114 protein-coding genes, 1 tRNA gene, 1 rRNA gene, 1 other RNA gene and 1 riboswitch (1 of these 118 running past the window's edge) are annotated in these 115,343 nt (G+C 52.2%); of the genes, 34 read left to right on the top strand and 83 right to left on the bottom strand.

The features are described 5' to 3' along the window. The 5 genes from L6J37_RS07010 to yacG form a co-directional block, all read left to right on the top strand. Positions 1-886: the 3' portion of a type II secretion system F family protein gene (locus L6J37_RS07010; protein ID WP_237794640.1), read on the top strand. 350 nt of this gene lie to the left of the window's left edge; the window shows 886 of its 1,236 coding nt (coding positions 351-1,236); its start codon lies off the left edge, out of view; the stop codon is at positions 884-886. 86 nt (positions 887-972) lie between these two features. Continuing rightward, complete coding sequence (locus L6J37_RS07005) at positions 973-1,860, top strand: prepilin peptidase (RefSeq protein ID WP_218384324.1); 888 nt, start codon at positions 973-975, stop codon at positions 1,858-1,860. Further along, positions 1,857-2,468 (top strand): dephospho-CoA kinase, encoded by a 612-nt coding sequence (gene coaE / locus L6J37_RS07000; RefSeq protein WP_237794639.1) that lies wholly within the window; start codon positions 1,857-1,859, stop codon positions 2,466-2,468. The genes L6J37_RS07005 and coaE overlap by 4 nt, the downstream gene beginning before the upstream one ends. Before the next feature lie 38 nt (positions 2,469-2,506). Further along, positions 2,507-3,271 carry a cell division protein ZapD gene (zapD, locus tag L6J37_RS06995; protein WP_218384326.1) on the top strand — a complete coding sequence of 255 codons (765 nt, stop codon included), beginning with the start codon at positions 2,507-2,509 and terminating at the stop codon, positions 3,269-3,271. Positions 3,272-3,278: 7 nt separating this feature from the next. Beyond that, positions 3,279-3,482 (top strand): DNA gyrase inhibitor YacG, encoded by a 204-nt coding sequence (gene yacG, locus L6J37_RS06990; RefSeq protein WP_192015812.1) that lies wholly within the window; start codon positions 3,279-3,281, stop codon positions 3,480-3,482. Positions 3,483-3,520: 38 nt separating this feature from the next. On the opposite strand, the gene mutT is transcribed toward yacG, so the two are convergent. Both mutT and secA read right to left on the bottom strand, forming a co-directional pair. Beyond that, positions 3,521-3,919 (bottom strand): 8-oxo-dGTP diphosphatase MutT, encoded by a 399-nt coding sequence (mutT, locus tag L6J37_RS06985; RefSeq protein ID WP_192015813.1) that lies wholly within the window; start codon positions 3,917-3,919, stop codon positions 3,521-3,523. A 118-nt stretch (positions 3,920-4,037) separates the two neighbouring features. After that, on the bottom strand, positions 4,038-6,755 hold the full coding sequence (gene secA / locus L6J37_RS06980; protein ID WP_192015814.1) for a preprotein translocase subunit SecA: 2,718 nt from the start codon (positions 6,753-6,755) through the stop codon (positions 4,038-4,040). 402 nt (positions 6,756-7,157) lie between these two features. Between secA and L6J37_RS06975 the strand changes: the two genes are divergently transcribed. Continuing rightward, positions 7,158-7,616 (top strand): DUF721 domain-containing protein, encoded by a 459-nt coding sequence (locus L6J37_RS06975; RefSeq protein WP_237794638.1) that lies wholly within the window; start codon positions 7,158-7,160, stop codon positions 7,614-7,616. 64 nt (positions 7,617-7,680) lie between these two features. Here L6J37_RS06975 and lpxC read toward each other — a convergent pair whose 3' ends face one another. From lpxC to rsmI, 16 genes are all read right to left on the bottom strand, one after another. After that, positions 7,681-8,598 carry a UDP-3-O-acyl-N-acetylglucosamine deacetylase gene (gene lpxC, locus L6J37_RS06970; protein ID WP_192015816.1) on the bottom strand — a complete coding sequence of 306 codons (918 nt, stop codon included), beginning with the start codon at positions 8,596-8,598 and terminating at the stop codon, positions 7,681-7,683. Positions 8,599-8,713: 115 nt separating this feature from the next. After that, entirely contained in the window at positions 8,714-9,898 is a 1,185-nt protein-coding gene (ftsZ, locus tag L6J37_RS06965) for a cell division protein FtsZ (RefSeq protein ID WP_027253672.1), read from the bottom strand. Between the two features lie 33 nt (positions 9,899-9,931). After that, on the bottom strand, positions 9,932-11,188 hold the full coding sequence (gene ftsA, locus L6J37_RS06960) for a cell division protein FtsA (RefSeq protein WP_027253673.1): 1,257 nt from the start codon (positions 11,186-11,188) through the stop codon (positions 9,932-9,934). A gap of 26 nt (positions 11,189-11,214) precedes the next feature. Further along, positions 11,215-11,967, bottom strand: coding sequence for a cell division protein FtsQ/DivIB (locus L6J37_RS06955; RefSeq protein WP_218384327.1), 753 nt, complete (start codon positions 11,965-11,967; stop codon positions 11,215-11,217). Between the two features lie 299 nt (positions 11,968-12,266). Continuing rightward, the gene (murC, locus tag L6J37_RS06950; protein WP_237794637.1) at positions 12,267-13,724 is read right to left on the bottom strand and encodes a UDP-N-acetylmuramate--L-alanine ligase; all 1,458 of its coding nucleotides are present in this window, start codon (positions 13,722-13,724) and stop codon (positions 12,267-12,269) included. 16 nt (positions 13,725-13,740) lie between these two features. After that, positions 13,741-14,802 carry an undecaprenyldiphospho-muramoylpentapeptide beta-N-acetylglucosaminyltransferase gene (murG, locus tag L6J37_RS06945; protein WP_237794636.1) on the bottom strand — a complete coding sequence of 354 codons (1,062 nt, stop codon included), beginning with the start codon at positions 14,800-14,802 and terminating at the stop codon, positions 13,741-13,743. Next, the gene (gene ftsW / locus L6J37_RS06940; protein ID WP_192015820.1) at positions 14,789-15,997 is read right to left on the bottom strand and encodes a cell division protein FtsW; all 1,209 of its coding nucleotides are present in this window, start codon (positions 15,995-15,997) and stop codon (positions 14,789-14,791) included. The genes murG and ftsW overlap by 14 nt, the downstream gene beginning before the upstream one ends. After that, positions 15,991-17,337, bottom strand: coding sequence for a UDP-N-acetylmuramoyl-L-alanine--D-glutamate ligase (gene murD, locus L6J37_RS06935; protein ID WP_237794634.1), 1,347 nt, complete (start codon positions 17,335-17,337; stop codon positions 15,991-15,993). Before murD ends, ftsW begins: the two co-directional genes overlap by 7 nt. Beyond that, positions 17,338-18,420, bottom strand: a complete 1,083-nt coding sequence (gene mraY / locus L6J37_RS06930; protein WP_027253679.1) for a phospho-N-acetylmuramoyl-pentapeptide-transferase — start codon at positions 18,418-18,420, stop codon at positions 17,338-17,340. It abuts the gene before it with no gap. A gap of 2 nt (positions 18,421-18,422) precedes the next feature. Further along, the gene (gene murF, locus L6J37_RS06925) at positions 18,423-19,853 is read right to left on the bottom strand and encodes a UDP-N-acetylmuramoyl-tripeptide--D-alanyl-D-alanine ligase (RefSeq protein ID WP_218384331.1); all 1,431 of its coding nucleotides are present in this window, start codon (positions 19,851-19,853) and stop codon (positions 18,423-18,425) included. Beyond that, complete coding sequence (gene murE, locus L6J37_RS06920) at positions 19,854-21,368, bottom strand: UDP-N-acetylmuramoyl-L-alanyl-D-glutamate--2,6-diaminopimelate ligase (protein ID WP_237794632.1); 1,515 nt, start codon at positions 21,366-21,368, stop codon at positions 19,854-19,856. Further along, a complete protein-coding gene (locus L6J37_RS06915) occupies positions 21,355-23,127 on the bottom strand; it encodes a penicillin-binding transpeptidase domain-containing protein (RefSeq protein ID WP_237794630.1) in 1,773 nt (590 codons plus the stop codon). Before L6J37_RS06915 ends, murE begins: the two co-directional genes overlap by 14 nt. Further along, the gene (gene ftsL, locus L6J37_RS06910) at positions 23,127-23,447 is read right to left on the bottom strand and encodes a cell division protein FtsL (protein WP_192015825.1); all 321 of its coding nucleotides are present in this window, start codon (positions 23,445-23,447) and stop codon (positions 23,127-23,129) included. The genes L6J37_RS06915 and ftsL overlap by 1 nt, the downstream gene beginning before the upstream one ends. Beyond that, entirely contained in the window at positions 23,444-24,391 is a 948-nt protein-coding gene (rsmH, locus tag L6J37_RS06905; RefSeq protein WP_237794628.1) for a 16S rRNA (cytosine(1402)-N(4))-methyltransferase RsmH, read from the bottom strand. Before rsmH ends, ftsL begins: the two co-directional genes overlap by 4 nt. Positions 24,392-24,786: 395 nt before the next feature. After that, positions 24,787-25,168: RNase P RNA component class A (gene rnpB / locus L6J37_RS06900), an RNA gene on the bottom strand. A 99-nt stretch (positions 25,169-25,267) separates the two neighbouring features. Further along, the gene (gene rsmI, locus L6J37_RS06895) at positions 25,268-26,128 is read right to left on the bottom strand and encodes a 16S rRNA (cytidine(1402)-2'-O)-methyltransferase (protein WP_192015827.1); all 861 of its coding nucleotides are present in this window, start codon (positions 26,126-26,128) and stop codon (positions 25,268-25,270) included. A gap of 61 nt (positions 26,129-26,189) precedes the next feature. Between rsmI and L6J37_RS06890 the strand changes: the two genes are divergently transcribed. The 4 genes from L6J37_RS06890 to L6J37_RS06875 are packed head-to-tail and all read left to right on the top strand — an operon-like array spanning position 26,190 to position 29,504. Next, positions 26,190-28,022, top strand: a complete 1,833-nt coding sequence (locus tag L6J37_RS06890) for a penicillin-binding protein activator (protein ID WP_237794626.1) — start codon at positions 26,190-26,192, stop codon at positions 28,020-28,022. Further along, positions 28,000-28,374: a YraN family protein gene (locus tag L6J37_RS06885; protein ID WP_192015829.1), complete on the top strand. Its 375-nt coding sequence runs from the start codon at positions 28,000-28,002 to the stop codon at positions 28,372-28,374. The genes L6J37_RS06890 and L6J37_RS06885 overlap by 23 nt, the downstream gene beginning before the upstream one ends. 3 nt (positions 28,375-28,377) lie before the next feature. Beyond that, on the top strand, positions 28,378-28,968 hold the full coding sequence (locus L6J37_RS06880) for a phosphoheptose isomerase (protein WP_027253687.1): 591 nt from the start codon (positions 28,378-28,380) through the stop codon (positions 28,966-28,968). A 2-nt stretch (positions 28,969-28,970) separates the two neighbouring features. Beyond that, positions 28,971-29,504 carry a BON domain-containing protein gene (locus L6J37_RS06875; protein WP_237794624.1) on the top strand — a complete coding sequence of 178 codons (534 nt, stop codon included), beginning with the start codon at positions 28,971-28,973 and terminating at the stop codon, positions 29,502-29,504. A 91-nt stretch (positions 29,505-29,595) separates the two neighbouring features. Here the strand turns inward: L6J37_RS06875 and sspB are convergent, their stop codons facing one another. From sspB to zapE, 8 genes are all read right to left on the bottom strand, one after another. Continuing rightward, positions 29,596-30,090, bottom strand: coding sequence for a ClpXP protease specificity-enhancing factor (gene sspB, locus L6J37_RS06870; RefSeq protein WP_192015907.1), 495 nt, complete (start codon positions 30,088-30,090; stop codon positions 29,596-29,598). Next, the gene (gene sspA, locus L6J37_RS06865; RefSeq protein ID WP_192015831.1) at positions 30,090-30,728 is read right to left on the bottom strand and encodes a stringent starvation protein SspA; all 639 of its coding nucleotides are present in this window, start codon (positions 30,726-30,728) and stop codon (positions 30,090-30,092) included. The genes sspB and sspA overlap by 1 nt, the downstream gene beginning before the upstream one ends. An 86-nt stretch (positions 30,729-30,814) precedes the next feature. Beyond that, positions 30,815-31,552, bottom strand: coding sequence for a cytochrome c1 (locus L6J37_RS06860; RefSeq protein ID WP_192015832.1), 738 nt, complete (start codon positions 31,550-31,552; stop codon positions 30,815-30,817). Next, positions 31,549-32,814, bottom strand: coding sequence for a cytochrome b (locus tag L6J37_RS06855; protein WP_192015833.1), 1,266 nt, complete (start codon positions 32,812-32,814; stop codon positions 31,549-31,551). The genes L6J37_RS06860 and L6J37_RS06855 overlap by 4 nt, the downstream gene beginning before the upstream one ends. Continuing rightward, complete coding sequence (gene petA, locus L6J37_RS06850) at positions 32,814-33,404, bottom strand: ubiquinol-cytochrome c reductase iron-sulfur subunit (RefSeq protein WP_120513397.1); 591 nt, start codon at positions 33,402-33,404, stop codon at positions 32,814-32,816. Before petA ends, L6J37_RS06855 begins: the two co-directional genes overlap by 1 nt. Before the next feature lie 484 nt (positions 33,405-33,888). Then, positions 33,889-34,281, bottom strand: a complete 393-nt coding sequence (rpsI, locus tag L6J37_RS06845; protein ID WP_027253694.1) for a 30S ribosomal protein S9 — start codon at positions 34,279-34,281, stop codon at positions 33,889-33,891. 15 nt (positions 34,282-34,296) lie between these two features. Further along, positions 34,297-34,725, bottom strand: a complete 429-nt coding sequence (rplM, locus tag L6J37_RS06840) for a 50S ribosomal protein L13 (protein ID WP_027253695.1) — start codon at positions 34,723-34,725, stop codon at positions 34,297-34,299. A gap of 219 nt (positions 34,726-34,944) precedes the next feature. Continuing rightward, complete coding sequence (gene zapE / locus L6J37_RS06835; protein ID WP_237794622.1) at positions 34,945-36,048, bottom strand: cell division protein ZapE; 1,104 nt, start codon at positions 36,046-36,048, stop codon at positions 34,945-34,947. Positions 36,049-36,257: 209 nt separating this feature from the next. Here zapE and zapG point away from each other — a divergent pair, with 209 nt between their 5' ends. The 3 genes from zapG to degS all read left to right on the top strand — a co-directional run bounded on the left by zapG (position 36,258) and on the right by degS (position 39,375). After that, positions 36,258-36,695, top strand: coding sequence for a Z-ring associated protein ZapG (gene zapG / locus L6J37_RS06830; RefSeq protein WP_192015835.1), 438 nt, complete (start codon positions 36,258-36,260; stop codon positions 36,693-36,695). A gap of 83 nt (positions 36,696-36,778) precedes the next feature. After that, positions 36,779-38,149, top strand: coding sequence for a Do family serine endopeptidase (locus L6J37_RS06825; RefSeq protein ID WP_303457607.1), 1,371 nt, complete (start codon positions 36,779-36,781; stop codon positions 38,147-38,149). Positions 38,150-38,310: 161 nt separating this feature from the next. Further along, positions 38,311-39,375: an outer membrane-stress sensor serine endopeptidase DegS gene (degS, locus tag L6J37_RS06820; RefSeq protein WP_192015837.1), complete on the top strand. Its 1,065-nt coding sequence runs from the start codon at positions 38,311-38,313 to the stop codon at positions 39,373-39,375. Positions 39,376-39,523: 148 nt separating this feature from the next. Here degS and murA read toward each other — a convergent pair whose 3' ends face one another. The 7 genes from murA to mlaF are packed head-to-tail and all read right to left on the bottom strand — an operon-like array spanning position 39,524 to position 44,168. Then, positions 39,524-40,780, bottom strand: a complete 1,257-nt coding sequence (gene murA, locus L6J37_RS06815; protein WP_192015838.1) for a UDP-N-acetylglucosamine 1-carboxyvinyltransferase — start codon at positions 40,778-40,780, stop codon at positions 39,524-39,526. Positions 40,781-40,790: 10 nt separating this feature from the next. After that, positions 40,791-41,045 (bottom strand): BolA family iron metabolism protein IbaG, encoded by a 255-nt coding sequence (ibaG, locus tag L6J37_RS06810; RefSeq protein WP_027253701.1) that lies wholly within the window; start codon positions 41,043-41,045, stop codon positions 40,791-40,793. Positions 41,046-41,071: 26 nt separating this feature from the next. After that, positions 41,072-41,383 (bottom strand): STAS domain-containing protein, encoded by a 312-nt coding sequence (locus L6J37_RS06805; protein ID WP_237794620.1) that lies wholly within the window; start codon positions 41,381-41,383, stop codon positions 41,072-41,074. 2 nt (positions 41,384-41,385) lie between these two features. Continuing rightward, positions 41,386-42,021 (bottom strand): phospholipid-binding protein MlaC, encoded by a 636-nt coding sequence (mlaC, locus tag L6J37_RS06800; protein ID WP_237794618.1) that lies wholly within the window; start codon positions 42,019-42,021, stop codon positions 41,386-41,388. A gap of 11 nt (positions 42,022-42,032) precedes the next feature. Further along, positions 42,033-42,512 carry an outer membrane lipid asymmetry maintenance protein MlaD gene (gene mlaD / locus L6J37_RS06795; RefSeq protein ID WP_218384347.1) on the bottom strand — a complete coding sequence of 160 codons (480 nt, stop codon included), beginning with the start codon at positions 42,510-42,512 and terminating at the stop codon, positions 42,033-42,035. 2 nt (positions 42,513-42,514) lie between these two features. After that, positions 42,515-43,297 (bottom strand): lipid asymmetry maintenance ABC transporter permease subunit MlaE, encoded by a 783-nt coding sequence (mlaE, locus tag L6J37_RS06790; RefSeq protein ID WP_046220587.1) that lies wholly within the window; start codon positions 43,295-43,297, stop codon positions 42,515-42,517. A 58-nt stretch (positions 43,298-43,355) separates the two neighbouring features. Beyond that, a complete protein-coding gene (gene mlaF / locus L6J37_RS06785; protein WP_218384349.1) occupies positions 43,356-44,168 on the bottom strand; it encodes a phospholipid ABC transporter ATP-binding protein MlaF in 813 nt (270 codons plus the stop codon). Between the two features lie 419 nt (positions 44,169-44,587). On the opposite strand from mlaF, the gene L6J37_RS06780 reads away from it, so the two are divergent. From L6J37_RS06780 to mgtE, 12 genes are all read left to right on the top strand, one after another. Beyond that, a complete protein-coding gene (locus L6J37_RS06780; protein WP_237794617.1) occupies positions 44,588-45,556 on the top strand; it encodes a calcium/sodium antiporter in 969 nt (322 codons plus the stop codon). A 14-nt stretch (positions 45,557-45,570) separates the two neighbouring features. Then, positions 45,571-46,542 carry an arabinose-5-phosphate isomerase KdsD gene (gene kdsD / locus L6J37_RS06775; RefSeq protein ID WP_192015844.1) on the top strand — a complete coding sequence of 324 codons (972 nt, stop codon included), beginning with the start codon at positions 45,571-45,573 and terminating at the stop codon, positions 46,540-46,542. Beyond that, positions 46,542-47,102, top strand: coding sequence for a 3-deoxy-manno-octulosonate-8-phosphatase KdsC (kdsC, locus tag L6J37_RS06770; protein WP_192015845.1), 561 nt, complete (start codon positions 46,542-46,544; stop codon positions 47,100-47,102). The genes kdsD and kdsC overlap by 1 nt, the downstream gene beginning before the upstream one ends. Next, positions 47,099-47,662: an LPS export ABC transporter periplasmic protein LptC gene (lptC, locus tag L6J37_RS06765; RefSeq protein WP_192015846.1), complete on the top strand. Its 564-nt coding sequence runs from the start codon at positions 47,099-47,101 to the stop codon at positions 47,660-47,662. The genes kdsC and lptC overlap by 4 nt, the downstream gene beginning before the upstream one ends. Next, positions 47,643-48,143 (top strand): lipopolysaccharide transport periplasmic protein LptA, encoded by a 501-nt coding sequence (gene lptA / locus L6J37_RS06760; RefSeq protein ID WP_192015847.1) that lies wholly within the window; start codon positions 47,643-47,645, stop codon positions 48,141-48,143. Before lptC ends, lptA begins: the two co-directional genes overlap by 20 nt. 12 nt (positions 48,144-48,155) lie before the next feature. Continuing rightward, positions 48,156-48,881: an LPS export ABC transporter ATP-binding protein gene (gene lptB, locus L6J37_RS06755; protein ID WP_027253712.1), complete on the top strand. Its 726-nt coding sequence runs from the start codon at positions 48,156-48,158 to the stop codon at positions 48,879-48,881. Positions 48,882-49,002: 121 nt separating this feature from the next. Then, the gene (gene rpoN / locus L6J37_RS06750) at positions 49,003-50,487 is read left to right on the top strand and encodes an RNA polymerase factor sigma-54 (RefSeq protein ID WP_192015848.1); all 1,485 of its coding nucleotides are present in this window, start codon (positions 49,003-49,005) and stop codon (positions 50,485-50,487) included. Between the two features lie 28 nt (positions 50,488-50,515). Next, complete coding sequence (gene hpf, locus L6J37_RS06745) at positions 50,516-50,803, top strand: ribosome hibernation promoting factor (RefSeq protein WP_027253714.1); 288 nt, start codon at positions 50,516-50,518, stop codon at positions 50,801-50,803. Position 50,804: 1 nt separating this feature from the next. Then, complete coding sequence (gene ptsN, locus L6J37_RS06740; protein ID WP_192015849.1) at positions 50,805-51,257, top strand: PTS IIA-like nitrogen regulatory protein PtsN; 453 nt, start codon at positions 50,805-50,807, stop codon at positions 51,255-51,257. Between the two features lie 22 nt (positions 51,258-51,279). Next, the gene (gene rapZ / locus L6J37_RS06735; protein ID WP_192015850.1) at positions 51,280-52,143 is read left to right on the top strand and encodes an RNase adapter RapZ; all 864 of its coding nucleotides are present in this window, start codon (positions 51,280-51,282) and stop codon (positions 52,141-52,143) included. A gap of 2 nt (positions 52,144-52,145) precedes the next feature. Beyond that, positions 52,146-52,421, top strand: coding sequence for an HPr family phosphocarrier protein (locus L6J37_RS06730; protein ID WP_192015851.1), 276 nt, complete (start codon positions 52,146-52,148; stop codon positions 52,419-52,421). A 281-nt stretch (positions 52,422-52,702) separates the two neighbouring features. Next, positions 52,703-54,061: a magnesium transporter gene (gene mgtE, locus L6J37_RS06725; RefSeq protein ID WP_192015852.1), complete on the top strand. Its 1,359-nt coding sequence runs from the start codon at positions 52,703-52,705 to the stop codon at positions 54,059-54,061. Between the two features lie 63 nt (positions 54,062-54,124). Here the strand turns inward: mgtE and pmbA are convergent, their stop codons facing one another. Continuing rightward, positions 54,125-55,468, bottom strand: a complete 1,344-nt coding sequence (pmbA, locus tag L6J37_RS06720; RefSeq protein WP_192015853.1) for a metalloprotease PmbA — start codon at positions 55,466-55,468, stop codon at positions 54,125-54,127. A 117-nt stretch (positions 55,469-55,585) separates the two neighbouring features. Here pmbA and yjgA point away from each other — a divergent pair, with 117 nt between their 5' ends. After that, positions 55,586-56,110, top strand: coding sequence for a ribosome biogenesis factor YjgA (gene yjgA, locus L6J37_RS06715; protein WP_192015854.1), 525 nt, complete (start codon positions 55,586-55,588; stop codon positions 56,108-56,110). Between the two features lie 70 nt (positions 56,111-56,180). Here yjgA and tldD read toward each other — a convergent pair whose 3' ends face one another. The 24 genes from tldD to csrD form a co-directional block, all read right to left on the bottom strand. Beyond that, positions 56,181-57,626 (bottom strand): metalloprotease TldD, encoded by a 1,446-nt coding sequence (gene tldD / locus L6J37_RS06710; RefSeq protein ID WP_192015855.1) that lies wholly within the window; start codon positions 57,624-57,626, stop codon positions 56,181-56,183. Between the two features lie 4 nt (positions 57,627-57,630). Beyond that, positions 57,631-58,461, bottom strand: coding sequence for a carbon-nitrogen hydrolase family protein (locus tag L6J37_RS06705; protein WP_192015856.1), 831 nt, complete (start codon positions 58,459-58,461; stop codon positions 57,631-57,633). Between the two features lie 82 nt (positions 58,462-58,543). Further along, a complete protein-coding gene (locus L6J37_RS06700) occupies positions 58,544-62,452 on the bottom strand; it encodes a YhdP family protein (protein WP_237794616.1) in 3,909 nt (1,302 codons plus the stop codon). Positions 62,453-62,477: 25 nt separating this feature from the next. After that, positions 62,478-63,947, bottom strand: coding sequence for a ribonuclease G (rng, locus tag L6J37_RS06695; protein WP_192015858.1), 1,470 nt, complete (start codon positions 63,945-63,947; stop codon positions 62,478-62,480). Between the two features lie 16 nt (positions 63,948-63,963). Next, entirely contained in the window at positions 63,964-64,530 is a 567-nt protein-coding gene (locus tag L6J37_RS06690) for a Maf family protein (protein WP_237794615.1), read from the bottom strand. 86 nt (positions 64,531-64,616) lie between these two features. Next, entirely contained in the window at positions 64,617-65,105 is a 489-nt protein-coding gene (mreD, locus tag L6J37_RS06685) for a rod shape-determining protein MreD (RefSeq protein ID WP_027253726.1), read from the bottom strand. Beyond that, positions 65,098-65,961 (bottom strand): rod shape-determining protein MreC, encoded by an 864-nt coding sequence (mreC, locus tag L6J37_RS06680; RefSeq protein ID WP_027253727.1) that lies wholly within the window; start codon positions 65,959-65,961, stop codon positions 65,098-65,100. The genes mreD and mreC overlap by 8 nt, the downstream gene beginning before the upstream one ends. Before the next feature lie 40 nt (positions 65,962-66,001). Continuing rightward, positions 66,002-67,045 carry a rod shape-determining protein MreB gene (gene mreB, locus L6J37_RS06675; RefSeq protein WP_027253728.1) on the bottom strand — a complete coding sequence of 348 codons (1,044 nt, stop codon included), beginning with the start codon at positions 67,043-67,045 and terminating at the stop codon, positions 66,002-66,004. Positions 67,046-67,367: 322 nt separating this feature from the next. Then, entirely contained in the window at positions 67,368-70,898 is a 3,531-nt protein-coding gene (locus L6J37_RS06670; RefSeq protein WP_237794614.1) for a DUF6701 domain-containing protein, read from the bottom strand. Further along, positions 70,891-71,346 carry an MSHA biogenesis protein MshP gene (locus tag L6J37_RS06665; protein WP_192015862.1) on the bottom strand — a complete coding sequence of 152 codons (456 nt, stop codon included), beginning with the start codon at positions 71,344-71,346 and terminating at the stop codon, positions 70,891-70,893. The genes L6J37_RS06670 and L6J37_RS06665 overlap by 8 nt, the downstream gene beginning before the upstream one ends. Then, positions 71,336-72,100, bottom strand: a complete 765-nt coding sequence (locus L6J37_RS06660) for a PilW family protein (protein ID WP_237794613.1) — start codon at positions 72,098-72,100, stop codon at positions 71,336-71,338. The genes L6J37_RS06665 and L6J37_RS06660 overlap by 11 nt, the downstream gene beginning before the upstream one ends. Continuing rightward, positions 72,100-72,741 carry a prepilin-type N-terminal cleavage/methylation domain-containing protein gene (locus L6J37_RS06655; RefSeq protein WP_237794611.1) on the bottom strand — a complete coding sequence of 214 codons (642 nt, stop codon included), beginning with the start codon at positions 72,739-72,741 and terminating at the stop codon, positions 72,100-72,102. The genes L6J37_RS06660 and L6J37_RS06655 overlap by 1 nt, the downstream gene beginning before the upstream one ends. Continuing rightward, positions 72,728-73,234, bottom strand: coding sequence for a prepilin-type N-terminal cleavage/methylation domain-containing protein (locus L6J37_RS06650; protein ID WP_237794609.1), 507 nt, complete (start codon positions 73,232-73,234; stop codon positions 72,728-72,730). Before L6J37_RS06650 ends, L6J37_RS06655 begins: the two co-directional genes overlap by 14 nt. 103 nt (positions 73,235-73,337) lie before the next feature. Continuing rightward, positions 73,338-73,817 (bottom strand): type II secretion system protein, encoded by a 480-nt coding sequence (locus L6J37_RS06645; RefSeq protein ID WP_218384363.1) that lies wholly within the window; start codon positions 73,815-73,817, stop codon positions 73,338-73,340. 9 nt (positions 73,818-73,826) lie between these two features. After that, positions 73,827-74,429 (bottom strand): prepilin-type N-terminal cleavage/methylation domain-containing protein, encoded by a 603-nt coding sequence (locus L6J37_RS06640; RefSeq protein ID WP_237794607.1) that lies wholly within the window; start codon positions 74,427-74,429, stop codon positions 73,827-73,829. A 212-nt stretch (positions 74,430-74,641) separates the two neighbouring features. Further along, positions 74,642-75,859: a type II secretion system F family protein gene (locus tag L6J37_RS06635; RefSeq protein ID WP_237794605.1), complete on the bottom strand. Its 1,218-nt coding sequence runs from the start codon at positions 75,857-75,859 to the stop codon at positions 74,642-74,644. Then, positions 75,859-77,601 carry a GspE/PulE family protein gene (locus L6J37_RS06630; RefSeq protein WP_218384369.1) on the bottom strand — a complete coding sequence of 581 codons (1,743 nt, stop codon included), beginning with the start codon at positions 77,599-77,601 and terminating at the stop codon, positions 75,859-75,861. Before L6J37_RS06630 ends, L6J37_RS06635 begins: the two co-directional genes overlap by 1 nt. 4 nt (positions 77,602-77,605) lie before the next feature. Next, positions 77,606-78,811, bottom strand: coding sequence for a tetratricopeptide repeat protein (locus L6J37_RS06625; protein WP_218384372.1), 1,206 nt, complete (start codon positions 78,809-78,811; stop codon positions 77,606-77,608). Between the two features lie 2 nt (positions 78,812-78,813). Continuing rightward, a complete protein-coding gene (locus tag L6J37_RS06620) occupies positions 78,814-79,656 on the bottom strand; it encodes an ExeA family protein (protein ID WP_237794603.1) in 843 nt (280 codons plus the stop codon). A gap of 3 nt (positions 79,657-79,659) precedes the next feature. Continuing rightward, a complete protein-coding gene (mshL, locus tag L6J37_RS06615) occupies positions 79,660-81,330 on the bottom strand; it encodes a pilus (MSHA type) biogenesis protein MshL (RefSeq protein WP_192015872.1) in 1,671 nt (556 codons plus the stop codon). A 17-nt stretch (positions 81,331-81,347) separates the two neighbouring features. Next, complete coding sequence (locus L6J37_RS06610) at positions 81,348-81,671, bottom strand: MSHA biogenesis protein MshK (RefSeq protein ID WP_218384375.1); 324 nt, start codon at positions 81,669-81,671, stop codon at positions 81,348-81,350. Next, positions 81,664-82,299 (bottom strand): type II secretion system protein GspM, encoded by a 636-nt coding sequence (gene gspM / locus L6J37_RS06605; RefSeq protein WP_237794601.1) that lies wholly within the window; start codon positions 82,297-82,299, stop codon positions 81,664-81,666. The genes L6J37_RS06610 and gspM overlap by 8 nt, the downstream gene beginning before the upstream one ends. Next, on the bottom strand, positions 82,296-83,744 hold the full coding sequence (locus L6J37_RS06600; RefSeq protein ID WP_237794599.1) for a PilN domain-containing protein: 1,449 nt from the start codon (positions 83,742-83,744) through the stop codon (positions 82,296-82,298). The genes gspM and L6J37_RS06600 overlap by 4 nt, the downstream gene beginning before the upstream one ends. A gap of 171 nt (positions 83,745-83,915) precedes the next feature. Next, entirely contained in the window at positions 83,916-85,859 is a 1,944-nt protein-coding gene (gene csrD / locus L6J37_RS06595) for an RNase E specificity factor CsrD (protein ID WP_237794597.1), read from the bottom strand. Between the two features lie 199 nt (positions 85,860-86,058). Here csrD and L6J37_RS06590 point away from each other — a divergent pair, with 199 nt between their 5' ends. Then, the gene (locus tag L6J37_RS06590) at positions 86,059-86,973 is read left to right on the top strand and encodes a LysR family transcriptional regulator (RefSeq protein ID WP_192015877.1); all 915 of its coding nucleotides are present in this window, start codon (positions 86,059-86,061) and stop codon (positions 86,971-86,973) included. Positions 86,974-87,054: 81 nt separating this feature from the next. Here L6J37_RS06590 and L6J37_RS06585 read toward each other — a convergent pair whose 3' ends face one another. Continuing rightward, complete coding sequence (locus L6J37_RS06585; RefSeq protein WP_218384381.1) at positions 87,055-87,594, bottom strand: single-stranded DNA-binding protein; 540 nt, start codon at positions 87,592-87,594, stop codon at positions 87,055-87,057. 252 nt (positions 87,595-87,846) lie between these two features. Between L6J37_RS06585 and uvrA the strand changes: the two genes are divergently transcribed. Both uvrA and L6J37_RS06575 read left to right on the top strand, forming a co-directional pair. After that, positions 87,847-90,696 (top strand): excinuclease ABC subunit UvrA, encoded by a 2,850-nt coding sequence (uvrA, locus tag L6J37_RS06580; protein WP_218384382.1) that lies wholly within the window; start codon positions 87,847-87,849, stop codon positions 90,694-90,696. 70 nt (positions 90,697-90,766) lie between these two features. Beyond that, on the top strand, positions 90,767-92,554 hold the full coding sequence (locus L6J37_RS06575; RefSeq protein ID WP_237794596.1) for a PglL family O-oligosaccharyltransferase: 1,788 nt from the start codon (positions 90,767-90,769) through the stop codon (positions 92,552-92,554). Between the two features lie 71 nt (positions 92,555-92,625). On the opposite strand, the gene L6J37_RS06570 is transcribed toward L6J37_RS06575, so the two are convergent. Beyond that, positions 92,626-93,744, bottom strand: coding sequence for a pyridoxal-phosphate-dependent aminotransferase family protein (locus L6J37_RS06570; RefSeq protein WP_192015881.1), 1,119 nt, complete (start codon positions 93,742-93,744; stop codon positions 92,626-92,628). A 256-nt stretch (positions 93,745-94,000) separates the two neighbouring features. Next, positions 94,001-94,182, top strand: a riboswitch (Lysine riboswitch). A 103-nt stretch (positions 94,183-94,285) separates the two neighbouring features. Here L6J37_RS06570 and lysC point away from each other — a divergent pair. Beyond that, complete coding sequence (gene lysC / locus L6J37_RS06565) at positions 94,286-95,665, top strand: lysine-sensitive aspartokinase 3 (RefSeq protein ID WP_225445171.1); 1,380 nt, start codon at positions 94,286-94,288, stop codon at positions 95,663-95,665. 298 nt (positions 95,666-95,963) lie between these two features. Beyond that, positions 95,964-97,217 (top strand): hypothetical protein, encoded by a 1,254-nt coding sequence (locus L6J37_RS06560; protein WP_237794595.1) that lies wholly within the window; start codon positions 95,964-95,966, stop codon positions 97,215-97,217. A gap of 157 nt (positions 97,218-97,374) precedes the next feature. On the opposite strand, the gene L6J37_RS06555 is transcribed toward L6J37_RS06560, so the two are convergent. The 19 genes from L6J37_RS06555 to L6J37_RS06470 all read right to left on the bottom strand — a co-directional run bounded on the left by L6J37_RS06555 (position 97,375) and on the right by L6J37_RS06470 (position 106,563). After that, a complete protein-coding gene (locus L6J37_RS06555; protein WP_155804952.1) occupies positions 97,375-97,512 on the bottom strand; it encodes a hypothetical protein in 138 nt (45 codons plus the stop codon). Then, the gene (locus L6J37_RS06550; protein ID WP_237794594.1) at positions 97,509-97,925 is read right to left on the bottom strand and encodes a hypothetical protein; all 417 of its coding nucleotides are present in this window, start codon (positions 97,923-97,925) and stop codon (positions 97,509-97,511) included. The genes L6J37_RS06555 and L6J37_RS06550 overlap by 4 nt, the downstream gene beginning before the upstream one ends. A gap of 9 nt (positions 97,926-97,934) precedes the next feature. After that, positions 97,935-98,366 carry a structural protein gene (locus tag L6J37_RS06545; protein WP_237794593.1) on the bottom strand — a complete coding sequence of 144 codons (432 nt, stop codon included), beginning with the start codon at positions 98,364-98,366 and terminating at the stop codon, positions 97,935-97,937. After that, positions 98,317-98,664 carry a hypothetical protein gene (locus tag L6J37_RS06540; RefSeq protein WP_237794592.1) on the bottom strand — a complete coding sequence of 116 codons (348 nt, stop codon included), beginning with the start codon at positions 98,662-98,664 and terminating at the stop codon, positions 98,317-98,319. Before L6J37_RS06540 ends, L6J37_RS06545 begins: the two co-directional genes overlap by 50 nt. Next, positions 98,661-99,158: a hypothetical protein gene (locus tag L6J37_RS06535; RefSeq protein WP_237794591.1), complete on the bottom strand. Its 498-nt coding sequence runs from the start codon at positions 99,156-99,158 to the stop codon at positions 98,661-98,663. Before L6J37_RS06535 ends, L6J37_RS06540 begins: the two co-directional genes overlap by 4 nt. After that, positions 99,151-99,972, bottom strand: a complete 822-nt coding sequence (locus tag L6J37_RS06530; protein ID WP_237794589.1) for a hypothetical protein — start codon at positions 99,970-99,972, stop codon at positions 99,151-99,153. Before L6J37_RS06530 ends, L6J37_RS06535 begins: the two co-directional genes overlap by 8 nt. 4 nt (positions 99,973-99,976) lie before the next feature. Beyond that, positions 99,977-100,435: a hypothetical protein gene (locus L6J37_RS06525; RefSeq protein WP_161442356.1), complete on the bottom strand. Its 459-nt coding sequence runs from the start codon at positions 100,433-100,435 to the stop codon at positions 99,977-99,979. A 1-nt stretch (position 100,436) separates the two neighbouring features. Further along, positions 100,437-100,706, bottom strand: coding sequence for a hypothetical protein (locus L6J37_RS06520; protein WP_120513245.1), 270 nt, complete (start codon positions 100,704-100,706; stop codon positions 100,437-100,439). Further along, positions 100,703-100,885: a hypothetical protein gene (locus L6J37_RS06515; protein ID WP_027253759.1), complete on the bottom strand. Its 183-nt coding sequence runs from the start codon at positions 100,883-100,885 to the stop codon at positions 100,703-100,705. The genes L6J37_RS06520 and L6J37_RS06515 overlap by 4 nt, the downstream gene beginning before the upstream one ends. A 3-nt stretch (positions 100,886-100,888) precedes the next feature. Continuing rightward, positions 100,889-101,155, bottom strand: coding sequence for a hypothetical protein (locus L6J37_RS06510; RefSeq protein ID WP_218386900.1), 267 nt, complete (start codon positions 101,153-101,155; stop codon positions 100,889-100,891). A gap of 9 nt (positions 101,156-101,164) precedes the next feature. After that, positions 101,165-102,064, bottom strand: coding sequence for a major capsid protein P2 (locus L6J37_RS06505; protein ID WP_237794587.1), 900 nt, complete (start codon positions 102,062-102,064; stop codon positions 101,165-101,167). Between the two features lie 2 nt (positions 102,065-102,066). After that, complete coding sequence (locus tag L6J37_RS21310) at positions 102,067-102,192, bottom strand: hypothetical protein (protein ID WP_255558100.1); 126 nt, start codon at positions 102,190-102,192, stop codon at positions 102,067-102,069. Between the two features lie 126 nt (positions 102,193-102,318). Further along, positions 102,319-103,101, bottom strand: a complete 783-nt coding sequence (locus tag L6J37_RS06500; protein WP_237794585.1) for a hypothetical protein — start codon at positions 103,099-103,101, stop codon at positions 102,319-102,321. Then, on the bottom strand, positions 103,064-103,576 hold the full coding sequence (locus L6J37_RS06495; RefSeq protein WP_237794583.1) for a hypothetical protein: 513 nt from the start codon (positions 103,574-103,576) through the stop codon (positions 103,064-103,066). The genes L6J37_RS06500 and L6J37_RS06495 overlap by 38 nt, the downstream gene beginning before the upstream one ends. Further along, positions 103,542-104,048: a hypothetical protein gene (locus L6J37_RS06490; RefSeq protein ID WP_237794582.1), complete on the bottom strand. Its 507-nt coding sequence runs from the start codon at positions 104,046-104,048 to the stop codon at positions 103,542-103,544. Before L6J37_RS06490 ends, L6J37_RS06495 begins: the two co-directional genes overlap by 35 nt. Then, entirely contained in the window at positions 104,041-104,349 is a 309-nt protein-coding gene (locus L6J37_RS06485; protein WP_237794581.1) for a hypothetical protein, read from the bottom strand. Before L6J37_RS06485 ends, L6J37_RS06490 begins: the two co-directional genes overlap by 8 nt. Positions 104,350-104,353: 4 nt before the next feature. Then, entirely contained in the window at positions 104,354-106,129 is a 1,776-nt protein-coding gene (locus L6J37_RS06480; RefSeq protein ID WP_237794580.1) for a replication endonuclease, read from the bottom strand. After that, positions 106,129-106,317, bottom strand: a complete 189-nt coding sequence (locus L6J37_RS06475; protein ID WP_192015895.1) for a hypothetical protein — start codon at positions 106,315-106,317, stop codon at positions 106,129-106,131. The genes L6J37_RS06480 and L6J37_RS06475 overlap by 1 nt, the downstream gene beginning before the upstream one ends. A 9-nt stretch (positions 106,318-106,326) precedes the next feature. Beyond that, positions 106,327-106,563 (bottom strand): regulatory phage cox family protein, encoded by a 237-nt coding sequence (locus tag L6J37_RS06470; RefSeq protein ID WP_237794579.1) that lies wholly within the window; start codon positions 106,561-106,563, stop codon positions 106,327-106,329. Between the two features lie 112 nt (positions 106,564-106,675). On the opposite strand from L6J37_RS06470, the gene L6J37_RS06465 reads away from it, so the two are divergent. Both L6J37_RS06465 and L6J37_RS06460 read left to right on the top strand, forming a co-directional pair. Next, positions 106,676-107,443 (top strand): helix-turn-helix domain-containing protein, encoded by a 768-nt coding sequence (locus L6J37_RS06465; protein WP_237794578.1) that lies wholly within the window; start codon positions 106,676-106,678, stop codon positions 107,441-107,443. Continuing rightward, a complete protein-coding gene (locus tag L6J37_RS06460) occupies positions 107,440-108,447 on the top strand; it encodes a phage integrase (RefSeq protein ID WP_237794576.1) in 1,008 nt (335 codons plus the stop codon). The genes L6J37_RS06465 and L6J37_RS06460 overlap by 4 nt, the downstream gene beginning before the upstream one ends. Positions 108,448-108,583: 136 nt before the next feature. Here the strand turns inward: L6J37_RS06460 and metH are convergent, their stop codons facing one another. Beyond that, the gene (metH, locus tag L6J37_RS06455; RefSeq protein ID WP_237794574.1) at positions 108,584-112,252 is read right to left on the bottom strand and encodes a methionine synthase; all 3,669 of its coding nucleotides are present in this window, start codon (positions 112,250-112,252) and stop codon (positions 108,584-108,586) included. Positions 112,253-112,451: 199 nt separating this feature from the next. Between metH and L6J37_RS06450 the strand changes: the two genes are divergently transcribed. Continuing rightward, positions 112,452-113,789: a cation:proton antiporter gene (locus L6J37_RS06450; protein ID WP_192015897.1), complete on the top strand. Its 1,338-nt coding sequence runs from the start codon at positions 112,452-112,454 to the stop codon at positions 113,787-113,789. A gap of 60 nt (positions 113,790-113,849) precedes the next feature. Here the strand turns inward: L6J37_RS06450 and metA are convergent, their stop codons facing one another. The 3 genes from metA to L6J37_RS06435 all read right to left on the bottom strand — a co-directional run bounded on the left by metA (position 113,850) and on the right by L6J37_RS06435 (position 115,204). Continuing rightward, positions 113,850-114,791 carry a homoserine O-acetyltransferase MetA gene (gene metA, locus L6J37_RS06445; protein ID WP_237794572.1) on the bottom strand — a complete coding sequence of 314 codons (942 nt, stop codon included), beginning with the start codon at positions 114,789-114,791 and terminating at the stop codon, positions 113,850-113,852. 214 nt (positions 114,792-115,005) lie between these two features. After that, positions 115,006-115,121 (bottom strand): 5S ribosomal RNA (gene rrf / locus L6J37_RS06440). Positions 115,122-115,128: 7 nt separating this feature from the next. Further along, a tRNA-Thr gene (locus L6J37_RS06435) sits at positions 115,129-115,204 on the bottom strand. Positions 115,205-115,343 lie beyond the last annotated feature (139 nt).

The raw sequence follows: 115,343 nt of genomic DNA, 5'->3' as shown, positions 1-115,343 counted from the left end.
GCTCTCTGAAGCCGTTGCCCGCCACACACCCTGTTGCGATGCCATAGTCACCAGCCTGCTCAAAGCCGGTGAGTTCGCAGGGCAACTGCCGCAAATTCTCGAACAGATTGCCTCGTACCGCGAACAGTATCATCAGCTGCAGCGTACCCTGTTCCATACCCTGCTCTACCCTGCTGCGGTTTGTGTGGTGGCCATGGCAGTAACTGCCCTGATGCTGGTGTGGATCATTCCGCAATTTGCCGGATTGTTTGCCACCATGGGCCACCAGCTCCCCTGGCTGACCCGTGCAGTGCTGACGCTGTCGGACTACGCCGGCCGGTACAGCCTGCAACTTATGGCCAGCGTGGCCCTGATAACCGGACTCTGCCGCTGGCAGTATCGCCGCAGCCTGCGCTGGCAATACCGTTTTCACCACGTAGCACTGCTGTTGCCGCTCGCAGGCACCTGCCTGCATCTGGCAGCGCAAGCGCGATTCACCCGCACATTGGGCACCACTTTTCAGGCCGGCGTCCCTTTGCTGGACGGGCTGAATCTTGCCGCGAGCACCTGCGGTAACAGAGTGCTGGAACACACCTACCGTCAGGCTGCCCGGCTGGTCGCCGGCGGGCAACCGCTCCACTCCGCAATCCGGCAAGGGATGGGCAAACAGCGCGCCCTTGTTCCTGAACGTCTGATACAGCTCATCATGGTCGGTGAAGAAACCGGGAAAATAGATACTCTGCTGTTCGAGCTGGCGGCTTACTATGACAACGCACTGTCACAGCAGTTGAAAACGCTGACAACCCTGCTCGAGCCTGTGCTGATACTTGTCATAGGGATAATTATCGGTACCTTGCTGCTGGCCATGTACTTGCCCGTGTTTGATCTGATGAAAGCCGTTGGTTGAGTTATTTGTCTGCGGCTCGCTACTGACGGCAAAATCAGGCTAAAATAACGGTTCTTCGGATATCTTGATGGAAAATGAGTAATCTCATGGCGTTACTGACCTACTATCCCTGGCTTTACCCTCTGGCGGCCGCTATTTTCGGCCTGATCGCCGGCAGCTTTCTGAATGTGGTCATCCTGCGCCTGCCTGTCATGATGGAAAGACAATGGCGCGCAGATTGCGCCGAGTGCTTTTCAGAACATGCGGAAATTGGCCCCCAGCCCGTTTTTAATCTCAGTGTGCCGGCTTCCAGTTGCCCGCACTGCCAGCATAAGATCCGCGCCTGGGAAAACATTCCAGTCGTTAGCTGGCTCTTGCTCCGTGGCCGGTGCAGTAACTGCAAAACAAAAATCAGTGCCCGGTATCCGGCCATCGAGCTTCTGACGGCACTCACAGCGCTGGCCGCCGCACTGGTGCTGCCATTCTCGGCCTGGAGCCTGGCAGTGATTGGCGCCGGTTGTGCCCTGATCGCCCTGACTTTCATTGATATCGATAAAATGCTGCTGCCGGATCAGCTCACTCTGCCCCTGATGTGGGCAGGTTTGCTACTGGCCCTGCTGGATGTCAGCCCGGTCAGTCTGGAATCTGCCGTGATTGGAGCCATGGTCGGTTACCTGTCGCTCTGGAGCCTGTACTGGGTATTCAAGCTGCTCACCGGCAAGGAAGGCATGGGTTACGGCGATTTCAAACTCCTGGCCGCACTGGGAGCCTGGGCCGGATGGCAGTTGCTGCCTTTTATTGTCCTGCTCTCTTCCTTGCTCGGCGCTATCTGTGGCATCATTTTGCTGCGTATGCAACACAGTGACAGCCAAGCGGGTATGCAGACGCCGTTTTCATTCGGTCCTTATCTTGCTCTGGCCGGGTGGATAGCCCTGCTTTGGGGTGCCCCCGTTCTTAGCTGGTATGTAGGGACATATTTAGGATATCCATTATGACTTTGGTAGTCGGCCTGACTGGCGGCATTGGCAGCGGTAAGACCACAGTAGCTAACCTGTTTGCCAACTATGGCATTGATATTATTGATGCCGATCTGATTGCAAGAGACGTCGTGGCACCTGGCTCAGCAGGCCTGAAAGCCATTACTGAACGCCTCGGGAATGACATCCTGCTGACAGATGGCCAGCTCAATCGCAGTAAACTCAGAGAGGCTATCTTTAATGAGCCAGCGTTAAAAGCCTGGCTGGATAGCCTGCTGCATCCCATGATTCGCCAGCAAATGAAACAGGATATCAATAAAGCCACCTCGCCTTATTGTCTGTTAGTTGTACCCTTAATGGTGGAGAATCAGCTGCAAGCCATGACCGACAGACTGCTGGTGATTGATGTTCGGGAAGACATACAGATAGCCCGTACCACGGTTCGAGATAAGGTCAACGACGATCAGGTCCGTAAAATTCTGGCGGCCCAGGCCACCCGGGAACAACGGCTTACGGCGGCTGACGATGTGATTGATAACAATGGTGACAGCCACCAGTTACGCGGTGAAGTTGCCCGGCTGCATCAGCAATATCTGCTCCTGAGTGAGCAGGCTGATCGCAATTGATACAGCGCTGATCAAGAGATGAATAACAGGCCCGCACTATGCAGACTAACCGGCAGACAACCCGTTTTGAACACCCGTTAAACGAAAAAGTCCGTATTTACCTGCGACTGGAGTATTTATTGCTCCAAATGAATCACACCAGTGAATCGGAAGATCCCTGGCAATATCAGCTTTTTTTCCGTGCTTTGTTTGATGTGCTGGATATTCTTGATCAGATCCAGGTGAAAAGTGAGCTGGCCAAAGATCTGGATAAGCAGCAGTCTCAGCTCAAGCTCTGGCTGGATGTCGACGGTGTAGATCAAAGCGCCGTGCTGTCGCTGCTGGATCAAATGGCTTCCATCCATCACAACCTGATCACAGCTCCGCGTTTGGGCCAGATCTTACGTGAAGATCGCTTTCTGGCCGGGATCAAACAGCGCTTCTCGCTGCCCGGCGGCAGCTGCTGTTTCGATTTGCCCAGCCTGCATCACTGGTTACATCTGTCGCAGGACGGCAAACAGGCAGATATGGCGTACTGGTTAGATCAACTCAAGCCAATGGCTCAGGCGATTCAGCTATGGCTGAGAGTCACCAGGGAATCCGGCCACTTTAAACCTCAGATAGCCCGCAACGGTTTTTTCCAGCATGAGGCGGAAAATGCCAGCCTGTTACGATTGCAAATTTGCCCCAGCTATGGGGTTTACCCTATGATATCCGGTCACCGCAGCCGGTTTGCCATCCGATTCATGCCCTTTGATGAAGGGCAGAGCACGACGAGTAATCCGGTTAGCGAAAGAATTGAATTCACACTAGCGATTTGCTGAGGTTCCCGTGTCGCAACAAAGAACACCCACGATAGTCCAATGCCCTACCTGCCAGGCCGACGTTGTATGGGGAGAAGTCAGTCCGTACCGACCTTTTTGCTCCAAACGTTGCCAGCTTATCGATTTAGGGGAATGGGCGGCAGAAGAAAAAGCCATACCCGGCGCCCCTGACATGTCAGACTCAGACGGCTGGTCAGAAGATAACGCGTAACATAGCGGGTCAACAGCCCGCTACCAAATCTGCTGGTTTTATCGGGCCAGCAGCTTATCAATAACCGGATAGTTGGCTTCGGGGAAAGTGAATTCCCGCAGCGCATCCAATGTCACCCATTGGCCTGGTTGTCCCTCACGGCCGTACGCTTCGCCATCAAAGGCCTTGATCAGGAAAAAATCGAACTTTAAGGCTTTTTCCGGATAGTCATGCTCTAACTCAATAAAGTGCTCCAGCTCGGTGGCTGTAATCCCCACTTCTTCGTTCAGTTCACGAATAACCGCTTGCTCTGCCGTTTCTCCCAGCTCTACCTTACCGCCGGCAAATTCCCAGAAGCCGCCTTTATGGGCCGTTTCGGCACGACGGGTGATGAATACTTTATCCTGCTGGCGGTTCAGGATAATGCCCGCCGATATCCAGACTCGTTTTTTATTCACGCTGCTTACCTGTTCAAATACTATTTCGCTCTGTCAGCAGAGCACTTGACTGATTTTAACCTTTGACAGAAAAAAACAAAGGCCGCATTCGCGGCCTTTGAATAATTACCTTCCCAAATCAGCTAATTCGGCCATGGCATTGTTTGTATTTCTTGCCAGAACCGCAAGGACACGGCTCGTTGCGGCCAACCTTACGCTCACCGGCCGGGGAATCTTCCCCGCCCTGACTGGTTTCGGCCACGGCACTGGCTGCTTCCTGATGGTTGAATTGCTGGCGACGGGCCATTTCTTCGGCCATGCGCTGGCGTTCCGCTTCGACACGTTCCACTTCATCCTGCTGCTGCACCCGTACCTTGCTCAGGATAGCCACGACGTCGGTTTTCAGGTTTTCAAGCATGCCCTGGAACAGTTCGAAAGACTCACGCTTATATTCCTGTTTCGGGTTCTTCTGAGCGTAACCGCGCAGATGAATCCCCTGACGCAGATGATCCATAGCCGCCAGATGCTCTTTCCAGAGTGTATCCAGATTCTGCAGCATCACGGTTTTCTCAAAGTTACGCAGCACTGGGGCGCCAACAGCTTCTTCTTTGCTGCTGTACACACTGACAGCTTCAGCAACAATGCGCTCGCGTAATGCTTCCTCATACAACTTATCATCGCTGTCCAGCCACTGCTGAACCGGTAAATCCAGGTCAAAGTCTGCTTTCAGGCGCTCTTGCAGGCCAGGGATATCCCACATTTCATCCAGTGACTGCGGTGGAATATAGGTATCTATCACGCTGTTCAGCACATCTTCGCGATTATGCGAAATCATTTCACTGATATCATCGGCGTGCATCAGTTCATCACGCAGTTCGTACACCACTTTACGCTGGTCGTTCGCCACATCATCAAATTCCAGCAACTGTTTGCGGATATCGAAGTTACGGCCTTCAACTTTGCGCTGCGCATTCTCGATGGCTTTCGTCACCCATGGGTGTTCGATAGCTTCACCTTCTTCCATGCCCAGCTTTTTCATCATCGCGGACACCCGGTCTGAGGCGAAAATACGCATCAGGCCATCTTCCATCGACAGGTAGAAACGTGAAGAACCGGCATCCCCCTGACGACCGGCACGGCCACGCAGCTGGTTGTCGATCCGGCGCGATTCATGGCGTTCAGTGCCTATGATATGCAGGCCACCCGAGTTAAGCACCGCAGCATGACGCTCTTTCCATGCCGTCTTAACAGCAGCAATTTGCTCCTCAGTCGGCTCTTTCAGGGCTTCGACTTCACTCTGCCAACTGCCACCCAATACGATATCGGTACCTCGACCAGCCATATTGGTCGCGATAGTCACCGAGCCAGGTTTACCTGCCTGAGCAACGATATCCGCTTCTTTTTCGTGGAATTTGGCATTCAGAACCTGATGCGCTATACCGGCTTTTTTCAGCTGGCTGGAAAGCAGCTCAGACTTTTCAATCGAGACCGTACCCACCAGCACTGGCTGACCATTGGCAACACGGGCATGAATATCTTCGGTGATAGCGACGAATTTTTCTCTTTCGGTCATGTAAACCAAATCACCCATATCATCACGGATCATAGGCTTATTAGTTGGCACAACCACAGTTTCCAGGCCATAAATGCTTTGGAATTCGAAGGCTTCGGTATCCGCTGTCCCCGTCATACCAGACAGTTTTTCATACAGGCGGAAATAGTTCTGGAAAGTGATAGAGGCCAGCGTCTGGTTTTCATTCTGGATTTTAACGCCTTCTTTGGCTTCAACCGCCTGATGCAGACCTTCAGACCAGCGACGGCCCGGCATGGTACGACCCGTGTGTTCGTCAACAATGATGACTTCGTTATCTTTGACGATATAGTCAACATCACGCTCAAACAACACATGCGCACGCAGTGCAGCATTCACATGGTGCAGCAGAGAAATATTGGCAGGTGAGTATAAGGTGTCGTCTTCTTGCATCAACTCGCGTTGCTTCAGCAATTCTTCGACAAACTCCTGACCATTTTCTGTCAGGTGAACCTGCTTTGATTTCTCATCAACCGTGTAGTGGCCTTCACCACGATATTCTTCGCTGTCTTCCTTGTCCTCTTTGACAAGCTCAGGGATCAGTGTGTTGATCTGGGTATAGAGCTCAGAGCTGTCTTCAGCAGGGCCGGAAATAATCAGAGGGGTACGGGCTTCATCGATGAGGATGGAGTCCACTTCATCCACAACCGCAAAAAAACGTTCACGCTGCACTCGGTCTTCCGGTCGGAAAGCCATGTTGTCACGCAAGTAATCGAAGCCAAACTCGTTGTTGGTGCCGTACAATATATCGCACGCATAGGCTTCTTTTTTCACCGGTGGCGGCATCTGAGACAGGTTCACGCCCACTGTCATTCCCAGGAATTCAAACAGTGCCCGATTGGTTTCTGCGTCACGGCTGGCCAGGTAATCATTCACTGTCACAATGTGAACGCCTTTGCCCGTCAGTGCGTTGAGATAAGCCGGCAGGGTGGCTGTCAGTGTTTTACCTTCACCAGTGCGCATTTCTGCAATTTGGCAGTCATTGAGCACCATGCCGCCGATAAGCTGCACATCAAAATGACGCATACCGAACACACGCTTAGAGGCTTCGCGTACGGTTGCGAAGGCTTCAGGCAGCAGCTGATCCAGCGATTCTCCCTGTTCCAGACGCTGACGGAACTCTGCCGTCTTAGCCTTCAGCTCTTCATCCTGCAGGCTTTCAAATTGTGGTTCTAGCTTGTTGATCTCATCAACAATTTTACGCAAACGTCGAATGGTACGGTCGTTGCGGCTGCCGATAACTTTAGTCAGTAGTTTTGATAACATGGCTATGCCGTTTTACTCTTTGTGATGTCAGATCCCAGCACAAGCGCAGGCTGAGTACTCAATAAATTGCAATCAAAACGAAGCCCTTCCATGCTCCGCCCTTCCCAATACTATTCGTTAACTTCAAGCTGGGTTGAAAACAAATGTCTGTGATGGAGATATTGTGTTTCCCTTGCTAAATTTCAAGGGCAATCAAGGCACAATATCATGCTTTACGAATTGGAACCATGCACCTCAACGCCAGAAAAAGCGCAGGCCGCTCCCTTAATTTGTTATGATAAAAAATATTCTCTGGTCCGCCTATCATTAAGGCGATAACTTAGTGATCAGATAGTAAAATTTAGATCTCACTCCGTTCGGTGCGTTCTTTACATTCATTAAATTCATTTTTACGGCGTCAAAATGAGAGATCACCGCCCACAAACAACAGCCAGCCTGCTGGATGATGAAACGGCATTGGGCAATATCCAGCAAAGAGCCATGGCATTGCATAAGCTCAATGTGCAGGTACAGCAGCATCTCAATTGCGCGCAACTCTGCCGTGTCAGCAACTACCGGCAAGGAATATTAGTGATTGAAGTCGCATCGGCGGCCTGGTCAATGCGGCTGAATTATGAACGGAACCAGTTGATACAACGGCTCCGTGAGCATATGCTGCCTCAGCTTCAGGATATCAGGGTCAGTGTCAATCCGGCTCTGGCGGCAACGACAGTGAAAACCAACAGCACCTCTGTGCTGAAACGTAAGCCCATTTCACAAAAAGCTGCGCAGTCTCTGATGGAAACCGCTCAGGATGCCCCAGCCAAAGTCAAAGCCCGTCTGGAGCGACTGGCTGCTCTCGCCAAACAAAACAACCAGTAACCGACACTACAGGTGAAAAAAAACGCCAGACAGAGTCTGACGTTTTTCCTTTAATTGCTTAGCTTTACGCCAGTACCATGCCAGGCTGGGCAAAGGTTACCGGTACTTCGGCTTCGTCCTGGAATGTCGACCATTCAAAGGCTTCCTGATCAGCAAGTACAGCGCGCAGTAGCATGTTGTTCAGGGCATGACCGGATTTATAAGCCACCATTTCACCAATAATGTTGTGACCACACATATACAGGTCGCCGATAGCGTCGAGTACTTTGTGCGTCACCAACTCATTGTCGAAACGCAGACCTTCATCGTTCAAAATGCGATAATCATCAAGCACGATAGCATTATCGAAGCTGCCACCCAAACACAGGTTCTGAGACTGCAGATACTCAATATCACGCATAAAACCGAAAGTACGGGCACGGCTGATATCTTTCACAAACGACTGGCTGGAAAAATCCAGTACCAGACGCTGCTGCTCGGAATCAATCGCCGGATGATTAAATTCAATCGCGAAATCCAGACGGAAACCGTTATACGGTCGCAGCTCCGCCCATTTATCGCCATCTTCAACGCGAACAGTTTTTTTCAAACGCAGAAAACGCTTAGGCGCATTCAGCGTTTCAATGCCGGCAGATTGCAACAGATAAATAAAGGGGCTGGCGCTACCGTCCATAATAGGAATTTCCGGTGCGTCCACTTCCACAATAACGTTATCAATACCCATACCAGCAAGGGCAGCATTCAGGTGCTCGACAGTTGAGATGCGTACGCCCTGATCATTCACCAGCGCGGTGCACAACATAGTATCTCGCACAGAATCTGCATTAGCCGGGAAATCCACCGGCGGATTTAGATCCGTACGACGATAGATTACACCAGTATTTGCGGCAGCAGGCCGCAGAATAAGCGTCACTTTACGTCCGGAATGCAAACCCACTCCAATCGTTTTAACGATGCTTTTTAGTGTACGTTGTCTGATCATCTGCTTACTCGTCTCAACTGACTGATGACTATTTATCGGCCACCAATCTGCAAACTTGAGGGCGGCCAGGCGCTCATATTACCACCAAACGTGACCTAACCCAAATTTTTTAAACTTAGTCTGCCTGCTTGCGCAAAAATGCTGGGATATCCAGATAGTCATGATCGGCTTGCTGTTTAGGCTTAGCGGCCGTAGCGGCTGACCCTGACTGAACACTTTTCTCAGCAACAGCGGGTTGTGCCGGCGTTTTAGCTGCGATCGGTTCTTCCTTCTCCTGGATCACAGGCTTTTCCTGTGCTGCAGGCTTGGCTGAGCTGGTGACCAGAGTAATATCCGGACGAGACTCTTTACCAATACCGGTTGCCACAACTGTCACACGCAGCTCATCGGTCATATCCGGATCCAGAGACGTACCGATCACCACAGTTGCGTTATCAGAAGCAAAAGCTTTCACTGTATTGCCGACAGTTTCAAACTCGTCCAGACGCATATCCAGACCGGCAGTAATGTTCACCAGAACACCACGGGCACCAGCCAGATCGATGTCTTCCAGCAGCGGGCTGGAAATCGCCATTTCTGCTGCTTCTTCCGCTCGGTCTTCACCTGTCGCAACACCGCTACCCATCATGGCATGACCCATTTCGGACATCACAGTACGTACGTCTGCAAAGTCGACATTGATCATACCCGGGCGGGTAATCAGCTCAGCAATACCCTGAACGGCGTTTTTCAGTACGTCGTTTGCTTTTGCAAAAGCGTCTAACAGCGTGATACCACGCCCCAGCACTTTCAGCAGCTTCTCGTTTGGAATCGTAATCAACGAATCAACGTGTTTGGACAGCTCTTCAATGCCCTGTTCCGCAAACGCCAAACGTTTTTTGCCCTCAAAGCTGAATGGCTTAGTGACAACAGCAACCGTTAGAATTCCCAGCTCTTTCGCTACTTCAGCAATGATAGGCGCCGCACCTGTACCTGTGCCGCCCCCCATGCCTGCAGCGATGAAGACCATATCAGAACCTTCTAATGCTTCCCTGATCGCTTCACGATCTTCCAGGGCTGAATCACGACCAACCTGAGGGTTAGCGCCTGCGCCCAAACCTTTGGTGATATCACCACCAATCTGGATCACTGTGCCGACGTTACTCTTACGCAAAGCCTGCGCATCAGTGTTAACACTGATAAAGTGTACGCCTTCGATCGATTCACGAACCATGTGATCGACAGCGTTACCACCACCACCGCCAACGCCAATGACCTTAATTACCGCTTCATCAGACAATTCCATCATCGGTTCAAACATGTGTTCTCTCCGTTCTTCCTGTTCGCATCAGGTTTAAAATTCTTTTCTTAGCCAACCACTAATTTTAGTGAACAGACCTGCAACTGACCGTTTTGGTTCAAGTTCACCATCTTCAAATGTCTGACTGTCCTTTCCGTAATGCAGTAAGCCTACTGCTGTCGCGTAATGCGGGGCCTGGACATAGTCCGTTAAACCACTCAATGCCAGCGGTCGGCCTAAACGTACCTGATTACGGAATACCCGCTCAGCACATTCGACCAGCCCTTCCATCTGTGAGGCTCCACCGGTTAACACTATCCCAGCGGCCAGCTGGTGTTTAACACCCGTATTACGCAATTGTTCTTGTATTTCCACCAACTTTTGATTAACCAGACCCAGCAACTCGCTGTATCTCGGTTCAATGACTTCGGCCAATGTCTGGCTTTGCAGGCTGCGCGATGGCCGACCTCCCACACTCGGTACGTCGACTTTGGCATCTTTACTGACCAGCTCGCTCAGTGCACAACCGTACTTCACTTTGATTTCCTCAGCATCACCTGGCGGTGTGCCAAAGGCATAAGCGATATCGCTGGTGACCACATTGCCTGCGTAAGGAATCACTTCCGCATGCCGCAATGCACCACCTGTCCAGACAGCCATGTCCATGGTGCCACCACCAATATCTATCACGCACACACCCAGTTCACGCTCATCTGCCGTCAGTACAGCATAACTGGCAGCCAGCCCGGAGAAGATCAGTTGATCCACTTTCAGGCCGCAACGCTCTACGGCTTTCACTATGTTACGTGCCATATCATTATGGCAAGTGATCATATGAACGCTGGCCTCCATCCGGACGCCGGACAAACCCACAGGGTTCTTGATACCTTCCTGGTAGTCAATGGCGAACTCTTGCGGAATCACATGCAGAGTGCGATGCTCATCGCTGATTTTCACCGATTTGGCAGTATGAATGACGTTATCCACGTCATCCTGAGTCACTTCTTTATCAGAAATCGGCACCATGCCTTTTTCGGTCTGGCAACGAATATGTTTACCAGACAGCGACAAATAAACAGAGGCAATTTGGCAGTCGGCCATTAATTCTGCCTGGTCAACCGCCCTTTGCACAGATTTGACGACAGATTCCAGATCATTGACGCCGCCTTTGTCCATGCCTTTAGACGGACTGCTGCCCACACCAATGACATTCACCTGGCCGTCAGGTAATGCTTCGCCGACCAAAGCGCATACTTTGGAAGTACCGATATCAAGGCCAACAATGAGTTTTTTATCTGTAGCCTTCGTCATTAGCGCACGCTCTTTTCCTGAACCACTTATTCATTATTCTGTTGCCATCCAACAGCAACACCTGTGTCGTAGCGGAGGTCAACATAATCAACGGCTTTACCCTGCTGTTCCAGATCCGGGTATAACCATAAAAACCGTTTGATACGCTCAATTCTGGCTTCCCGACCCAACTCCAGCCGGATTCCATTGCTTAGCCAGATTCGCCATGACCGCCGCTCATTTAACGACAGCCTGACAATTTCTAAACCGCCGCGCTGCAACTCGGGTTGCATTTCACGCCAGGTTTTGAGCATTTCCTCACTGCTGCCATCCGGTCCTTCCAGCGTTACCATAGGCTCGCCCGACACATCGGAAGACGGGGCATGAAACACCTGCCCTTGCAGGTTAACCAGATACTTGTCATTCCAGACAGCAGCTGGTTGATGCTCAACCAGATACACTTTTACGGTATCCGGCCATTGCTTTCGTACCGATGCCTGAGCAACCCAGGGTAAAGACTCCAGAGCATGCTGAAGCTCGTCCACATCCTGAAGCATAAAACTGCCCAGTGAGCCCATTTCAAGAATGCCCTGTCTGACCTGATCTGTGGTCAGATGATGCAGCTCACCCTGAATAATCAATTGGGATAACGGCAATCGGTTGGCATCTGTCATCCAGTGCACTACCGCGACAAACAACCAAGCCATAGCGGTTATGACCAGCACCAGAAAGCTTAAACCCCGCCACTGGGACAAAGTACTGCCAATCAAGTTACTCTGTTTCAAGGCTGTTTCTGTCATGGTTTAACACTTTATTTCCTGAATCATGTCAGTCTGCCGTTATTTTATGGACCAGACAAGACAAGTGATGACTTATCAGCCACAAAATTTCACCAGAATCAGGATATAACAACAAAGCTGGCCGATTATACCGACCAACTCGATGCTCTCCAACCATTGTTCGCAATTTCCTGTGCTTAGACATCAAAGTGCATGCAAAAGCAGGATTATTCTGGCTTTCTCTTCAAGCTTAGCGAAGAAGTGCAAGAAAGTGACACAAAATAATCCAGATTTTAGCGTTTAAATGCCACACCGGCATATTATTTCTTCATTTCATGCACGCTGAGCGCCATCGCGGCCAGCTGTCGGGCAATTTTACCAACGTCACCAGCACCTTGCGTCAGAACAAGGTCATTCTCTTGAATAACATTGGCCAAAGCTCCCGGTAATGCCGCTGTGCTGGGCACAAAAATCGGATCGAGCTTACCCCGTCCGCGAATGGTACGGCACAGTGAACGTCCGTCAGCACCGGGGATCGCGACTTCACCTGCGCTGTACACATCCAGCATCAGCAGTACATCCACTTGCTCCAGCACATTGGCAAAATCATCATACAGGTCGCGGGTGCGGGTATAACGGTGAGGCTGGAATACCATCACCAGACGTTTACCCGGCCAGCCAGCACGAGCGGCTTTAATGGTGACATCCACTTCACTCGGGTGATGACCATAGTCATCCACCAGCATCACGTTGCCGTTGCCGCTGTCAAATTCACCCAGGTGATCAAAACGGCGGCCGGTTCCTTCAAATTCAACCAGCGCGCGCAGGATAGCGTCATCCTCTACGCCTTCTTCCGTCGCCACAGCAACGGCCGCGGCGGCATTGAGGGCATTGTGCTGTCCCGGAATATTGAGTGTGACTGACAGCTCCGGTTTCCCTTTTCGCAGAATCGAGAAATGTCCTTGCTGGCCCTGCTGACGATAATTCACCAACCGGACATCGGCATCCTCGGCAAAACCGTAGGTAATGACCTGACGCCCCACACGTGGCAGCAATTCCCGTACCACAGGATCATCAATACACATCACGGCCAGCCCGTAAAACGGCAGGTTATGAAGGAAATCAATAAAGGTTTGCTTCAGGTTTTCAAAGTTACCGCCATAAGTTTCCATATGGTCAGCTTCAATGTTAGTAACCACACACACCATGGGCTGCAGGTGGATAAAAGAGGCATCACTCTCATCGGCTTCAGCGATCAGATAGCGGCTGCAACCCAGGCGTGCATTGGTACCGGCACTCTTCACCAGGCCGCCATTAACAAAGGTCGGATCCAGTCCGGCTTCGGAATAAATCTGTGTAGTTAGTGCTGTTGTGGTTGTCTTACCGTGCGTACCGGCAATCGCAATGCCATGGCGATAGCGCATCAGCTCGGCCAGCATTTCCGCACGGCGGACCACGGGAATACGTAACTCACGAGCCGCTTTCAGCTCGGGGTTTTCCGCCGATATTGCGGTCGAGGCCACCACCACGCTGGCCCCTTCAACATTCGTACTCGCGTGACCAAAAAACAGCTCTGCACCACGCTCGCCAAGACGCTCAGTGACTGAGTTTGGGGTAATGTCCGAACCACTGATACGGTAGCCTTCATTCAATAATACTTCGGCGATGCCACTCATTCCGGCCCCGCCGATACCAACAAAGTGAATACGCTCAACGCGGCGCATCTCTGGCACCATGGTTCTGATTTTGGCTATTTGCTGGTTATCCAGTTTACTCATCACTCTGTTCTCTTCTTTACTTAGCCTGCGCCTTAATCACATCAGCCACTCGGACATCCGCATCAAGGATCGCAGCCTGTCTCGCCGCCTCGGCCATGCTCAGCAAAGCCGGGCGATCTAAGGTTGTAATTAGCTGTGCCAGACGATCGGCTGTCAGATCCGGCTGCTCTATCATGTGTGCGGCGCCGCACTCCACCAGATGATCCGCATTCAGGGCCTGCTGGCGGTCTTTATGCATGAAAGGCACGAATATCGCTCCGACGCCAGCCGCCGACAACTCAGAGACGGTCAGCGCCCCAGATCGGCAAACCACCAGGTCGGCCCAGTCATAAGCCGCCGCAACATCATCAATAAATTCAGTGACGTTATATCCCTGCACACCACACTTGTTGTATAGCTGCTCAGTGCTGGCCTGATTTCCTTTACCTGCCTGATGCCAGATGTCGACATCTCCGCCCAGCTGCGCAGCGGCGGCCGGTACAGTCTGGTTCAGTATTCGTGCGCCCTGGCTGCCACCCATTACCAGGATCCGTACCGGACCCTCTCGCTCAGCCAGTCGCTGCGCTGGCGCTGCCAGCTCAGTCACATCGCGGCGAACCGGATTGCCAACCACAGGTTTGCCTGGAAACGCGCCGGGGAAAGCCTGTAACACGCTGGCCGCAATGCGCGATAACCAGCGGTTTGTCAGGCCCGCAACCGCGTTTTGCTCGTGAAGAATTACCGGAATACAGCTGATCCAGGCTGCTACGCCACCCGGACCGCTGACATAACCGCCCATGCCAAGCACCGCATCCGGTTGCCAGGCTTGGATATAGCGGCGGGCCTGCAATATCGCGCCCACAATCTGAAAAGGCGCCGCCAGCAGTTTTTTGATCCCCTGGCCGCGTAATCCTTTCACTTTAATAAAGTCTATTTCAATCCCGTGTTTAGGCACCAGGTCGGCTTCCATGCGATCTGCCGTACCCAGCCAGCGAATTTCCCAGCCTTGCTGCTGCAGCTTACGGGCCACGGCTAACGCAGGAAATACATGGCCGCCCGTGCCGCCAGCCATCACCAGCAAACGCTTATTTTTCTTCATTGTCATTTTCATCACTTGATTGCGCTGATCCGAAACGAGCCTGATGCCGTTGTTCATGATCAATGCGCAGCAAAATGGCCACGGCCGTCGACATAATGAACAAGCTCGATCCGCCGTAACTGATCAAAGGCAGAGTTAACCCTTTGGTCGGTACTATACCGGCCGCCGCCCCGACATTGACCAAGGTCTGGAAAGCAAACCAGAACCCGATGCCGAATGCCAGAAAACCGCCGAACAACTGGCCAGACTCCAGACTTTTCTTTCCGATGAACAATGCTTTGAACACCAAGGTAAAGATAAGCAAAAGCACCAGAGTTACCCCCAGCAGCCCCAGCTCTTCGGCCAGTACAGCGAACACGAAATCAGTATGAGCTTCGGGTAAATATTCCAGTTTCTGAATGGAATTGCCCAGGCCTTGTCCCATCCAGTCACCCCGACCGAATGCCATCAAAGATTGTGTCAGCTGGTAACCACTGCCAAAGGGATCTTCCCAGGGATCCAAAAAAGCGGTGATCCGGCGCATGCGGTAAGGCTCGAACACAATCAGCATTACTATGCCCAGTAACGCCATCGAGAGCATGGCCAGGAACTGCCACAACTTAGCCCCGGCAATAAACAGCATGCCGACTGTAGTGACAAACATCACGACAAAGGAACCCAGATCCGGCTGTTGCAGCAGTAAAATAGCCATGAGCGCCAGCACGGCCAGCGGTTTGATAAAGCCGTAAAAACTTTGTCTGACCTGATGATACTGGCGCACCAGATACCCGGACAGAAACACAAAGAGCGAGAGTTTAGCCACTTCCGCTGGCTGCAGGTTAAAGATCCCCAGCGGAATCCAACGAACCGCACCGTTAACCGAACGGCCAACAACCAGCACGATCACCAGCAAGGCCAGCGATACCAGCAACATAGGCACACTCAGCTGACGCCAGCGCTCCAGCGGCACCTGGACCATGAAAGCGGCAATAATCAGGGCACAGAACAGAAAAAAGGCATGGCGCAGCGCAAAATAAAACGGCATGTCTGTCAGGCGTGTGGCCACAGGCACAGAGGCGGAGCTGACCACAACCAGACCGGTCACCATCAGGGACAGACTGATCCACACCAGTTGCCTGTCATACTGACAAGGCGGGGCTGGCCGGCTAAACCACTGGCTGATTTCAAACAGGGTATCTTTTACCCCTTTCAGCATGCCTGCACTCCCTGCACCTGATCTTTCAGGCTGTGAGCCAGCTCAGCAAAAGCGTCGCCACGTGCCATAAAATTAGAATACTGGTCCAGGCTGGCACAGGCCGGAGACAGTAATATCATGTCTCCGGATCTCGCTTCCGACGCTGCCAGTGCCATCGCCTGATCTAAGGTTTCCACCACGACCGGGGCATGTGACAAGGTCAGGAACCGGTGACCGTCACGGCCAAAACAGTACAGCTGAACGTTGAGGGTCTCCAGCACAGGTTTGAGCGGCGTAAAGTCCGCCCCCTTGCTGTCACCGCCCACCAGTAAATGCAATTTGCCCGGAATGGACAGACCATTCAGCGCAGCCAGCGTACTGGCGAGATTGGTGGCTTTCGAGTCATTGACCCAGTCAACACCGTGCGCCTGTACCACACGCTGACAACGGTGCGGCAAACCAGTATAACGGCGCAGTGTCCGGCAGGCAGCGTCACGGTCAATACCCGCCGCGTCTGCCAGCGCCAGCGCTGCCAGGCTGTTAGCCACATTATGGCGGCCGACCAGGGCAATGTCCCGGCTTGGCATCACAGGCATGCCATGCACCGCCAGGTACTCTTCACCCTGGTGCTGAATCAGTCCGTAGTCTTGCCCATCAAAGCCAAAACTGGTTCGCATACCTTGCCATGAGCCATCCGGCAATGTCGCCGCATCGTCACGATTGCTAATGGCCAGCCGGGCATGACGGTAAATACGTTGCTTGGCCTGACCATAGTCGGCAAGGCTGTCGTACCTGTCCATATGATCTTCAGACAGGTTCAGGTAGGCCGCTGCAGCCAGTTCGAGCGAAGCTGTGGTTTCGAGCTGAAAACTCGACAGCTCCAGCACATACAGTTCATTACCTTGTTCTAACATATCCAGGGCAGCCAGGCCGATGTTGCCGCCTACTCCCGCTTTGATACCCGCTTCAGCGGCCATGGCACCGACCAGGCTGGTGACTGTGCTTTTACCGTTTGAACCGGTAATCGCCAGCACCGGCTTATCGGCTGCCAGGGCAAACAATTCAATATCACCAATCACAGGAATGCCGGCCGCGATGGCGGTTTGCAACTCAGGCGTACTCAGGGCGACCCCCGGATTAGCGACGATCAGATCCGCCGCCAGCAGCCAGTCCATCTGCCACTGACCGGCACTCAGGCTGACACCGTCTGGCAATTGATCCTCTCCCGGGGGATGGGCCCGGGTATCAATCACCTGAATTGCCGGCGGTGACGGCTGCCTTGTCAGGTAGTTCACCACCGACAGTCCGGTTACACCCAGACCCACGACCACAACGTTACCTGCCTGTGCCAAGTGATTCATTTAGCGCACCTTCAGTGTTGCCAGCGCAAACAGCACCAGCATCAGGGTGATGATCCAAAAGCGCACTATCACACGTGGCTCGGGCCAACCTTTCAGCTCATAGTGATGATGAATCGGCGCCATACGGAAGATTCGCTGGCCTCGCAGCTTGTAAGAGCCCACCTGCAGGATCACAGACACAGTTTCCATGACAAAAACACCGCCCATGATCACCAGCAACAGCTCCTGACGAACCAGTACCGCAATCGTCCCCAGAGCGCCACCCAGCGCCAGCGAGCCGACATCGCCCATGAAGACCTGTGCCGGATAGGTGTTAAACCACAAAAAGCCCAGACCGGCACCAACTATGGCCGCACACACCACCACCAGTTCACTGGCGTTACTGATATACGGAATATTGAGGTAGCTGGCAAAGTTCACATTACCGGTCGCCCAGGCAATAAAGGCCATACCGGCCGCCACCATCACAGTTGGCATAATGGCCAGACCGTCAAGGCCGTCAGTCAGGTTCACCGCGTTACTGGTGCCGACAATGACAAAATAAGTGAGCACTATGTACAGCGCGCCAAGCTGGGGCATGACATCTTTAAAGAAAGGCACCACCAGCTGGGTCGCTGCCGTGTCTTTCCCGTAGGCATACAGGGCAAAGGCAACAACCAAGGCAATCACCGACTGCCAGAAATATTTCCAGCGGGCGATCAAACCATCGGTATTCTTACGAACCACTTTGCGGTAATCATCAATAAAGCCGACGATACCGTAGCCGAGCATAACGGTCAGCACAGCCCAGACATAAGGGTTGCTGATATCAGACCACAGCAGTACTGTGATGGTGATCGCCGCCAGAATCATGACACCGCCCATGGTCGGCGTGCCACGCTTACTGAAATGAGACTCGGGTCCGTCATGGCGCACCACTTGGCCAATCTGCATCATCTGCAAACGGGCAATCAGGCGAGGCCCCATCCATAATGAAATAAACAAAGCTGTCAACACGCTGATAATGGCGCGAAACGTCAAGTATTCAAACAGACGGAAAAAAGGAAAAGTCGACTCTAATAAGTCTGCTAACCAAAAAATCATTGTTATAAGTCCTGCAGTGCGGCAATAATTTCTTCCATACGGGCGCTGCGTGCCCCTTTTGCCAACACTGTTATTTCTTGTTGTTGTTGAGAATCCTGTGCGGATTCATGATGAAATTGCTGTACCTGAGCGATCAACGCGGCCTTCAATGCCAAATTATCACTGAAGTGTTGTCCCAGGTTCACTTCACTCACGATAGCACTGGCTTTACCTACTGTCAGGACGCGATCCAGCTGTTTTTGCTGAGCGTAATCGGCTATCTCGCGATGCATCCGCTCACTTTCTTGCCCCATTTCGGCCATATCGCCAAATACCAGCCAGCGCTGCCCATTGAAATCCGCCAGCAAGTCGATAGCGGCTTTCACTGAGGCCACACTGGCGTTGTAGGTATCGTCAATCAGACGCAATCCCTGCCTGGGTTCCAGTACCAAAGCACGTCCTTTAACGGCTTCCATCTGCGCTAATCCCGACGCCACTTGCGCCAACGTGGCTCCCATCGCCATAGTCAACGCCGCCGCAGCCAGCGCATTGGCTACATTATGACGGCCAGCCAGAGGCAAAGTGAGTGAAATATCACCAGCAGGTGTGTGCATTGTAAAACAAGGGCAGCCGTGGCCGTTAACGCTAATCTCGCTGGCTGAGAACCCTGCGACAGAATTGCTGTCAGAATCATCAGCAGCTAAAGGTACCTTGTCCGCCGCAATAAAACCTACCAGCTGCTTGTCGGTCAGCAATGGTTGCCAACGCTCCAGGGCATGTGAGTCCAGATTGATCACAGCCGTGCCACCGGGAATCAGCCCTTCGAAAATTTCGCCTTTGGCTCTTGCAACTCCCTCCAGCGAACCGAAACCTTCTAAATGCGCCGCCGCCAGATTATTGACCAGTGCCGCATCGGGTTTCACCAGTGCAGAGGTGTAAGCGATTTCTTTTTCATGATTGGCCCCCAGCTCAATCACCGCAAACTCATGTGCCGGAGTCAGTCGCAGCAGCGTCAGGGGAACACCGATATCATTGTTAAAGTTACCGGCAGTGGCCAGCACACGGCCACATTGTGAAAGAATTGCTGCCACCATCTCCTTGACCGTGGTTTTACCACAGCTTCCGGTCAGTGCCACTGTTTTGAGACCATGTTCGCGCGTCATTTTTGCTTTCAGCCAGCAGCCCAGCTGGCCCAGAGCCTGGCGGGTATCGTTAACCAGCAGTTGTGGTAAAGCCACATCCAGCTCACGGCTCACCAACAAGGCGGATGCTCCCTTGGCCTTTGCATCCGCAGCAAAGTCATGGGCATCAAAGCGCTCACCTTTCAGCGCAAGAAATAAGGTACCCGGCACTATTGTCCGGGTATCCGTTGAAACTGCATCGATACTGACATCCTGGCCAATCAAGCGGGCGTTAAGCGCCGCTGCCAGTTCGCTCAGTGTCACCTGAATCATTTAGTGTGTCTCCAACAAGGCCTGTACGGTTTCACGATCTGAATAGTGAATGGTTTTCCCCGCCAGTACCTGATAATCCTCATGGCCTTTACCGGCCACCAGTACAATATCTTGCGCCTTCGCCTGACTGAATGCCCGCTGGCAGGCTTCGGCCCGGTCATGAATAACCTGAACGCGTTCCGGCTGCGCCAGTCCGGCCAGCATATCATTCACTATCTCCCGGGGTGATTCACTGCGCGGATTATCGTCCGTCAGGATCACATAATCGGCTAACTGCTCAGCCACGGCAGCCATCATAGGCCGCTTACCGCGATCACGCTCACCACCACAGCCGACCAGACACCAGAGCTTGCCTTCACAGTGCAGGCGTAACGCTGCCAGTGCTTTCTCCAGCGCATCCGGGGTGTGAGCATAATCAACCACCATCATAGGTTTGTCAGCGGCCTGAAAAACTTCCATCCGACCTATCACCGCCTGCAGGCAGGGAGCCGTGGCCAGCAAGACACTCAGGGAGTAACCCAGCGCCAGTAACGTCGCCAGCGACAACAGCAGATTAGAGACATTGAAAGCACCAACCAGCGGAGCGGTAAAATCGCCTTGCCCCCAGCTGGAATCAAAAGACACAGTCACCCCCTGAGTGGAATAGCTGACAGCCGTCAGCCACAACGCCTTACCGCTGTGCCCGGACAGATGCGATGACTCTGTCGCGACGGCAACCGCGTCATGCAACTCGTTCAGCCAGCGTCTGCCAACATCATCATCAGCATTAATGACAGCAATACCTGCGCTATGTTCCGTGAACAAACTTTGCTTAGCTGCCGCATAACTTGCCATATCACCATGGTAATCAAGATGATCCCGGCTAAGATTGGTGAAAATACTGGCCGCAAAATGCAGGGCTTTCACCCGCCCCTGCACCAGACCGTGCGAGGAAACTTCCATCGCCGCAAAATCTGCGCCCTGGTTGACCAGCTCAGCCAGGGTTTTCTGAATATCAATGGCGCTGCCAGTGGTGTTCATGGCCGGTGTCAGCCTGGACAGCAGGCCATTGCCCGTAGTACCCATCACCCCGGCGGTACGGCCGAGCAACCCAGCCCATTGTGCCAGCAGCTGGCTGACTGTTGTTTTGCCGTTGGTGCCTGTGACCGACACCAGCTGCAGCTGTTGATCGGGCTGGCCGTAAGCTGCACCGGCCAGAGCGGACAGCCTTGCCGGCAAATCGAACACCGCAATCACAGGAATACCACTGTGATAATGTATCTCGCCATCTGGCTGGTTATCTTCAGCCTGAGCCAGCACAGCCGACGCACCGGCCTGGATCGCGGCATCAATATACTGGCGACCATCGACCGCATGGCCCTTAATGGCAATAAAGATACTGCCCGGCACCACAACGCGGCTGTCGAGGGTCAGATCTTTGACCTGCACTGCAGAGACTGAAGCGGCTAAGACCTCAGGCGCAAACCAGGAAGCTAACAGCTCCCCCAAAGAAATTGAAACATCAGGTTCCGGCATCAGACTTGCCTCTGTTATGGACGATATTCAACTGATCGCCTTTTCCGGCATCAGGTTTGACATTGAGAATTTGCAGGGCACTGCCCATCACTTCTGCAAAAATAGGGGCGGCGACCTGACCACCATAATAAGCATCACCCTGAGGTTCATTGATCACCACCACCATAGCCAGACGAGGATCACTGATAGGTGCCAGCCCTGCGGTCATGGCGATATATTCATCACTATAGCCACCGGCCGCCGCTTTCTTAGCAGTACCGGTTTTAGCGCCCACCCGGTAACCAGATACAGCCGCGTGCTTGGCGCTGCCATCAGGTTGCGTAACACCTTCAAGCATGTTCAGCACTTTACGGGTGTTTTCTGCCGACACCACCTGCCGCCCCGGCACCACAGCTTCGGTTTTCAAAATCGACAGCGGCCGGTTGATACCTAAGCCCCCCAAGGTGGCGTAAGCACGTACTAACTGAATGGGGGTGACTGAAATACCGTAACCGAAGGCCAGGGTAGCCCGCTCAAAATCAGACCAGCGGCGGCGATCCGGGAACAATCCCAGCGCTTCGCCAATCAGGTTAATGCCCGATGCTTCACCCAAACCCACACCGCTGTACATACCCAGCACCGCATCAACAGGCATAGACAAAGATAATTTACTGACACCAATATTACTGGACTTTTTCAGGACTCTCGCCAAATCGGCCTTGCCGACCTGTGACACATCCCGCACCCGGCTGCCACCTACCTGCATAATCCCGTTGCCGGTATCGATGACTGTGTTCTCATCGGCAACGCCATTCTCCAGCGCAGCCAATACGATAAAAGGTTTGATGGTGGAGCCTGGCTCCATCGCATCTGTGATAGCACGGTTACGCATGCGGAAACTTTGCAGCTGATCGCGGTTATTGGGGTTATACGAGGGCGCATTGACCATGGCCAGTATCTCGCCGGTCCGCACATCGACCATGACAATGGTTGCTGAGGTGGCGTTGTAATCTACCACCGCTTGCTTCACGGCCCGGTAAGCCACCGCCTGCAATCGCTGGTCAATACTCAGTGCCAGCGGTTTGCCCGGCTCGCGCTGCTTGAGCGAAATATTTTCAACCACACGGCCGTACCTGTCTTTACGTACTGTGCGTCTGCCCGGCTCACCGGTCAGCCAGCCATCATAGGTCCGCTCGACACCTTCCAGTCCGCGACCATCAATGCCCGTGACCCCAATCAGGTGAGCACTCACTTCACCCGCCGGGTAAAAGCGGCGGGATTCATCTTTCAGGCCAATGCCGGGTAATTTCAGCTTACCGACATAGGCCGCCATCGCCGGGCTGACCTGACGCTGCAGATAAATGAATCGACGGGATTTATTCTCTTCCAGCCGGGCAAGCATGTCCTGACGATCCAACCCCAAGACATCTGCCAACGCATGCCAGCGAGCCGGCTCCGAGAGACCACCATGCTTATAAATATCCACCGGATCAGCCCAAACGGCCTGAACAGGCACACTGACGGCCAGCTGTTCATCATTGCGATCGGAAATAATGCCCCGTGCCGAAGGCATGGCTTTCACACGCAACGAGCGCAGATCCCCTTCCTGGATCAACTTGCCGGGTTCCAGTACCTGAATATAAGCGGCTCTGGCTATCAGACCCACCAGTGCCAAACCAACCAAGCTACAGATCAGGGCGAAACGCCAGGGAATAAACGCAGGTGTGGATGCCGAAGGGCGCGGCGTCTGCGGTTCAGGTGAAGAGGCGGCTTTTTTCATTACGGGACAACAATTTCATTCGCTGCATTAGGACGCTTCATATCAAGCTCCTTCTCAGCCTGGGTTTCAATTCGACTATGCTCAGCCAGCGAGTTTTCTTCCAGCAGCTGATTACGCCATTCGATATCCAGATCGTCCCGCTCAATGAGCAGTTGCTCCTGTTGCGCGACCAGTTGGCGGGATTGGTGGGTGATATATACCACCCCCAAGGCAGAAATGAGAACCAGCACCAGCAACACCAAAGGCACACGGCCGACGGATAACAGATCATGGCCGATCTGACGAATCAGGCTGTCTGCAGCTGCTGGCTGGGTACTCATAGGCGTTCAGCCAGACGCAACACAGAACTGCGCGCTCTCGGGTTATGCCGAGTCTCCGTGGCCGTCGGCTTAATGGCTTTACCTACGGCTTTCAGATCGGCACTGCCCAGCGCTTTGATCTGATCTTCGGTCAGGGGCAAGCCGGCAGGTACGTCAGGCCCTTTACTCTGCTTACGAATAAAACGCTTCACCATGCGATCTTCAAGTGAGTGAAAACTGATCACTGACAGACGGCCACCAGGAGCCAGCACTTCCAGCGCGCCGTGTAAGGCGGTATCTATCTCTTCAAGCTCACTGTTGATATAAATGCGTATCGCCTGAAAGCTGCGGGTGGCCGGATGTTTATGCTTGTCTCTGAATGGTGAAACGTCAGCGATCAGTTTAGCCAACTGGGTGGTTCGCTCCAGCGGCACATTGTCCGGATTGCTGCGGTATTCCACTATACCGCGGGCGATACGCTTGGCAAAACGCTCTTCGCCAAACTCTTTCAGGACCCAGGCAATATCGTCCGCCTCGGCGCTGGCCAGCCACTCAGAAGCAGAAATACCGGATGTCGGATCCATACGCATATCCAGCGGGCCGTCGCGCATAAAGCTGAAGCCACGCTCGGCATCATCCAGCTGAGGAGAAGAGACCCCCAGATCCAGCAGCACACCGTCGATCTTGCCGGTCAGGCCCAGCTCTTCCATGTACCCGGCCATACCGGAAAACGGGCCATGGATAATAGAGAAACGCGGGTCGTTGATCTTGGCGGCTTCTGCAATCGCCTGGGGATCGCGGTCAATACCGTACAAACGGCCATGTTCGCCAAGGTGGGAAAGGATCAGACGGCTGTGGCCTCCACGGCCAAAGGTACCGTCGATGTAAATACCGTCTGGTTTGATGGCTAGACCATCGACAGACTCATGGAGCAGCACGGAAACGTGAGCAAATTGTTCGGACATAATAATTGATTCAGCTGAATAATAAGCGAACTGAAGACACCGGCCGGATGCCTCCACCAGAGATTACTGGGTCGTTGGTTTTCCGCTGCTCTGCCTGTTGCGCTACAGGCAGCAGTGGCAACACACCGAAATCGTCGGATTTCGATGCATGTGCACCTCTTTCATTTATACCTGCCCTTGTCGGGCAAGCAACAGGGAAATTGCAATTTTTGCCACAAAATCGTCATTTTTTCCCACAAAAAACCAACACGAAGTGTACGAAGGCAGCAAAAAAGTTGTCAAGACAGATACTGCGATTCTGACAAACAATTGATGCAGCCGTACTTTCTGGTTCCCAGGCCCTGAAACGATAAAAGGTGATGCCCGCATATGTTGCGAACACCACCTTTCCGAAATAAGTGAGTTAACCGATAAGCCGGGTTCTGTACCGCTTGCGCGGTGGTAACCATTCCTCTAGGCCTGAAATCGCTCGCAGGCTCAAGCAACCTACCCGTCCCCAGCGCGGACCACGCCATTAGGGACCTATTTGGTCTTGCTCCGGGTGGAGTTTACCGTGCCACGAACTGTTGCCAGTCGCGCGGTGCGCTCTTACCGCACCCTTTCACCCTTACCTGTTCTCGCAAGCGAGTCATCGGCGGTTTGCTCTCTGCTGCACTGGTCGTAGGCTCACGCCCCCCAGACGTTATCTGGCACCCTGTCCTGTGGAGCCCGGACTTTCCTCCCCCTCGTCAGTCTCCCAAAGGACATCAACGAAGCAGCGGTTACCTGGTCAACTCAGGCGGCGGATTGTATAAAACTCCCGGCCGAGTTACCAGAGAAAGTTAGACTTCTTACTTTCTCTGGCGAGAAAACGGCCAGCGCTGAACGGCTCTGTGATTATTCCAGATTGTCCAGGCCCCATTTATAGAGCGCATTTTTCTTCACACCGTGAATCTCTGCTGCCATGGCCGCGGCCTTTTTCAACGGCAACTCAGCAACCAGAATCTTTACCGTTCGCAGCGCTTCAGCAGGCAAGGCATCTTTATCGGCCCTGTGCCCTGCTACCAAGAGCACCATTTCCCCCCGGATACGATTGCTGTCCTCACCCAGCCAGGGGATCAGCTCACCTAACGGTGCGCCATGAATGGTTTCAAAGGTTTTGGTCAGCTCGCGAGCCAGCACCACGTGGCGATCAGGGCCCAGTACGGCCTGCATGTCCGCCAGCGAGTCGAGAATACGATGCGGTGACTCATAAAATATCAGGGTACGCGGATCTTCAATCAGCAGACGGAAGGTATCCTGCCGCCCTTTGCTTTTGGCAGGCAGAAAACCTTCAAAACTGAAGCGGTCCGACGGCAGGCCCGAGGCACTCAGCGCGGTGATCACAGCACACGCCCCCGGCAGTGGCACAACTTTAACACCCGCCTGACGACAGCGAGTCACCAGGTGGTATCCTGGATCGCTGATGAGAGGTGTACCGGCATCAGAGACCAGTGCGATACTGCTGCCCTGACGCAATTTTTCAATCAGCACATCCGCTTTCTGCTGTTCATTATGATCATGCAGGGCAAAGGTGCGGGTAGAGATGGCAAAGTGGGACAGCAGGCGTGAGGTATGGCGTGTGTCCTCAGCAGCAATTAAATCCACATTGGCCAGAACATCCAGCGCGCGGTGGGTAATGTCTGCTAAATTGCCGATCGGGGTCGGAACGATGTACAAAGTTGCGACATCCACCGAGCACGAATTGGTCTCACTCATTTGTCTATGGTCTCATCTGCAATTAATATAGAGAGTAATTTGTCACAGTTGAATGAATTCAATGCTTAATTTTACCCATAAGCGCAAAAGTGTAACACGTATTCTGGCCCCTGTAGCCCTTGCCGTGATTCTGGCCGGCTGTTCAGCGCCAGGCACTCAGACAACGTCTTACTCTGCGGATATCACGGCGCCTGCTTCTGACTCCGCTGCCAGCTACCTGCTCAAAGCAGAGTCGTCTGAAGGTGCAGCTAGCATTGACTGGCATATACTGGCTCTTAAAGCACTGATCAAAGAGGGCCGCTGGCCGCAGGCGGATCAGCAAGCCAATAAACTGGCAGGCATGAACCTGTCTACGGTGCAAATGGCTGAATGGCAGCTAGCGCGTGCAACCCTGCGCTACCAGCAAGGTCAGCCCAAAACCGCGCTGGAAACGCTTAACTTCCTGCCCTGGTGGACCCTGGCCGACAGTCAGTACCGACGCTATCACCTGCTGCGTGCCGAGATGTTAACGCAGACGGAACAACACTTTGCCGCCGCCAGAGAGCGCACCTCACTGTCACAGTATCTCAACAGCAGTGAGAGAGAGGTCAACTGGCAGAATCTGTGGCAAGACTTGTCTCAGTATAATAACCACCAGCTTAAAGCCGCCAGCATCAGTGCCGATGAAACCGTACTGCAAGGCTGGGTGGAACTCAGCATGATTAAAAACACCTCAGCTCAGCGCCCTGTCAGGCTGAAATCCGAGGTCGAGCAATGGCTGCAAAACCATCCGGAGCACCCGGCCAACAGCTACCTGCCGAAAGAACTGCAGGCTATCATGAATCTGGAAATGATAGAGCTGGAAAAAGTCGCACTCCTGCTGCCTTTGTCAGGCAAGTTTGAAAGTCAGGGCAAAGCCGTTCGCGATGGCTTCCTCAATGCCATGCTGGAAGATACCGAGCGTAACCCGAATACCGAACTGTCGATTTACGATACTGAATCCGAACCTATGTTCAGTATTGTCAACAAACTTCAGCAAGACGGCATTCAGCTGGTGATTGGCCCGCTTCAGAAAGAAAAAATCACCGAATTCCAGTCCACCGAAGGCGGTAATATCACAGAGCTGGCGCTTAATGAGCCGCAAAACCTGGATTTAAGCCAGCCCAATACTTGCTATTTCTCCTTATCTCCCGAGCAGGAAGCCGAGCAAGCCGCGCAGCATTTATATGCCAAAGGTCACCGTAGCCCCATGGTCATGGCACCGGCCAATGACTTTGGCCGACGGGTCAGCCAGGCGTTCATGACGAAATGGGAAACGCTGACCGGTACTAAAGCAGAACGTCAGACCTTTGGTTCCAGTCGTGAAATTCAGAACCAGATGGCGGCAGTGTTTGGCTTAACCGACAGCCGGACCCGCAGCCAGCAAATGGAGCAGGTACTGGGTATGTCACTGGAAACCCAGGCCCGCAGCCGTCGCGATACCGATGCGGTGTACCTGATTGCCAACCGGAATGAAGTGACCCTGCTCAAGCCATTTATCGAAGTGGCGATCAATCCAGATGTCACTCCGCCAAAACTGTATGCCAGTTCACGGACTAACCCGGACAACAACGCCAACGTCAGTGAACTGTCCGGGATTGAATTTAGTGATATCCCTCTGCTCGCAGCGCCGGATCAGTCCTTCACAGAGCAATTTGAACAGCTGTGGCCGGGGCAAAAGAACAGTGCCATCCGGCTTCATGCTTTTGGGATGGATGCGTACCGGATGATCACTGAGCTGCCTCAGATGAAAGTGGTTGAGCATTACAGCACCCAAGGTAAAACCGGCCAGCTGAGCATAGATGATCATTGTGTTGTTCAGCGTCAGTTAGACTGGGCGGTATTCACACCCAATGGCATTGCACCTGTTCAATAAGCGCCGTCAGGGGTACCATTACGAGTCGCTGGCCGAGCAGTATCTGCAACGCCAGGGGCTATCTGCCATTGCCCGCAATGTTCACTGCCGGGGTGGTGAGCTTGATCTCATCATGAAAGACGGTGATTGCTGGGTATTTGTCGAGGTAAAGTACCGTGCCCATAACCGTTTCGGTTCTGCGGCTGAGGCCGTCAATTGGCGCAAGCTGCAACGCCTCAAGCGTGCCGCACTGTACTGGCTGCATTCAAAAGGCATTTCCACCGAACACAGCCTGCTGCGTTTCGATGTTGTCACCATAGAAGGGACTGACCACGCAATCTCGTGGCTGACCAACACTTTAGTTGAAGAGTAAAACATGCTAGAGAGCATTAAAGAAAACTTTACCGAAAGCATCCAGACACAAATTGCAGCGGCTGAAGCATTGCCTGATGCCATTTCCCGCTCTGCCCAGGTGATGGTGCAAAGCCTGCTAAACGGCAACAAGATCCTATGTTGTGGTAACGGGGGGTCCGCCTCTAATGCCCAGCATTTCGCTTCCTGCCTGATTAACCGCTTTGAAACCGAACGTCCCAGTCTGCCGGCACTCGCACTCACCGCAGACACCACCACCCTGACGGCTGTCGCAAACGACTATCATCAGGACGAAATTTTCTCCAAGCAGATTCGCGCCCTGGGTCAGCCGGGTGACATACTGCTGGTGTTCTCTACCAGCGGAAACAGCAAAAACATCATCAAAGCAATGGAAGCCGCCCTGACCCGCGACATGAACATCATAGCCATGACGGGTAAAGACGGCGGCGTAATGGCCGGGCTGCTGGGTGTGCAGGATGTCGAGATCAGAATTCCGTCGCAGCGAACCGCCCGCATTCAGGAAGGCCATCTGCTGACGGTACATTGCCTGTGTGATCTGATTGATCAGATTCTTTTCCCGCAACACGAAGGGTGATCATGCAACGCTTGCTTCTCATCTTGATTCTGTCTTTGTCGATGCAGGGTTGCGGTACGATACTGCAAACCGATCCCCGCAGCGGGCAGCAACAATGGCAAGATCAACATATTGCCATGCAAGTTGGTGGTTTAGTCAACAAGCCACCTTATCTGGGTAAAGTCAGGGTCAATGCGATATCGACCGAAGGCCGGGTTTTGTTGGTTGGCCAGGCAGTGGATCAAACGACTGCCGGGCAATTAGCTGGCGCTGTACAAGAACTGGCTAGCGTGAAAGAAGTCTATAACCAGCTTCAGATTGGTCCGCTCCCCACACTATCAGATGTCGGTCTGGACAGTTGGTTAACCACCAAAGTGAAAGCACAGCTGATCGCCAGTAAAAAGTTGCGTGATTCAGCGGTACAGGTGGCAACGGAAAACCAGCGGGTTTACCTGCTCGGCTTTGTAACCAGAGAGCAAGGCAATATTGCTGCGGATGTCGCACGCAATGTGGAAGGGGTTAAACACGTGATCAAAGCGTTTGAATACACGGACTGAGCCACTTCATCAGTATTCAGGAAACATCAGATAAAGAAAAACGCAGTGCTTCGAAAGAAACACTGCGTTTTTTTATGTCCGTCAAAGTGGATTACTTCACCACTGTGAGGCTTGGACGACCGCGTGGACGAGGTGGTTCTTCCTCTGAGGCAAACTCTTCGACAGCATCAGTCAGGCTGACCGGTGATAAATGCTCTTCATCGCCGACAGCATCTGCTGCGTCAAAAATCCCCTCTTGTTCACCGTTTGCCAATTCATAGCCGGGTTCTGGTTCAAACATAGTGCCTGCTCCATTTTCCCGTGCATAAAGTGCCAAAACAGCCGCAAGAGGCACTGACACGGCATGTGGACGTCCACCAAAACGGGCACTGAAGCGAACAGCATCATTTCCCAGTTCAAGGTTACCCACAGCACGTGGCGCAAGGTTCAGCACAATTTGTCCGTTGCTGACAAATTCTTGCGGAACCTGCACATCAGGCAGTGTTGCATCAACGACCAGATGTGGAGTCAGATTATTATCCACAAGCCAGTCATAGAAAGCCCGCACCAAATAGGGTCGGCGCGGGGTCATCTCGGCCATCTCCATCACTGACCAGCCAGACGCATTTCGCGCTCAGCTTCTGTTAGTGATGCAAGGAATGAATCACGTTCGAAAACGCGCGTCATGTAAGCCTTTACTTCTTTCGAACCAGCACCGTTAAGCTCAATACCCATTGAAGGTAAACGCCACAGTAATGGAGCCAGGTAACAGTCGACCAGGCTGAACTCTTCGCTCATGAAGTAAGGGAACTCAGCGAATACCGGTGACAGAGCCAGCAGCTCTTCACGCAGTTGTTTACGCGCTTTTTCCGCTTCATCAGCTGTGCCTTTCTGCACTTTTTCCGCCAATGAATACCAGTTACGCTCAATGCGATACATCATCAGGCGGCTATTACCACGAGCAACCGGATACACAGGCATCAGAGGTGGGTGAGGAAAACGCTCATCCAGGTATTCCATAATAATGCCGGCCTGATACAGAGCCAGTTCACGATCCACCAGAGTTGGAACAGAATTGTATGGATTCAGGTCAAGCAGATCCTCAGGAAGGTTGTCTGGCTCAACCAGCTCGATCTCAACACTTACACCTTTTTCTGCAAGTACAATACGCACCTGATGGCTATACATATCCGAAGCATCAGAATACAGCGTCATCACAGAGCGTTTATTGGCAGCTACAGCCATCAACCCCTCCAGTATACTCATATACACAAAAAGCAACGGGGGCTCTTGCCCCCATTGCGAGTTTCTTAACGCACTAGATTACCCGATCAATGGACATCGCGCCAATATTCTTTCTTCAGCAGCAAGGCCAGAACAAAGAAGATAACGATAAAGCCCATCACCCACAGACCCAGACGCTGACGTTCCAGCTTCATAGGTTCTGCCGAATATTCAAGGAAGTTAACCAAATCACGAACCACTGCGTCATATTCTTCAGGGTTCAGTTCACCATTACCTTCAGTTTCCAGGCCAACAAACTCCTGTACTTCCTGACCATCAATGGTGCGTGTCTCAAACACTTTACGTGGTGTACCCTGCAGCTCCTCCAGCACGTGTGGCATACCCACACTTGGGAAGACCAGGTTATTCACACCAAACGGACGGCTTGGATCTGCATAAAAAGAACGCAGATAGGTATACAACCAGTCAGCACCACGTACACGGGCTACCAGAGTCAAATCCGGCGCCGGGGCACCAAATGAGGTCGCGGCGTAATCTTCTGAGATCGCATTGGTCATCAGATCGCCGATCTTAGCATTTTCATCAAAGATCAGGTTTTCCATCATCAGGTCTGCCGGGATATCAAGATCTTCCGCTACACGCTGGTAACGCTGATACTGAGTGGCATGACAACCAAAACAATAGTTAACAAAAGTACGTGCACCGCGCTGCAGTGAAGCTTCGTCCGACAAATCATTGTTTGCCGCATCAAGGTGAACATTACCACCCGCAGCCATTGCCAGAGACGGCAACAGAGCCAGCAGCATAACCATCAGCTTTTTCATTTGAATGTGACCCTCTCTGGTAGCGGTTTCGTCGCCTCATTCTTGCTGTAGACATACAGCAGCACGAAGAACATGAAGTAACCGAGACTGAAGATCTGCGCCATCAAGGTGTATACCGCAGTGGCTGGAAGCGCACCCAGAATACCCAATGCAATGAAGCAGACAGTGAACTGAGCGATGTTAGCCAGGTGCAGCTTGCTGCGGTAACGGTAAGAACGCACTTTGCAGCGATCCAACCAAGGCAGCAAAAACAGCATTACAATTGACAGGCCCATCGCAATTACACCCAGCAGTTTGTCAGGAACCGCACGCAAAATCGCATAGAAAGGCGTGAAGTACCATACAGGTGCAATGTGTTCCGGTGTCTTCAGCGGGTTAGCCGCTTCAAAGTTAGGTGGCTCAAGGAAATAGCCGCCCATCTCAGGGTTAAAGAAAATCACATAACTGAACAAGAAAGCGAAGATAGCCACACCAACAAGATCTTTTACCGTACCGTAAGGATGGAACGGCACTGAATCAATGATGTCGTACTTATTGCTGTAGTACTCGTGGAACTTGAACCGAGACTGGGAGTTGCCACCTTTCTCGCCTTTCGGCAGTTTGGTTTCAATACCATCCGGGTTATTAGAGCCCACTTCGTGCAGCGCCAGAATGTGCAGAACAATCAGCAGCAGCAGGACAATTGGCAGTGCGATAACGTGCAATGCAAAGAAACGGTTCAGTGTTGCACCGGAGATCACGTAGTCACCACGAATCCACAGCGTCAGATCATCACCGATGACAGGAATAGCACCAAACAGAGAAATGATGACCTGCGCACCCCAGTAAGACATCTGACCCCACGGCAGCAGGTAACCCATAAAGGCTTCAGCCATCAGTACCAGGAAAATCAGCATGCCGAACAGCCACAGCAATTCACGCGGCTTCTTGTAAGAGCCGTAAATCAGACCACGGAACATGTGCAGGTATACCACAACAAAGAACGCCGAAGCGCCTGTGGAGTGCATATAACGCAACAACCAGCCGTAATCCACATCACGCATGATGTATTCAACAGAAGCAAATGCACCATCACCTGATGGGACATAGTTCATGGTCAGCCAGATCCCTGTCAGGATTTGGTTAACCAGGACCAGCATGGCCAGTGAGCCAAACAGATACCAGAAGTTAAAGTTCTTCGGCATCGGGTACTCAGACATATGCTTTTTATAAGCATTCATCACTGGCAGACGTTTTTCAATCCAACCCAGCAAGCCTTCCATTATGCCGTCTCCTCATCTTGACCCACTAAAATCGTGTTGTCGTTCAGGAACATATGAGGCGGTATCACCAGGTTAAGCGGTGCTGGCACCCCTTGGAAAACCCGACCAGCCATATCAAACTTAGAGCCGTGACAAGGACAGAAAAAGCCTGCTGGTACGCCACTGACCTGCTCATTGAAACTATCTGGCAGGTAAGTTGGAGAACAGCCAAGGTGGGTACAGATCCCGACGGCAAGAAAGATTTCAGGTTTAACTGAACGGTATTGGTTTTGTGCGTAAGCAGGCTGCTGAGGTTCAGTGGCCTGCGGATCACGCAGTCGATCATCGTGTGTCGGCAGTTCATCCAAAATAGCCTGGCTACGGCGTACAACCCATACAGGTTTGCCTCGCCACTCTACGCGGATCATCTGGCCTTCTTCTAATTTACTGATATCAACTTCAACTGGCGCGCCCGCAGCCTTGGCTTTGGCGCTAGGATTCCAGGATTTGATAAAGGGTACGGCGACAGCGACTGCACCTAAGCCTCCAACAACCGAGGTCGTCGCAGTCAGGAAGCGGCGTCGGCCGTTACTTACTGGCGCTTTGCTCATCCAACATTCTCCCATGTGCTCCCGCTCAGGATTATTCTTTCCATCTGCGTCCCTGGAGCTTACGGCTAACTTTCTACGGAAAGACTCAACAGCTTATTGATTAAGAATTTTCATGCTGCTATTTATCGCGGCAAATGATAAAGAAAACCCCACTTTAAGACAAGGTAAACACCGCAAATGTGAGAGATTTGTGGGGTTAATTTCCTTGGTCGTCAAGATGAAAAAATGCAAACTATGGTGTCAATTATTCAATTTTTTTTGACAAGATCCCTGAATGTCGCCGACAAAACAGCATTAAGCGCCTTAACAAAGGCTCCCGTTCAGGATAAATCACCCCTAGCCTGGCTGGTGCCCATAGCACTACTTGCACGCTGACAGCACACCGGCACTCTGCAATTTCTCTTTGCGAGTAAACGCAAAAAGCCCAGCACAATGGCTGGGCTTTGATGTACACAGTAACCAGAGAAATCTCTGGTGCGTTGAATTAACGCTTAGAGAACTGTGGACGACGACGTGCTTTACGCAGACCAACTTTCTTACGTTCAACGCGACGTGCGTCACGAGTAACGTAGCCAGCGGCACGCAGAGCAGGACGTAAAGTCTCATCGTACTCCATAAGAGCGCGAGTGATACCGTGACGGATCGCACCAGACTGACCAGTGATACCACCACCTTTAACAGTGATGTACAGATCCAGTTTCTCAGTCATATCAACCAGCTCAAGAGGTTGACGAACAACCATGCGAGCTGTTTCGCGGCCGAAGTACTCTTCGATGCTGCGCTTGTTGATTACGATGTTGCCAGTACCCGGTTTTACGAAAACGCGAGCAGCTGAGCTTTTGCGGCGGCCAGTGCCGTAGTATTGATTCTCTGCCATTGTCATGTTCCCCAATTAGATGTCTAGAACTTGTGGCTGCTGTGCAGCGTGGTTGTGCTCGCTACCTGCGTAAACTTTCAGTTTACGGTACATAGCACGGCCTAGAGGACCTTTAGGAAGCATGCCTTTAACAGCAATTTCGATGATCGCTTCTGGCTTTTTCTCCAGCAGCTTGTCGAAGCTGATAGTTTTCAGACCGCCGATGTAGCCAGTGTGACGGTGATACATCTTATCAGTACGCTTAGCGCCAGTAACTGCCACTTTCTCAGCGTTGATAACAACGATGTAGTCACCGGTGTCAACGTGAGGAGTGTACTCAGGCTTGTGCTTACCACGCAGACGAGATGCGATTTCAGTTGCCAGACGACCCAGTGTTTTACCTTCAGCGTCAACAACATACCAGTCACGTTTTACAGTTTCTGGTTTAGCAACGAAAGTTTTCATGCTAATTCTTACCCAATTTTAAATAGTTTCACTTTCCAAGAACGCAAAGCGCTCTCTCTGTATATAGAGCCCAGTCATCACCCCTTCGAGTGGTTGGCACTCCCGGCATAACGCCGTCACAGGTACGGTGGGTCGCGAGAGTATACGGAAGCATGGGGAAAAAATCATCTTTTTTTCCAAAAAAGTTCAGCTAATTTTCCAGCTAAAATAGCGCTCCCTTTAAGCCAGATGCGGCCTGGCCAGATATTCATGGCTCTGCATTTCAATCAGGCGCGAGCAACACCGCTTAAATTCAAAGTTCAGGCGACCGGATTGATACAGCTTGTCCATTTCTGCTTCCGCCGAAATGATCAGCTTGACATGACGCTCGTAAAACTCATCGACCATGGCAATAAAACGGCGGGCAGCGTCATCGTCTTTTTCGGTCAGCACAGGTACGTCAGACAAAAGAACGCTGTGATAAGTATGCGCGATATCCATATAGTCTGACTGACTACGCGCCCCGCGGCACAGCGCATCAAAGGTAAAATGCACCACCCCTTCCGCTTCATGGCGGGTGGCAATCGGCCTGTCATTGATCAGTATGTCCTGCCCCTCATGCCGGGGATCAGCGGACAACTGCATGAAATAGCGGTGCATATTCTCTTCTGCGCTGGCATCGAGCGGCCAGTGGTATATTTCAGCCTGCTCCAGTGTCCGTAGACGGTAGTCGACACCCGAATCTACATTCACCACCTCACAGTGTTCTTGAATTAACGCAATAGCAGGCAGGAAACGCGCACGCTGCAGGCCATTTCGGTACAGTTGATCCGGCGGGATATTCGAGGTGGCCACCAGGGTAATACCGCGGCGGAACAGGGCCTCGAACAAGGTGCCCAATATCATGGCATCGGTAATGTCTGACACAAAAAACTCATCAAAGCAGATGATGTCTGCGTCCTGCTTAAACCTGTCCGCCACTCTTTCCAGCGGATCGCTCTGGCTGCCAAGCGACTGCATTTCTTTATGGACGCGGTGCATAAAACGGTGAAAATGCATCCGCATTTTTCGTTCAGTCGGCAGGCAGTCGAAAAAGGTGTCAACCAGGTAGGTTTTGCCACGCCCGACGCCTCCCCAGAAGTACAAGCCTTTGACCGGTTTAACCGGTTCAGCGGCCTGGCGCTTGAACAGCCGGCTCACCAGAGAAGGTTTTACTGGCTCTGGTTGCGGAGCCTGCATGCGATGATAAAGATCATTAAGGTGATAAACTGCCATTGCCTGGGCAGCGTCAGGCAAAAAGCCCGGTTTTTTCAGATCTTCTTGATAGCGTTGTTCGGGAGTCATCCTCATCCTGCTCAGTCACCGATAGCCGTGCACCCGGTGACAAATTTGCCGGACTCACAGCTTCTAATATGTCCATCTTTGGTCGTAGATAGTACCACGACACTTCATGTGCATGTATAGTAACTAGATAACCACCCAATAAGCACATAACGCTTTTGAAATAACAAAACAGGTCAACCTGTTGTACTCACAGTCACAAGGAGTTTTTCATGGCTTGGATCTACGCGATTTTGATTTTCGCAGCCGGCGCGCTGGTCGGTGCCTTTGCCGCCCGTTTGGGGAACAAAAACCTGAAACAACAGAAAGAATTACAAAAAGAGCTCGATAAAACCAAATACCAACTGGAGCAGTATCGCCAGGAATTGGTTGATCATTTCGCCCGCAGCTCTGACCTGCTGGACAATCTGGCAAAAGATTACAGTAAATTGTACGAGCACATGGCAAAAACCTCCGCAGAGCTGATGCCAAATCTGCCGGAACAGGATAACCCCTTCTCTCAGCGTATCAGCACACTCACTCCTATCGCTGATGAGCCAGAAACCGAAACACCAGAGCTGGACACGCATCAGCCTCGGGATTATGCCAACGGCGCATCCGGCCTGTTGCGAGCTGAACAGAAGCAGGCAGAAGCAGCCAAAGCCAGTTAAGAATTGTTACAAATTTGACATTTATTGGAACTTTGCTCCGGTTTACAAGTCACAAATAGCACTTGTTAAACCGGAGTTGAGTAATGATGAAAAAACCTTTACTTGTAATGACTGCGCTGGCGTTAAGTATTAGCGCAGTGATGTCCCCAATCACTGCTTCCGCTGCGCTTCCTTTGGCTGTTAATGATCAGCAACTTCCCAGCCTTGCCCCCATGCTGGAACAAGTGACTCCTGCTGTGGTCAGTATCGCAGTAGAAGGCAAGCATGTTGCCAAGCAAAGAGTTCCCGAAGCATTCCGCTATTTCTTCGGCCCTGACTTCCCCAGCGAACAGGTTCAGGAGCGTCCATTCCGCGGCTTGGGATCCGGGGTCATTATTGATGCAGATAAAGGCTATGTAGTTACCAACCACCATGTCATTGATGGCGCAGATAAAATCCTGGTTCAGCTGCATGACGGTCGCGAACTCAAAGCCGAGCTGATAGGCAGTGACGGCATGTCAGACATTGCCTTGCTGCGCCTGGACAACACCAAAAACCTGAAAGCCATTAACGTTGCCGACTCGGATCAACTGCGCGTCGGTGATTTCACCGTGGCCATTGGCAACCCGTTCGGGCTGGGCCAGACAGTCACTTCAGGGATTGTTTCAGCGCTGGGCCGCAGCGGACTGAACATCGAAAATTTCGAAAACTTTATTCAAACCGATGCCGCCATTAACAGCGGTAACTCGGGGGGGGCGTTAGTCAACCTTAATGGTGAGCTCATCGGTATCAATACCGCGATTCTGGGCCCCAACGGCGGTAACGTCGGTATTGGTTTTGCCATTCCGGCCAATATGGTGAAAAACCTGACCAGCCAGATTCTGGAATTTGGCAAAGTGAAACGAGGCGTGCTGGGCGTTCAGGGCGGTGAGCTGACATCAGAACTGGCTGAAGCCTTTGGTTACGAAACCAATCACGGTGCCTTCGTCAATCAGGTCATGCCCGGCTCCGCGGCTGAGAAAGCCGGCCTGAAAGCGGGTGACATCATAGTGTCAGTCAACGACAAAGAAATTCGCACCTTCAGCGAATTACGCGCCAAAATCGCCACGCTCGGCGCTGGTAAAGACGTCAACTTAGGCGTACTGCGTGACGGAAAAGAGAAAGAGTTCAACGTCACCTTACAAGAAGCCGAGATGAGCAACCTCAAGGCCGATCACCTGCATGAAAGCCTGGCCGGTGCCGAATTCAGTAACACCACGGCTGACGACAACACCAAAGGGGTGAAAGTCACCAAAATAGATCCACAGTCACTGGCGGCCCGCTATGGACTGAAAGAAGGTGACATCATTATCGGTCTCAACCGCCAGCCTATCGGTAATCTTGGGCAGCTGCGCAAAGCCCTCGATAGTAAGCCTTCCGTGCTGGCGCTGGAAATCAGACGAGGCAATAACGAGCTTTACCTCATTATCCGCTGACGCAATCTGGTCCGGGCAATTGCCCGGACTGTTTTTCCTGCGGCATTTCTGTCATCTCCTTCCCGCTTCGACTTGTTGATAACTGGATGTAAATGCTATTCTCAATCGGTTTTTAACCTTTTGCTTTAATGGTAAAGCTTGAGCCAATCAGGGGAGCATCAATGCTGGCATTTTTAAGTCGATCCGCCTTAATGGGCGTGCTGACGGCTGGAGTCTTGCTACTTGCTTTCCCCAGTCTGCGCAGCCAGATGTTTTCTCCGGATGCCGCTCTCAATGGCCAGCCTGATGTTCCGCAGCAGATTTCCTTCAGTTATGCCGTCCGCCGTGCCTCCCCTGCTGTCGTTAATATCTATAACCGCCGCTACAATGCTGAAGACCGCCTGCAATTGAGTACTCAGGGCCTTGGATCTGGCGTTATCATGAGTGATAAAGGCTATATAGTGACCAACTATCACGTGGTTGCCGAAGCGGATCAGGTGATCGTGGCACTGCAGGATAGCCGCATTTTTACGGCCCAGCTGATTGGTAAAGACAGACGCACCGATATCGCGGTATTAAAAATCCAGGCCGAAAATCTGCCTGTCATTCCACTAAACCCGGATTATCCCCCTGCTGTGGGCGACGTGGTTCTGGCCATCGGTAACCCCTATAATCTGGGACAGACCACCACCTACGGGATCATATCTGCCACCGGTCGCTCCGGCATGAGTTTCTATGGCCGGCAGGATTTTCTCCAGACCGATGCAGCGATCAACGAAGGCAACTCAGGTGGCGCACTGGTCAACACCCGTGGCGAGCTGGTCGGTATCAACACCGCTTCTTTTCAGCAGGCGACTGACATTGAAACCTACGGTATTTCCTTTGCCATTCCCTATCAGCTCACACAAAAGATCATGAATAAACTCATCGCAGATGGTCGGGTGATCCGTGGCTATATCGGTATTGATGGCCGCGAAATCAATCCGGTTATGGCTCGATTGTATGATGCGGAGCAGGTAAGAGGGATCATAGTGATGGGCATGGATCCTGATGGTCCGGCGTCCAAAGCGGGCTTTAAGGTTCAGGACATCCTAGTCGAGATTGACGGCAAGCCGGTTACCGATATGCGCAATGTGCTGGATATAGTCACAGAGCTGCGCCCTGGCACCTACGTCGATATGACGGTGCTACGCAACGGTAAACCTAAGAAGTTAACTGTGCTGATTGGCGATGAGCCGGACAGATAAGCAGAAAGCAGAAAGCAGAAAGCAGAAAGCAGAAAGCAGAAAGCAGAAAGCAGAAAGCAGAAAGCAGAAAAAGAATAGCGAGATAGGATCAGTAGACAATGTCCAGACACTGAAAGCAGTGACTGGACATCCAGATTACTTTGGCAGCTTACTCGCTGAAGCGCTCAATCTTCATTCCCAGACCACGCAGCTTCTCTTCGATATGCTCGTAGCCACGGTCAATGTGATAAATACGATCAACAATCGTCTCACCTTTGGCAATGTTACCGGCGATGACCAGGCTGGCTGAGGCGCGCAGATCGGTTGCCATCACCTGAGCACCGCTCAGGCCGTCAGTATCACCACAAATCACAGTGTTACCTTCGATTTCAGCATGCGCGCCCATGCGGATGAGCTCAGGAATGTGCATGAAACGGTTCTCAAAGATCGTTTCGGTAATGATGCCGGTACCTTTGGCGACCAGATTCAGCAAAGAAAACTGTGCCTGCATATCGGTCGGGAAACCAGGGTGTGGCGCAGTGCGGATATTGACTGCGGTCAGCTCGCGACCCGTCATGTCCAGACTGATCCAATCGTCACCGGTCTCAATCAGGGCACCGGATTCTTCCAGCTTCGCCAGGGCGGCTTCGAGTAGCGAAGGACGGGTGTTACGACACACCACTTTTCCGCCAGAAATAGCCGCAGCGACCAGGAAGGTACCGGTTTCAATGCGATCCGGCAGCACTTCATGATAACCACCGCCCAGACGCTCAACACCTTCGATAACTATCGTATCTGTACCGGCACCCGAGATTTTTGCACCCAGAGTATTGAGGAAATCGGCAGTATCGACAATTTCCGGTTCACGGGCGGCATTCTCAATTACGGTTTTGCCTTGTGCCAGCGTCGCCGCCGACATGATGGTCACAGTCGCACCAACGCTGACTTTATCCATCACTATGCGGGCGCCTTGCAGGCGGCCAGCCACTTCGGCTTTCACATAACCTTCTTCCAGGGTGATAGTTGCCCCCAGTTGTTCCAGGCCATGAATGTGCAAATCAACCGGACGGGCACCGATAGCGCAACCACCTGGCAGCGACACCTGGCCCTTACCGAAGCGGGCAACCAGAGGCCCGAGCGCCCAAATTGAAGCACGCATGGTTTTCACCAGATCGTAAGGGGCACAATATTCATTGATATTGCTGGCATCGACATACACAGAGCCATTGCGCTCCACTTTTGCGCCTAAACGGCTCAGCAGTTCCATGGTGGTGTCAATATCACGCAACTTTGGAACATTGCCGACTTCTACCGGCTCTTCTGCCAGCAGTGAGGCAAACAAAATTGGCAGGGCAGCATTTTTTGCGCCCGAAATCGCGACTTCACCGCGGAGTGGGCCATTGCCCTGAATTCGAAACTTCTGCATTGGTTATCTCTTACAAAGACATCAGCTTCTTGTCACGCGCCCACTCTTCAGGAGTGTAGGCTTTGATTGACAAGGCATGAATGGCATTACTGGCAATATGCGACATCAAAGGTGCATAGACTGCCTGCTGTTTTTTCACACGGCTCATACCGTCAAACATTGCACCGACAGCAATCACCTGATAGTGGCTGCCTTCGCCATTCACTATGACTTCATCCAGCTCCAACGCATTTTCAAGAATTTGTTTAATTTCAGATATTTCCACAAGCTATCCTCTACTTGAGCTGTTGATCATTCCATACAGGCAGCCAGCACAGTGTCGACATGACTAAGGCGGAGCAGGGTTAACAATTGTTGCGGCACGCCTTGCAGCACCAGATGACGTCCTGCCTGAGTGAGTTCCCGATGCAAGTGCAGCAGCATAACCATACCCGCAGAATCTACCCGAGTCAGGTCAGACAGTTCGATCGTGACCTTAGCATCTTGTGGCATCCATTCACGTCTTTGCTGCCAAAAGGCTGGCACTGTGTCACGTTCCAGCACTCCTGACAAGCGGTAATGGCCATTTTCCTGCACCTGCCAATGGACGGCGGGATTCCCCATGGTCATTTTTCCTCAGGTTTGATTGGCTTAGCCGCCAGAGCACGTAAATCCTGCGTGACCTTGTCGACACCCTGCGTGCGCAGTTGCCCGCTCCATTCACTCTGTTTGGTTGAAATCATACTGACCCCTTCGGCCACCATGTCGTAACCTTGCCATTCATTGGTCTGCTTATTCTTACGCAGTTTGAAATCCAGACGAATAGGCGGACGTTGCGAATCCAGAATATCGACACGGATAGACACGATAGAGCTGCTGGCCGGCACCGACTTAACCGGCTCCATCCGAATCTCCTGATCCGTGTACTGAGTCAGCACCTGAGCATATGAGGCGACCAGATAATCAGTAAATGCATTAACAAAGTTATTGCGCTGCTCTTTGGTTGTCTGCTTCAACTGCGGCCCAAGCACTTTATAAGCGGCATAACGGGTGTTGATATAAGGCAGCAGTTCCTGACGGACTACAGTGCGTAAATAGTCAGGGTTACGCTGAATCTGAGCCTGCTCAGACTTAAGACGGGCAAATGTCTGTTGCGACACGGCCTGCATCATTTTATAGGGGTCGGTTTTATCTACGGTAGCGGCGCTGGCAAAGAGCGGTATACACGCTATCGTAAGGCATAAAATCTTCAAAAATTTCATTGTACTCTTCCTTATTTATCGCCGTCGTTGCCTATGCTGTACAGTACCTGGCCAATCATGTCTTCCAGCACCAGTGCCGATTTGGTGTCTTCGATGAAGTCACCGTCATCCAGCATCACAATACCTTCGTCGATAAAGCCCGGAGACAACCCGAGGTACTGCTCGCCCAGTAAGCCTGATGTAAGAATGGCAGCGGAACTGGTTTCTGGAAAGTAACCGTATTTCTTATCAATAGCGAGTGTCACTACGGGGACATAAGACTCTGTATCCAACGAGATATTACTCACTGTGCCAATGGTCACACCACCCACTTTGACCGGTGAGCGAACTTTCAGTCCGCCAATATTTTCAAACCGCGCTTTCAGGTCGTAAGATTCAGAATTACCGAAGCTTTTAACATCCGCCACTTTAAATACCAGCACCAGCAGCGCCACAATGCCTGCTAATACAAAGCTGCCGACCCAAAGTTCTAGTTGCCTGTTCTGTTGCATGATTAATTCCCAAACATGAGTGCTGTCAGCACAAAATCTAAACCTAATACCGCCAATGAAGAATTCACGACTGTCCGGGTAGTTGCCCGGCTGATACCTTCTGATGTCGGTACGGCATCAAAACCATTAAAAACGGCAATCCAGGTGACGGTGACGGCAAAACACAGCGACTTAATCAGGCTGTTGCCTATGTCATAGCCCAGCTCTACCGATGACTGCATCACAGACCAGAAGCTGCCGTAATCAATACCTTTCCAGTTCACACCCACCAGCTGGCCGCCCCAGATGCCAACAGCAATAAAGAGCATTGTCAGCAGCGGCATGGAAATAACACCCGCCCAGAAACGCGGCGCGACCACACGGCGAAGCGGATCGACAGCCATCATTTCCATGCTGGAAATCTGCTCAGTGGCTTTCATCAAGCCAATTTCAGCAGTTAAGGCCGAGCCGGCCCGGCCGGCAAACAGCAAGGCGGTGACCACAGGCCCCAGCTCCCGCAACAACGACAGTGCCACCATCTGGCCCAGGCTGGTTTCTGCACCAAAATCCACCAGCACAATAAACCCTTGCAGACTCAGTACCATACCGATAAATAAGCCCGATACCATAATGATAGCGACTGAGAGCACCCCAACGGAATAAAGCTGTTTTAACAGCAATGGGAACATTTTGGCAGGTTGCGGTTTACTCACCAGTGCGCCGGATAACAGCAAGGTCGCCCGTCCCATGGTGCGACAACTGGACAGCGTACTCTGGCCCAGCTGCACGATAAAATCCGTTAACATAATATGGAATTACCTTTCTTATTCGCGATAACGCACTGGCTCTTAATAGAGCGCGCGGTTATGACGAGAGCTGACTGAAAAGATCCTGCTCCAGTGCCTGTGCAGGGAATTTGAACGGCACAGGACCGTCAGCGTTTCCATCAAGAAACTGGCGAACTCTCTCATCGGGATTCGCATTGAGCTCATCCGGGGTGCCGCTGCCAATGATTTTGCCACCTGACAACAAATACACATGGTCGGCAATACTCATCACTTCGGGCACATCGTGTGACACAATAACTGAGGTAATACTCAGGGCCTCGTTCAGGCTATGGATCAGCTTGACCAGTACTCCCATGGTAATGGGATCCTGCCCGACAAAAGGTTCGTCATACATGATGAGGTCGGGATCGAGTGCTATCGCCCGCGCCAGCGCAGCGCGACGAGCCATGCCACCGGACAGCTCGTTAGGCATTAAATTAGCCGCTCCCCGTAACCCGACAGCTTCGAGTTTGAGCAGCACTAAAGTACGCAGCAACTCTTCAGGCAGATCTGTGTGCTCACGTAAAGGAAACGCCACATTGTCAAAAACTGTCATGTCGGTAAACAGCGCACCAGACTGAAAGAGCATACTCATCCGCTTACGCGCCCGGTACAAGTCGTTGCGCGACAAGGCTGGGATATTTTTATCATCAAACCAAACCTCCCCCTGATCCGGCATAATCTGTCCACCAATCAGACGAAGCAAGGTCGTTTTACCAATGCCGGACGGCCCCATGATGGCAGTGATCTTGCCTTTCGGCACCTCCAGTGACACATCATCGAAGATTTTGCGTTCACCCCGGGAAAACGTCAGGTTGTTAATTCGAATTAGCGCTTCGGTTGCTGTCATAACCTTCCTAAATACCCTTGCATCAGTGATTCATCCGGAATGCACGTCGATACAAGCATAATTGAATGTAATTAATTAGTTATATTGCATGTGGTTGATCATAGGTAGATTCCCTGACCAACTCAAGGTAATACCTGTCAGCTCGTTGTGATTTTTCGTTCTTGGCCGTTGCCCGAATAGCACAGACCCGTTCAGGTTATGAATCTTGTTTTTTATAACATAAAAGTCCTGAATGAAACCAATCCCGCTGTGTATTCAGTGCCATAAATACACTCACTTTGCATCAGTAGCCTATTTCCCATATAAAGATCACAGCCCCCAAAGCAAATACTCTCGGCTTTTCCTTCCATTTTCGTCAGTGAAACGTCAAAATTACCCCCTTAAAAACCAGCTCATTGAAAAATCTATAAGGGTTTATAATGCTTGAAGCCATCTTGTTACTCGGTATCGGACTTGCGTTACTGGTATGGAGTGCGGATCGACTTGTGTTTGGAGCAGCAGCCTTAGCAAGGAATTTAGGGGTTGCCCCGCTCATTATCGGTATGACCATATTGGCGATGGGCTCTTCCGCCCCGGAAATGATGGTCTCTGCCACTGCCGCACTGGCGGGAAAAACTGACACTGCCGTCGGTAACGTACTGGGTTCAAACATTGCAAATATTGCGTTAATCCTGGGGTTAACCGCCCTTATCAAGCCTTTATCCATCAGTTCCGGCATCATTCGCCGTGAACTCCCGCTGATGATGGTGGTCACACTGATTGCCGGTGTACTGCTGTGGGACAGTTATTTAGGCTTTTTTGAAGGCGTCTTACTGGTTGTTCTGTTTGTTATTTTCATTCTGGCAATGCTGAAGATCAGCCGCAGCGGAAATAATGGCGCTCAAGACATACTGCTGGAAGAGCAGGAATCTGAAATTCCTCAGGGCGTAAGCAATATGGCGGCGTCAGTATGGATTGTGATTGGATTGCTATTACTGCCTTATGCGGCCAACATGCTGGTTGATTCTGCCGTGACTATTGCCAAATACTTCGGCATGAGCGATCTGGTTATCGGCCTGACGATCATTGCCGTCGGTACCAGCCTGCCGGAACTGGCGGCGTCGATTGCCAGCATCCACAAAGGCGAAGACGACATGGCCGTAGGTAACATCATCGGTTCTAATGTCTTCAATATTCTGGCTGTGATGGGGCTGCCTGGCCTGCTCAACCCTTCAGTGATCAGTCCGCTGGCAATGGGGCGTGACTTTTACGTGATGCTGGGTATCTCTGTCCTGCTGGTTCTGATGGCACTGGGCAGACGCCGTCGTATCAACCGCCTGGAAGGCTTGATTCTGATTTTATGCTTTGTCGCCTATCAGAGCTATCTGCTTTATAATATGGCGGCTTAACCGAGAGCGAAACTATGCCTGATTCCTTTGACTACGGCCAGATTGGCCGACGTGTAATTGACATTGAAGCGGAAGCCCTCAAAGGCCTGTCGCAATATATCAATGGCAGTTTCAGCGAAGCCTGTCAGCTCATCAGCCGCTGCCAGGGAAAAGTGATCGTCATGGGGATGGGAAAATCCGGCCATATCGGCTGTAAGATTGCCGCCACCCTTGCCAGCACTGGCACTCCGGCATTTTTTGTCCACCCAGGAGAAGCCAGTCACGGTGATCTGGGCATGCTGGATAAGCGTGATATCGTGCTGGCCATTTCCAATTCCGGTGAAGCCGGTGAAATTCTGACGCTATTGCCTGTGATTAAACGCCAGGGCATTGCTTTAATCAGCATGACAGGCAAACCCGAATCCACCATGGCACGGCTGGCTCAGGTGCATTTGCAAATCACGGTCAATCAGGAAGCCTGCCCGCTGAACCTGGCCCCCACCTCCAGTACCACGGCCACCCTGGCCATGGGGGATGCGCTGGCCATTGCGCTGATGGAAGCGCGCGGTTTTACTGCTGACGATTTTGCTCTCTCTCACCCCGGCGGCGCGCTGGGTCGTAAGTTGCTGCTGCGTATTGCCGATGTGATGCACAGCGGTGAGCGCCTGCCCGTTATCCATCAGGATGCCAGCATAAAAGATGCCCTGCTCGAAGTCTCCCGCCAGGGACTGGGTATGACGGCCATCGTTGACGATAACCAAATGTTAAGCGGCATCTTTACCGATGGTGACCTTCGCCGCTTGCTCGATAAACGCATTGATATCCATCAGACGCGTATAGGTGAAGTCATGTCTGCGAATCCGGCAACCATTTCCTCTCAGGTACTGGCCGCTGAAGGGCTTAAACTGATGGAAGAAAGAAAAATTAACGGCCTGCTGGTTGTCGATGACCAACGGCTGGTAGGTGCTCTGAATATGCATGATCTGCTCAGAGCCGGAGTAATGTAATGACAACAGCAATGCAATCCACCCTGTACGGCCCGGTCCCGCAGCATCTTTTTCAGCAGGCAAAAAACATACGTCTGCTGATCTGCGATGTTGATGGCGTGTTTTCCGATGGCCGTATTTACATGGGTAACAATGGCGAAGAACTGAAAACCTTCCATACCCGGGACGGCTATGGCATCAAATCTCTGATGGCCGCCGGCGTCGACGTCGCCATCATCACAGGTCGCCGCTCGCAGATTGTTGAAAACCGCATGTCGGCACTGGGTATCCAGCATATCTATCAGGGCCAGGACAACAAACTGGCAGCCTATCTGGATATCGTTAATAAACTGGGTATTGCGGCTGAACATACGGCCTATATCGGCGATGACCTCATTGACTGGCCAGTGATGGCCGAAGTAGGGCTGTCCGTTTGCGTCGCCGATGGCCACCCGCTGCTGTCACAGCGTGCCGATCTGACCACCCACATCAAAGGCGGCTATGGCGCGGTACGGGAAGTCTGCGATCTGATACTTGAGGCGCGCGGCGAATTGGATCAGCATAAGGGCCTGAGTATATGACGTTAAACCGGCTATTCTGTGTGGTGCTGGCCATACTGTGTGCATGGACCGGTTACTACCTGCTGCAAAAGCACTGGCAGCAGGACACGCTGACCGCACCCGATAACGAAAAGCCGATCTTTACCGGTACCGGGGTGAAAAATACCTCGTACAACGAAGCGGGTATTCGCAGCTACCGCATCGAATCAGACACGCTGGAGTATTACAACCTCAGTGGTAATACCGAATTCCAGCAACCTGTGATTTGGGTATACAAAGAAGGTACAGAAAGTGAATGGCGCATCAGTGCAAATCACGCCACACTAGATAAAGAACACATTCTGCAGATGTCTGGTAATGTGCGGATCTTCAATCTGTTACCTGACTCCGCCATTAATGCGATAAAAACAGATACACTGCGATTAGATTTAATCAGCAAAGATTTCGACACCCCCGATCCGGTCACTATTACCGGCAGTGCCTTTCAGAATGAAGGTATTGGGATGAAAGGGAACATGGAACGCAGTGTGGCGACCCTGATGAATAATGTGAAAGGTAGATATGAAGCTTTGCAAAATTAGCGCCCTGCTGTGCCTGATAGTCAGCACCTCTGGCTGGGCATTAAGCAACGATACCGAGCAGCCGATATATATCAACTCGGACAGCCAGGAGTTGGACATCCAGAAAAATGTGGTGACCTTTACCGGCAACGTCTCGCTGCGTCAGGGCAGTATTGATATCCGGGCCGACAAAATCATTGTCACGCGCCAGACTCAGAATGGCGATCAGCAAACCATAGATGCCTATGGTTCTCCGGCCACGTTTTATCAGAAGATGGATGACGGCAAACCGATCAACGGCTCTGCCATGCAAATGCGCTATGAAACGGCAAGCGAATTTCTCAAGATGACAGACAAAGCCGTGCTGATTCAGGAAGGCAGCGAAATTAAGGGCAAAACCATCAGTTACAAAATTGATGAGCAGAAGCTGGTGGCAACCAGTGGTGATCAACAGCGCGTGACCACCATACTGCAGCCGAACCAGATCAAACAAAAACAATAAATAAGAGAACGAATGTCAAAGTTAACCGCAACCCATCTGGCGAAAAGCTATAACGGCCGCAAAGTCGTTTCCGATGTCAGCCTGGAAGTGGAATCTGGCAAGATTGTCGGTCTGCTTGGCCCGAACGGTGCCGGCAAAACCACGTCGTTTTATATGATTGTCGGTCTGGTCGCCCGTGATGAAGGCCAGATCACCATTGACGGCCACGACATCAGCCTGCAGCCGATGCATAACCGTGCCCGTATGGGGATTGGCTATCTGCCTCAGGAAGCGTCTATCTTCCGCAAGCTGAGTGTACATGACAACCTGATGGCGGTTTTGCAGACCCGCTCCGATCTGAGCAAAGCCGAACGCCAGGACAAGCTTGAGGAACTGCTGGATGAGTTCCATATTCAGCATATTCGCAACAGTCAGGGCATGGCATTGTCAGGCGGTGAGCGGCGCCGGGTAGAGATAGCCCGCGCACTGGCGGCAAACCCTAAGTTTATTTTGCTGGATGAACCCTTTGCCGGGGTCGATCCCATTTCGGTGATCGACATTAAGAAGATCATCGAACACCTCAGAGATCGCGGTCTTGGCGTGTTAATCACAGACCACAATGTGCGGGAAACACTGGACGTTTGCGAGCACGCATATATCGTCAGCCAGGGACAGCTGATTGCTCACGGTACACCGTCTGATGTTCTCAATGATGAACACGTGAAACGCGTCTATCTGGGAGACCAGTTCCGTCTATAGTTATAGATAAAAGGACACAACCGAGGTAAGCTGCCAAGGCTGGTCGAAGGTTTTGATTCGACTGGTCTAAAGACCCCAAAACAAGCGATTCATACAATAATCACAAGGTGTCTGTACACGCATGAAAACTTCGCTCCAGCTCAAGCTTGGCCAACAATTGGCAATGACGCCGCAACTGCAACAGGCCATTCGTCTGCTGCAACTTTCTACCCTGGATCTGCAACAGGAAATCCAGGAGGCCTTAGATGCCAACCCCCTGCTGGAGCTTGACGAAAGCCACCCGGATGGCGACACCCCGTCATCTGATGCTGAGGACGTTCACACCGACGGCAAAAACGATGCCGCAGAGCAATATGAGGACATCAGCAGCGATTCCTTCGATACCTCAGATGTCATTGAACAAAGGGAAATGCCGGCCGAGCTGCCCGTTGATACCACCTGGGATGATGTCTACAGCGCCGGTACCGGCAGTGCCGGGATTGCACCGGATGACGACATGCCTGTCTATCAGGGCGAAACCACAGAAACCCTGCAGGATTACCTGATGTGGCAGCTGGAGCTGACACCGTTCAGCGACACCGACCGCGCGATTGCTTTTGCCATCATTGATGCCGTTGACGAGAAAGGCTATCTCACCAGCACCTGCGACGATATTCTGGAAAGCATGGGCGATGAAAACGTCGAACTCGATGAAGTCGAAGCCGTCCTCAAACGCGTCCAGCAATTTGATCCTCTGGGCGTGGCGTCACGCGATCTGCGCGAGTGCCTGCTGCTACAACTGGCCACTTACCCGGAAGATACGCCCTGGCTGAGTGAAGCGAAAATGGTGCTGATTGAGCACCTGGATTTACTGGGAAACCGCGACTATCGCCAGCTGATGCGCGACACTAAGCTCAAAGAAGATGAGCTGAAAAATGTCATGGCGCTGATTCACACGCTTGAGCCCCGTCCGGGCAACCGCGTGGTGGCCTCGGAAACCGAGTACGTCATTCCTGACGTTTCTGTGTTCAAAGATAAAGGCAAATGGGTGGTGACTATCAACCCGGACAGTGTGCCGCGCCTTCGCGTCAACGAACAATACGCCGCGATGAGCAAACAAACGCGCAACAGTGCCGACAGCCAGTTTATCCGTAGCCACCTTCAGGATGCTAAATGGCTGATCAAGAGCCTGGAGAGCCGCAATGATACCCTGCTGAAAGTGGCCCGCTGCATTGTTGAACATCAGCAAGATTTTTTTGAATACGGTGAGGAAGCCATGAAGCCTATGGTCCTCAACGATATTGCCCTGGCCGTTGAAATGCACGAATCAACGATCTCCCGGGTGACCACCCAGAAGTTTATGCACACCCCACGCGGTATTTTTGAGTTGAAGTACTTCTTCTCAAGCCATGTCAGTACGGATAACGGCGGAGAATGCTCCTCCACGGCTATTCGCGCGCTGGTGAAGAAATTGGTTGCGGCCGAAAATCAGGCCAAACCCTTGAGTGATAGCAAAATTGCGACATTACTGGCGGATCAAGGCATCATGGTGGCTAGACGCACAATAGCCAAATACCGTGAATCGCTGGGTATCCCGCCGTCAAGCCAAAGAAAGCGCCTGCTCTGATTGCCGGCGATTAAGGAGGAAGATGTCTATGCAAATTAATCTCACTGGTCACCACATTGAAATTACCCCAGCCCTGCGTGAGTATGTGACAACAAAGTTCGATAAGCTGGAACGCTTTTTCGACAAAATTAATAACGTGCATGTTGTTCTGAATGTAGAAAAAATGCAGCAGATTGCCGAGGCAACACTGCACATTAACGCTGGAGAAATCCACGCGAAAGCAGATTCTGAAAATATGTATGCGGCAATTGATCAATTAACTGATAAACTGGTCCGTCAACTGAACAAACATAAAGACAAACTCAATAGTCATTAACATGCAACTGAGTCGAGTATTAAGCTTGGACTGCACCAAGAGTGCAGTCCACTGCTCCAGTAAAAAACGTGCGCTGGAAATCATCAGCGAAATTGCTGGCCAACATTTAAACCAGAACCCTCAACCACTGTTCGAGTGTATGCTCAACCGTGAAAAAATGGGGAGTACAGGTATTGGTAATGGTATTGCCATTCCTCATGGTCGTGTCACCGACAGCGAACAAGCGATTGCGGTGCTGATCCAGTGTCAGCAACCTATCCAGTTCGATGCGATTGACAATCAACCCGTCGATCTGCTTTTTGCGCTTCTGGTGCCCGATGCCCAGTGCAAAGAACACCTGAAGACGCTGTCCGGCATGGCAGAAAAACTCAGCGATAAAGCGGTTCTCAAGCAGCTCAGAGCTGCCAAAAGCGATGAAGAGCTTTACCAGATCATGACCTCAGAGCCGTCATAACAGCCATCAGGAAGGGTTTGTCATGAAATTGATGATAGTCAGCGGCCGCTCAGGCTCAGGTAAATCAGTGGCGCTCAGGGTACTGGAAGATCTCGGCTATTACTGTGTCGATAATCTGCCGGTACATCTGCTTTCTGATCTTATCCAAACCCTGGATCCTCATACCCAGAAAGTGGCGGTCAGTGTTGATGTCCGTAACATGCCGGCCGATCATGACATTACCAGCTCAGCCCTCGAAGCCGTCCGTCAGCAGGCTGATGTCAACCTGCTGTTTCTTGATGCCGATGACAACACCCTGGTCAAACGCTACAGCGAAACCCGGCGATTGCATCCGCTCTCACGGCAGAATATGAGCCTGGAAGAAGCAATTCAGGCCGAAAGCGCCTGGCTGGCAAATCTGAAAGAAGCCGCCGATCTGGTACTGGACACCACTCAGCTGTCTATCCATGATCTCAGTGAAACCGTGCGTGCACGAGTGCTGGGACGCCAAGCCCGCGAACTGGTAATGGTGTTCGAGTCCTTTGGCTTCAAACATGGCTTGCCGACCGATGCGGATTACGTTTTTGATGTCCGTTTCTTACCCAACCCCCACTGGGTACCTGAGCTTAAACCACAAACCGGTCTTGACACTGAAGTGCAGGACTACCTGGCGAGCCACCATGAAGTCAGCCAACTGATTTACCAGATCCGGCACTTTCTTGAAAGCTGGCTGCCTTTGCTTGAAAAAAACAACCGCAGTTACGTCACTGTTGCTATCGGCTGTACCGGCGGTCAGCACCGCTCTGTGTACGTGGCCCAGCAACTGGCTGATTATTTCCGCCAGCGGGGACAACAGGTTCAGATTCGTCACCGCACCCTGGAAAAACAAGGTCACCTGAAGCATTGAGCATGAATACTGTCAGTCGAGAATTATTCATTAAAAACCGCCTTGGTCTGCATGCCAGGGCAGCAATTAAACTGGTCGAACTGGCACAGAGTTTTGACGCTATTATCACTGTCACCAACCAAGACAAGTCCGCAACCGCCGACAGTGTGATGGGATTATTGATGCTGGAGTCTGCACAAGGCCAGAAGATCATCGTCAGCGCCGAAGGGGGCGACGCCAGCGTCGCACTGGAAGCGGTCGCCTCGCTGATCGAAAACGGTTTTGATGAAGACAACTGATACCCGCCCGGGTGCTCAATCGCCAGCCTGCTGAAAGGATCTGCCCCTATCTTGCCTGTATCCGTCCCGATCAACGACAAAACACCCGGCAACCGACGATAAATCACCGTTTTTGTACCTCAGCCTCCCTTTCTTACAGCCAAGTGAAATCTTAGCAAGATCTCAGATCCAGTGAGACAAAGACTGCGCTATTACGTTAATATTCAGCTTATTGCGCCATTTCCCGGCTGCCGCTGTCGCAACAGAGCTGGGTGTATTCACGAAGCAAGGTAGTTCTCTCTATGGCGGACATTTTCGAGCAAGATCAAACCCACCAGACACTGCAGCAGGTTAACCAGGCCCTGGATCGAGGGATGTTCGTTCACGTCCGGCGAATGTTGCAGGATATGGAGCCTGAGGATATCGCCCACCTGCTTGAAGCCTGCCCGCCGAAAGAGCGCCAGGTGCTGTGGCAACTGACCGATCCTGAGGAGCAGGGTGAGATCCTCGACGAACTGTCTGAAGATGTAAAAGACGGTATCGTGGCCATGATGGCGCCGGAAAAACTGGCGGCCGTCACTGAAGGCATGGAAAGTGATGACGTGGCTTACGTGCTGCGCAGCCTGCCTGACAGCCGTTTCCGTGAAGTACTGGCACAAATGGATGCCGCTGATCGCCATCGCGTCGAGCTGGCGATGGCTTATCCGGAGGAAAGCGCTGGCGGTATCATGAGTACCGACTTCGTGACCATCCGCGGCGATGTCACCGCCGATGTGGTCCTGCGCTATCTGCGCATGCGGGGCGAGCTTCCTGAAGCCACAGATACGCTCTATGTGGTTGACGAACACAATGTACTGATTGGCCACCTTTCGCTGGCCACGCTGATCACCACTCAGCCTGACGTACAAATTCATGAGGTGATGGACGATCCGGATGAAGCCATCAATGTCGAGATGGACGACAGTGAAGTGGCCAATCTGTTTGAGCGCCGTAACTGGCTCTCGGCGCCTGTGGTCGATGCCGGCAACCAGCTGGTTGGCCGGATCACCATTGATGATGTGGTCGATATAATCCGGGAAGATGCCGAACACTCCATGATGAGTATGGCCGGTATGGACGACGATGAAGACACCTTTGCGCCTGTCATGAAATCCGCCCGCCGGCGCAGCATCTGGCTGGGTGTGAATGTCCTGGCCGCGCTGGCCGCCGCCTCTGTCTCCAACATGTTTGAAGACACGCTCGATAAAATGGCCGCCATCGCCGTTCTGATGACGATAGTGCCCTCCATGGGCGGGGTTGCCGGCAACCAGACTGTGGCACTGGTGATTCGCGGTCTGGCGGTCGGTCATATCGGCGATTCCAACACCCGCTGGCTGCTCAGCAAAGAAGCCCGGGTAGGCTTAATAAATGGCCTCTTGTGGGCCGGGATCATTGGTGGCGTGGTGGTTCTGTGGAAAGGCAACCTGATGCTCGGCGCGATTATCGCCGGTGCTATGCTGACCAACCTGCTGATCGCCGGTATCGCGGGGGTCGGGGTGCCTATTATTTTGAAGAAACTCAATGTCGACCCAGCGCTCGCGGGCGGCATGGCGTTAACGACCATTACCGATATCATCGGCCTGTCTGTGTTTCTCGGCTTAGCGACTGTATTTCTCACCTGATGAGGCACAAACAAAAAAGGTCTGGCACGAGCCAGACCTTTTCTTATTACTCAGAGCCTGCGATTACTCACCGGCAATTTTCATCGATTCCAGCAGCATGGAGCCGGTCTGAATCTGGCTGCGGGTTTCAGTGTCTGTCCCGATAGCCACTATGTTTGCCATCATGTCTTTCAGATTTCCGGCAATGGTTACTTCACTGACCGGGTATTGGATCACGCCATTTTCAACCCAGAAACCGGCAGCACCGCGGGAGTAATCACCGGTCACGATATTCACGCCCTGCCCCATCAGCTCTGTGACCAGGAACCCGGTACCCAGTTTGCGCAGCATGGCATTGAAATCTTCACCGGTACTGGATACCTGCCAGTTGTGGATACCACCGGCATGGCCGGTTGGTTGACGCCCCAGCTTACGGGCAGCATAACTGGTCATCAGATAGGTTTTCAGTACCCCGTCCTGAATGATTTCCCTGTCATGGGTTGCCAGACCTTCGCTGTCAAATGGTGTACTGGCCAGGCCGCGCAGCAGGTGCGGACGCTCGCTGATGTTAAGCCAGGACGGAAAGATCTGCTCATCAAGCATATCCAGCAGGAAAGTCGACTTACGGTATAAATTCGACCCGCTGATCCCCATCACCAGATGGCCGAACAGGCCGGTCGCAACATCAGAGGCAAACATCACAGGAGCCTGACGGGTAGATAGCTTCTGCGGGTCAATCCGGCTGACAGTCCGTTCTGCCGCCAGCTGACCGACTTTCTCAGGCGTCCACAAGTCGCTGGTACGCCGGGCCAGGGTATAACTGTAGTCGCGCTCCATGTCGCCATTCTTGCCCTCGGCAATCACGCAACAGCTGATACTGTGGCGACTACTCGGGTAGCTGGCCAGCATACCGTGCGTATTACCATATACCCGGATACCATAGTGACTGTCGTAGCTGGCACCGTCACTCTGCTTGATACGGCTGTCAGCATCCAGCGCAGCCTGCTCGGCGGCAATCGCGATAGAAGCGGCATGATCCGGCTCAGGTTCATCCGGGTAGAAAAGATCCAGATCCGGGATGTTTTTGGCCATCAGCTCAGCCGGTCCCGGCCCACCGTAGGGATCTTCCGAGGTATGGCGTGCGATTTCCAGCGCCGCTGCCACGGTTTGTGCAATCGCCGCTTCACTCAAATCTGAAGTTGACGCACTGCCCTTGCGCTGGCCGCGGTAGACGGTAATCCCCATCGCACCATCGCTGTTAAATTCGACATTCTCAACCTCACACAAGTGGGTAGAGACACTGATCCCTGTGGATTTATTAATCGCCACTTCGGCAGCATCAGCCTGCTGGCCGGCAAGCTCAAGAGCACGGGCGACCGCCTGTTCCAGCTCGCTACGCTGCTGGGCGACTTGTTGTTTCACATCCATAGTCATACTTTATTTACACGGTTTCCCCTAAGGATAACACTCAAGGCAATTAAAATGCGCCCAAATTCAACTTGAAACTGATAAAATAGAGACATTGAAGTCTGTCATGAGCCTGATATGAGCCGTAAAAATAAAAAAGCCCCATGGGAAGAGGAAGAAGAAATCATCTGGGTGAGTAAATCCGAGATGAAACGTGACATGGAAGCCCTGCAAAAGCTGGGCGAAGAGCTGGTCAAGCTCAAACCCGGTGCATTAGCGAAAATCCCGCTGAGCGACGAGCTTCGTATGGCAATCAAAGACGCCCAGCGATTTAAGCAGGAAGCTTACCGCCGCCAGCTGCAGTTTATCGGTAAACAGATGCGCAACATTGAGCTAGAACCAATTCAGGCTGCACTGGACAAGCTGAATAATAAACATGCCCAGGTAACGGCTCAGCTGCACAAGCTGGAGTCTTTACGTGACCGCATGATTGATGACGGCGATAGCGTGATCAATGAAGTGATGGAGGCCCATCCGGATGCTGACCGCCAGCAACTGCGTCAGCTGGTGCGCATGGCCGTTAAAGAAAAAGCCGCCAACAAGCCGGCCAAAGCCTACCGCGAAATCTTTCAGGTACTGAAAGCGCTCTACATCAAAGACTGATCAGCGCTCAATGATCAAAAATGCCAGCAAACGCTGGCATTTTTATTGGCCTCAGTCAGCACAGATGCACTTACTGAGTGCCGCCGACTGTCATCGACGCCAGCTTCAGGGTTGGCTGCCCGACACCAACAGGTACGCTTTGCCCTGCTTTGCCGCAGACGCCCACCCCACGGTCAAGTTCCAGATCGTTACCCACCATAGAGACTTTCTGCATCGCTTCAATGCCGCTGCCGATTAAGGTCGCGCCTTTAATCGGACGGGTAATTTTACCCTTTTCGATCAGGTAAGCTTCCGACGCTGAGAACACAAATTTACCGGACGTAATGTCGACCTGACCGCCGCCAAAATTCGGGGCGTAGATCCCGTTCTCGACACTGGCGATGATCTCTTCCGGCGTATGTTCGCCCGGCAGCATGTAAGTATTGGTCATACGGGGCATAGGCAGGTGCGCATAAGACTCACGACGGCCATTACCGGTTGGCGCTACACCCATCAGGCGGGCATTGAGCTTATCTTGCATGTAGCCTTTGAGCTTGCCGCCTTCCACCAGCACATTGTACTGGCCCTGGGTGCCTTCATCATCAATGCTCAGCGAGCCGCGCCGATCTGCCAGAGTGCCGTCATCCACTATGGTACACAGGCTTGAGGTCACCTGCTGCCCCATCTGGCCCGAGAACATAGAAGATCCTTTGCGGTTGAAATCGCCTTCCAGACCATGACCAACGGCTTCATGCAGCAAGACGCCCGGCCAGCCTGCACCGAGTACCACTGGCATAGTACCGGCAGGAGCCGGATCGGCATCTATGTTGACCAGTGCCTGGCGCAAGGCTTCGTCAGCATATTGCAAGGCAACTGACTTGCCGTCGTTTTCAGTCATAAAGTACTGATAACCGAACCGGCCACCGCCGCCCGCACTGCCGCTTTCGCGTTTGCCGTTCTTCTCGATCAGCACGCTGACAGAAAAACGCACCAAGGGACGAATATCTGCCGCATAGGTGCCGTCTATCGCGGCGACCAGCACCTGCTCATAGACACCGTTAATACTGACAGAGACTTCTTTCACCAGGGGCTCTTTGGCACGGATATAGGCATCCACTTCCTGCAGCAGGGCAATTTTTTCCTGGCGCTCCAGGCTCTCCAGCGGATTGACCCCGGCATAAACCGGCTTTACCGGCGATGAGGCAAAGGCCTGTACCTTACCAGAGCCGCCACTGCGGGCAATACCGCGCGCCGCTTTGGCACTCTGAGTCAGTGCCAGCTTACTGATTTGATCTGAGTAGGCAAAACCGGTTTTCTCACCGGATACCGCACGAACGCCCACACCACGGTCGATATTAAAGGAGCCGTCTTTGATGATACTGTCTTCCAGTACCAGTGATTCGTGCCAGCTGGACTGAAAATAAATATCGCCATAATCTACGTCCCGGGCGGCCATCAGCCCCAGAATCTGGCTGAGATCGTCACGCTCAAGCCCGGATTGGGCCAGCATGGTCTGTTCTACGGTTTCCAGCATCATTGCCTTACTCTTCTGTGTTGCACTGCTGCACCTGAAAACGGCTATGTTGCAGCAATGGCATATTCATTCGTATCTGTGCGCTCAGACCCAGATCGATATCTGCGGTGATCACACCTGTACCCTGCTCCTGGCAGGCGACGACTTGTCCCCAGGAATCGATAATCATCGAGTGGCCCCAGGTTTCCCGCCCCTGGTTATGCTCACCCCACTGCGCGGCAGCGACAATCCAGCACTGGGTTTCAATGGCGCGTGCGCGCAGCAGAATATCCCAGTGTGCTTTGCCGGTAACTTTGGTAAACGCTGCCGGCACCACTATGATATCGGCCCCCTGTGCCCGCAATGCACTGTACAGCTGTGGGAAGCGGACATCATAACAGATCGACAGTCCAATGTTGCCGAAAGGTGTTTCCACCACCTTAACCGCCTCTCCCGGCCGGAAGGTGTCTGACTCGCGATAGCTGTGGTGACGATCGGCGACTTCAACATCGAACATGTGCAATTTATCGTAATGGGCCTGCAACTGGCCCTGATCGTCGAACAGCAAGGCGGTGGTCGACATGCTGCCGTCTTCACGCCGGATAGGCATAGATCCTATCAGTAACCAGATGCCCAGCTGGCGGGACAGTGCGGCGAGCTGGCGTTGCAGCACACCCTCTCCCAGCGGTTCGGCATGTTGTTCGTAGTCAGCACGTGTACCGAAAATCAGGCAGTTTTCAGGAGTGACGATCAGTTTCGCTCCCTGCAGTTGCAGCCCCTTCAACTTCTTTTTCAGCTGTTGCAGATTCAGTTCAGGATCAGGCCCGGAATTCATCTGTACTACACCCACTCTAGCCATCACGCACTCCATTACAAATTGATTTTCTTGTTATTATTACCTCAGCTTCACCACTCAGGCAAAGCCGGAAACACCTTGCTTATTATTGCTCAACCTGCTGCTTCAGGGCGGCAGGGACCTTAAACTCACCGGTAAAGCGCGACTGTTCTGTCACTGTGGGTGACTCTATCGGGCCGCTGACGACATAGTTAATCTGGGTAAAAACATCCACCACAGGCGACAGGGCGGTCGAAATGGCAAACACGACAATGGCCGTCTGCGGTGCGACGGCAAACGCTGTCAGCACCGGGATACCGGATGTCAGATCAGGAATAAATTTCACTCTGGCATTCACTGTCTCATTAACCAGATTAGCACTTCCCTGAATGTACATATCGCCCGCCAGTGCTTTCATTTCCACATCGTCCGTTTCAAAGCGGCCATTTTCGATCCGCCCGGACCCTTTGATGTAGTCAAAAGCCAGCCCGTCATCAAACACCCCGGTAAAGTCGAGTTGCATCTTGCGCATGATAGAATCGAGGCTGAATAACCCCAGAATCCGGCCGGCACCGCCCACATCACGGATCACCCCTTTGCCGGTTTCGGTTTTGAGTTCACCGGTCAGGGTTTCACGGTGCATCGACCATGGCGCCCCCTGCCACTGAATCGAGGCGTAGCTGGTAAAGCGGGCATCCTGGATCCCGCCGGAGATCCCCAGCCGCCCCATCAGCTCAGAGCTGTCCTCACCGGCGATATCAAAGGCAACCTGTGTTTCATTCTGGTACTGATTCATAGTCCAGTGGCCATCCAGACTCAGCGACGTCGTGCCGGAATCCAGCTGCAGCTCTTCCAGAATCAGCGTCTGGGCATCGCGTCGCAACCGACCACTTAATGCGCCCAGCCGGTATCCCTGCAGCCACAAGTCTTTAACCTTGACATTCATCTGCGGCAGGTAAGCCATCATGTTACGGTCAAAATCCGTGACAGGTGGAATAGCTCGCTGCGGCACATACCTATGCTCAGCCGACAGGGTTTCCAGCGGCTTTTTATCTTCCGGTAAATTGAGGTGAAGCTGCTCCAGGTTCACCGTCAGAGGCTTATAGTCGGGCCAGAAAAGCTCGCCGCTGACTTCGCGGCTGCCGAGTACCGCATGCCACTGCGATGGCTGCTTGCGTACCGCCAAGTCCAGATTGTGCCAGTTGAGCCCAGCCAGCTTAAGCTGCTGGATGCTGGCATTGATCCGCGTGGGTAATGGCAGTTCAATACCGGTTTGTGCTGCCGGTCTGTTCCGCTGCTTGTCAATGATCTCTTGTACCAGGCTGTCCCATGCGTCGGCATCAATGCTATTGGCCTGAATACGAATCCCGTGGCCTTTTGCCGGCAGTTTGCGTCGTTCGGCCAGGCCGACTGTCAGTTCGCTGCGTACAATCCGCGGTTGTGACTGCAAGGCAATCTCAGCCCGGTACTGAGCATCCGGCACCGTGAGGCTGGCTTCCAGCCGGGAAGTATTGCCGGAAGCCGTCAGCACCGCACTGGTGGGACTTTGTGGTGTAAAAACCAGCGGATAAGGCAGCTCACTGCGGATAGCAGCTAACGGCGCCTGAATAAAGACCTGATATTTCAGTCCGGTATCATGCATTACCACCCCGACATTACCCTGCCACTTGGCACTGCCGTGCAGTCTGGCCAGCAGCGGATCCTGCAAGCGCTGCTGCAGCGAGGCAACCTGCCAGAACCCGGCCAGATCCACATTGACCCGGTAACCGGCTTCGCCGTTCTCGCCGTCAAAGCTGACGGTCAGGGGCTGGCCGAGCCAGTAGCCGGTTACGCCGTCCGCCGTTATCTGGTCATTATCAAAATGAATGGTGCCTTTTACCTGGGTAAGAGGCAGCGACAAGCTTTCGATAGTCACCCGGTTACTGTCAAGACTGGCCTCTCCCTGCGCTTTCACCTCGCCGCCACTAAAGGGAATGTCCAACTGCAGCTTCGCGGCCACAGGTCCGTCAACATTCACCGCCGACAGCGCCGCCCCGACCGAGTCCACCAGTGGCGTTGCCATCATATAGTCGCGGACCTGCTCGCCTTCTGCACTGACATCAATGGCCAGTTTCAGGTGGCCATCCGGGTGCAGCCAGGCATCGCCGACGACCCGATCAGCCACAGCGTCTTTGGTCTTGGCATGGCTGGCATTGATCAGCATGCGATCATTGCGAAAACCCAGGTTCAAATCAATCTCGGTCAGCTCAGGCCAGGCGGTATCGAAACTGAAACGTCCATGCTTCAGCGGTACGCTGATTTCAAAATTTCCGTCATGGCTGGCATAAGGAAATGCAGGCAGATCGCCAAACCACAGTAACTGAGCATGATCAGACTGCCCGCCACGAATGGCGGAGGAAAGATAATCCGTCAGCTCCTGCCCCAGCGCCGGGCGAGGCAAATAACGCCAGGCTGCGCCAGCATCTTTGACTTTGGTTTCGCCGTAAAAAGACAGCCAGGAAGGAGCCGCTTTCGGGAAATCAAGCCGGAACTGTCCGTTCGCACTCAGGTGCGGTGTGATTAGCGACAGCTCATCGCTCCACACACGCCATCCCTGGCGGTCCAATTTCCAATAGCCACGGACATCGGCCTGCTCAATCTCCATCGGTGCCTGGAAGACCTTGTCATAGTCCAGGGTTTGCTTGCCGACATTGAGCGTTATCTCACCCTGCTGCCCGTCACCGGCAATATTGGCATGCAAAGATGCAAAGGCTGGCAGATACATCCACTGCCTGTTCGAGACCCCATCCAGTTCAAATGAAAAACGGGGGAGCGCCAGTCCCTGACCGGCCAAACGGAGATCGCGTACCAAACCGGCTGGCTGAAGTGATTCAATGGCTTGTCGGCCTGTGTTGTCTTCCGGCAGCAAACTGGCTAACGGTGCCAGTCTGGCCAGATCAACACTGCTGACAGCCAGCTGCCAATGGCCCTGGGACACAGTGTCTTGCGGTGATACCGGCTCAGGCACAGCCTGATCCTTTTGCTGCGGTGCCTGCCAGTTAGCGGAGAAATCAAGACGCGGCCAGGCTTTCTGATCTGTCGCCAGTACCAGTTTATGGCTATCCAGTCGCCATCCGCTGCTGGCTTCTCGCTGCTCAGGGATCAGGGACAGCATGCCACGCAGCAATGCCAGCTCGTGTTTGCGCCCGTTTTCCTGCCAGCGTACATAGGAGTCCAGAAAACGGACTTTACTGTTACTGAGCTGACCATTGTCGAGAGTCAGCCAAGCTTCCGCATTCAGCTGGCTGTCGGTGATTTTTTCCCCGCCCAGCACAGACTGGTTGAGCCAGGGGGTCATTGACAGGTTTTTCGCCCGCGCATAAATAGTGCCGGATAAATGCGGCAATCCGCGAGTGGCAGACAGATTCGCCATCACATTGAGCTGATTGAGATCGGTACCGGGAATACTGACAATACCTTCAGCCAGGTGCATGTCACCCTGACGATCCCATTTCAGTTCTGTCACCGCCACCGGCTGACGGTGACCTGCAGGCGAGCTCACTACTAGTGTCGCATCATGAAGGGAGAATGTTCCCAGCTGAACAAACAACAGCTGTTCCAGTCGGTTAACATCCAGGGGTTTATCCGCCTCAGCAGGACGGTCACTGGCCGGAAACTGGGTGAGATCCAGCGTGAGTCCGGTCAGTCTGATATCACGAAAAACCGGCTTGAGGTTAAGTACAGAACGCCACAAATCAACGTCAAAGTCGATCTCGCCGACCTGCACCATATCCTTACTGCTCTGACCGATACTGACACCGTGCAGCGCCATAACCGGGCCAAGATTATGCCAGCGCCCCTCAACCAGCTCTACGCTGATCTGCATATTGGCTTGCGCCGAGAGCCATTGCGTAATCGAAGCGCGGTAATCATTCAATTGCGGCAGCAGTAAGCGCAACGAGGTAATTAACACTGCGCCGATGACCAGCAGAGTGAGCAACGTCCATTTCAGAACGCGGGTCAGATTTATCAGCACAGATAACACGCCATTGCCTCAGGGTTTACATCATTACGACGTCAAACTGTTCTTGGTTATACAAAGGTTCGATTTTGACTTCAACCTGCTTACCGATGAAGACTTCCAGTTCAGCCAGCGCATGGTATTCCTCGCCGGCCAGTGTCTCAGCCACCGCAGGGGAAACATAAGCGACAAAGCGATCGGCATCATAAGCCCGGTTGACACGGGTAATCTCACGCAGAATTTCATAGCAGACACTGTCGACCGTTTTCACCGTCCCGCGCCCTTCACAGGTTGGACAAGTCCCGCACAGTACATGTTCAATACTTTCACGGGTCCGTTTACGGGTCATTTCCACCAGCCCAAGCTGGGTAAAGCCGTTGATATTGGTTTTCACCCTGTCGTAAGACAACGCCTGCTCCAGTGCCGTCAGCACCCGGCGCCTGTGCTCTTCAGAGGCCATATCGATAAAATCAATAATGATAATCCCGCCAAGGTTGCGCAGGCGTAACTGGCGGGCAATCGCTTTGGTGGCTTCAATATTGGTATTGAAGATGGTCTCTTCCAGATTACGGCGGCCAACAAAAGCACCGGTATTGATATCGACCGTTGTCATGGCTTCGGTCTGATCGATAATCAGATAACCGCCGGATTTCAGCTCCACTTTGCGATCCAGCGAACGCTGAATTTCATTTTCCGTATCGTACAGATCGAAAATCGGCTGATCGCCTGTGTAGCGAACCAGCTTATTGCTCAGTTCTGGCACGAACTCGTCGGTAAATTCTTTTAAATTCTCGAAAGCCAGCCGGGAATCGACGTAAATAGAATCCAATTCAGTGCCGACGAAATCGCGCAGAATACGCTGCGCCAGACCAAGCTCACCGTACAGCATCGACTTACTCTTGTATTTTCCACGACGTTCCAGCACTTTTCGCCATAAATGCTTTAGAAATGCAGCATCCTGCGCCACTTCGGCCGATGACGCCCCTTCCGCAGCGGTGCGGATAATAAATCCGCCCAATTCATCACAATGCTTGGTTACCAGGTTTTTCAGGCGTTCACGCTCGCGTTCACTTTCAATCCGCTGCGATACGCCAACATGGCTGGCACCGGGCATGAAAACCAGGTAGCGGGATGGCAGGGTAACATCCGTCGTCAGGCGGGCGCCTTTGGTTCCCAGCGGATCTTTCACCACCTGCACCACCAGATCCTGCCCCTGGCGCACCAGTTCTGAAATATCCCTTACCTGAAACTGCTGTTTCTCATTTTCGGCCACGCACTCGGTATGGGGAACAATATCGGAGGCATGAAGAAAGGCCGCTTTATCCAGCCCGATATCCACAAAAGCTGCCTGCATGCCAGGCAGTACACGGCTCACTTTCCCTTTATAAATATTGCCAACAATGCCACGCTTGGATTCACGCTCAATATGGATTTCCTGGAGGTTGCCCCCTTCAATCATCGCCACGCGGGTTTCACTGGGTGTCACATTGATAAGCAGCTCGGTACTCATGGATGCCTCTGTTAATTTAATTGGCTATAAATTCTCGGATCAGCGCATCGGTTTCCAGCAGCGGCAAGCCGACAACTGCATGGTAACTCCCTTCGATACGGGCAATGAATTTCCCGCCAATCCCCTGAATGGCATAACTGCCGGCTTTGTCTTTGGGTTCACCACTTTGCCAGTAGTCCTGAATATCCTGGCCGGTCAGAGACCGGAACCAGACATCCGTTACAACCAGCTCTGTCCGCTGACGCGCTTGCGTGGCAACAGTGACAGCCGTCATGACCTGATGGCTTCGTCCGGATAATAACATGAGCATCTCACGGCTGTGCGCGAAATCCCTCGGCTTTTCAAGAATCTGTCCGTCTACTACCACTATAGTGTCTGAACCGAGTACCGGCGTCTGTCCGTCAGTTACCCTCACCCCTGCCATGGCTTTGTCCAGCGACAGACGCTGAACATAGGCTTCCGGGGTTTCTCCTGCCTGATGCCGTTCTTCGACGTCGAGCGACAGGATATCGAAAGTGTAACCGAGTTGAGAGAGCAGTTCTTTACGACGGGGTGAACCGGATGCCAGATACAGTGTTGTCATCTTGATCTTACCTAGAAAGACGATAGCACTGGGGGCTTGTCATGCGAGCCGTATCACACAGTGCTATCGAAGGGGACTGATGTCCCCTAACGTATTGAGAACTTACGGCGAATGCGCCGCAAAAACAGGAACAACCAAGGCCAGAGGAGGAAGTTGAGTAATACGGCCCACAACCGGGTGGGATCAAATTCAATCTCGACCACCAGGTATTCTGCCCAGAACTCCACCAGCTTGCCGGCCAGCGACAGCAAGGCGACTATCATGGCCTGCTGCCATAACGATAAATTGCGCATCACCTGAAAGTTCAGGGCCACTATGTAGCACAGCACTGACATGGTCAGACCGCGAATACCCAAAGTAGAACCCAGTAACAGATCCCAGATCAGTCCCAGTACCAATGCCGTGCCGACATTCACCCGGTGTGGCAACGCCAGCACCCAGTAAAACGCCACCAACATAACCCAGGACGGACGGAAAGCTTCCAGCTGTCCGGGCCAGGGAGCGGCCTGCAGGATCAGTGCAACCACAAACGACAACCAGATCAGCACAATGCCATTGGCTCGACTATCAACCATTGACCGGATCTCCTGTGGTGACGGTATGCCTTTCTCTGTCTGTCGGCCAGACCAGCAGTAAATAACGCAAGCGGTCAAACTGCACCGTTGGCAAGGCTTTGATTTGCGCAAACGGGCGCTTATTATCGAACGAAAACTCTGTCACCCTGCCGACCGGGTATCCTTCCGGATAGCGGCCACCCAGACCGGATGTCACCAGTAAATCGCCCACTTTGATATCGGTACTGCTGGGGACGTGTTCGAGCTGAATCTGATCCTGCTCGCCACTGCCTGAGGCAATTACCCGGATATCGTTGCGCACCACTTGCACCGGAATCGCATGGGTGGGATCGATCAGCAGCAGCACCCGGCTGTTGTGTGCGCCGACATAGGAGATCTGACCGACGATACCTTTGTCATTGATCACCGGCTGACCTTCATACACACCGTCTACACGGCCTTTATCTATCATGACCTGATGACTGTATGGGTCGGAGTCGACAGCCATCACTTCAGCCACCATTTTACGTTCGTCACGCACAAAAGGTGAGCCCAGCAGCTCACGAAGGCGCTGGTTCTCCTGCTGCAACTGGTCAAGTAGCAGCACATCGCTTTGCAGTACCAGAAGGTCGCGCTTAAGCGCTTTGTTTTCTGCCAGTAATCGCTGATGAGAACTCAGCTGACTGAAAAGACCATCCAGAATTTCACGCGGAAGGTTCGCTGCGTATTGCAAAGGGGCAACCGCAGAGTTAAGGACATACCGGACCTGGGCGAAAGCATCAAGACGGCTGTCGGCCAGCATAAGGCCGGCCGACAGTAACATGGCAAGAAACAGGCGCAATTGCAGAGAAGGGCCTCTGCCAAAGATAGGTTTCATGTAACACTATGACCTGTTTGGATGTTTGCCGGGGTAGACATTACTCTTCGCTGAATAAATCGCCACCGTGCATGTCGATCATTTCCAGCGCTTTACCGCCACCGCGAGCCACACAGGTCAGCGGATCTTCAGCAACAACCACAGGGATACCAGTTTCTTCGGTCAGTAAACGGTCCAGATCACGCAGCAATGCACCACCACCTGTCAGTACCATACCGCGCTCTGAGATATCCGAAGCCAGTTCCGGCGGACACTGTTCCAGCGCCACCATCACAGCAGACACAATACCTGTCAGCGGCTCTTGCAGGGCTTCAAGAATCTCATTGGAATTCAGAGTAAAGCTGCGTGGCACACCTTCAGCCAGGTTACGGCCGCGCACTTCGATTTCACGCACTTCATCACCCGGATAAGCAGAACCTATCTCGTGTTTGATGCGCTCAGCGGTTGCTTCACCAATCAGGCTGCCGTAGTTACGACGGACATAATTGATGATCGCTTCATCGAAACGGTCACCACCGATACGCACGGAAGAGGAATACACCACACCATTCAGAGAGATAACGGCAACTTCAGTTGTACCACCACCAATATCGATCACCATGGAGCCTGTCGCTTCAGACACCGGCAGACCGGCACCAATAGCCGCCGCCATAGGTTCATCAATCAGGTACACTTCACGGGCACCGGCACCTTGTGCCGATTCACGGATAGCACGACGCTCAACCTGAGTAGAACCACAAGGCACAGCTACCAGCACACGTGGGCTTGGACGCAGTACACTGTTATCGTGCACTTGCTTGATAAAATGCTGCAGCATTTTCTCTGTGACATAAAAATCTGCAATCACACCGTCTTTCATCGGGCGGATAGCAGCGATATTACCAGGCGTACGCCCCAGCATTTGTTTTGCTTCGTGGCCAACGGCCGCGACACTTTTAGTGGCACCCGCACGATCCTGGCGAATGGCGACCACTGAAGGTTCATCAAGTACGATACCCTGCCCTTTGACATAAATCAGGGTATTGGCAGTACCCAGGTCAATGGACAGGTCATTGGAAAACATGCCACGAAGTTTTTTAAACATAGTTTTCGGCTAATCCTGCAAGCTCAAATTTCGTAAAAATTGCGCCTAAATGTATCAAGTGGCAGGTAGCGAGACAAGATAAGCTTTGTCAAACCTGCCACAGATCCTCATTTTTAGGGATTGTTACGCTTTCGTGTGTGCTTTTGCTTCGAATTGTGGGCTGCCCGCTCATTAGCATGCCCCTGAGATATACCAGACAAATATAAAGCAAGTGGAATATAAAGCCATGCTTTATCCGTTCAGACTGACTTTATCAAAATCATTCCGATTCAGCATAGCAACGCCAGCTGTTGACGCACTGGTCTCGACGAACTGACACCGGTTAATTGGTATCGATGAACTGGTTCATATTCCTTTCACCGCGGTAAATCACCCGGTCATTGCCACGGTAAACCCCAAAAGTCACCAGCGCTGAGGGATTTTCGTCACCCTGACCCCGCCAGTTGTATAGCAACCAGGGCTGCATACTGCTGCCACCTGGATTACACACAGGTTTAGATGTTCCTAAATACTGCCAAAGACGAATTTGCTCTTTATAACCGGCACCACCACCGACAGGATGTTTCACCAGAATATATCCTTGCCCGCCTGCGACTGGTGCACTGGCTGGCGATTCAACATAAGCATGAGCAATAAGAGTAATACTTTCAGATGGATATAAACGTTCAGTACAGGCATATTTTTTACCAAAAATACTGTAATCATCATTTTCATTAATCACAAAGTCATCGCCTGCACTTTGGTAGTATTCCACGCTCACAGGGGCTTCCGCATCCTGATTCACCAACACCGACACATCATCTAACCGCATCCGACCGTAACGGGCGTGAATATCACCAACCAGCGCGGCGGCGGTTTCCGGTGTGGCGCCGTCCCGCTCATAGACACTCAGCGGTTTAGCTGAAAAATCGCTGCAGCCCCGGGTCGCGCAATCATGCCGAGATTCGACAACCAGACCAAAATCGACCGGGTACGGCCCGTCGGGTTCGGTCACGTTTGAATCCGTGCTGCTCACCACCCGCAATAATGCCAGTGTGTCAGTGCTGATGGTTTGCTTCGCCTTTTCCCATTGCTGATAACTCAACTGCTCAGATAACCGGCTGGTCAGGTTATTGGCATCGCTCCCTGTCGCACCCGTATTCACGGCGCGTAACTGCAGCGATTCTTGATAATCGTCGGCGAAATAGCCGTAGTTTTGGGTTGGCTGATTCTGCGTATTTTGCGCCTCGACAGTCGCTGACAAGGAAAACGGCTGATTCATATAAGTGAAACTGCCGTAAGCGTCGCTGACCGCACTCTCCTTGATGACGAAATGTGCCGGGTAGAAGCGCCCCAGCTGTCCGACCCCCTGATCGACTGGCATGCCGAGATAATCGGCATCGGCCTGCAGCCAAAGGCTACCGACTTCACTCCAGCGTAAATCGTCAATCACAACGCCCTGTTGCGCCTGCGCTGCTGATGAAAAATCAGTGTTTAATTGGCTGCTGCTCAGCAATCCACTCTCTGCTTCTTCATGCAAAGGCGAGGCCGGTCTGTCGGGCATAGAAATTTGGAGCGGCGCAGGAAGCCCTGTAACCGAATAATAATTTGGCGTCGTCTGCACCGAACACCAATCAGGATGTACATCCCGCGTTGTTTCAATATCGGAACAGCCATCCTTAGATAAGTCCTGGACAGGCGCCGCTAAATCATCAGTCCAGATCACAGGTTTAAAGGTGACTGAGAATTTGTCACCCGCCGCCGCAAAGCCCGGTCCGCCGCTGGCAGTGCCGGAGAAATCTGTCTGTCCTTTGCTTGAGGTGATATTGCAGAGCGCGAAAGTATAAGGTCGGGACCAGACGGTTTGCGTTCCTTCTAATCGGGTCCAATCGCCTAAATCCATACCGTCCAGCGACGAGCCATTACCACTGATACTGCATCCACCGGCTTTAGTACAATTTGGATCGACAAGACTAAGTTGCGTCTGACCCGCATCCAAATAACGCAACTCTGATTCAACACTGCCCTCCTGAAAGTTCAATGCAACGCTGGTGGACTGCCAGTTACCATTTTTATCGCGTAACTCGACAGAGTTGCCACCTGAATCTGGCAAGGTATAGCGAGTACTCAACTGTAGTGTCCGGATACCGCTGTAGTCTCGGGCTTCTGCCGGTGTTGCAGCACTGGTATCGCAACTCCTGGCAGAGACAGTAATTTGTTCAGGTTTTCCGGCAACGACTTTCAATGCCTGCTCCTGAATCTGCAGTTTAAACGGGACAAAACTGTACTGGCCTTCTGCGCTTGGGTTGCCGTCTGAGACTAGCTGTCCGGTAACAAAGATTGTTTCAATCACTTCACTTTTCAGCCACAATTGCGTTTTCCCGTTAAAAACAGAAAAACGCTGGCTTTGCTTGGCATCTGTACCTGTTCCACCGTCCGGCAGCTCATACCAGAACGCCTGTCCGCTGCCAGTCAGATTCGTCGTGACATCTATCTCACCATTAAATTGGGACGCCAGCGCACCACTACTATCCAACACTTGGAATTCTACGGGTTGACGTTCGCACAGCAAGCTCAAGGCTCGCTCTGGGCTGACAACAAGTTGATAATTATTATCCGGCGGATTGAAACATTGGCTGTTACCGACTATTTGCGCGGTGTTGCTCATTTGTAACTGACAGGCTGTAACCGCACCTCTTAATCCAGTATTGTTAGATAAAGCAACAGGGCCCTGGGAGTAAATACGGCCGTTAAACAAGCCTGATGAGTTGATATCGACTGAGAAATTCGTATTTACTGCAGGTGGCCCACTAGGATAAAAGCCCGGACGAGGACATTCATCACCTTTATTGTAAGCATAGATAGTTAAATTATCTGAAGGGCTTGTTGTATTAACCAAGCCAGCAACCGTCATTTTATCCCAAACGTGAAGCACAACGTCTCCTTCGACTGTCATCGTGCCTCGAATATCGGCCCTGTCTAACCAGTATTCCCCTGTTGGGAAAATTAGGTTCCCTGAAGGCTCTATCGTGAGTCCCGAATATGGCGCACCGAACGACGAGATGAAATAACTTCCCGGTAAAGCCGTTTCATTATCTGTCACAACTTTATCTTTAATTTCAGTACTGTCCGAAACATCCCAAAGCAAATCTCGCTTATTCGCCATGCCGCCATTTAGGGAGCAAGTAACGCCATCGCATAACGCTTTCACATTGTCCTCTGGAGTGTATGCGTCAGGATACCCCATATCGACAATAGCATTACTAAACCCAACGCTATGCGCTGAGGTATTTGATATTTTGGTGCCTACATCAGATGTAAATAAGTTATTTTCATTTCCGATCCAGGTTTGTACCGGGCCGGGAAATAATTCGCAAACATCAGGATTAACTGGTGGTGGCGAGGGCGGCGGTTCTCCTTTTGCACACTCGATAGTTGAAACTTCGCCATTCCCAACAACACGAAAATCAGCAGACTTTATTTCCGAAAGGTCGATCACTTTTTCACTGACAAGCTGCCATGTACCGGAAACCGTCGTCTTATTAAGATACTGCAGCGTTCCTTGCTTCCCTTTATCTGAGCTGTATAACAACCGAACATAATAGCGTCCACCAGCTAAAAAGTTCTTCTCGACAATTGTGTTGGCTTCACTCGCATTTCGATTATCTGTCCAAATGACTTGAGTTCTTGTTCCGGAATTAGCCTGAGATGCAATGACCTGCTCATCTAAATTCGCGCTCGGTATTTCAAAATCAATATAAAAGTCTTTATTACTATTCAGCTTATTACTGCACTCTGCTGCCACAGCCTGTCCTGAAAGAAATAAATACAGCAGGAAGCAAAGACACCCGAAAGCCTGTAATCGTTTACTCATTATCCAAATCCTTTGCCCAAAGCTCCTGAATCCGGGTAACTGCATGAGGGCCGCTGCCGCACTGTGAAGTGCTGATTAAAAAGTAAGTGTTTACTGACCCGGTATTTGAAGATTGGCAGGTCGTCGTTGCGCGGCAGCCCGTTACCCCGGCTGGTGCGAAAGTGTAAGCAGTGCCGGTGTCAGGATGGTGACGCAGACAGATATCGACCGCGGGTTCACTCACTGTGCCGGCCAGCGGAAAAAGCTGCCTCATCATGTCTTCATTGGCGGAATGGGCGGTAAACCAGGCACGGGTCGACAGTACTTCGCGGGTGGTAATGTCCTGACCAGAACCCGCCACCCGCAACATGGCGGCTGCCATGGCGGCCATGACAACAATCACGAAAATAGCGACGATCAGCGCGCTGCCCTGTTGCTGTTGCTTTGAATGCCGTCGGCTATAAGACATTGATCACCTGCACGCTCTGGCTGTAGTCCGACGATTCTTGGCTGACAGGATCGCTAAAGGTCAGCTCAAGATGAATCAGACCATTGCTGTTCAGGCCGGCCCCTGACACAGCGACATTGAAATGGCTGAGCGTATTGGTCAGCGTATAGCCGGTACCATTATTTACCCGCCGTACCAGGCTATCGCCAACCTGACAAAAAGCCACTTGGTCGGAAAACAGATACAATCGCTGTCCCGGTGAGCGATCGCCCAGCCACTGGGACAATTGCAGACTGGCTGTGGGATCTGCCGTGGTCGGGGCTTTCGTCAGCGCGCCAACGACTATGCTTGCGTCTTCATCGGCCTGATAATCGCTGACACTGACAAATCCCACTGCCGCGCGGTTGCCGTTAACTCCACTGTTCCATAAGCTAATTTGCTGTGAGTCTGGCGGCACCAGCACCTCCAGCACAGGCGCTTTTGCGTGATCTGGATCTGGATCTGGCTCGTTGAGGTAAGTCGCGGTTAAAAGCACAGGATAAAACGACAGACACCCGCTGCTGAAACTGACGCTGTTTGGCGCGGCATGGCGAATTTCCCGGGTCAGACGTTCAATCACAAAACGCGCCTCAGATTGTAAACGCTCTCTATCTATGGTGTCGGAGTAGCCCCCGGCGCCCAGCTGCAGGTAAGCGCCGATGCCCAGCGAAATAAATGCCAGAATCACCAGCGCCATGATCATTTCTATCAGAGTGAATCCCCGGGACAGCCGCATCAGTAGTTACTCCTGAACGCAGTGAACAGGTATTCACCGTAGCGGCTGGTCCTGACCAGAACATCAATGCGCTTCTGGGTGCTGACAGCCATTGCGGCACCATTGAAAGCGTTGTTTTCATAGCGCACACGGATTTCTAGATAAATATTACGGTAATCGCTCTGCTCGGCAGCAGAAACGGTGACGAGATCCTGCAATGCCCCGCGACGGTGCAGGCTGCTGTCGTTGCACTGTGTCACACTGCCCCAGCAGCCGATAAAGTCATCCACGTCGTCGGCAGCGCCGACATTCAGTAAGCCGCTGTTAACTTCACCGGCATCCGCACCCAGATTGCCCGGCGCGCTGCACACATGCACCTCTTCTCCGCAACGGATCACGCTGTCGTTAAAGGGATCCGAGGCTTCATCGAATTTACGCGATAACACCTCATTCAGCACGCCCTGGCCGATGGCGGCAGCTCTGGCCTGATAATGCGGTACGGCGGACTGTTCGGCCTGAGGAAATAAAAAGCTGGTCAGTGTGACCATGGCGATTGCCATAATGACAATGGCGATAATGCCTTCAATCAGGGTAAAACCCTGCTGATGGCGGTAGGTTTTCTGGAGGCAATTTGTCGAACGCCAGGGGTTACGGGCAGGCATGGATATAACCCTCCCGGTTAATACAGATTGAGGCGCTCTGGGCGTTACGCGAGACAAAGGTTATCTGGCACTCTGTGGTACAAAGCGCTGTCTTGCTCCCGCTGCCATCCTGCTGATAAGGTCGTCCCAGTAAATCGAACCGCACTTCGCCTAACAAATCGCCAGTTACAGTAATATCGTCGGCTGATGCCGTGATTGCTCGGCCAGATAACGTGGTATCGGCGCAGGCAGGCGGGCCAAAATGATCCGATGCCACCTGTAAAGACAGGCAGGGATTCAGATCGCCCAACTCATTGATATTGCTCATCGCTCGCAGTTGAACCTGACGGGCCAGACTGATGGCCTGATCGCGGGCCAGGTAAGCATCAAAACTGCTGCGGCCAATCAAACGTGACGCGGCCGTCACACTGAGGATTCCCAGCAGTATGATCACCAAAATCAGTTCAATTAACGTAAAGCCGCGTTGTCGGCCAGCGCTCAAATGGCGAGCCATGCATTCACCCAAAACGCCCTGTCAAAGTGAGAAAAGGGGCAGGAGTCCGCCCCAATTTACACACAATCAATAGGTAAATAATCGACCTACTCTCTCTCAGTGTTTACTGTGTACAGCCATCACCTAGCACCACTTCAGCTGTCGCTGGTGTGTCAGCATCTGCTGCTTGGGTATATAGTACGTAACAACCTTCTGTAGTACGGTCTGCAAACGTATAGATAATCTGAGTATCCGTCAAAGTATCTTCCGGTACATCGCTGGTATCTGCCGAAGTAATTGCTAGCCAATCACCATTTTCAAACGCGGCACCAATGCCATCATCCGCTGCTGTCGGATAGCCGAAAATGGCCTGAACACCATCGACATCTACTGCTTCATCACTAGTTTCATTACCACGCACTGCAGCCTTGCCGTAAACAATGCCTGAAGCGCCCACAATTGCGCCTCGCAGCCCCTGCAGTGCAGAGTTACGTGCATCATCCTGCAGGTTCAAAAAACGCGGCGCAGCAGTCACGGCCAGAATACCGAGAATCACGATTACCACTACCAATTCAATCAGGGTAAAACCACCTTGACGTTTCATAGCTAACTCCTAAATATTGCGATCAATTTTAATATCAACCCGACCCAAAGCCGGGATATAAGTAAAATAATGGCCGGCTGTTATTGCTTTCTTACCGGTCCAAAAATCACTGGCCGAAGCCAGCTGGTAATAACGACAAAACCGGTTACCACTGATTGCACCGACTTCGACGAAATACTGATATTGCCCAGAGCCCGCCTCACTCGCATCTGTGGTTGACGGCGGTGGGTTTTGTAACAGGTTGTCCATTAATGTCAGGCAATCCTGCTCCGACAATTGTTCCAGTTGCGAACTTCCCTGCCCCTGCAGCGCGAAAGGATATCCCTCTCTGCCACCTGTTTTTGCTGCGGTCAGGTTAAACAGAGTGCCGTCGTAATTGACCCAGTTCCGGCGCTGGGTGCCAGGCTTGCCATCGGCTTCCCATTGCGCACGGGCAGACAGTACTGCGGTCGAAAAGCTCCCCGCCATGCCCTGAAGGGCAGCCACTTTGGCCTCTTCGGCAATATCGATATAACGGGGAACCACCACAACAGCCAGAATACTGACCACCACCACCACAATGACCAGTTCGATCAGCGATAAGCCGGTTTGCCTGTTCGGATACTGAGTCATAATCTGCCAAAAACATGACGAACGGGCGTCAAAATGATGTAAGTAGTCATTCTCGCATTATCATAAAAAAATACCAGTGGAAATAATCGGGTTATTGCACATTTTCCTAATATTAACTGTGGTTTAGGCTTATCCTACAAAGCATTTAAGTGACAAAAATATCACTAACAAAACTTTATTCTCGCACTGAGTGCTAATATCATCAGCCTGCATTAAGCCCCGCGCGCGACATCAAGTAAATTCCACATCGGCAGGAATATCCCCAGCGCCAGAATCAGCACCATGCCAGCAACAACCGCCAATAAAAACGGCTCGATTCTGGCAGTCAGTGTTTTCAGATCGTAATCCACTTCGCGGTCATAAAAATCCGAGACTTCGTGTAACAGTTCATCGACCTGACCAGTTTCTTCACCGACCGCAATCATCTGCAGCACCAGTGGGGTAAAAATGCCGCTTTGTCTGGCTGTTTGCGTAATACTGCTGCCGCCTTCAATGCCGTTTTTCATGTCGATCAGACGATTTTCCAGAAAGCGGTTTTCAAGCGCTTCGGCTGATAACTGGATCGCCTGGTTCAGGGGCACACCGGCGCGAATCATCAGCGCAAAAGTCCGGGCAAAGCGCGACAGCTGGGCCCGATTGATGATATCGCCCACGACCGGCACTTTCAGGCGCCAGTAGTCCCATTTTTCCTGCCCTTCAGGAGTGCGCTGCCAGGCTTTCAGGCCGATCCAGGTTACGACTGAGCCGCCGAGTAACAAAGGCCAGTAGCTCAGCATAAAATCAGAGGTGCCGATTAAGATACGGGTAGGCAAAGGCAGTTCGACGCCAAACCGGCTGAACATGGAGGCAAATTGCGGAATCACTTTGGTATTGAGCACTATCATTGCCAGCAAAATCGCACTGAGCACAAAAGACGGGTATCGCATAGCCGATTTTATCCGGCGCCGGGTTTCCAATTCCTGCTCGTAATACTGCGCCAGTTGCAGCAGGGCATCTTCCAGACGACCGGTATTCTCCCCCACATGGATCATCGACACGAACAGCTCGGAAAACACCCTGGGATGCATTTTCATTGCCTGCGACAGTGCACGGCCGTTGGTCAGCTCTACCGTCACGGCATCAATCGTCGATTGCAGCAACGGGTGACTGGTACTCTGCTCCAGCCCTTTCATGGCCCGCAACAGCGGCACACCGGCTTTGGTCAGGCTGTACAACTGGCGACACAGAATCACCATAGATTCCAGCGGCACATTGCGCTGCAACAGGCCGCTGATAGTCAACGGACTGTCGCTTCGGCCACGGCGGATATCCACAGGAATAATTCCCTGGCGCATCAACTGATCAGCGGCTGCCTCCGCTGTTGGCGCGTCGAGCTTGCCTTTCTTCAGTTGTCCCTGACTGCCCCGTCCCCGGTAATCAAATGTCGGCATCAGCGGGATTCCGTGGACGCCGGTACGGCGTTAAATTCCGGCATCAGGTAATCTCCTTCGCTCAGTTGCAGCACTTCTTCCAGGCTGGTGCGCCCGGCCAGAGCCAGCGCCATAGCGGACTCAATCAGCGGCTGGTAGCCCTCGGAAGCGCGTGCCAGCTGTGCAAACCCCATTGCATCATTGGCGCGCAGTGCATCCATCATTGCCGGGGTCATTTCCAGTAATTCAAACACACCAATCCGGCCTTTATAGCCGGTCAGGTTACAGCTCTGACAGCCTCTGCCCTGCCTGAATGTCTGGTCGGCCGAGGACGGAAAACAGGCCTTCAGCCACTGCAGTTCTGCAGCATCCGGCGTCACCTCATGGCTGCAGTCCTGACAGATCCGGCGTACCAGGCGCTGAGCCAGTACAGCCCGGACCGCACTGGCTACCAGATAGCCGGGCGCTGCCATGTCCATCATCCTCAGGGCGCTGTCTACCGCATCATTGGTATGCAGTGTCGACAGCACCAGATGGCCGGTGAGCGCAGAACGCAGACCAATTTCCACGGTTTCCTGATCCCGCATTTCCCCGACCAGAATAATATCCGGATCCTGACGCAGAAAAGTCCGTAGTATGCCGGAAAACGTCAGGCCAATTTTGGTATTCACCTGCACCTGATTCACCCGCGGCAGCCGGTATTCCACCGGATCTTCGGCGGTGATCAGCTTTTTGCCGGGTTTGTTCAGCTCGCTCAGTGCGCCATAAAGGGTGGTCGTTTTACCCGAGCCGGTCGGCCCGGTGACCAAAATCATGCCGTGAGGGCGTTTTAGCTGACGGCGGAAGCGGGCAAGAATATCGGCCGGCATGCCAATCTCATCCAGACTCAAAATACCGGCAGACTGATCCAGCAGACGCATGACGACAGATTCACCGTACTGAACCGGCATGGTAGAGACACGCACATCCACAGAGTGGCCGCGCACCGTCACATTAAAGCGGCCATCCTGCGGCAAACGCTTTTCAGAAATATCCAGTCCGCTCATCAATTTAAGGCGAAGCACCAAAGCCGAAGCGATGGCCGATTCATTCAGCAGGGTTTCATGGAGTACACCATCAATACGCTGACGAATACGCAGTACGCTGGCATCCGGTTCGATATGGATATCCGAGGCACCCACCTGAATAGCATCTTCGAACAGGGAATTGATCAGCTTGACGACTGTCACTTCCTCGTTGTCGTAATTATCGACGCTGAAGCTGAAATCGCTGTTCGCCTGATGCTCGGCATGCAGCTGCTCGGCAAAAGAGGCAATTTCCTTGGTACGGCGATAATAGCGGTCAAACGAGGCTATCAGCTGGTGTTCCGGGGCAATCACCAGTTCCACCCTGAACTGATGCAACTGGTTCAGCACCGCTTCCTGGGCCGCCAGATCGGCCGGATCGCTCATGGCCACACGTACTGTGTCACCCCGGTGGCTGATCACCAGCGCTCTCAGACGACGGGCATGGACTTCCGGCAACAGGCCAACAGCTTCGCTGTCGACCGGCACCCGGTTCAAATCTATCAGTGGGATATCCAGCTGGCGGGACAGGAAGGCCAGCAGTTGCTGCTCGCCCAAAAAGCCCATGCTGATAAGGGTATCACCCAGTTTACGGCCAGTACTGCGTTGCTGATCCAGTGCCAGATCAAGCTGCTCCTGGCGGACTATGCCTTCTTCAACCAGCAGATCGCCCAGACGTTTGCGTAACCTCAGCTGCATCTGTTCAGCCCTCCTGTGTCTTTAATGCGGCAAGACGCTGGCGAATAAACTGTTGTGACTGACCGGAAACCTGTCCCAGTTTCAGCGCCTGCGTGTAGGCCGCGACCGCCTTGGCGTTATCCTGACTGCGGTCAAGGGCAATCCCCAGCCCCAGCCACCAGCGGCCGTCGAAAGGTTCGGTATCCACCAGTTGCTGATAGCTGCTCAGTGCCAGTGGCTGATTATTAAGTTGCTGGGCCAGCGCACCGCGCAAGGCCAGGAACTCACTGGCAGGCTGCGACGGCAGTTCGCTGAGCACATCCAGCGCCACTTCCGGTTGTGACTCCTGGGTCAGCAGCTTGGCCATCGTCAGACGCAAGTCCTGCTGGTTGGGCTGTTTGGCCAGTCCCCGTTGCAGTGTCAGCATCGCACGTCTGACATCTCCGCGACCGTAGTACAGCGCTGACAAACGCTGGCGGGCATCAATCCAGGCGGGCTGATATTCCAATGCCGATTTCAGGTAATTCGTGGCCTTGAGTGTGTCCCCTTCCGCTAAGGCTTTCATGGCCTTATCGTAATCAGTCTGAGCAAGCTGCTCTGGCGACAGGGCAATACTTTCGATAGACAAGCCGGATTCCCCCTCTTGCAATGGTTCAGTCATTGCCGTGGCCGTGCCGGTTGTTTTGCTCTCAGTGTCGCCAGTGATCGCCATAACCGCCGCCGGGGCCGTTTGCGCAGCACGCACAGGGGCGACAGCGCGAGGTACAACCGGTACGGCAGCCGGTTTAACCGCCGGGGCGAGTTCAGGCTGGCTGGCGACCGGCGCAACGGGCACTTTTTTCACAACGGGCAGCACAGTGGCTTTGGCTGGGCTGACCGTTGTGGGTTGGCTGTCAGGCTGCTGGGTAACAGGTGCTGTCTCGCCAGCAGGCCTGGCCTTGGTGTGCAGAAAATTCCCGACCGGATCCGGTCCCTGTTTCAAAACCGCGGAAGGAGATAACTGTTCTGCTTTTACCCGCGTAATCTCAGCCGCTGAACGGCTCTCCTCGCGACTGTGCCCGAACCACCAGCCTGTGGCGCCAGCTGTCCCTGTGATCAGCAATCCGGCGAGCAGCCAGCGTGGCCACAACGCCTTAGGCAAAGGTTTGACCCGGACAGGCTTCAGCTCTGGCGCCTCTTGCGGTGCCTGGTTCTGGCTCAAACTATTGAGCATTTTATTGACTTCACTCATGCTCAGCTCCATCCCCACAACACAGGGTACTGCCAGCGCGGCTGGCGCGCGGTTTGCGTATCTGTGATCGCTGCCTGCACCGCTTTACGGCTGACAATGTCATGACCCGCGCTGCAGGCAACGATCAAGGCTTTATGGCACAACTGGTTCACCAGTCTGGGGATGCCGCCACTGGCGTGCCAGATCTCTTTCTGCCGCGCCAACGGCATTAACCCTGGCTCTCCGCCCGCTTTACTCAGGCGATGCTCGATATAGGACGCAGTCTCTGCCATATCCAACGGCCGCAACACGGCACGAAAGGTAATGCGCTGACGGAACTGGCGCAGCTGCGGGGAAGCCAGTCGCTCATCCAGCTCAGGCTGGCCAAGCAGCACAATATGCAAGAGTTTTTCCTGTTCAGTTTCCAGGTTGCCCAGCAGCCGCAAGGCTTCCAGCGCCTCATCAGGCAGCGCCTGGGCTTCATCTAACAACACCACGACTGTGCGTCCGCCGCGCTTGCGTTCGATCAATGACTGGTGCAGTAATTCAGTCAGTGTCAGGCCGTCACTGTCCGGCTGCAATCCCAGTTCCTTAGCCAGCGCCACCCGTAGTTCCCGCCCGCTCATGGCCGGCGTCGGCAGATAAGCCAGGTCATACCGGGCAGGCAACTGTCGGACCAGCATCCGGCAAACCAGAGTTTTACCTGTCCCGACTTCCCCCGAAATCTGGATAAATCCTTCCCCCATCGCCAGCGCAGACAGGGTCATTTTGATCGCTTCCAAATGTGACGGCAGTGCATGAAACAGCCCGGTATCCGGCGTTAACCGGAAAGGGAGCTGCTCAAATCCGAAGTGTGACAGATACATGGGTTATCCTTGGTCCGGGAACCATTTCTCAACCAACGCGCGTGAGCGTTCAATTTCCTGCTGCCAGGTCTGATCGCCCACCACTGTGGGTTTAAGCAAAATCACCAGCTCAGTTTTGGTCTGGACTTTATTGATGTTGCGGAACAAGTAGCCAAGGCCGGGAATATCGCCAAGCAGAGGGACTTTTGTCTGCTGATCTTTCAGCGACGATTTCATCAGACCGCCAATCACCACCACATCACCGCTGCTGGCATGAATCACAGAATCAGACTCACGCACTGAGCTTCGTGCCAGCGGCAGGCTGTATGTGCCAAAGGTGTCACCCAGGGCAATTTCCTTCACTTCCTCCGTGACTTCAACCACAGTGGGGTGAACATGGAGCAGGACGCCGCCGTCATCATCAATCTGGGGTGTCACATCAAGAGAGATGCCCGAGAAGAAAGGTGTCAGCACCACTTCCGGCGAGGCCACGCCGCCATCTGTCACTGCTTCCCCGCCATCCACCTCGGTAACGAAATACTGATCGCCGCCGACTTTGATGACGGCTTTCTGGTTATTGGCAGCAGTCACGCGCGGGCTGGACAGCACATTCAGATCGCCCTGCGTCTGCAGAAAACTCAGTACTGCCGAGAAGTTACCATCTGAAATGGTGATATTGGTTTGTCCGCCCAGCAAATTGGCAATCTCGCTGCCACCGGGCAAATTATCTGGCCCGGTACGGCCGAAAATAATGCCGGTACCACCTATGGTTTTGGTAATGTTGCTCCAGTTAATGCCCTGCTGGTAACTGTCGTTGAGGGTCACTTCCATGATCTTGGCCTCCAGCACCACCTGACGCTGAAGACGCTTTTTCGATACGCCGAGAAATTCACGCACTTCGCGCAATTCATTCGGAAATGCTTTCACTGTCAACAGGCTGGCCTGCGGCGACACCACAATACTGCGCCCTTGCCCCGTACCAATCATGGCCTGAACCGCCTTTTGCAGCTGGCCCCAGAAATCACTGTCGGAACGCGTTTCAATCCGGGTGCCGCCCGTGGAGTACGATGAGCGGTCACCGTTATTGCTGTCGCGACGGCGGTTGTCATCATAGTCGTCATTACTGGTATTGCGGCGGTTATCCGACTGATTGTCGATACTGTTATCCGGGCTGCTAATTGAGCCTGTGGTCAAGGATGTCAGAGAGAGGCCACGCCGCTGCAGTTGCAGGTAGTCCACCGGAATCACTTCCGTGCGCAATGTGGCAGGGAACACCTGAATAATGTTGCCCTTGCGCTGGATATCATAACCGTAAATATCCGACGCAACGTTCAGTACTTCATCTAAAGTCACATCCTGCAGGCTCAGCGTAACCCGGCCGCTGACCTCAGGGTGGATCACCATATTAAATGCCGTGCCCCGAACCAGGCTGGAGAAAAAGGCGCGGGCGTCCACAGCCCGGGCATTGACACGAAAGCGCCGCTCGTACGCACGGCTGCTGCCATAGCCGGAACGGCTCAGGCTGGGCATCAGATCAGCGCTGACTGCCGATGGCAAGTCCGTCAGAGGCCGGCTCTGAGCCTCATTTTTAGCCTGATTTAAGGCTTCCTGCACCTCAACCGGTTTATTGTGCCCCATATTTGTAGAGCAGGCCGCCAGCAAGGTTGTTGCCATCACAATTAACAATAAGCGCATGTCAGAATTCACTTTTATTATTCATTGATTGTTATTTCTTCGCTATACAAAGCCAGACGCCATTGCCGGCTACCGCGCTGGAGAATAACAGTCTCTCCGTCGACGGCTTTCAGGGTATAACCACTTATCGCCTCACCCGGCAAAACCACCTGGCTATTTAAAATAACGCTGCACTGGTCCTGTTCCGGACAAACGATGCCTTCCAGTGAAGGTAAGCGCTGTGTCGCTGTTTTCTTTACCGATGGCGCCTGCCACCCCAGCGGGGCGGTCGGATCGCTTTCAGCCAGGGTTGCTGTGCTGAACAAGGCAAGTAACAGCAGAGAAATACATTGTCTAACCACCGATAAAGTCCTTACTTTCGCCCAGCGTGTATACATCCAGCTGTATATCGGAGAGCGGGTATTTATCTACCTGGTAATCCAGGCTTCGCCAATAATATTTCACCGGCAGCGCTTCCAGCTGCTGCAAATAATTCACCAAATCAAAGTAACGGCCACGCAGAGTCAGCCGGACAGGGTGAATGTAATAGCCGGCATCCTCACCGTTTATCAGCTGAGCTGGCGGCAGAGATTCCAGCGACACCAGCGTCAGACGCTGGGAGCGCTGCAGCACCTGGTCCAGCAAAGCCGCCATCTGGACCGGGGTTACCAGACTGGCAACACGTTCTTTGAGCTCTGTGTCCAGCCGGGCGTTACTGTCTTGCAACTGGCGGATTTGTTCATCCAGCACCTTATCGGGATCACTGTTCAGCTGCCGCTGAATCCGAATCAGATCACCGTCGTTTTTGATAATGCTGGCCTGTACCGATTGCTGTTGCCTTACCACCGATGTCAGGGATTGCTGGATGGGTTCCAGTAAAAACTGATAACCGGCCAGAATCAGCATCAACCAGCCCGTTACCGCCACCAGCCACTGCTCGCGCCGGTTAAGCTGCTCAAACCGGGTAACAAGAGATGCCCAGGCGCTCATTGTTTTGCCTCTGTTTTGCGTTGCGCATGCAACATAAAGGTCACTCTGTTTTCTTCATTTCTGCCTAGAGACATGACTTCAAAGCGGCGATCGGCCAACTGGGGAAATTGCGCAAAACTCTGCAGCCAGCCGGGTACTGCATTGGGGTGCCTGGCCACGCCTTCCAGATCCAGTTGCTGGCCCTGTACGTGAATGCGGCTCACTGAGATATCCTGGCTGGCAGCCTGCGCCAGCTGCTGCAACATAGTGGCATAGCCAGCTTGCAGGCTGTTATCGTGCATGGCAATTGCCCTGAGCGTGGCTTGTTTGGCCGCGAGATGCTGTTCCAGCTCGCCGCTCAGTTTGACTTTTAATTCACTCGGCAGATGACGGGCCAGCGCGGCTTTGGCGTTATCCAGTTCAGTCTGTTTTTGCGTCAGCTGGGTTTGCTGCTGTGCCAGTAATTGTGTGGCCCTGTGCTCCTGCCAGCTTTGCCATCCCGCCAGCGATCCGATCACCACTGCACCCGCCGCCCAGCCAGCCACTAAGTTAGGCAAGGTGAGCCAGTTAGATTGTGGTTTCAGACTGTCGCTGTACAGATTGAGCAACGGCTGCTGCAGCTGAACGGCCCAGGCGACACGGGCATCAAAATCAATCAGCTCGGCGGGTGCCCCACTGACTGTCGCGACCGGCACATTGAGCCGCTGCCGCAATGCGTCAGCCAACTGCTCATTATCATCGCTGTCACAGCTGACCAGCACCTGGGCAATAGGTGCATCACGCAGCTGGGCACTCAGGAAGTCAAGGGAGCGCTGCAGTTCAAGCGCCAGCCCGTCTATCTGCAGATTAGCCTGCTCCAGACCCATCAGAGGCTGAGAAAAACCGCGCAGCTGGCGCTGAAAACACATCACCTGCTGTTTGAAAGCGGTCAGGTGCAGACCGGAATGCTGACGGGAATGAAGGAACAGCTGGCTCTGTTTTTCAGCCGTCATCTGACCCAGCACCACTTCATCCACAGTAATCAGTTCAGGCTCACAGCCATTCGCCAGGCACGCCAGCACCAGTTGCTGAACCAGGGAACGCTGCGCCACCAGCACTTGCAGTCTGTCTTTTATTGGCTCTTCAAACCCATCCGCCACCAGGTTAGCGGGAGGTTCAGTCACCAGATCTTTGACCAGAAACGGTAAGGCACTGGCCAGTTCATGGCGGGGTAAGGCAGGTTTATCAATGATCAGGCTTTGATATAAGCCATGGCCAAGTACGAAGCGAATTCTGCAGCCGTTTAAATGGTGTGTATTGATCAATTGCGTGATGGAAGACGTCCAGCTTTCACGTGAAGCCACTTCCACACTGTCACTGATCCAGTCATTCCCGTCTTCTGTAAGACAGACGAGTGTCAGTTTCCCTTCGAACACAGCAAAACTGGCCACTTTACTGACAGTTTTCCGACTTAGGAGCTTTTTCATCAGCATGGTAATAACCCGTTTTACTTTTCGTTCGTTTTTAACCCGCGGCTACATTCTTTAAAAACATGCTATTGACTATTATTGTCAATAATTTGACCCATGATACTGACAGGAATTTATGGTGTATAGAGAAAATCCTGTAAAAAATGTAAGGTTTCCACTTAGATAACATTATCTGCGATTTTTGGTACTAATTTGACTCACACTCATCTCCGGGGCAAAAAAGCGCCCCTGCCCGCCATTAATACCCAATTGCTGCAGCACCTGCCACTCCCTGTCATTTTCGACGCCAACAGCAATCACCTCGACACCGGAATTGGCACAGGCGCCCAGCATACTCCGGACAAATAACTGATTTTCCTGCCGCTGATCTATTTCACGAATCAGGCTTCTGTGCAGCTTGATATACTGGACGTTGACATCCTTGATATAGTGGGTGCTGACTATGGTTCTCCCGGCCTGATCCACACCCAGCCGGCAGCCGAGGCCCGTTACCATTTTGAGAAAGGTACGCACAGCATCAATATGGCGTGACAGGTTCCGCTCCGGGACTTCAATACTCAGCCGTTTCAGTACCGGCCTGGGTGTTTGCAGCAGTTCATCCCGGAACCAGCGGATAAATCCTTTATCCAGCAGAGATTCGACACTGACGTTAATCGCAAAATTATCCAGCGTCGGGCCATTTTTGAGCAGATCCAGCGCCTGACTGATGACCTGTTTATCCATACGCACATTGAATCCCACCAGCTCAACCGCAGGCAGAAAACGGGAAGCTTTGATCATCACACCGTTTTCGTCATTGATCCTCGCCAATAATTCACGGTGCAGCGGTATTTTCTCCCCAGAGAGATAGGCGGGCTGCTGATACAGAGCCGGGCCGCCCTGACTCAAGACAGCATCCAGCAGCGTCCGCCAGCGCACACTGCCCCGGGTATCCTCTCCCAGTACATCTTTCTGGAAGGCATACCAGCTGTTCGTGCCCTGTAATTGCGCACTGCGCAGCGCCATGTCAGCCTCATCCATAATGCGGCCACGCCGCTCGCCGCTGGCAAAATAGGTCATACCAATATGGCACCAGTTCTCGCGCTGCAATGGCACGGAAGGTGTCAGCCGCTCCAGCCCTTTCAGCAGCTGATTCACAAACTGATTGACCTCCTTGCTGGGCTGTTGCAGCAGCATGATGGCAAATTCGGCGTCAAAATAGCGAGACAGCACGCTGTCCGGATAGCGCTGGACCATATTCGACAGCACCATGCCGACATCCTGAATCAATTCATCGGCCACAATCTTGCCCTTTGCCAGCAGCAATTCTTCCCAGTCAGCGATACGAATCAAAATAACAGCACCATGGTTATCCTGATCCTGAACCACAGATTGCAGACGGCTGTCGAACAATACCCGATTGGCCGAGCCCGTCAGTTGATCCAGGAAGGTGTGGGTACGAATGAAGGTATCAAAGCGGCTGCGCTCCTGTCTGGCATCTTTCAGCTCAGAGATTAGCTTGTCCAATGCCAGACTTGCCGTTTCCGGCCATTCCAGATCGGCGCCTTTGGCAAAAGCATCCAGCTTACCGGCCAGCAGCATTCTCCCCCGCTCTTCGAGAAGCTCTGAGCCCTGCAACTGCCGCTTAAGCCAGTTTACGCCCCATATCAGGCCGGCAATAATGATCATGATCGCCAGGCTGATAGAAGACATCGCCCCCAGCGAATAGGTTAATTCGGTATAAGGCGGCACTGACTGGATACTGACAGAGTAACCGGGGTTCAGGGTCAGCGGATATTCAGTATGATAAAGAATATTGGGATCATCGATTTTCTGTAATCCCTGAAATTGGTAGACAGAGCCGGTATCGTTGCTGACGTCCAGCGCCACCACGTTACTGGCTTTGAGTAACTTCGGCAGCCAGCGGGCCAGAGACTGTGAACCCTGAGGATCGGCCATTTCCTGGTCGATCGCTTCTACCACGCCGCCCAGATAATGATGCAGATAATCCTGCCCGAGTTGACGAAAACTGACAGCACCGCCAATGAAAATGACAAACATGGCGCAAATGACAATTAGGGTCACGAAAGCAACCAGTCTATTGGTCAGCTTCATCCCTGAGGCTTTTCTCATGCAAGGTCCAACTTTATCTGAAAAACAATTCCAAACCGCCTGGCTCTGTGGTCAACTCTGATACAGACAACAATACAAACCAAAACGCCTGTTTATACTGGAAAATACCATCGGCTCTCAAACACTGCAGTGCTCAGACCGACACTTTCCTTACTTGGCTCACCGCCCAGGCAGCATGCACCCCACAAAGCGGAGAGATATGGACTGGATCACCTGCACCAAAAGTTTTGTCGCCGTGGTTGAGCAGGGCTCACTGGCTCAGGCCGCAAGCGCTCTCAACACCTCAAGTTCAGCCTTGTCCAAGCGGCTGTCATGGTTAGAAAAACAGCTTGGTGTTCAGCTTCTTAAACGCACGACACGTAACCTGACAGTCACAGACGCCGGCAAGGTGTTTTATCGGCGCAGTGTCCATTTACTTGATGACTGGCACCAGATACTGGCTGAAACCACCTCCACCTACGGCGAAGTTCAGGGTGTGCTGCGCATCGGCGCCCCGCTGGCGACAGGCAGCCGGGTACTGGTTCATTATCTGGCCGAGTTTTTACAGACCTATCCCAATATTCAGGTAGAGCTGCACACTGTGACTCCGGGCCAGTTGCCGGATCTCAACCTGGATGTTTTTATCAGCCGCGAACTGACTGATTTTAATTCCACCAGTTATATTGCCACCAAACTCTTTAGTTTTCAGGCTGGCTTCTATGCCTCACCCAGTTACCTGGAAGACAGGCCCGCCATCGAAACCCCGGAGCAACTGGCGCTGCATAACTGCCTGTTATTCGGCAGTCATGGCCATGAGCAAGAGCATGTCTTTGAAAGTAACCGTCGCCTGCGTTTGCGGGGCAATTTTACCACCCAGAACCCGGAAGCCCTGGTCGCCGCTGCGGTAGCTGGAATGGGGTTAATTCTGGTAGGTGAGAATACGGTAAAACGCGAGCTCAGCAATGGTTTGCTGATCCCTGTCTTACCTGATCTGAAACAGCCGTTAAATGCTGCCTACGCCTACTACCCTAAGCTCAACTACAACCATACCAAAACCAAGCTGTTTATTGATTTTATTAAACAAAAAGCCTCACCCGGACACACGCATCAGTCAGCCAATCCCCACTCTCTGTGATCAGCATCGTGCGGTGACTGGGTATCAGGCAATAAAAAAGCAGCGTTGAACGCTGCTTTTTTAACAACCGTCTGGAAAGGATCAGAACGGAATATCGTCGTCAAAATCCATTGGCGGCTCATTGTACTGAGGCTGCGGTTGCTTAGACGCAGGCTGCTGCTGAGGCGCATAGTTTTGCTGTTGCTGTTGCTGTTGAGCCGGTTGCTGAGGTTGTCCCCAACCGCCCTGCTGCTGCTGGCCGCCCATTGGCGCGCCCTGACCGCCACCCTGACGACCACCCAGCATTTGCATCACACCGTTGAAGCCTTGAACAACCACTTCGGTCGTGAAGCGGTCCTGACCGCTTTGATCCTGCCACTTACGGGTTTGCAACTGACCTTCAATGTAAACCTGAGACCCTTTACGCAAGTACTCACCAGCCACTTCAGCCAGCTTGCCGAACAACGCAACACGGTGCCATTCTGTTTTTTCACGCTGTTCACCGGTGGCTTTATCACGCCAGCTTTCAGAAGTCGCGATGGTGATATTTGCGACTGCACCGCCGTTCGGCATATAACGGATTTCAGGATCTTGTCCTAAGTTACCCACCAGGATCACTTTATTTACGCCACGACTGGCCATAGTTCACTCCAGGTTTTCGCTGTTGAGGCTGCCAATCCTGACACCCTTCGCTCATTCAAAGTTTATACTTAATCGCCGAGTTTAACATGGGCTGCCCTCCGAGTCATAGGGCTACGTCATGCTTCCCATGTCTTGATCGGACGCATAAAAGACGATCAAAGCACTGTGTTTTTGTACAGTCAAGTCTTTTAAGCCCCTCAGGGCTATGCAATAATGCCAATCCTATTTATTCAAGCGCTGATGACTGCAACTATGGATAAGATCGAAGTCAGGGGTGCGCGCACCCACAACCTTAAAAACATTAACCTGACTATCCCCCGGGATAAGCTGATTGTTATCACAGGTTTATCAGGTTCCGGTAAGTCTTCTCTGGCATTCGACACCCTGTATGCCGAAGGTCAGCGCCGTTACGTCGAATCACTGTCGGCCTACGCACGCCAGTTTCTGTCGCTGATGGAAAAACCGGACGTCGACCATATTGAAGGCCTGTCGCCTGCCATCTCGATTGAACAAAAATCGACCTCACACAACCCGCGTTCGACGGTCGGTACTATTACCGAAATCTATGACTACCTGCGCTTGCTGTATGCCCGTGTCGGCGAACCACGCTGCCCGACTCACGATGTGCCCCTCGCCGCGCAAACCGTCAGCCAGATGGTCGACAAAGTGCTGACACTGCCGGAAGGCAGCAAGCTGATGCTGCTGGCTCCTATCGTCAAGGAGCGTAAGGGCGAGCACCTGAAAACCTTAGCCAACCTGTCGGCGCAAGGCTATATCCGGGCCCGGATAGACGGTGAAGTCTGCGATCTGTCCGATCCGCCGACGCTGGAATTACACAAAAAGCACACCATAGAAGTGGTGGTGGATCGCTTTAAAGTGCGTAATGATCTTCAGCAGCGGCTGGCTGAATCGTTTGAAACCGCGCTGGATCTGTCAGGCGGCACAGTGGTCGTCAGCGCCATGGATGACGATAACATGGCCGAACTGATTTTCTCGGCCAACTTCGCCTGCCCGCATTGCGGCTACAGCATGCGTGAGCTGGAACCGCGCCTGTTTTCCTTCAATAACCCGGCCGGTGCCTGCGGCACATGCGACGGACTGGGGGTACAACAGTATTTCGATCCGTCCCGCGTGATTCAGAACAGTGAACTCAGCTTGTCCGGCGGTGCCATCCGGGGCTGGGACAAACGCAATTACTACTACTTTCAGATGCTGACTTCACTGGCTGAACATTACGATTTTGATGTTGAATCACCGTTCAGCAGTCTGCCGAAGAAAGTACAAAACGTATTGCTGCAGGGCTCAGGCACCACAAATATTGAGTTTAAATACATTAATGATCGCGGCGATGTGACAGTTCGCCGTCACCCGTTTGAAGGCATTCTGAATAACATGGAACGCCGCTACCGGGAAACCGAGTCCAATGCTGTACGCGAAGATCTGGTGAAGTATATCTCCACCAAGCCTTGTGCCAGCTGTCACGGTTCGCGTCTGCGTGAAGAAGCACGTCATGTCTTTATCGACAGTACCAACCTGCCGGCCATCAGTGAAATGAGCATCAGCCAGGCGCTGACCTTCTTTTCCGAGCTGACACTGGAAGGACAGCGTGCGCAGATTGCCGATAAAATCCTCAAAGAAATCAATGACAGGCTGACCTTCCTGGTCAATGTGGGCCTCAACTATCTCAACCTGTCCCGCAGTGCAGAAACATTGTCGGGCGGTGAAGCTCAGCGCATCCGCCTGGCCAGCCAGATTGGCGCTGGACTGGTCGGCGTTATGTATGTGCTCGATGAGCCTTCCATCGGCCTCCACCAGCGTGATAACGAACGCCTGCTGAGCACCCTGACCCGGCTGCGCGATCTGGGTAACACCGTACTGGTGGTCGAACACGACGAAGATGCGATCCGCAGTGCGGATTACATCATAGATATCGGCCCGGGCGCCGGTGTTCACGGCGGGCAGATCATCGCCGAAGGCACCATGGAAGATATTCTGAATTCGGAAGATTCCCTGACCGGCCAATACCTGAGCGGCAAAAAACAAATTGAAGTGCCTGTTGAACGTGTTCCTGTCGATCCGGCAAAAACGGTTCAGCTAACAGGCGCCACGGGCAATAACCTGAAAACAGTCGATGTGTCGATTCCGGTTGGTTTGCTGACCTGTGTGACCGGGGTATCCGGCTCAGGCAAGTCAACCCTGATCAACGATACTTTCTTCAAGATTGCTCACCATAGACTCAATGGGGCCACTACAGGCGAGCCGTCCCCTTATGACGATATTCAGGGGCTGGAGCACTTCGATAAAGTCATCGACATCGATCAGAGCCCGATAGGCCGAACGCCGCGTTCCAACCCGGCGACGTACACAGGCATTTTCACCCCCATCAGGGAGCTGTTCTCGGGCACTCAGGAGTCTCGCTCACGGGGCTATAAACCAGGCCGCTTCAGCTTCAACGTCAAAGGCGGCCGCTGTGAAGCCTGTCAGGGCGATGGGGTGATCAAAGTTGAAATGCACTTCCTGCCCGATGTTTACGTGCCCTGTGATAACTGTAAGGGTAAACGCTACAATCGTGAGACTCTGGAAGTGAAATACAAAGGCCAGTCAATTGATGAAGTGCTGGAAATGACAGTGGAAGATGCGCGGGTATTTTTTGATCCTGTACCAGCCATTGCCCGAAAACTGCAAACCCTGATGGATGTCGGACTATCCTATATCCGCCTGGGACAAGCAGCGACCACGCTGTCTGGCGGCGAAGCGCAGCGGGTGAAACTGGCACGCGAGCTGTCCAAACGCGATACAGGTAAAACCCTGTATATTCTCGATGAACCGACAACGGGCTTGCACTTCCATGATATCCAGCAGTTGCTGAGTGTACTGCACCGACTGCGTGATCACGGCAATACCATAGTGGTGATTGAGCATAACCTGGACGTCATTAAAACCGCAGATTGGATCATTGATCTGGGGCCGGAAGGCGGCAGCGGTGGCGGTGAGATCATTGCGACAGGCACACCGGAACAGGTTGCCGAAGTCGCCGGTTCGCATACGGCCCGCTTCCTAAAACCCCTGCTGCCCGCATTAACGGCAAAGCAGCAGGCATAATTACACTCATGCACTCTGTCAGGCTGAATTCAGCCTGACTTTTTGTCTATTTGCCGAGGGACCGGACACCGTGACCGTCATTCAATTAAGGGGCACCAGACTGGCCGCTGCCACCATCAGTAAACCACTGACGCGACCTTTTATTCTGGCGCTGACTTTTCTGTTTCTGCTGTCGATGCATTATTTTCAGCATAATCAGGGAGGAGCCGGACTGGAACTACCCTTTAATGTCAGTAGCTGGATTCCCTTCAGCTTTGCCATTGCTATTGGCCTGCTGGAGATCAGCCGACAGAAAGTATTGCGTTATTCACGCCTGACGCTGGTTCTCTTATGTTGCTGCGTCACGCTGTCTGTCCCCATGTTCTTCCCGGAAGCGCGACCAGAAGTCGCCGTCAACCGAATCATTACCCTCTGGGCTGGCTGGTTGTTTTTTGTGGCGCTGCAGCAGTTTGCTTTCAGCCAGACACAGCGCCAGCAAATACTCTGGCTGCTTTTAAAAGCGGTCTGGCTGCAAGCCGCGCTGGCCTGGTATCAGTTTCTGTGGATCTCGCCGGACAATGGCATCGGCTATAACACGGATCTCAACCGGCCCTACGGGATTTTTCAGCAACCCAACGTAATGGCCAGCTTCCTGGCCACCGGGCTCGTTCTTTCGGCTTACCTGCTGGCACGGCAGCCGATGGTTCAGGGCCGCTGGACGCTCTCCCACCTCGGTCTTCAGTTAACGCCTGTCGCTGTGATCCCCATGCTGTTCGTGCTCAGCTCACGAACCGGCTGGATTGCCAGTGTGGCGGGGGTTTTGCTTATCCTGCCCTACCTGATACAGTTTGCCGCCCGGGTACAATGGCGAGTATGGCTGATGATGCTGGTCATGGGATTAAGCGTGACCTGGAACCTGACCAGCAGCCTGAACTGGAATCCGCAGCCGGGCAGAGTGTCGCTGGAAAGTGCCCGCTCAGTGATCTACCCGCAAGCGCTGGACATGTTCCTGCACTCACCGGCCACGGGCGTCGGCTATGGTAATTTTGAACCCGCTTATCTGATGCAGACAGCGCAAGCGCATCAGGCCGATCCTGAAACGCCCCATGGGTTACCCGGGCTGGATCATCCCCATAACGAGTTACTTTTCTGGGCCAGTGAAGGGGGTATTTTACCTGTACTGGCACTGCTGATTGCGGCAGCGGCGGTGCTGGCTAAAATTCGCCGCGCACCGGCCAACACTCAGCTGGCTCTGGTCGCGCTCCTGTTTCCAATAACACTGCATACCCAGCTTGAATACCCCTTTTACCACTCCCTGATCCACTGGATTATTTTTGTGTTTCTGATCTATTGGGTTGATGCCCTGAGTGCGAAATACTTCAAACAAACACTGCGATTTTATAAGCCCTTCAGAATCAGCGCCATGCTTTTGCCTGTTGTCGTCAGCCTCTTTATGGCCACCACCTTATATTCAGGCGCCATGCTGACCCGCTTTGAATCATCCACGCCACCCGATTTAACCGCCCTGGATAAGGTCAATAACACCTGGGCCTGGCGCAACCGGTTTGAATGGGATCTTTATCAGACCCAGTTGAAAATGGGCATTCAGCAGGATAATCCTGCGTTGCTGACAAGCTTTATCCATTGGGCTGACCATAAAGCCAAAGAGCTGCCAAGGCCCATTCTGTATCAGTTTCTGATCAAAGCTCATCAGGCATTGGCAAACACTTATCAAGCTGAACAGGTTCGCGAAGAGGCCCGGTATCTTTTCCCGGGTATGGATTTCAGCGATGAAGCGTTACCGCAGTTTTCCAAGCCAAAAACCGTAACCCCCTCGCCGCAGATAGCACAGGCTGAAGGGCAAGCAGACAAAGACTGAAAACAAGAACTGAAGACTTCCCCAAAAAAAAAGCGGCTGCCCGGGCAGCCGCATCTTTTCCTTGCTGATAATTATTTCAGCACCTCTTCCAGCGCCTTCAGGCACAGAGCGATATTCTCTTTACGTGCACCGTATCCCATCAGTCCAATGCGCCATGCTTTTCCGGCCAGAGCCCCCAGGCCGGCTCCGATTTCCAGGTTATACTCTTCCAGCAGAGTCTGACGCACTTTCGCATCATCGGCCCCGTCAGGGATAAAAACAGCATTGAGTTGCGGCAAGCGGCTTTTCTCATCCACCACAAAGCGGATCCCCATAGCTTCCAGGCCATCGCGCAGTAACTCGTGCATCTCGGCATGGCGCTGCCACGCATTTTCCAGCCCTTCATGTTGTAAACGAACCAGTGCTTCGTGCAGCGCATACAAGCTATTGACAGGGGCTGTATGGTGATAGCTGCGCTTACCTTCACCACTCCAGTAGGCCAGCACCAGGCTTTGATCCAGAAACCAGCTCTGAACCGGTGTCTTACGTTGCTGAATTTTCTCCACGGCCCGCGGCGAAAAGGTCAGCGGAGACAGGCCCGGTACACAGGACAAACACTTCTGACTGCCTGAGTACACGGCATCCAGTTGCCATTCATCAACCTTCAGCGGCACCCCGCCCAATGAGGTTACCGCATCAACAATGGTCAGGCAGTCATGGTCACGGGCTAAACGGGATAAGGTTTCAGCATCGCTCAGTGCACCGGTTGAGGTTTCCGCATGCACAAAAGCCAGTATTTTCGCATCCGGATGGGCTTTGAGTGCGGCTTCAACGGCTTGCGGATCAACCGGCTCTCCCCATTCATTATCCACCAGCACAGCTTCACCGCCGCAGCGCACAACATTTTCCCGCATCCGCTCGCCAAATACCCCGTTACGGCAGACGATCACCTTCTCGCCCGGCTCAACCAGATTGACAAAACAGGCTTCCATTCCTGCACTGCCCGGCGCAGATACCGCTATAGTAAATGGGTTGGTAGTCTGAAATGCATACTGAAGCAATTGCTTAAGCTCATCCATCATTCCAATGAACAGTGGGTCAAGATGACCGACAGTCGGGCGGCTGAGCGCCTGCAACACCTGCGGATAAATGTCCGACGGACCGGGTCCCATCAGTATGCGTTGAGGTGGGTAAAAACTGTGAATTGTCATAAGGCTTCTCCATCTGCACAGACACATAAGTTACTTATAATTCAGTGCATTAGTTATTGTTGGCAACAGTCGCTTTTACAGGGCATTCCTAGCGAGCATAACAGAACCACCCGTACCTGAAACCAGGCAGGCAAATTTATGCAAAGTCAGTAACAATCTTGACACAGAAAAATGCATTCAAGCATTGACAAAGCCCCCCCTCTCATATTCAATAAGGGCAATTTTTGTTCACCCTGAGAAAGCTCATTTTTCAGGTGAAAACGGAAGAGGCGCGTTATCCAGGTATCTATGCGGCGGGGCCCCACCCCAAAGCACCATAGAGAGGGGGAGCAACGCCGAGATACGGTGAGACAGGGGGCTTGCCGTATCGGCTTTGAAGGTTGAATCCTTCTGGCTGTCACCTGCATCATCCAGTGCAGGTGGAGAGCTTCTGGTAGCAGCAGTCTTAGTACGTCTCGCCTAATGGCTCTTCTGACACTCAAGTCGGAAAGATTCCCCAAATTTTGCCCCATGTTTACGCTTTGTTAAGTGGGAGATCACATTGAGCCCTGTAATTTCTTCTTCAGCGTTGAACGCTGAAATCACAGTCGCAAAATTTGGCGGCACTAGTGTGGCTGATTTCGTTGCAATGAGCCGTAGTGCTAAGATAGTTATCAATAATCCGACAACCAAACTGGTGTTGATCAGTGCGTGTTCCGGTGTGACTAATATTTTAGTCGAACTGGCCAACGGCGTGGCCGATGCCGGGCACCGACATAACCTGATGGAGCGCCTTCGCGCCATTCACCACAGCGTGCTGGCGGATTTACAGCAGCCTGAACAGGTTGCGGGTAACATTGATGAACTGCTCGATCAGGTCGCCGAACTTGCCATAAAAGCCGCAGAACATAAATCGGCTGAGCTGACAGATCAACTGGTTGCCAACGGTGAATTGCTGTCTACCCATCTGTTTACGCAAATCATGTGTGAGATGGGTGCTGACGCATTGCGCTACGATATCCGGGAAGTGCTGCGTACTGACAGCCGCTTTGGTAAAGCCAGCCCTGAACAGGAAATGATTCGTCAACTGACAGAGGAAAAGCTATTACCTCTGCTGCAGGATAAGATTATCGTTTCTCAGGGTTTCATCGGTAGTGATGAGCAAGGTCGCACCACAACACTTGGCCGCGGTGGCAGTGATTACAGTGCCGCCCTTATGGCTGAGGCGGTGAGTGCCGGCACATTGGAAATCTGGACTGACGTCCCAGGCATGTACACCACAGATCCGCGTATTGCGCCCAAAGCCACGCCAATCAAAGAAATCAGCTTCAGCGAAGCCTCTGAGATGGCCAATTTTGGCGCCAAGATCTTGCATCCATCGACATTGATCCCGGCCGTTCGCCGTCAGATCCCTGTGTTTGTTGGATCGTCCAGGGCACCAGAGCAAGGCGGCACCTGGATCCGTAAATCCGTTACTGAAGCACCGCTGTTCCGTGCGCTGGCACTGCGCTCGAACCAGACCCTGATCACCCTGACCAGCCTGAACATGTTTCATGCTTATGGTTTCCTGGCCGAAGTCTTCCGGATTCTGGCTGAGCATAAGGTCTCTGTTGATCTGATTTCTACCTCTGAAGTCAGCGTGTCTTTGACCATGGATCAGACCGATACAGGCGGCGGCGCACCCACGCTGCCTCCGGGGGCGCATGCCGCGCTCAGTGAGCTGTGTCGCGTTGAGATTGAACAGGATCTGTGCCTGATTTCGCTGATTGGTAACCGCATGAGTCAGACTGCCGGTTCAGTGAGTACCGTGTTCGATTCGCTGGACGAGTACAAGCTGCGTATGATTTGCTACGGTGCCAGCCCGCACAACCTGTGCTTCCTGGTTAAAACCGAACATGCCATGCCTATTGCTCAGAATCTGCACCGTAAGATTTTTGAGTAATTTCACGTCCCGTTCCGGTAAAAAAGGCGCTCATTGAGGGCCTTTTTTTTCGCAATAAGGTATTGTATTTTAAGGTAATTAGCTTTAATGATGACCACATGTTGGCCACATCTTCATTTGTTAATTTCAATTTAATATCTTCCAATTCATTATCGTGAGACAGTTAAAAAGCAACCGCATACTACACAGGGCTATAACTGGCTTTCAGCATGGCAAAGAAATGATAGACTATGCTATATGTTTTGTTACGCTGCTAATTTGATTAACTTAAATAAACCATAATGCGTCGGGATGATTTATGGAAAATGTAAAGAATAGAGTAAGTAAAATTTTTCCGTATAAAAACATTGTTTTTTGGTTGTCTTTTTTCCTCTTTTTTATTTTGGTTTCGCTTTCAATATTAATAGCTAACAATTCAGAGAGTCTACCTCCTTTATTGGAGAAGTTTACTAAAACATACAACGCTCCTTTAAGTTTATTTAATATCCTTTTACCCTTATTTATCAGTAGTTATATATCAGTAAAAACATCTCAACCATCTAAATTAGAATTGGAAACATTCAAAAACAAAATAATAAGGGACGAGTTCAATGATAAAGAGCGGCACTTTATAAACACTTTTGGCAGCATATCAAAAAACTACAGTTTTTCATTTGTATTGCAGGATGATTTGCCTGTGATATTTACAACTATTTATGAAGGTGATCGACTAATTGAGAAGGGTAAGTTTTCTATAAAAAAAGACTTAACATCTCAGTTAAAGCATTACTTCGATTGTACGGAAAGAATTTTAGAAGGTTATATAGATGTATGTAATGAGGAGTTATCAAAAAACAATTCCAATATAAATGTAATTGAAAACTATACACTTCAGTTACTGAGTAACTTACATAATGAGTTGAAATTTTTGCATCATAACTTAGGTGTTAGATTTTTATCTCTGAATGATGCTTCAATAAGCATGTATCAAAGTGCATTCTTTGAAACGCTACACCTTATCGATTTTATTGGAGATGACTTTAAAGAATTAAGTGATGAGATAGTTAATAGGGAGTCATCAAGCACAGAAAACTCACAGAGTGATATTATAAGTTTGTTCGAGGCAGCAAATTCTATTGCAAAAAAACATATGGGCACTGTCGGTGAGGTAAATTACGACTCTTTTTACAGTAGCATACATGTTCGTCATTTCCTTAAGTATAGTCAAGGTGGTGCTTTATATGCTCTAGCACGTGAAATACTTGAAGGAATAATTGAAAATCTCAAATTAAAAACAGCTGAGTTACAATTTATAGAAGAAGATGATGAACTACCTAAAGTTTCATTTTTTCTTAAAGAAAGGAATGTAATCCTCAGTATTAGCTTCTCTAAGGTAGATGAAAGAAATATGGAAATAACAGCACAGTCAAGCACTGAAAAACTCTCATCCTTAGTTAGCTTTATTGATGATGAAAACAGAATGTTTAAATTTGGCGATGACGTAGGTGAGACATTCATATCAAAATGCAACAGTTTAATTAGATCACACCTAGGCGAATCAATGATTGATTAATAAATGCCAGTTAAAAGGAAAGTCGCCATTAATTTAATGGCGGACTTAACCTTATTTTATCTTCCGCTTTACCGTCGCATTCTTCGCTTTCACCACCCGGCCACCTTTGGCGAAGCGGTAGCCTTTCTTCAGTGTGCCATTACTTTTCAGTCCTGTCTTAGCCATGCTTTTTCCCCAGTTGTACGTTCGTTTCCAGTATTGTTAGCCGCTTGTCCTGCTTGTACAGCACGATGAGCAGCGCGATCATGGTGGGCGGTAAGCCCATTGCTGTCAGTTGTTGCAGTATTTCTATCAAGTGGGTTTCCCTCTGAATTTGTGTGAGAAGAATTCCAGCAGGTAGCGCACCATGGAGCGCATCCCCAACACATCCACGACAATGGCCCCGACCACGTACCAGTACGGCTCTGGGATGCTGCTGAGCGCCTGAAATCCGGCATCCACATACCCCGCGTAATCAGGCCAGAAACACAGCATCAGGGGCGTGAACACAACCAGCAAAATGAATTCATCTTTCCAGCCCCGGCCCTTGATACTCAGCTCGTCCAGAGTGGCGGCTTTCTCGTCCCCGTATTCCAGCCGTTTTAGCCTGGCTGTGTGTTTGGCCTGCTCCAGTTCGTCTTTGCGTTTCAGGGCTTCGGCCTTGTTGCGGCTGTGCTGCTGCCAAGCCGTCACCCCGCCCGTGATCAGATTCAATAATGCACCGAGCATCCTTCCCCCTTATGCTGCCTGAATGCCCGCATTGAGCATCTTGGCGCTGTAAGGCTGCATACCGTTCTCATGGCGGATAATCAGGGGCACGATGTCCATGGTTTCCGCTTCTGACAGCGAGGTGTCCGGCGACACGCCCAGCGCCCCGGCGACGTGATTCACATAGGCGCTGGTGTCATTCTCCACAGGTGGCGCCCAGCGGTTGATGATGCCGCGCACCGTGGTCAGACCGTGCAGGTTGCGGTACGTTTTCAGTGTCCGGGCCAGCGCACGGATACCGTTTTCCGGTCTGTCGAAGATGACAAAGCGGCCATCGTTACCGACGCGGCCACGCCATGCGGTGCCGTTGTCTTCAATATTGCCCGGATTGTTGTTGCGGATGCCCCGCGGCTTATACATCGTCATTGCTGCTAACCCCACTACCATCAGACTTAGTATCAATAAGATTTTGTTGTTGCTCATTACGTGCCGCTTCCTCTGCTGCTTGCTGCTCGGCCATGGCCGTGACATAGCGTGTGTGCTCGTCAATCAGCCACGCATAGGCGGCGTTAAACACTGTGCTGTCGATGACCTGATTCGGGCGGTTATCCGTGTATTCGATATGGCCCAGCCCGGTCAGGGTGTTGAAATCAACCGCCCATTCACCTTGCCGCATGGCATAGCCGCCGATGTGTCCCAAAAAGGCCGGCACACCATCAATGACGATGAGCTGATCCTGTGTGACTGCTGTAATTCTCATAGCTTCATAATCCAAATAACGGCCACCGACTTTTGACGCACATCGACGTGACCATGGTTGTGTGATTGCCCGCTGCCCGGCGTGCTGACATAGGTGCTGGCGTTATGCAGCCGTAAACCCAGTGTCCGCGGTGAAGAGCGCCCGGTCTCGGCGTACGCACTCCAACCATTGTTAGGCACCGAGCGATTCGCCACCCCCGCATTACTAATGCTGGAGATCTGAAAGTTACTGGTGCGCTGATAGGTCATGGACGAGCTGGGAAGCTGATTGGATGACAGGGTGTGATTGCCTGTCGCCCGGCTGTCTGTCCCGAACGTCTGATTCGGACTGTACGCCCGGCCCGCACCAACTAATGCCCGGTCGCACAAGTCCGGCGTGCCGTTCTTACCGTCACACAGCACCCAGCCCAGTGGGATAGATTCAAGGGGGCCGTTGTGGATCTTGATATCACCGCTTTTCCAGCTCCCGCCGCCGCTACCGTGTAATCTAGCCATGGCGCACCTCTGCCAATGTCCGCACCGTGGCCCCTTCCAGCGCATAGCCATACACCGCCGCCCCGGTATCCAGCGTCATGGACTCACCAGCGGCGATGTAAATGCCCGTCAGGTTATCCACGCCCTCACCCCCGACGAACAGGGCTTTGTCTGTCTGTACCAGTACCGACTGGCGCTTGCTGTCGGCGACGAGAAGTTGCGTAGTGGTTGCCTGCTCTAATGGGATCACCGCACTGGCGAGCGCATCACTGCGGGCCACCGCAACCAGACCGCTGACCTCCTGCACCTGCGGCAGATTACCGATAGTGACTTGACCATTAACGGTCTGCACCGCGGGCAGGTTGGTGATCGCCATTTCCCCGCTCACCGCCTGCACCTCAGGCAAATTGCCTACGGTGATCTTTCCGCTCACTGGCTGCACCGCGGGCCAGTTCGCAATAGACACGGGCGTATCAAACGCAACGGGCACGGTCTGCTGAATCGCATCAATGGTCACGGGTTCGCGGATGCTGTGCACCTCCACCGCGCCACTGATTGCCACCGCGTCAGACTGGGTGTTAACCGGAATATCGGTTAACTGGTATTTGAGCGTGACTGCCGTGCTGTGATGGTTGTACAGCTCGATGGTCTCGAAACCACTCAAAGGCACCACGTCATTTTTCTTCAGCTCTGTCCCCAGCTCCCGGTTCTGGGTTTTTGCCAGCAAGGTGACGGTATGGGAGCAGTCACGGATTAACAGGTACTGACTGACAGCCGAGATTATCTTTTCTCCGGCCTGTAGCTGTACTTCGATGATTTTCTGTGTCTGATACATTCCGCTACCTCTTGAGAACCACAACCAGCAGCACCAAGCCGATGACCGCCGCAAAGGCCATCATGACCTGTGTGTTCTGTCGTCCTATGTCACTGGCCCCGCCTGTGTTGGCGCTGGCATTGATGCTGTTCGCCAGCTGCATGGACTGCGAGGCCAGATTGCTCTGGTTCGACGCCATGCCACCAAGGGAACTCAGCGCCCCGTTGAAGGTTTCCAGTCCAAAACTAAACGCATCCGTCAAGGCGCTGTTATTCGACGCTAACGCATTCGAGCCAAGGGTCATGGCATCACTGGCCATTTCCCCCGCGGCCTCCATGGCACCGTGGTCAGTCATGGTGACGCTGCCATCAATGCCACTGAACATCATGCCGTTGTTCGCACCGCTGACGCCCATGCTGTTAGAGGTGTTAACGCTGTTATTGATGTTACTGTTTGCGCTCTTTTTCGTACTGAATAAGCCCATATCAGCGCCCCCTCAGGTAGAAAAACAGCAGCACCATGGCCGCGATAGCCACCACTATTAGGGTGTAATTCGGGGTTTTCGCCCCGAAGGTCACGCCCCCCGCCTCGAAGTTCATTTCGACCGGGCCGTTGGTGGTGGTCATTGGCCCGCTGTCACTCACTGACTCCAGCGCACCAAGTGCCCCGGACATATCCATGCCGGGAAAGCCCATACTGGCCCCGGCGGCGGTTCCGGCCAGACTGGCTAAACCGCCAGAAGATGATCCGCTCACAACGCCCCCTTCTTACGAAAATAGAGAAAGGCCAGCACCAGCACGATGACGCCTACGGCTATCACACCCGCACTCAGGTACTTAGTGCCATCTGCAGCGGTATAGCCGAGGGAGCCGCCCACAAGGGCGCCGCTGCCCCACAACACACCACCGCCGATTAAGAGAGGTACTAAAGGCATTGATTACCTCCGCATTAACAAAACGATGACCAACAGCAGGACAACCGCCCCGCCGATGATCCAGCCATAATGGAAAGACTGGGGGCGCTGCTGGGTGACTGTCGCCGTGTTGCCCGTTTCGTTGGCGCTCGGGTCTTGGGTGCTGTTCGGTGTCGGCTTGCTGTCGAGGTAATCATTCCACCAACCGCCTGCAAACTCCGTCGTGTCTTCCCACGCCCCGCCCAGCATTTCGCTGCCTTTGTCCACCGCATCATTAAGCCAATCCAGCATGTTGCCCCCTTAGCCCTTGACCTGTGCCGCCGTGCGCTCAACGTCCAGATATTCAGTAATCACGGTGACGCTGCCCGCGGGCTTATGGGTCTTGAAGGTAAACAGCAGCTCTTTGGCGCGGGCCGTCGGGAACATTTCATTGCGGATAAATCCGCGCATCAGAAAGTCCAGATGGAACATGCCGTCCTGCCACATCAGATCGTTGCGGTTTGCCATGTAACGCTCACGCCAGGCGGTGGTTTCATAGGCCACGTTGTCATCACGCTTGATTTCCAGCTCTTCAATGGCATCCGTCATAAAGTGCATGCGGCGAATGCTGCGCTTCATGTCGTTCGGCAGGGTGTTAAAGGTGTTAGTGCCCTGCGCTGGCATATCAATCTGCAAACGCTCCAGACGCGGCAGATACATACGCAATGCCTGCGGCTTGTTGGTCTCGGCAATCACTTCAAGCGTCGGGCTGTCCGGGTCGCCGTCCTGCTTGGCCGCAATATCGACCTGAATCTGCAGTGACTCACCCAGCATGGTGACCAGTGAGGTCAGTTGCTGGCCGTCTTTGAGCTTCAGAGACAGATCGGCAAAGGACACGATAAAGACCTGTTCACCCTGCGGGGCGAGCGCCGCGGGCACATCCAGCTGTTTGTACTGCTCCAGCGTACGGAAGAAGGTCGCCGGAATACCGCTGATAAACGCGTTACTGTTCAGGCGAAACGTGATTTCCAGCCGTTCAAGGGGCAGGTTGGTGTTAAACATGAACGAGTCAAACGTCTGGCCTGTCGGGATCGTCAGCGTTGAACGACCGTTATAAGTCACACCGCTAAAGCTCGACAGTTTGAGCTGTTTCACCCCTTCGTATTTGTAATTGGCTAAGGCTTGCGCCTGCGCTTCTGGCGTTACTGCTACTACATTCATGATTAAAACCACCCGTCGCCGTAAATTGTTTCTTTCAGCGTCTTCAGTGAAGACACATTGTTAATCACTGCAATGATCAGCAAAGTGACCACCACAGTGATCAGCATGACTTTGTGCTCTTTTTTCATAGCGTTCCTTTGTGTTGTTGGTTGAACCGTTGAGGTGGTGCTATGAAAACGACTTTTAGGCAGGTTGGAAATGAGGAGAAACCTATAGGTTAGGCGGGTAACCTATAGGTTTAAACGTGACGGGCGTCACGCTGATTTTTTGCTGTTTTTCCGGTAGCTCAGGGCCACTTTGCGGCCCGTCTGGCAGTTCAGCGCCCCTTTCTGATAGTTCCCCACGCCGTCCTCGACGTGGATGAAATCCGCGATCGGCTTGTTGATTTCCATCTTGTTCATCTTGGCCGAGCGCAAGGCGGCAATGTCTGCCACCGGCACGGATTTCGCGTCAGACAGGTACTTGGCATCATTCATTGAATTGACCGCGCACAAATACCACGTCGGTGACTGGGTGGTGATGGTTTTCGGCACTTCCTGCCCGCGCTGAAACACGGTCGTCACGATGCCGCCATACTGGCGGGCACCGCGCAGCAGCTCCCCGGTTTTCCCTTTCAGGGTGCCGGACGTGAGCGAGCAGGACGCCAGTTCTTCGATGCAGATTTCCAGCGGGGCTTTGCGGCCATCCAGCACCGACCACGCCGCCGCCGAGAAAAATTCCAGCTCCTCAAACACCAAGTCAGCCGGGATATAAGCAATTTTAAAGGCGCTGTTTCCCTGCCGGGCTTTGACCAGCGCTTTGAGAAAATCCGCTTTCGAGTGGAAGCCTCTGACCTGCTGGCCCTGAAAGGGTTTCCCGGCGTAGTTCTCGTAAGGGTCAAAGAACACCGCCTGTGCCTTGGCGGTGATGAATTTTGCATGCTTGACCAGTGAGGTTTTACCGCTGCCGGTGCCGCCGATAATCACCCGGTGCAACGGGTCTAAGTGGGTATTGGAATTCTTAGGCCGCGGCAGGTTCAGGGTTGGCTTTTTCGCCATTGTCCACCTCCTGCTGTGCTTTCTCTTCTACCAGTTGGGCGCGCTTCTCGGCCCGAAGCCCTTTCACCTGACGGGCCGTGACGCCACCCAGTCCAATGACCGCCACCAAGAACAGGATCTCTTCCTTGTATTGGCCGAGCCAGTTCAGCCACGTGGCCCCGTGCTTTTGCATCAGTGGCCCGGCGGCTTTCAATACCTTGGCCTTGGCTTTCTCGTCATATTCAAAGTCCAGACCGATAGCGAAGGTGATCGCCTGCTCTGACAGGACAAAACCCAAGTCGAGTAAATCAACCGCGGCTTCTGCCGCGTCTTCATCGTTGGCGGCGTCCTGCGCCATTTCATCCGGCTCTGGTACTTCCTGAGATTCAAGTTGCTGAATCGCTGCCCCCCAGTCCGCCCAGTCATCCGCCTGGGGTTGTTCTTCGACGAGATCAAACGCCTCAATTTGCTGCAAGTTTTCCGCTGTTGCTGTCATCTTTTTTACCTTTACACAGACCAATTAAAATCATTACCAGTACAAATAACCCGACTAACCACGGATACAGGGTTTTCCACGCTATTTTCGGGACATCTTGCGCGGGGGCTTTCTCCGGTTCCGTTAACGCTGGAAACCCGTCCTCACTGGTTTGGGAAACGCTCTGGCTAACGCTTTGAACAGTCTCTTGAACGGATTCCCGAACGGGTTCGCTAACGGTTTGAACAGGCGCATCACCCAGCGCCTGAACCGTGTCTACCTTGTGCTTTTCAATGTGCTCATGCATTGATGTGCTGTTGGTACTGTTCCCGCAACGCGGGCAACGGTAGTAGAGTTTGCCGATATTGCGGGGGTTCTTCGGCGGCTCGCCGGATTCCATCAGGCGGTGCTCCCCGGTCATGTGCACCGTGCAGACCTCGCCACACTCGGGCACCGTACAGCGGATATAGCCGCGGGTCGGGTTCTTACTCATCCTCGCCCCCTTCCAGCTTTGCCAAGCGGGCTTGTACTTCGGCCCGATAACCGGCGCGGGCTTTCGCGCTGATCCCGTCGAGCATTTCCAGCTTGTCAAAAAAGTCTGCTGGCAGGCCGATGGCCTCCAGACTCAGGGAGCCGCCGCTGAACATCACGGCGGAGACCTTTTTCACCAGCACTTTCATATCCAGTGCTTTGAGCTTTTCAATCTCGGCCTTCACCTCCACGGATAAGGCTTCTGCCGTATCAATAGCTTTCTCGGCATGGCGTAGCTGCTGGGCAGTCATGGTTTCAATCATCAAATTATCCTCGGGTCACAATTAAGCGGTTATTTGCCAGTTTGAGCTGGCAATCTTTGTCTATTGGCACTTTGGCCCCGGCCAATATGGGTTTAATCAGGCACTGCACCCCGGCAAGGCTCCATCCGGTCACCTGTTTTAAGTGCTCTCCGAGCAGGGGGTTACAGTTATTTTCAGTGCTCCAAGGGGAGCCGCTCCGCGACTCTAACAGCGCCCCTAACTCAGACTTTTTCACTAATCGGTAGGTCTCGTTACATGTCGAAATGAAGGTGCTCACCCCTTCAGAAACCCAGTGAAAGCCAATGGCTTTTTTCACGCTCTCACCGTACTGGTTCTGTTTTTCTTCATAGGCCAACTGCGCATCAGCGGCGAGCTGGCAAAACAGCGCCCACTTTGAAGAATCCGCCGCCTGTCGCAGCGCTTCCAGTTTCGGGTCAATGCGGGTTTGCTCTTCAGTAGCCCGGCGCAGATGACGCCACAGGGAAACAGGCTCACCGCCGAACTGCTGAAATTGGCGGATACGGTGAACAGAGGCCCAGGCACGGACGCGAAAGGCGCTTTCTTCGGCTTCGGTGTCCGGCATGTGCTTGCCGTTGATGTTTTTCGAAACGTACTTAGCGATATAGGCCGTAGCGCCGCCCTTGGCCGGGTCGGCTTCCTTGACGTCAAAGCGCGGGGAAATGTCATCGCCCAGCTCGGCTCTGTCTTCACTGGTCGCCACGCCTGAAATGATGTTAATCAGGGTGTCTTTGTCTTTTGGATCGCAGAACAGAAAATAGTGGCCATGGCTGGTGCCGTCTTTGTGCGGCTCCGCCACGCGAAAACCGAAGTAGTGAATATCTTCTTTGGCAATCAACGCACGGGCCTGCGCCCATTGCTGCATCAGATTGCTATGGCCTTCTTTGACCGTGGCCCCGTTCCACTTGTTAGAGTTACGGTGGTACTTACTCGGCAATGTCCACGTCAGGAATAACGCGGTATAACCCAAGTCCTGCGCCAGCTCTTCAAAGCCACGGGAACGTACCATCATTTCAATGCGGCGGTTTTCCGGGTTGGCCGTGGTGCGTTTGATCACTTCGGCAAGGTCGAAATGCTCCCCGGTGGCCTCGTTGTAAACGACAGTGTTCTGGATGAACCGCTCCGCCTCACGCTGCTTGTTCTTCCAGTTCTGAAAAGACGGGTAAGAAAGGTATTTCGACTGGTGCCCTTTGTCGCCAACGCGCTCAAGGGCAATCTGTGCGTACTCGATGTACTGGGAACGCAGATGCATCAGACGGCGCTCAATCCATTCTTCGGACTGCATTTTCAGCACTGAAGCCGTGAGTTCTTGCTCAGCCCGTTCTTCTTCCATCTTGTCGCCCGGCATGACTGGCGGGTTAATGGAAATGGCGCGGATATTCTCAGCCAGCACCGAATAAATGTGCTTCATGGCCTCCAGAAAGCTGTCAAAAACCTGCGGGTCAATGTCTTTCATTGCCTGCATATTCTCATCAGCAACCAGACGGGCCAGCTTACGCACGGCCTCGTCTCGCATCAGAATGTTGTGGTTCAAACGCTCGGCGTTGACCTTGTTGCGGCTGTCGACAAAAGAAAACTTGTCTTCAATGAAGGGGGCGACTTTCAAACCGAACTTCACCGCCTCATCACTGAAGCGGTCAAGGTTGTCACGGGTAGCCCCGCCGCGCTGTTGGCGGCTGGCTATCTTGGTGCGGATATCCTGACGGACGACTTGCGGGAGACGTTTTAAGAAATGACGAGTAAAAACCGTACCGTGTTGCATTACTCATTGACCTCATAGCAGCCTGTTGGCGTGCATGTGTAGTTCATCGGGCGGGGTGTGTAGGTGCGCTTTCTTATCCCGTGTTTTTCCCGTAACTTCCCCAGCAGGAACACAGCGCGCTGGCGTTTCTCGGGATCAGGGCTGACCATGCCAGCCATGTCCGGGCAAGGGGCGTGTATCGGGTCCATGAATCCCCCTTAAATTGCTGATTTCCAATCCTGATATTGTTCTGCCTGTTCTACAGCCAATTGCTCAAGTGCCCTCATATTGATGAAATTCAGGCCTCGCTCGTTCCGCTCACGTTTCAGTACAGGCAACATGCCCCGTTTTATCTGGCCTCGAACAGCATCAAGAGTCTGTCCTGTTATCTCTGCATACATCTGAGGGGTTACAAATGGCGCGTTATGTTGACGGATGTTGTTTTCTGATTTCATTTTTTCACCTATCATTGACCTTTATTGCTAGCAAAACCATATTGTTTTCCTTAGTTGCCGTCAATGATAGTTCTTAAGGAAAACAGAAGTCAACAAAAAAGGATTGTGAATTATGCGTGAGTGGTTTTTGTCAACAGAACTAGTTGAGATAGAAGGCATGCCTAGTAGCCGACAAGGAGTGAGCGTAAAAGCAAATAGAAACAACTGGTTAAAAAGAAAGGCGCAGGGTAAAGGAAGTGCGGTTGAGTACCATATCTCTAACTTTCATGAGAATGCGCAAAAAGCTTTAATTGAACTATATGGTTCAGAATATGAAAAAAATCACTATCAGGAAACAATAATCGACCTAAGGAAAACAGGTGGCAATTACAGATCACTTGAGTACAAGAAGCCTTCGTTGTTTGATTCAAAAGAACCCAACGCTTCAGCTATTTTCGAAGCCTTACCTGTTCATGAAGCAGACACCATAGACATTCCAGAATTTAATGTACAAGCAGCCGCTGGTGCTGGCTGTCTTAGCAATACAGAGTATCAAACTAGCGTGTTTACTGTATCTACAGCCCTTGTCCGTAGCCTTGGCCTTCTCCCTGAATATTCCGCAATCGTATTTTGCTCGGGTGAAAGCATGTTGCCGACAATGAACGATGGTGATCGCATTCTTGTTGACACCAGAGAACTAACTGAACCTGTCAAAGACGGGATCTATGTCATTCGTATTGATGAAATGGTTTATGTTAAGCGATTGAAATGGAATATTTTAAATCAATCCTACAGAGTAGTTTCAGATAATCCGAGCTATGAAGATTTTGAAATGGCAGGAGAAGATCTCAAGCGTCTAAAAGTAATCGGTCGTGCTGCAATGGTGATGAGGTCACTATGAGCATTAAAAAGGATGGTGATAAATGGCTGGTCGATATCAGGCCAGCCGGGAGGGATGGCAAACGCTTCAGGCGGAAATTTGACAAGAAAGCTGAAGCATTGGCTTACGAAAAATACATTCTTGCAAGGGCGCATAACAAAGAGTGGTTAGGCCCTCCAGTAGATAACAGGAAACTATCTGAACTGATTGAAATATGGTGGAAAAAGTCAGGGCAATTTAAAAGAACGGCGAGTAACTACCTGAAAAAACTTGAGTTGATCTGTAGTGAGCTAGGTGATCCGCCTGTCAATAAGATTGATAACAAATTGCTTTCTGATTGGGTGCACTACAGACAAGAGAAGGGGCAGAAGCCAGCTACAATTAGCCGCTTGATAAGCACTGTAAGTAATGTTTTTACAGTGCTTACCTCTACAGGGGATTTCACAGGTACTCATCCAATAAAAGGATTTAAGCTTCCCAAAATTACCCGAAGAGAAATGACATTTTTAACCGAAAGCCAAATCAGTCAGTTATTAGATGCAGTGAAGCATGATAAAGAACTGATGATGGCCGTTGAAATATGCTTAGCAACAGGCTCAAGATGGAGAGAAACAATCACATTAAAAGCAAGCAACCTTTCACCATACCGTATCCGGTTTACCAACACGAAAACAGGCAAACCAAGAACAGTTCCTATTAGTGAGGAGCTGTATAACCGCATATATCCAAAATCAGGAAGCGATGTTTTTTCATTTGACCCTCAGGCGGAGTTGTATGAAATCTTGGAAAAACTGGATTTTGGATTACCTAAAGGGCAAAAGGTACATGTCTTGAGGCATACCTTTGCCAGTCACTTTATCATGGCAGGGGGAAACATCCTCACACTACGAGACATACTTGGTCATTCAAGCATTGCTCAAACGATGGCATACGCCCATCTCGCACCTGATCACCTGGTAGATGCAGTAAGGTTCAATCCGCTGAGTAAAATGGCAGATAGTGCGTCCACATTATGCCCACATTAACTACCTTTCTTAGACTAACATGACCTACAAACCACATAAAATCCGTATAAAATCAACCACATGTGATTTCATCACCTTTCGTAAACCATAAAAAAAGGCCCTCATTAAGCGCCTTTTTGTCTTCAGTGAACAGCTATCACAGATTAGGCCCCAGCCATTTCTCCGCTTCGATCTCATCCCAGCCTTTGCGCTCGGCGTAGCTTTCCATCTGGTCACGCTGGATCTGTGCAACGGCAAAATAGCGCGATTCCGGATGTGAGAAGTACCAGCCTGATACGGCCGCCCCCGGCCACATGGCGTAGCTTTCTGTCAGAATCATGCCGGTATTGGCCTCCGCATCCAACAATGTCCAGATCTCGCCTTTCTCTGTGTGTTCCGGACAAGCCGGATAGCCTGGCGCTGGCCGGATACCCTGGTATTTCTCACGGATCAGATCTTCGTTACTCAGGTTCTCGTCCGGTGCATAGCCCCAGATCTCCTTACGGACAGTCTCATGCATGAATTCCGCAAAGGCTTCAGCAAGACGATCTGCCACCGCTTGAATCATAATCGCGTTGTAATCATCGCCTTTGGCTTTGAACTGATCGGCAATCTCATATTCACCGATTCCGCCGGTTACCGCAAAGGCACCAATCCAGTCAGCTTTACCGCTTTCTTTCGGGGCAATGTAATCCGACAGACAGTAATTCGGCCCTTTGGGTTTCTCTGTCTGCTGGCGCAGTCCGCGTAAGGTTGTCAGTACCTGGGCTCGGGTCTCATCGGTGTAGACTTCGATATCATCACCAATATTATTGGCCGGGAATAAGCCACAGACACCATTGGCCTTTATCATGCCGCTGGCTTCGATCTCATCCAGCAGCTGATTGGCATCATCAAATAGGCGCAGGGCTTCCTGACCCACTACTTCGTGGCGCAAAATGGTGGGATATTTACCACTCAGCGACCAGGTCATAAAGAAGGGCGTCCAGTCGATATAACGCCGCAATGTCGCGATTTCAAAATCCTTGAACACGTGGATCCCCGGCTTTTTCGGCGCGGGAGGAGTGTAGCTATTCCAGTCAATCGCCACTTTATTGGCGCGGGCAGTTTCCAGGCTGACAGGAGCACTTCGTGGACGCTTGCGGGCGTGTTGCTCCCGCACTACCTCGTATTCCTTGTCAAGGCGCTCAACAAACGCTGGCCGCTGGGCATCCGACAAGAGTGCCGAACATACCCCTACAGCACGCGAGGCGTTTGAGACATAAACGACAGGGGCATGGTAGTTCTGCTCAATTTTGACTGCCGTGTGGGCCTTGGACGTTGTTGCCCCGCCAATCAGCAAAGGAAGATCAAAGCCCTGGCGCTCCATTTCTTTGGCAACATGCACCATTTCATCAAGTGAAGGAGTGATCAGCCCGGAGAGGCCGATAATATCGACCTTCTCTTCTTTGGCCACTTTCAGGATCTTGTCGCAAGACACCATGACGCCCAGATCGATGATCTCGTAGTTATTACACTGCAGCACCACTCCGACAATATTTTTACCGATATCGTGCACATCGCCTTTCACCGTGGCGAGCAGTATTTTGCCGTTAGTGCGTCCGACTTGCTTCTCGGCATTGATGTAAGGTTCGAGATAAGCGACGGCCTGTTTCATCACCCGAGCTGATTTCACCACCTGAGGCAAGAACATTTTACCTTCACCGAACAGATCACCGACTATGTTCATACCTGCCATCAAAGGCCCTTCAATCACCTCTAACGGTTTTTCCGCGTTCTGACGGGCTTCTTCGGTATCTTCAACAATAAACTCAGTGATCCCTTTGACCAGCGCATGGGACAGGCGTTTATCGACCGGCCAGCCGCGCCATTCAGCGGCTGTTTTATCTTCTACCGCTTCGCCGCTGCCCCGGTACTTATCCGCAAGATCCAGCAAGCGCTCGGTAGAGTCATCCCGGCGATTCAATACAACGTCTTCAACGGCTTCGCGTAACTCGTCTGCCAGGTCATCGTAAATGGCCAGCTGACCGGCATTCACAATGCCCATATCCATGCCATTTTTAAAACAGTGATACAGGAATACGGCATGAATCGCTTCCCGCACAGGATCATTACCACGGAACGAGAAAGACACATTCGAAACACCACCCGACACCATCGCATGTGGCAGAGTGCGCTTGATGTCTCCTACAGCTTCAATGAAATCAACCGCGTAGTTATTGTGCTCATCAATCCCGGTAGCTACTGCGAAAATGTTCGGGTCAAAAATGATATCTTCCGGCGGGTAGCCCACCTCATCAACCAGAATGCGATAGGCATTGGTACAGATCTCTATCTTACGCTCACGGGTATCGGCCTGACCCACTTCATCAAACGCCATCACAATCACGGCTGCGCCATAGCGGCGAATCAGTTTCGCCTGTTCAACAAACCTCTCTTTACCTTCTTTGAGAGATATTGAGTTAACAATTGGCTTACCCTGCACACACTTAAGGCCAGCTTCCAGTATTTCCCACTTGGATGAGTCAATCATAATGGGGACACGGGAGATTTCAGGCTCAGAGGCACACAGGTTCAGAAAGCGCACCATGGCAGCTTCGGCATCCAGCATGCCTTCATCCATATTGATATCGATGATCTGAGCACCGGCTTCCACCTGCTGACGTGCCACTTCCAGCGCTTCGTCATAAAGCTCTTCTTTGATTAACCTACGGAAACGGGCTGAACCTGTCACATTGGTCCGCTCACCGACATTGACAAATAAAGTGTCTTTTTCAATGGTTAGCGGCTCAAGCCCTGATAAACGGCAGGCCACAGGAATCTCAGGCAATGGACGTGGCGCTACATTCTCCGTCACCCGGGCCATTTCACGAATATGCTCTGGCGTGGTGCCACAACAACCGCCCACCAGGTTCAGAAAGCCGGACTCCGCCCATTCTTTGATATGCTCAGCCATTTCTGTCGCTTCAAGGTCATACTCGCCGAATGCGTTTGGCAGACCGGCATTCGGGTGCGCTGATACCGCACACTCAGAAATACGTGATAATTCTTCCACATACTGACGCAGCTCATCCGGACCCAATGCACAGTTAAGGCCAAATGAAATAGGTTTGACGTGTCGCAGAGAATTGTAAAAAGCTTCAGTGGTTTGTCCTGATAAGGTGCGGCCGGAGGCATCGGTGATTGTGCCTGAAATCATAACAGGCAAAGTCACGCCCAGCTCTTCAAAGACCTTATCCACGGCAAACGCACAGGCTTTGGCATTCAGGGTATCAAAAATAGTTTCAATCAGGATGATATCGGACCCGCCAGCTATCAGGGCGCGGGTTGATTCGGAATACGCTGCTACCAGCAGATCAAACGACACGTTCCTGAAACCGGGATCGTTCACATCCGGTGATATCGAACAGGTACGGTTAGTCGGACCGAGAACACCAGCTACAAATCGTGGTTTGTCCGGTGTTTTCGCCGTCCACTCATCAGCCGCCTGACGAGCCAGCTTTGCCGCTTCGAAATTAATCTCGGCACTCAGACTCTCCATGTCATAGTCAGCCATGGCAATAGTCGTTGAGTTGAAAGTGTTGGTCTCAAGAATATCAGCGCCGGCTTCAAGATAAGCGGAGTGAATATCCTTAATCAGTTGCGGCTGGGAGAGTACCAGCAGATCGTTATTGCCTTTAAGATCCGAATGCCAATCAGAAAAACGTTCACCACGGTAATCCTCTTCATCCAGCTTGTAGCTCTGGATCATGGTGCCCATGCCCCCATCTATGATGAGGATCTGTTCCTTAAGTCGCTTTTGTAATAAATCCGTACCCTTCGACACTGCTTACTTCCTTACACTTAAACCTATCAGCTGCTAACATCCTATCACAGCCTGATTGGAAATCTAGACGTCCATATATCGTTTGCGGAAACTTATTATCCAAGCGTAAGCCTAAAGTTTTTATGGCTATCAGAGGCCCGAGCATTTATATTTTGTCACAATTTTTGCTTAACACTTTAACAACAGATGAGGATCAAGGATGTCGGTATACAGTACCCTCTGTTTTCTCGCCGCCGCTGCGATGGTTATTGCCTTTATTAACCACAAAATAGGTAAGATGCAAACCACTATCGCCATCACAGCCGGTGCTATTATTTTATCGCTCGGAATTGTGATCGCAGGCCACAACGGCTGGTTTCACCTCGAAGAAATTGCTGCGGAACAGCTGGGTCAGATCGATTTCGAAAGCTTTCTGCTAAAAGGCATTTTAGGCTTCTTACTTTTTGCTGGCGGTTTAGGGATCAAGCTGCCACATCTCGAAGATCAAAAATGGGAAATCACCATTCTGGCTCTGGGGGCCACACTGTTTTCCACATTCTTCATCGGTGGCAGCCTTTGGTGGATATGCCAGATGCTGGGAATCCAGTTAGACCTGATTTACTGCCTGCTGTTCGGCGCATTAATTTCACCGACGGACCCGATAGCCGTGCTGGCGATAGTAAAAAAACTGCACGCGCCGCGCCGCATCTCCACACAAATTGAAGGTGAGTCGCTGTTTAACGATGGATTTGGCCTGGTCATCTTCGTCACTTTGTTTACCATCGCCTTTGGTGATGAAGCACCTACTGTGCTGGGTGTTGGCCATCTTTTCCTGCAGGAAGCCATTGGTGGCATAACCTATGGTTTTGTTCTCGGCCTGCTGTTCCATTATCTGATCAGTTCGACAGACGATCACTCCATGGAACTTCTGCTGACTCTGGGAATCCCAACGGCTGGTTATGCTTTTGCCGATGTTATTCATGTGTCCGGGCCGCTAGCTATGGTGGTCTCCGGTATCATGATAGGCAACTGGACCCGTTATATCGGCTTTTCTAAAGAGAGTGAAGACCATCTGGATCACTTCTGGGAGTTGGTTGATGAATTCCTGAACGGTGTACTCTTCCTGCTGATTGGTATGAGCATGCTGTCTTTCAGCTTCCATGAGGAAGACTGGACACTGATGGTGATAGCTGTGCCGCTGGTGCTACTGGCGCGCTACCTGAGTGTGAAGCTGTCGTATCTTGGCTTTAAACGTTTTCGCCAATACAATCCCGAGTCGGTGAAGATCCTCACTTGGGGTGGCTTGCGCGGTGGTCTTGCTCTGGCGATGGCGATGGCGATCCCTGCCGGTGTTATCGTTATTCCGGAGAAAAATATTGATGTGAAAGAGATAATTCTGGTGATGACCTATTCAGTCGTGGTGTTCTCTATCCTGATCCAGGGCTCTACCATTACACCTATGATCGAAAAAGCTAAAGCCTGGGAAGCGAAGAAAGCGAAAGAGAACAAACAAACCGCTCATGCTCACCAACAACCGGAAACCGATCCCAAATCCTGAATACTGACGATGAAAAAGACCTGCTTTGGCAGGTCTTTTTATTTGTGAGGGCAACGTCAATCAGTCGTCCTTGGTGAATTTATCTTCCGAGAAGTGATCCAAATCATAAGGCGTTTGCTGATAGACGCAATAGTTCAGCCAGTTGGCAAATAACAAATGGCCATGACTGCGCCAACTCGCAACAGGCGGTTTATCCGGATCATTATCCTGATAGTAATTTACTGGGATTTTGGGCTCCATCCCCTCTCCCAGATCACGCATATATTCATTATGTAATGTATGGGCATCGTATTCAGGATGTCCTGTCACGAAGACATTACGCTTATCTTTGGTGGCGGCTAAATACACTCCTGCCTGATCTGAGGTGGCCAGAATGTCCAGATCAGTGTGCTCCGATAAAAACTCAGGCGAGAAGTCGGCATAGCGCGAGTGGGGAGCCCAAAAGGTATCGTCAAAACCTCTCAGAAGAGGATGATGGGGATTGTGGACCCTATGGGTGTAGATACCTGATAATTTCTCTTTGCGGGTACGCTTAGGTAAATCGTACATCAGCTTAAGCCCAGCCTGAGCGGCCCAGCACACATACATGGTCGAAGTCACGTGCCCTTTCGCCCAGGTCAGAATGGCCTGGATTTCTTCCCAGTACAGCACATCTTCAAACTGCACTAAGCCCAGCGGAGCACCTGTCACAATCAAACCATCGAAATTTCTGTGCTTCACCATTTCGAATTGCCGGTAGAACGTATCCAAATGCTCCGTTGGCGTATTTTTCGTCGGGCGGTTATCAATCCGCAGTAACTCAACATCAACCTGCAGAGGGCTGTTTGATAACAGACGGAGAAACTGAGTTTCAGTTTCAATTTTTTTCGGCATCAGATTAAGCAACAATACCTTCAGCGGGCGAATTTCCTGACTGGCAGCGCGTTTTGCAGACATGACGAAGATATTCTCACTACGAAGAATATCAGTTGCCGGTAACTGATCAGGAATTTTAATGGGCATGTGTTGCTCTCCCTAAGATGTACAGACGTCCAGATACCCAAAAATTATAGAATTTCTACTCACACTGCAAGCTTTACCGCATTAAAAGAATTATAGATAGTTAAGAACATAATGAATAATTCTAATGAGAGCAGCAGGCTAGCGAAAGAGACGCTGAAAATAGCAGATAACAGAAATGAAAAAACCCAGCCGAAGGCTGGGTTTTGAAGGAGGTGCTTAGTAATGTCCTACTCTCACATGGGGAGGCCCCACACTACCATCGGCGCTGCTGCGTTTCACGTCTGAGTTCGGCATGGGATCAGGTGGTTCCACAGCGCTATTGTCACTAAGCAAATTCTGGTGCTAGTACCCAGATTTGAACTGGGGGCCTCACCCTTACCAAGGGTGCGCTCTACCAACTGAGCTATACCAGCAAATTCTTATCTAAACAAAGTCTTACGCTTCACTGCTTTGTTTGGTTAATTTGTCGCTGTGCGATGACGATTTTGATGCGAGAAGCGCAGTGTACATTCAGTACATGAGCATCGCAGCACTCAAAAGCGGCAAGCTACC

The sequence above is a fragment of the Photobacterium sp. WH77 genome (genome assembly GCF_022014395.1).
GTDB classification, from domain to species: domain Bacteria; phylum Pseudomonadota; class Gammaproteobacteria; order Enterobacterales; family Vibrionaceae; genus Photobacterium; species Photobacterium arenosum.
Note: the sequence above shows the minus strand (reverse complement) of the source record. Positions and strands in the feature narration are given on the sequence as shown.

Bases quoted from the DNA above. Each gene is read 5' to 3' on its own strand.
- L6J37_RS07005 (WP_218384324.1), top strand. From the start codon at position 973: ATGGCGTTACTGACCTACTATCCCTGGCTTTACCCTCTGGCGGCCGCT.
- coaE (WP_237794639.1), top strand. From the start codon at position 1,857: ATGACTTTGGTAGTCGGCCTGACTGGCGGCATTGGCAGCGGTAAGACC.
- zapD (WP_218384326.1), top strand. From the start codon at position 2,507: ATGCAGACTAACCGGCAGACAACCCGTTTTGAACACCCGTTAAACGAA.
- secA (WP_192015814.1), bottom strand. From the start codon at position 6,755: ATGTTATCAAAACTACTGACTAAAGTTATCGGCAGCCGCAACGACCGT.
- L6J37_RS06975 (WP_237794638.1), top strand. From the start codon at position 7,158: ATGAGAGATCACCGCCCACAAACAACAGCCAGCCTGCTGGATGATGAA.
- lpxC (WP_192015816.1), bottom strand. From the start codon at position 8,598: ATGATCAGACAACGTACACTAAAAAGCATCGTTAAAACGATTGGAGTG.
- ftsZ (WP_027253672.1), bottom strand. From the start codon at position 9,898: ATGTTTGAACCGATGATGGAATTGTCTGATGAAGCGGTAATTAAGGTC.
- ftsA (WP_027253673.1), bottom strand. From the start codon at position 11,188: ATGACGAAGGCTACAGATAAAAAACTCATTGTTGGCCTTGATATCGGT.
- L6J37_RS06955 (WP_218384327.1), bottom strand. From the start codon at position 11,967: ATGACAGAAACAGCCTTGAAACAGAGTAACTTGATTGGCAGTACTTTG.
- murC (WP_237794637.1), bottom strand. From the start codon at position 13,724: ATGAGTAAACTGGATAACCAGCAAATAGCCAAAATCAGAACCATGGTG.
- murG (WP_237794636.1), bottom strand. From the start codon at position 14,802: ATGAAGAAAAATAAGCGTTTGCTGGTGATGGCTGGCGGCACGGGCGGC.
- ftsW (WP_192015820.1), bottom strand. From the start codon at position 15,997: ATGCTGAAAGGGGTAAAAGATACCCTGTTTGAAATCAGCCAGTGGTTT.
- murD (WP_237794634.1), bottom strand. From the start codon at position 17,337: ATGAATCACTTGGCACAGGCAGGTAACGTTGTGGTCGTGGGTCTGGGT.
- mraY (WP_027253679.1), bottom strand. From the start codon at position 18,420: ATGATTTTTTGGTTAGCAGACTTATTAGAGTCGACTTTTCCTTTTTTC.
- murF (WP_218384331.1), bottom strand. From the start codon at position 19,853: ATGATTCAGGTGACACTGAGCGAACTGGCAGCGGCGCTTAACGCCCGC.
- murE (WP_237794632.1), bottom strand. From the start codon at position 21,368: ATGCCGGAACCTGATGTTTCAATTTCTTTGGGGGAGCTGTTAGCTTCC.
- L6J37_RS06915 (WP_237794630.1), bottom strand. From the start codon at position 23,127: ATGAAAAAAGCCGCCTCTTCACCTGAACCGCAGACGCCGCGCCCTTCG.
- ftsL (WP_192015825.1), bottom strand. From the start codon at position 23,447: ATGAGTACCCAGCCAGCAGCTGCAGACAGCCTGATTCGTCAGATCGGC.
- rsmH (WP_237794628.1), bottom strand. From the start codon at position 24,391: ATGTCCGAACAATTTGCTCACGTTTCCGTGCTGCTCCATGAGTCTGTC.
- rsmI (WP_192015827.1), bottom strand. From the start codon at position 26,128: ATGAGTGAGACCAATTCGTGCTCGGTGGATGTCGCAACTTTGTACATC.
- L6J37_RS06890 (WP_237794626.1), top strand. From the start codon at position 26,190: ATGCTTAATTTTACCCATAAGCGCAAAAGTGTAACACGTATTCTGGCC.
- L6J37_RS06885 (WP_192015829.1), top strand. From the start codon at position 28,000: ATGGCATTGCACCTGTTCAATAAGCGCCGTCAGGGGTACCATTACGAG.
- L6J37_RS06880 (WP_027253687.1), top strand. From the start codon at position 28,378: ATGCTAGAGAGCATTAAAGAAAACTTTACCGAAAGCATCCAGACACAA.
- L6J37_RS06875 (WP_237794624.1), top strand. From the start codon at position 28,971: ATGCAACGCTTGCTTCTCATCTTGATTCTGTCTTTGTCGATGCAGGGT.
- sspB (WP_192015907.1), bottom strand. From the start codon at position 30,090: ATGGAGATGGCCGAGATGACCCCGCGCCGACCCTATTTGGTGCGGGCT.
- sspA (WP_192015831.1), bottom strand. From the start codon at position 30,728: ATGGCTGTAGCTGCCAATAAACGCTCTGTGATGACGCTGTATTCTGAT.
- L6J37_RS06860 (WP_192015832.1), bottom strand. From the start codon at position 31,552: ATGAAAAAGCTGATGGTTATGCTGCTGGCTCTGTTGCCGTCTCTGGCA.
- L6J37_RS06855 (WP_192015833.1), bottom strand. From the start codon at position 32,814: ATGGAAGGCTTGCTGGGTTGGATTGAAAAACGTCTGCCAGTGATGAAT.
- petA (WP_120513397.1), bottom strand. From the start codon at position 33,404: ATGAGCAAAGCGCCAGTAAGTAACGGCCGACGCCGCTTCCTGACTGCG.
- rpsI (WP_027253694.1), bottom strand. From the start codon at position 34,281: ATGGCAGAGAATCAATACTACGGCACTGGCCGCCGCAAAAGCTCAGCT.
- rplM (WP_027253695.1), bottom strand. From the start codon at position 34,725: ATGAAAACTTTCGTTGCTAAACCAGAAACTGTAAAACGTGACTGGTAT.
- zapE (WP_237794622.1), bottom strand. From the start codon at position 36,048: ATGACTCCCGAACAACGCTATCAAGAAGATCTGAAAAAACCGGGCTTT.
- zapG (WP_192015835.1), top strand. From the start codon at position 36,258: ATGGCTTGGATCTACGCGATTTTGATTTTCGCAGCCGGCGCGCTGGTC.
- L6J37_RS06825 (WP_303457607.1), top strand. From the start codon at position 36,779: ATGATGAAAAAACCTTTACTTGTAATGACTGCGCTGGCGTTAAGTATT.
- degS (WP_192015837.1), top strand. From the start codon at position 38,311: ATGCTGGCATTTTTAAGTCGATCCGCCTTAATGGGCGTGCTGACGGCT.
- murA (WP_192015838.1), bottom strand. From the start codon at position 40,780: ATGCAGAAGTTTCGAATTCAGGGCAATGGCCCACTCCGCGGTGAAGTC.
- L6J37_RS06805 (WP_237794620.1), bottom strand. From the start codon at position 41,383: ATGGGGAATCCCGCCGTCCATTGGCAGGTGCAGGAAAATGGCCATTAC.
- mlaC (WP_237794618.1), bottom strand. From the start codon at position 42,021: ATGAAATTTTTGAAGATTTTATGCCTTACGATAGCGTGTATACCGCTC.
- mlaD (WP_218384347.1), bottom strand. From the start codon at position 42,512: ATGCAACAGAACAGGCAACTAGAACTTTGGGTCGGCAGCTTTGTATTA.
- mlaE (WP_046220587.1), bottom strand. From the start codon at position 43,297: ATGTTAACGGATTTTATCGTGCAGCTGGGCCAGAGTACGCTGTCCAGT.
- mlaF (WP_218384349.1), bottom strand. From the start codon at position 44,168: ATGACAGCAACCGAAGCGCTAATTCGAATTAACAACCTGACGTTTTCC.
- L6J37_RS06780 (WP_237794617.1), top strand. From the start codon at position 44,588: ATGCTTGAAGCCATCTTGTTACTCGGTATCGGACTTGCGTTACTGGTA.
- kdsD (WP_192015844.1), top strand. From the start codon at position 45,571: ATGCCTGATTCCTTTGACTACGGCCAGATTGGCCGACGTGTAATTGAC.
- kdsC (WP_192015845.1), top strand. From the start codon at position 46,542: ATGACAACAGCAATGCAATCCACCCTGTACGGCCCGGTCCCGCAGCAT.
- lptC (WP_192015846.1), top strand. From the start codon at position 47,099: ATGACGTTAAACCGGCTATTCTGTGTGGTGCTGGCCATACTGTGTGCA.
- lptA (WP_192015847.1), top strand. From the start codon at position 47,643: ATGAAGCTTTGCAAAATTAGCGCCCTGCTGTGCCTGATAGTCAGCACC.
- lptB (WP_027253712.1), top strand. From the start codon at position 48,156: ATGTCAAAGTTAACCGCAACCCATCTGGCGAAAAGCTATAACGGCCGC.
- rpoN (WP_192015848.1), top strand. From the start codon at position 49,003: ATGAAAACTTCGCTCCAGCTCAAGCTTGGCCAACAATTGGCAATGACG.
- hpf (WP_027253714.1), top strand. From the start codon at position 50,516: ATGCAAATTAATCTCACTGGTCACCACATTGAAATTACCCCAGCCCTG.
- ptsN (WP_192015849.1), top strand. From the start codon at position 50,805: ATGCAACTGAGTCGAGTATTAAGCTTGGACTGCACCAAGAGTGCAGTC.
- rapZ (WP_192015850.1), top strand. From the start codon at position 51,280: ATGAAATTGATGATAGTCAGCGGCCGCTCAGGCTCAGGTAAATCAGTG.
- L6J37_RS06730 (WP_192015851.1), top strand. From the start codon at position 52,146: ATGAATACTGTCAGTCGAGAATTATTCATTAAAAACCGCCTTGGTCTG.
- mgtE (WP_192015852.1), top strand. From the start codon at position 52,703: ATGGCGGACATTTTCGAGCAAGATCAAACCCACCAGACACTGCAGCAG.
- pmbA (WP_192015853.1), bottom strand. From the start codon at position 55,468: ATGGATGTGAAACAACAAGTCGCCCAGCAGCGTAGCGAGCTGGAACAG.
- yjgA (WP_192015854.1), top strand. From the start codon at position 55,586: ATGAGCCGTAAAAATAAAAAAGCCCCATGGGAAGAGGAAGAAGAAATC.
- tldD (WP_192015855.1), bottom strand. From the start codon at position 57,626: ATGATGCTGGAAACCGTAGAACAGACCATGCTGGCCCAATCCGGGCTT.
- L6J37_RS06705 (WP_192015856.1), bottom strand. From the start codon at position 58,461: ATGGCTAGAGTGGGTGTAGTACAGATGAATTCCGGGCCTGATCCTGAA.
- rng (WP_192015858.1), bottom strand. From the start codon at position 63,947: ATGAGTACCGAGCTGCTTATCAATGTGACACCCAGTGAAACCCGCGTG.
- L6J37_RS06690 (WP_237794615.1), bottom strand. From the start codon at position 64,530: ATGACAACACTGTATCTGGCATCCGGTTCACCCCGTCGTAAAGAACTG.
- mreD (WP_027253726.1), bottom strand. From the start codon at position 65,105: ATGGTTGATAGTCGAGCCAATGGCATTGTGCTGATCTGGTTGTCGTTT.
- mreC (WP_027253727.1), bottom strand. From the start codon at position 65,961: ATGAAACCTATCTTTGGCAGAGGCCCTTCTCTGCAATTGCGCCTGTTT.
- mreB (WP_027253728.1), bottom strand. From the start codon at position 67,045: ATGTTTAAAAAACTTCGTGGCATGTTTTCCAATGACCTGTCCATTGAC.
- L6J37_RS06670 (WP_237794614.1), bottom strand. From the start codon at position 70,898: ATGAGTAAACGATTACAGGCTTTCGGGTGTCTTTGCTTCCTGCTGTAT.
- L6J37_RS06665 (WP_192015862.1), bottom strand. From the start codon at position 71,346: ATGTCTTATAGCCGACGGCATTCAAAGCAACAGCAACAGGGCAGCGCG.
- L6J37_RS06660 (WP_237794613.1), bottom strand. From the start codon at position 72,100: ATGCGGCTGTCCCGGGGATTCACTCTGATAGAAATGATCATGGCGCTG.
- L6J37_RS06655 (WP_237794611.1), bottom strand. From the start codon at position 72,741: ATGCCTGCCCGTAACCCCTGGCGTTCGACAAATTGCCTCCAGAAAACC.
- L6J37_RS06650 (WP_237794609.1), bottom strand. From the start codon at position 73,234: ATGGCTCGCCATTTGAGCGCTGGCCGACAACGCGGCTTTACGTTAATT.
- L6J37_RS06645 (WP_218384363.1), bottom strand. From the start codon at position 73,817: ATGAAACGTCAAGGTGGTTTTACCCTGATTGAATTGGTAGTGGTAATC.
- L6J37_RS06640 (WP_237794607.1), bottom strand. From the start codon at position 74,429: ATGACTCAGTATCCGAACAGGCAAACCGGCTTATCGCTGATCGAACTG.
- L6J37_RS06635 (WP_237794605.1), bottom strand. From the start codon at position 75,859: ATGCCGACATTTGATTACCGGGGACGGGGCAGTCAGGGACAACTGAAG.
- L6J37_RS06630 (WP_218384369.1), bottom strand. From the start codon at position 77,601: ATGCAGCTGAGGTTACGCAAACGTCTGGGCGATCTGCTGGTTGAAGAA.
- L6J37_RS06625 (WP_218384372.1), bottom strand. From the start codon at position 78,811: ATGAGTGAAGTCAATAAAATGCTCAATAGTTTGAGCCAGAACCAGGCA.
- L6J37_RS06620 (WP_237794603.1), bottom strand. From the start codon at position 79,656: ATGTATCTGTCACACTTCGGATTTGAGCAGCTCCCTTTCCGGTTAACG.
- mshL (WP_192015872.1), bottom strand. From the start codon at position 81,330: ATGCGCTTATTGTTAATTGTGATGGCAACAACCTTGCTGGCGGCCTGC.
- gspM (WP_237794601.1), bottom strand. From the start codon at position 82,299: ATGAGCGCCTGGGCATCTCTTGTTACCCGGTTTGAGCAGCTTAACCGG.
- L6J37_RS06600 (WP_237794599.1), bottom strand. From the start codon at position 83,744: ATGAAAAAGCTCCTAAGTCGGAAAACTGTCAGTAAAGTGGCCAGTTTT.
- csrD (WP_237794597.1), bottom strand. From the start codon at position 85,859: ATGAGAAAAGCCTCAGGGATGAAGCTGACCAATAGACTGGTTGCTTTC.
- L6J37_RS06590 (WP_192015877.1), top strand. From the start codon at position 86,059: ATGGACTGGATCACCTGCACCAAAAGTTTTGTCGCCGTGGTTGAGCAG.
- L6J37_RS06585 (WP_218384381.1), bottom strand. From the start codon at position 87,594: ATGGCCAGTCGTGGCGTAAATAAAGTGATCCTGGTGGGTAACTTAGGA.
- uvrA (WP_218384382.1), top strand. From the start codon at position 87,847: ATGGATAAGATCGAAGTCAGGGGTGCGCGCACCCACAACCTTAAAAAC.
- L6J37_RS06570 (WP_192015881.1), bottom strand. From the start codon at position 93,744: ATGACAATTCACAGTTTTTACCCACCTCAACGCATACTGATGGGACCC.
- L6J37_RS06560 (WP_237794595.1), top strand. From the start codon at position 95,964: ATGGAAAATGTAAAGAATAGAGTAAGTAAAATTTTTCCGTATAAAAAC.
- L6J37_RS06550 (WP_237794594.1), bottom strand. From the start codon at position 97,925: ATGCTCGGTGCATTATTGAATCTGATCACGGGCGGGGTGACGGCTTGG.
- L6J37_RS06540 (WP_237794592.1), bottom strand. From the start codon at position 98,664: ATGAGAATTACAGCAGTCACACAGGATCAGCTCATCGTCATTGATGGT.
- L6J37_RS06535 (WP_237794591.1), bottom strand. From the start codon at position 99,158: ATGGCTAGATTACACGGTAGCGGCGGCGGGAGCTGGAAAAGCGGTGAT.
- L6J37_RS06530 (WP_237794589.1), bottom strand. From the start codon at position 99,972: ATGTATCAGACACAGAAAATCATCGAAGTACAGCTACAGGCCGGAGAA.
- L6J37_RS06525 (WP_161442356.1), bottom strand. From the start codon at position 100,435: ATGGGCTTATTCAGTACGAAAAAGAGCGCAAACAGTAACATCAATAAC.
- L6J37_RS06515 (WP_027253759.1), bottom strand. From the start codon at position 100,885: ATGCCTTTAGTACCTCTCTTAATCGGCGGTGGTGTGTTGTGGGGCAGC.
- L6J37_RS06510 (WP_218386900.1), bottom strand. From the start codon at position 101,155: ATGCTGGATTGGCTTAATGATGCGGTGGACAAAGGCAGCGAAATGCTG.
- L6J37_RS06505 (WP_237794587.1), bottom strand. From the start codon at position 102,064: ATGAATGTAGTAGCAGTAACGCCAGAAGCGCAGGCGCAAGCCTTAGCC.
- L6J37_RS21310 (WP_255558100.1), bottom strand. From the start codon at position 102,192: ATGAAAAAAGAGCACAAAGTCATGCTGATCACTGTGGTGGTCACTTTG.
- L6J37_RS06500 (WP_237794585.1), bottom strand. From the start codon at position 103,101: ATGGCGAAAAAGCCAACCCTGAACCTGCCGCGGCCTAAGAATTCCAAT.
- L6J37_RS06495 (WP_237794583.1), bottom strand. From the start codon at position 103,576: ATGACAGCAACAGCGGAAAACTTGCAGCAAATTGAGGCGTTTGATCTC.
- L6J37_RS06490 (WP_237794582.1), bottom strand. From the start codon at position 104,048: ATGAGTAAGAACCCGACCCGCGGCTATATCCGCTGTACGGTGCCCGAG.
- L6J37_RS06485 (WP_237794581.1), bottom strand. From the start codon at position 104,349: ATGATTGAAACCATGACTGCCCAGCAGCTACGCCATGCCGAGAAAGCT.
- L6J37_RS06480 (WP_237794580.1), bottom strand. From the start codon at position 106,129: ATGCAACACGGTACGGTTTTTACTCGTCATTTCTTAAAACGTCTCCCG.
- L6J37_RS06475 (WP_192015895.1), bottom strand. From the start codon at position 106,317: ATGGACCCGATACACGCCCCTTGCCCGGACATGGCTGGCATGGTCAGC.
- L6J37_RS06470 (WP_237794579.1), bottom strand. From the start codon at position 106,563: ATGAAATCAGAAAACAACATCCGTCAACATAACGCGCCATTTGTAACC.
- L6J37_RS06465 (WP_237794578.1), top strand. From the start codon at position 106,676: ATGCGTGAGTGGTTTTTGTCAACAGAACTAGTTGAGATAGAAGGCATG.
- L6J37_RS06460 (WP_237794576.1), top strand. From the start codon at position 107,440: ATGAGCATTAAAAAGGATGGTGATAAATGGCTGGTCGATATCAGGCCA.
- L6J37_RS06450 (WP_192015897.1), top strand. From the start codon at position 112,452: ATGTCGGTATACAGTACCCTCTGTTTTCTCGCCGCCGCTGCGATGGTT.
- metA (WP_237794572.1), bottom strand. From the start codon at position 114,791: ATGCCCATTAAAATTCCTGATCAGTTACCGGCAACTGATATTCTTCGT.